The sequence below is a fragment of the Salinisphaera sp. G21_0 genome (assembly GCF_017744115.1).
Lineage (GTDB): Bacteria > Pseudomonadota > Gammaproteobacteria > Pseudomonadales > Endozoicomonadaceae > Endozoicomonas.
On record NZ_JAGHQW010000024.1, the window covers coordinates 1 to 92,539 of the forward strand.

General features: G+C 46.6%; 73 protein-coding genes, 1 tRNA gene and 9 pseudogenes. 34 read left to right on the top strand and 49 right to left on the bottom strand.

The genetic code is table 11. The features are described from left to right. The coding region (locus J7439_RS12545) for a hypothetical protein (protein WP_209202134.1) at positions 1 to 335 on the bottom strand (335 nt) is incomplete at its 3' end. Positions 336 to 1,078: 743 nt separating this feature from the next. Further along, the gene (locus J7439_RS12550) at positions 1,079 to 2,059 is read right to left on the bottom strand and encodes a transposase (protein ID WP_209202135.1); all 981 of its coding nucleotides are present in this window, start codon (positions 2,057 to 2,059) and stop codon (positions 1,079 to 1,081) included. Between the two features lie 197 nt (positions 2,060 to 2,256). Here J7439_RS12550 and J7439_RS12555 point away from each other — a divergent pair, with 197 nt between their 5' ends. From J7439_RS12555 to J7439_RS12595, 9 genes are all read left to right on the top strand, one after another. Next, the gene (locus J7439_RS12555) at positions 2,257 to 2,433 is read left to right on the top strand and encodes a hypothetical protein (protein ID WP_209202136.1); all 177 of its coding nucleotides are present in this window, start codon (positions 2,257 to 2,259) and stop codon (positions 2,431 to 2,433) included. Positions 2,434 to 2,744: 311 nt separating this feature from the next. Continuing rightward, positions 2,745 to 2,966 (top strand): type II toxin-antitoxin system VapB family antitoxin, encoded by a 222-nt coding sequence (gene vapB, locus J7439_RS12560; RefSeq protein WP_209202137.1) that lies wholly within the window; start codon positions 2,745 to 2,747, stop codon positions 2,964 to 2,966. Next, complete coding sequence (locus tag J7439_RS12565; protein WP_209202138.1) at positions 2,966 to 3,367, top strand: PIN domain-containing protein; 402 nt, start codon at positions 2,966 to 2,968, stop codon at positions 3,365 to 3,367. Before vapB ends, J7439_RS12565 begins: the two co-directional genes overlap by 1 nt. A 198-nt stretch (positions 3,368 to 3,565) precedes the next feature. Then, positions 3,566 to 3,967, top strand: a complete 402-nt coding sequence (locus tag J7439_RS12570) for an NINE protein (RefSeq protein ID WP_209202139.1) — start codon at positions 3,566 to 3,568, stop codon at positions 3,965 to 3,967. A 285-nt stretch (positions 3,968 to 4,252) separates the two neighbouring features. Then, a complete protein-coding gene (locus J7439_RS12575) occupies positions 4,253 to 6,178 on the top strand; it encodes a protein kinase family protein (RefSeq protein WP_209202140.1) in 1,926 nt (641 codons plus the stop codon). A gap of 207 nt (positions 6,179 to 6,385) precedes the next feature. Next, on the top strand, positions 6,386 to 6,541 hold the full coding sequence (locus J7439_RS12580; protein WP_209202141.1) for a hypothetical protein: 156 nt from the start codon (positions 6,386 to 6,388) through the stop codon (positions 6,539 to 6,541). Between the two features lie 263 nt (positions 6,542 to 6,804). Next, positions 6,805 to 7,488 (top strand): hypothetical protein, encoded by a 684-nt coding sequence (locus J7439_RS12585; protein ID WP_209202142.1) that lies wholly within the window; start codon positions 6,805 to 6,807, stop codon positions 7,486 to 7,488. A gap of 123 nt (positions 7,489 to 7,611) precedes the next feature. Further along, the gene (locus J7439_RS27130; protein ID WP_209202143.1) at positions 7,612 to 7,893 is read left to right on the top strand and encodes a type II toxin-antitoxin system mRNA interferase toxin, RelE/StbE family; all 282 of its coding nucleotides are present in this window, start codon (positions 7,612 to 7,614) and stop codon (positions 7,891 to 7,893) included. A gap of 1 nt (position 7,894) precedes the next feature. Then, positions 7,895 to 8,155: a helix-turn-helix domain-containing protein gene (locus J7439_RS12595; protein ID WP_209202144.1), complete on the top strand. Its 261-nt coding sequence runs from the start codon at positions 7,895 to 7,897 to the stop codon at positions 8,153 to 8,155. A 209-nt stretch (positions 8,156 to 8,364) separates the two neighbouring features. Here J7439_RS12595 and J7439_RS12600 read toward each other — a convergent pair. Together J7439_RS12600 and J7439_RS12605 are read right to left on the bottom strand one after the other, a co-directional pair. Next, positions 8,365 to 8,613 (bottom strand): annotated as a pseudogene (locus tag J7439_RS12600) (transposase); the annotation flags it as partial. Then, complete coding sequence (locus J7439_RS12605; protein WP_209202146.1) at positions 8,607 to 8,840, bottom strand: phage integrase N-terminal SAM-like domain-containing protein; 234 nt, start codon at positions 8,838 to 8,840, stop codon at positions 8,607 to 8,609. The pseudogene J7439_RS12600 and the gene J7439_RS12605, both read right to left, overlap by 7 nt. 205 nt (positions 8,841 to 9,045) lie before the next feature. Here J7439_RS12605 and J7439_RS12610 point away from each other — a divergent pair, with 205 nt between their 5' ends. Beyond that, positions 9,046 to 10,401: a protein kinase family protein gene (locus tag J7439_RS12610; RefSeq protein ID WP_209202147.1), complete on the top strand. Its 1,356-nt coding sequence runs from the start codon at positions 9,046 to 9,048 to the stop codon at positions 10,399 to 10,401. Positions 10,402 to 10,607: 206 nt separating this feature from the next. On the opposite strand, the gene J7439_RS12615 is transcribed toward J7439_RS12610, so the two are convergent. Further along, positions 10,608 to 11,660 carry a transposase gene (locus J7439_RS12615; protein ID WP_209202148.1) on the bottom strand — a complete coding sequence of 351 codons (1,053 nt, stop codon included), beginning with the start codon at positions 11,658 to 11,660 and terminating at the stop codon, positions 10,608 to 10,610. Positions 11,661 to 11,888: 228 nt separating this feature from the next. Between J7439_RS12615 and J7439_RS12620 the strand changes: the two genes are divergently transcribed. The 4 genes from J7439_RS12620 to J7439_RS12635 all read left to right on the top strand — a co-directional run bounded on the left by J7439_RS12620 (position 11,889) and on the right by J7439_RS12635 (position 18,740). Next, positions 11,889 to 13,658, top strand: a complete 1,770-nt coding sequence (locus J7439_RS12620) for a TNF receptor-associated factor family protein (RefSeq protein ID WP_209202149.1) — start codon at positions 11,889 to 11,891, stop codon at positions 13,656 to 13,658. 433 nt (positions 13,659 to 14,091) lie between these two features. Next, positions 14,092 to 14,361: a hypothetical protein gene (locus J7439_RS12625; RefSeq protein WP_209202150.1), complete on the top strand. Its 270-nt coding sequence runs from the start codon at positions 14,092 to 14,094 to the stop codon at positions 14,359 to 14,361. Positions 14,362 to 14,766: 405 nt separating this feature from the next. Next, the gene (locus tag J7439_RS12630; RefSeq protein ID WP_209202151.1) at positions 14,767 to 16,497 is read left to right on the top strand and encodes an ankyrin repeat domain-containing protein; all 1,731 of its coding nucleotides are present in this window, start codon (positions 14,767 to 14,769) and stop codon (positions 16,495 to 16,497) included. A 170-nt stretch (positions 16,498 to 16,667) separates the two neighbouring features. Beyond that, the gene (locus J7439_RS12635; RefSeq protein WP_209202152.1) at positions 16,668 to 18,740 is read left to right on the top strand and encodes an ankyrin repeat domain-containing protein; all 2,073 of its coding nucleotides are present in this window, start codon (positions 16,668 to 16,670) and stop codon (positions 18,738 to 18,740) included. 929 nt (positions 18,741 to 19,669) lie between these two features. Here J7439_RS12635 and J7439_RS12640 read toward each other — a convergent pair. Further along, the gene (locus J7439_RS12640) at positions 19,670 to 20,812 is read right to left on the bottom strand and encodes a hypothetical protein (RefSeq protein WP_209202153.1); all 1,143 of its coding nucleotides are present in this window, start codon (positions 20,810 to 20,812) and stop codon (positions 19,670 to 19,672) included. A 459-nt stretch (positions 20,813 to 21,271) separates the two neighbouring features. Between J7439_RS12640 and J7439_RS12645 the strand changes: the two genes are divergently transcribed. Then, complete coding sequence (locus J7439_RS12645; RefSeq protein ID WP_209202154.1) at positions 21,272 to 23,158, top strand: c-type cytochrome; 1,887 nt, start codon at positions 21,272 to 21,274, stop codon at positions 23,156 to 23,158. A gap of 105 nt (positions 23,159 to 23,263) precedes the next feature. Here the strand turns inward: J7439_RS12645 and J7439_RS12650 are convergent, their stop codons facing one another. Next, positions 23,264 to 23,437: a hypothetical protein gene (locus J7439_RS12650; RefSeq protein ID WP_209202155.1), complete on the bottom strand. Its 174-nt coding sequence runs from the start codon at positions 23,435 to 23,437 to the stop codon at positions 23,264 to 23,266. A gap of 382 nt (positions 23,438 to 23,819) precedes the next feature. Here J7439_RS12650 and J7439_RS12655 point away from each other — a divergent pair, with 382 nt between their 5' ends. Further along, positions 23,820 to 26,711: an ankyrin repeat domain-containing protein gene (locus J7439_RS12655; protein ID WP_209202156.1), complete on the top strand. Its 2,892-nt coding sequence runs from the start codon at positions 23,820 to 23,822 to the stop codon at positions 26,709 to 26,711. A 182-nt stretch (positions 26,712 to 26,893) separates the two neighbouring features. After that, a tRNA-Thr gene (locus tag J7439_RS12660) sits at positions 26,894 to 26,969 on the top strand. Positions 26,970 to 27,192: 223 nt separating this feature from the next. Here the strand turns inward: J7439_RS12660 and J7439_RS12665 are convergent. The 27 genes and pseudogenes from J7439_RS12665 to J7439_RS27145 all read right to left on the bottom strand — a co-directional run. Beyond that, positions 27,193 to 27,573: a hypothetical protein gene (locus J7439_RS12665; protein WP_209202157.1), complete on the bottom strand. Its 381-nt coding sequence runs from the start codon at positions 27,571 to 27,573 to the stop codon at positions 27,193 to 27,195. A gap of 187 nt (positions 27,574 to 27,760) precedes the next feature. Next, on the bottom strand, positions 27,761 to 28,258 hold the full coding sequence (locus J7439_RS12670; protein ID WP_209202158.1) for a hypothetical protein: 498 nt from the start codon (positions 28,256 to 28,258) through the stop codon (positions 27,761 to 27,763). A gap of 622 nt (positions 28,259 to 28,880) precedes the next feature. After that, positions 28,881 to 30,458, bottom strand: coding sequence for a YfjI family protein (locus J7439_RS12675; RefSeq protein ID WP_209202159.1), 1,578 nt, complete (start codon positions 30,456 to 30,458; stop codon positions 28,881 to 28,883). Further along, complete coding sequence (locus J7439_RS12680) at positions 30,445 to 31,467, bottom strand: toprim domain-containing protein (RefSeq protein ID WP_209202160.1); 1,023 nt, start codon at positions 31,465 to 31,467, stop codon at positions 30,445 to 30,447. The genes J7439_RS12675 and J7439_RS12680 overlap by 14 nt, the downstream gene beginning before the upstream one ends. Next, complete coding sequence (locus J7439_RS12685; RefSeq protein WP_209202161.1) at positions 31,464 to 31,703, bottom strand: hypothetical protein; 240 nt, start codon at positions 31,701 to 31,703, stop codon at positions 31,464 to 31,466. Before J7439_RS12685 ends, J7439_RS12680 begins: the two co-directional genes overlap by 4 nt. After that, a complete protein-coding gene (locus J7439_RS12690; protein WP_209202162.1) occupies positions 31,703 to 31,927 on the bottom strand; it encodes a hypothetical protein in 225 nt (74 codons plus the stop codon). Before J7439_RS12690 ends, J7439_RS12685 begins: the two co-directional genes overlap by 1 nt. Next, a complete protein-coding gene (locus J7439_RS12695; protein ID WP_209202163.1) occupies positions 31,924 to 32,160 on the bottom strand; it encodes a hypothetical protein in 237 nt (78 codons plus the stop codon). Before J7439_RS12695 ends, J7439_RS12690 begins: the two co-directional genes overlap by 4 nt. Beyond that, a complete protein-coding gene (locus tag J7439_RS12700) occupies positions 32,157 to 32,642 on the bottom strand; it encodes a hypothetical protein (RefSeq protein ID WP_286198327.1) in 486 nt (161 codons plus the stop codon). Before J7439_RS12700 ends, J7439_RS12695 begins: the two co-directional genes overlap by 4 nt. Positions 32,643 to 32,842: 200 nt before the next feature. After that, positions 32,843 to 33,085: a helix-turn-helix transcriptional regulator gene (locus J7439_RS27135; protein ID WP_209202165.1), complete on the bottom strand. Its 243-nt coding sequence runs from the start codon at positions 33,083 to 33,085 to the stop codon at positions 32,843 to 32,845. Positions 33,086 to 33,244: 159 nt separating this feature from the next. Continuing rightward, complete coding sequence (locus J7439_RS12710) at positions 33,245 to 33,985, bottom strand: hypothetical protein (protein ID WP_209202166.1); 741 nt, start codon at positions 33,983 to 33,985, stop codon at positions 33,245 to 33,247. A gap of 117 nt (positions 33,986 to 34,102) precedes the next feature. Continuing rightward, positions 34,103 to 34,363: a type II toxin-antitoxin system RelE family toxin gene (locus tag J7439_RS12715; RefSeq protein ID WP_209202167.1), complete on the bottom strand. Its 261-nt coding sequence runs from the start codon at positions 34,361 to 34,363 to the stop codon at positions 34,103 to 34,105. Next, positions 34,360 to 34,554 (bottom strand): RelB antitoxin-like protein, encoded by a 195-nt coding sequence (locus J7439_RS12720; protein ID WP_209202168.1) that lies wholly within the window; start codon positions 34,552 to 34,554, stop codon positions 34,360 to 34,362. The genes J7439_RS12715 and J7439_RS12720 overlap by 4 nt, the downstream gene beginning before the upstream one ends. A 124-nt stretch (positions 34,555 to 34,678) precedes the next feature. Then, positions 34,679 to 36,085 carry a tyrosine-type recombinase/integrase gene (locus J7439_RS12725; RefSeq protein WP_209202169.1) on the bottom strand — a complete coding sequence of 469 codons (1,407 nt, stop codon included), beginning with the start codon at positions 36,083 to 36,085 and terminating at the stop codon, positions 34,679 to 34,681. Between the two features lie 649 nt (positions 36,086 to 36,734). Next, on the bottom strand, positions 36,735 to 37,517 hold the full coding sequence (locus tag J7439_RS12730) for an RNA ligase family protein (RefSeq protein WP_286198328.1): 783 nt from the start codon (positions 37,515 to 37,517) through the stop codon (positions 36,735 to 36,737). Beyond that, positions 37,469 to 38,383, bottom strand: coding sequence for a DUF1186 domain-containing protein (locus J7439_RS12735; protein WP_209202171.1), 915 nt, complete (start codon positions 38,381 to 38,383; stop codon positions 37,469 to 37,471). Before J7439_RS12735 ends, J7439_RS12730 begins: the two co-directional genes overlap by 49 nt. Then, positions 38,380 to 40,156 (bottom strand): annotated as a pseudogene (locus J7439_RS27490) (restriction endonuclease subunit S). The gene J7439_RS12735 and the pseudogene J7439_RS27490 overlap by 4 nt, the downstream one beginning before the upstream one ends. Next, positions 40,153 to 41,151, bottom strand: coding sequence for a virulence RhuM family protein/type II toxin-antitoxin system death-on-curing family toxin (locus J7439_RS12745; protein WP_209202173.1), 999 nt, complete (start codon positions 41,149 to 41,151; stop codon positions 40,153 to 40,155). Before J7439_RS12745 ends, J7439_RS27490 begins: the two are co-directional and overlap by 4 nt. A 1-nt stretch (position 41,152) precedes the next feature. Continuing rightward, a pseudogene (locus J7439_RS27140) lies at positions 41,153 to 41,539 on the bottom strand (N-6 DNA methylase); the annotation flags it as partial. Positions 41,540 to 41,643: 104 nt separating this feature from the next. Further along, positions 41,644 to 42,339, bottom strand: a pseudogene (locus J7439_RS12755) (restriction endonuclease subunit S); the annotation flags it as partial. Then, a complete protein-coding gene (locus J7439_RS12760; protein ID WP_209202176.1) occupies positions 42,336 to 42,665 on the bottom strand; it encodes a hypothetical protein in 330 nt (109 codons plus the stop codon). The gene J7439_RS12760 and the pseudogene J7439_RS12755, both read right to left, overlap by 4 nt. Positions 42,666 to 42,740: 75 nt before the next feature. Beyond that, positions 42,741 to 44,048 (bottom strand): annotated as a pseudogene (locus J7439_RS12770) (type I restriction-modification system subunit M); the annotation flags it as partial. A gap of 39 nt (positions 44,049 to 44,087) precedes the next feature. After that, a pseudogene (locus J7439_RS12775) lies at positions 44,088 to 45,491 on the bottom strand (type I restriction-modification enzyme R subunit C-terminal domain-containing protein); the annotation flags it as partial. A 577-nt stretch (positions 45,492 to 46,068) separates the two neighbouring features. After that, the gene (locus J7439_RS12780) at positions 46,069 to 46,425 is read right to left on the bottom strand and encodes a hypothetical protein (RefSeq protein WP_209202179.1); all 357 of its coding nucleotides are present in this window, start codon (positions 46,423 to 46,425) and stop codon (positions 46,069 to 46,071) included. 88 nt (positions 46,426 to 46,513) lie between these two features. Beyond that, on the bottom strand, positions 46,514 to 47,596 hold the full coding sequence (locus J7439_RS26520) for a DUF1186 domain-containing protein (protein WP_286198330.1): 1,083 nt from the start codon (positions 47,594 to 47,596) through the stop codon (positions 46,514 to 46,516). Between the two features lie 55 nt (positions 47,597 to 47,651). After that, positions 47,652 to 48,059, bottom strand: a complete 408-nt coding sequence (locus tag J7439_RS12790; protein WP_209202180.1) for a hypothetical protein — start codon at positions 48,057 to 48,059, stop codon at positions 47,652 to 47,654. A gap of 81 nt (positions 48,060 to 48,140) precedes the next feature. Further along, positions 48,141 to 48,308: pseudogene (locus J7439_RS12795) on the bottom strand (N-6 DNA methylase); the annotation flags it as partial. Positions 48,309 to 48,346: 38 nt separating this feature from the next. After that, positions 48,347 to 48,472 (bottom strand): annotated as a pseudogene (locus J7439_RS27145) (type I restriction-modification system subunit M N-terminal domain-containing protein); the annotation flags it as partial. A 326-nt stretch (positions 48,473 to 48,798) separates the two neighbouring features. On the opposite strand from J7439_RS27145, the gene J7439_RS12800 reads away from it, so the two are divergent. The 7 genes from J7439_RS12800 (at position 48,799) to J7439_RS12830 (ending at position 55,679) form a co-directional block, all read left to right on the top strand. After that, the gene (locus tag J7439_RS12800; RefSeq protein ID WP_209202181.1) at positions 48,799 to 49,731 is read left to right on the top strand and encodes a hypothetical protein; all 933 of its coding nucleotides are present in this window, start codon (positions 48,799 to 48,801) and stop codon (positions 49,729 to 49,731) included. Positions 49,732 to 50,114: 383 nt separating this feature from the next. Beyond that, complete coding sequence (locus J7439_RS12805) at positions 50,115 to 50,411, top strand: hypothetical protein (RefSeq protein WP_209202182.1); 297 nt, start codon at positions 50,115 to 50,117, stop codon at positions 50,409 to 50,411. Between the two features lie 146 nt (positions 50,412 to 50,557). After that, positions 50,558 to 51,184 carry a hypothetical protein gene (locus J7439_RS12810; protein WP_209202183.1) on the top strand — a complete coding sequence of 209 codons (627 nt, stop codon included), beginning with the start codon at positions 50,558 to 50,560 and terminating at the stop codon, positions 51,182 to 51,184. A 129-nt stretch (positions 51,185 to 51,313) separates the two neighbouring features. Further along, a complete protein-coding gene (locus J7439_RS12815) occupies positions 51,314 to 52,159 on the top strand; it encodes a hypothetical protein (RefSeq protein ID WP_209202184.1) in 846 nt (281 codons plus the stop codon). Positions 52,160 to 52,510: 351 nt separating this feature from the next. Beyond that, on the top strand, positions 52,511 to 53,278 hold the full coding sequence (locus J7439_RS12820) for a hypothetical protein (protein ID WP_209202185.1): 768 nt from the start codon (positions 52,511 to 52,513) through the stop codon (positions 53,276 to 53,278). Positions 53,279 to 53,776: 498 nt separating this feature from the next. After that, a complete protein-coding gene (locus J7439_RS12825; protein WP_209202186.1) occupies positions 53,777 to 54,676 on the top strand; it encodes a hypothetical protein in 900 nt (299 codons plus the stop codon). A gap of 262 nt (positions 54,677 to 54,938) precedes the next feature. Then, on the top strand, positions 54,939 to 55,679 hold the full coding sequence (locus J7439_RS12830) for a hypothetical protein (protein WP_209202187.1): 741 nt from the start codon (positions 54,939 to 54,941) through the stop codon (positions 55,677 to 55,679). Positions 55,680 to 55,725: 46 nt separating this feature from the next. Here the strand turns inward: J7439_RS12830 and J7439_RS12835 are convergent, their stop codons facing one another. The 3 genes from J7439_RS12835 to J7439_RS12845 all read right to left on the bottom strand — a co-directional run bounded on the left by J7439_RS12835 (position 55,726) and on the right by J7439_RS12845 (position 62,913). Then, positions 55,726 to 56,103: a basic helix-loop-helix domain-containing protein gene (locus J7439_RS12835; protein ID WP_209202188.1), complete on the bottom strand. Its 378-nt coding sequence runs from the start codon at positions 56,101 to 56,103 to the stop codon at positions 55,726 to 55,728. 347 nt (positions 56,104 to 56,450) lie between these two features. Then, complete coding sequence (locus tag J7439_RS12840) at positions 56,451 to 58,010, bottom strand: hypothetical protein (protein ID WP_209202189.1); 1,560 nt, start codon at positions 58,008 to 58,010, stop codon at positions 56,451 to 56,453. 130 nt (positions 58,011 to 58,140) lie between these two features. After that, positions 58,141 to 62,913 carry a hypothetical protein gene (locus J7439_RS12845; RefSeq protein ID WP_209202190.1) on the bottom strand — a complete coding sequence of 1,591 codons (4,773 nt, stop codon included), beginning with the start codon at positions 62,911 to 62,913 and terminating at the stop codon, positions 58,141 to 58,143. A 124-nt stretch (positions 62,914 to 63,037) separates the two neighbouring features. Here J7439_RS12845 and J7439_RS12850 point away from each other — a divergent pair, with 124 nt between their 5' ends. Then, the gene (locus J7439_RS12850) at positions 63,038 to 63,373 is read left to right on the top strand and encodes a hypothetical protein (RefSeq protein ID WP_209202191.1); all 336 of its coding nucleotides are present in this window, start codon (positions 63,038 to 63,040) and stop codon (positions 63,371 to 63,373) included. 2 nt (positions 63,374 to 63,375) lie between these two features. Here J7439_RS12850 and J7439_RS12855 read toward each other — a convergent pair whose 3' ends face one another. From J7439_RS12855 to J7439_RS12865, 3 genes are all read right to left on the bottom strand, one after another. Next, positions 63,376 to 64,020 carry a TetR/AcrR family transcriptional regulator gene (locus tag J7439_RS12855; RefSeq protein WP_101748170.1) on the bottom strand — a complete coding sequence of 215 codons (645 nt, stop codon included), beginning with the start codon at positions 64,018 to 64,020 and terminating at the stop codon, positions 63,376 to 63,378. A gap of 272 nt (positions 64,021 to 64,292) precedes the next feature. Continuing rightward, complete coding sequence (locus J7439_RS12860) at positions 64,293 to 69,233, bottom strand: coiled-coil domain-containing protein (protein WP_209202192.1); 4,941 nt, start codon at positions 69,231 to 69,233, stop codon at positions 64,293 to 64,295. A gap of 255 nt (positions 69,234 to 69,488) precedes the next feature. Beyond that, on the bottom strand, positions 69,489 to 70,670 hold the full coding sequence (locus J7439_RS12865; RefSeq protein ID WP_209202193.1) for a metallophosphoesterase: 1,182 nt from the start codon (positions 70,668 to 70,670) through the stop codon (positions 69,489 to 69,491). 655 nt (positions 70,671 to 71,325) lie between these two features. Between J7439_RS12865 and J7439_RS12870 the strand changes: the two genes are divergently transcribed. Both J7439_RS12870 and J7439_RS12875 read left to right on the top strand, forming a co-directional pair. Further along, complete coding sequence (locus J7439_RS12870; RefSeq protein ID WP_209202194.1) at positions 71,326 to 72,762, top strand: hypothetical protein; 1,437 nt, start codon at positions 71,326 to 71,328, stop codon at positions 72,760 to 72,762. Positions 72,763 to 73,164: 402 nt separating this feature from the next. After that, positions 73,165 to 73,542: a NirD/YgiW/YdeI family stress tolerance protein gene (locus J7439_RS12875; RefSeq protein WP_209202195.1), complete on the top strand. Its 378-nt coding sequence runs from the start codon at positions 73,165 to 73,167 to the stop codon at positions 73,540 to 73,542. Between the two features lie 26 nt (positions 73,543 to 73,568). On the opposite strand, the gene cysQ is transcribed toward J7439_RS12875, so the two are convergent. Together cysQ and nudE are read right to left on the bottom strand one after the other, a co-directional pair. Beyond that, on the bottom strand, positions 73,569 to 74,393 hold the full coding sequence (gene cysQ, locus J7439_RS12880) for a 3'(2'),5'-bisphosphate nucleotidase CysQ (protein WP_209202196.1): 825 nt from the start codon (positions 74,391 to 74,393) through the stop codon (positions 73,569 to 73,571). Positions 74,394 to 74,452: 59 nt separating this feature from the next. Continuing rightward, on the bottom strand, positions 74,453 to 75,031 hold the full coding sequence (gene nudE / locus J7439_RS12885) for an ADP compounds hydrolase NudE (RefSeq protein ID WP_209202197.1): 579 nt from the start codon (positions 75,029 to 75,031) through the stop codon (positions 74,453 to 74,455). Between the two features lie 201 nt (positions 75,032 to 75,232). Between nudE and yrfG the strand changes: the two genes are divergently transcribed. Together yrfG and hslR are read left to right on the top strand one after the other, a co-directional pair. After that, positions 75,233 to 75,886 carry a GMP/IMP nucleotidase gene (gene yrfG / locus J7439_RS12890; RefSeq protein WP_209202198.1) on the top strand — a complete coding sequence of 218 codons (654 nt, stop codon included), beginning with the start codon at positions 75,233 to 75,235 and terminating at the stop codon, positions 75,884 to 75,886. 90 nt (positions 75,887 to 75,976) lie between these two features. Beyond that, positions 75,977 to 76,366, top strand: a complete 390-nt coding sequence (gene hslR, locus J7439_RS12895; protein ID WP_209202199.1) for a ribosome-associated heat shock protein Hsp15 — start codon at positions 75,977 to 75,979, stop codon at positions 76,364 to 76,366. On the opposite strand, the gene pdxA is transcribed toward hslR, so the two are convergent. The 5 genes and pseudogenes from pdxA to J7439_RS12920 form a co-directional block, all read right to left on the bottom strand. After that, positions 76,360 to 77,337 (bottom strand): 4-hydroxythreonine-4-phosphate dehydrogenase PdxA, encoded by a 978-nt coding sequence (gene pdxA / locus J7439_RS12900; RefSeq protein WP_209202200.1) that lies wholly within the window; start codon positions 77,335 to 77,337, stop codon positions 76,360 to 76,362. The genes hslR and pdxA overlap by 7 nt on opposite strands. Positions 77,338 to 77,635: 298 nt before the next feature. After that, a pseudogene (locus J7439_RS12905) lies at positions 77,636 to 78,861 on the bottom strand (HsdM family class I SAM-dependent methyltransferase). Further along, positions 78,861 to 79,871 carry a PDDEXK nuclease domain-containing protein gene (locus J7439_RS12910; protein WP_286198331.1) on the bottom strand — a complete coding sequence of 337 codons (1,011 nt, stop codon included), beginning with the start codon at positions 79,869 to 79,871 and terminating at the stop codon, positions 78,861 to 78,863. Before J7439_RS12910 ends, J7439_RS12905 begins: the two are co-directional and overlap by 1 nt. Positions 79,872 to 79,896: 25 nt before the next feature. Further along, the gene (locus J7439_RS12915) at positions 79,897 to 80,262 is read right to left on the bottom strand and encodes a hypothetical protein (protein ID WP_209202202.1); all 366 of its coding nucleotides are present in this window, start codon (positions 80,260 to 80,262) and stop codon (positions 79,897 to 79,899) included. A gap of 47 nt (positions 80,263 to 80,309) precedes the next feature. Next, the gene (locus tag J7439_RS12920) at positions 80,310 to 81,734 is read right to left on the bottom strand and encodes a hypothetical protein (protein ID WP_209202203.1); all 1,425 of its coding nucleotides are present in this window, start codon (positions 81,732 to 81,734) and stop codon (positions 80,310 to 80,312) included. Between the two features lie 167 nt (positions 81,735 to 81,901). Between J7439_RS12920 and J7439_RS12925 the strand changes: the two genes are divergently transcribed. The 3 genes from J7439_RS12925 to J7439_RS12935 all read left to right on the top strand — a co-directional run bounded on the left by J7439_RS12925 (position 81,902) and on the right by J7439_RS12935 (position 85,979). Next, positions 81,902 to 82,417 (top strand): RAP domain-containing protein, encoded by a 516-nt coding sequence (locus J7439_RS12925; RefSeq protein ID WP_209202204.1) that lies wholly within the window; start codon positions 81,902 to 81,904, stop codon positions 82,415 to 82,417. Between the two features lie 76 nt (positions 82,418 to 82,493). Further along, positions 82,494 to 85,280 carry an RAP domain-containing protein gene (locus J7439_RS12930; protein ID WP_209202205.1) on the top strand — a complete coding sequence of 929 codons (2,787 nt, stop codon included), beginning with the start codon at positions 82,494 to 82,496 and terminating at the stop codon, positions 85,278 to 85,280. Positions 85,281 to 85,424: 144 nt separating this feature from the next. Further along, positions 85,425 to 85,979: a hypothetical protein gene (locus tag J7439_RS12935; RefSeq protein ID WP_209202206.1), complete on the top strand. Its 555-nt coding sequence runs from the start codon at positions 85,425 to 85,427 to the stop codon at positions 85,977 to 85,979. A gap of 177 nt (positions 85,980 to 86,156) precedes the next feature. Here the strand turns inward: J7439_RS12935 and J7439_RS12940 are convergent, their stop codons facing one another. After that, positions 86,157 to 86,495 (bottom strand): transposase, encoded by a 339-nt coding sequence (locus J7439_RS12940; protein WP_209202207.1) that lies wholly within the window; start codon positions 86,493 to 86,495, stop codon positions 86,157 to 86,159. Further along, positions 86,440 to 87,009 carry a transposase gene (locus J7439_RS12945; protein ID WP_209202208.1) on the bottom strand — a complete coding sequence of 190 codons (570 nt, stop codon included), beginning with the start codon at positions 87,007 to 87,009 and terminating at the stop codon, positions 86,440 to 86,442. Before J7439_RS12945 ends, J7439_RS12940 begins: the two co-directional genes overlap by 56 nt. A 118-nt stretch (positions 87,010 to 87,127) precedes the next feature. On the opposite strand from J7439_RS12945, the gene J7439_RS12950 reads away from it, so the two are divergent. Together J7439_RS12950 and J7439_RS12955 are read left to right on the top strand one after the other, a co-directional pair. Beyond that, positions 87,128 to 90,307, top strand: a complete 3,180-nt coding sequence (locus tag J7439_RS12950; RefSeq protein WP_209202209.1) for an RAP domain-containing protein — start codon at positions 87,128 to 87,130, stop codon at positions 90,305 to 90,307. A 271-nt stretch (positions 90,308 to 90,578) separates the two neighbouring features. Beyond that, the coding region (locus J7439_RS12955) for a DUF1601 domain-containing protein (protein WP_209202210.1) at positions 90,579 to 92,539 on the top strand (1,961 nt) is incomplete at its 3' end.

Sequence of the window (92,539 nt, forward strand, 5' to 3'; positions counted from 1 at the left end):
GCATCCGCCACGTCAATCGGCTGGTCGCTGTCAGGGGTGGCCGATGCTGCCAGGCCCACAGCAGCAAGACCGGACAGCGCCCCCAGCACCGCCGTCGCCAGATGACCAGACCCGGGCGCTGTGCTGGCCGGTTTACGATGCTGCTGCGATGAGTTCTGTTGTGTGTCTTTTATTTTATCGTTGTCGTTTTCCTGGGTTCCGTCCCGGGTATTGTCCGGTAAAAACGGTACTACCCCAGACTTCCTGGATACATCCAAACTGCCCCATCGTCCCTGTGGCTCTATAGACGGTATTGTTGTAAGTCGGGAGTCGCTGGCAGTGCCGCTTCTGGGCACGGTTGGTGGCTGTATCAACATTACTACCTCATCAATACTTCGAACGCTTTTTCTTAAAAATAACCTGTGTCGTGTAAATCAGCGAATAAGATATAAACACCAATATTTATTTGCTGATTCAAATTCTTCGTGAACAACATAGCTCAGAATGCTAAAGACGTTTGCCTATTATTGAATATTGAAAAAGTCACAGAAAATACGACGCTGGTCACGCCCTGATGTGCAGGATTTTCAGAGTCAGAAAATCCTCAGGAGAAGTTCAAAGACCTGGCGGAGTGCCACTACCACCCGGTGAGAGTTTCAAGCAAGCGGAGTTAAAGTAACTGGTTTTCTGATATGAATTCTTTAATGTCTACCCTGCACGGTTTCAATGCAATTGATGGGCTCCTTCATTGACCTCCAAACTACGTTCGTCCTGAGCGGAGTCGAAGGGCGTAAACACAAAAAAGAAAAAAGAAAAAGGACACCCATATTTTAAATAAAGAAAAAGGAAAAGAAAGAAAAAGGACACAAAGGAAAACACAAAGGAAAAGGACACCCATATTTTAAAAACTGAAGAGAGTACGTCATTTAGTCATTTTTTAAATGATAGTATTGATCATTGTAAGAAATTCTCATTCATATCAAACAGGAAGGGTATAAAAAGTACTCAGCAACAACCAGATAGAAGACACTATCGAGACAATATAAGAAAGAGCACTCAGAAAACGCTGGCCACATTAAAGTAAATGAAAATGCATTTATCAGGTAGGGTAAAGAGCACCGCTCACAGACATCCCATGAACCCAGTATTTTCCGGTGCTTTCTGCATAAGCCTTCAGTGAAGACAGCTTGCCGACTGCGAGGTGAAAACGATTATTCCAGCGCATAGTCTCCAGCCATGCATTTGGGTCAATACCCAAGCGCTCCAGGATAGGTGGTACATCGTCAGTTATACGACCACGCTTGCCTTTGCAGACAATTCGACCAGACCAGTCAACCAGTTCAAAGTAGCTACTGAGTGGGTATGGAATCGCCTGATCAGGGTTTTGACCCTGAGCTTTTAACGGCTTCAAGTGCGCCTTTTGTTTTTTTCCGTTTGCGCTGTCGTATGACTCAATGCGCTCTTTAATAGAGGTATGTTTTGAGGTTTCCAGCGTTGCGGCAATTTTTGCCCGGATAGGGTTTAAGTCGACATAGGCCATGCAAGTCAGCAATGCTACCTCATCTAACAGGGCCTGACTTTTGTAACGACCTTCCCAAAAGCGCCCTTTACACTCATCCTCTTTATTGGCCAGCCGGGCTAAGTATTCGTTGAGACAGCGCATGAACCAGCTGATATCCATTAAACGACCTCGGTACTCCTGGGCATATTCTTCGACACGCAGCAGCTCTGTTTTGCCCAGCTGATCGCCGACAAGATAACGCTGAACCAGGTGCGGGCCAGAAAACAGCTGCGTCCAGCGTTGTAAGACTTCTTTGGTGTCCCATTTTTTGGCTTGCTGACTATTGATATGGAGCACCACATGATAATGATTCGACATCACCGCATAAGCACAGACTTCCAGAGCAAAAATACCAGAAAGCGCTTTCAACCGCTCAACCACCCACTGCCTGCGATGCTCACAGTTTTTGCCTGAGAAATTGTCTTTGCCGAACAGGAAAGCCCTACGAACGCAGCGTGCCATGCAGTGGTAGTAGGGCGTACTGGCTGGATCTATGAGGTTTTTTCGGGCGGTCGTCATGTCATTTTTTTTAATTAATGGGTATATGTGCTTAAAATGCACTTAAGAGGCTCCAGAAGAAAAATAGACGGCATGGCCGAATAGTCAAATTTTTGGATGTCCTTTATTAGCTGGATGTCCTTTATTAGCTTTTATTAGCTTTATTAGCTCCTGGATGTCCTTTATTAGCTTCCTTTATTAGCTTTATTAGCTCCTGGATGTCCTTTATTAGCTTCTTATTAGCTTGTCCTTTATTAGCTCATAACCATCCGACCATTGCCTTCAATCCGAAGGGCGATCCGGTTCATTCCGAAACCGTAGCCATGACGTTACAGGCTCAGGGAAATGGTTTGAGTACCGCAGTGGCGATACCGATGCATGATCAGGCCACCTGACATTCCGGTAAGCGGGGCGAGCATCAGGATGGAAAAGGAAATGGTCTGGTTACCGGTCAGCCTCCTAGGAGGCTACCATTTTGAGGGGAAAAAAGGCCGTGTAGGGATTGAGATCAAGGGACGGAGTGAGCGGACGGTATTCCGTTGGAAAAAGCCTGTCATACGGTTTGCGATGAGTGGGTTAACCAGGCGGAAGATGAAGCTCAGCACCTGCTGGATCAGGGGGGCGTCATTCATTTTGAGTATTAACTTGCAGGCTTTTCACTTCCGACCTATGTTATATACATATTGTATATACATTGGGGTGAATTATGGAGACCAGCGTATTTTTTAACAATAAAACGCAGGCTGTCAGAATTCCGAAAGAGCTTGCCTTTCCGGATACGGTTAAGCGAGTTATGGTGCGTAAAGAAGGAAAAGCCATCATCCTGACGCCGATCGAAGACTACTGGGAAGAGTTTCTGGCGATGGATCCCATTGATGATTTTCCAGAGCGGGAACAACCGGCCTGCCAGGATCGGGAGGACTTTTAATGGTGGAATACATGGTTGATACCGACATTTGTATTGCGGTTTTAAAACATAATCGCCCGGTCATTGATAAGTTTATTGAGCATCAGGGGAAGGTCTATGTTTCATCCATTTCCTGTTACGAGTTGCAGTTCGGCATTGAAAAAGGCGACCCTGAACACAGGCAGGCCAAGGAAAGTAAGCTGTCGTTCTTTTTAGAGGGGGTGAACGTGATCGACTTTGACGGCGCAGCCGCCCGGGAGTCGGCAAAAGTCAGAGAGGAATTGAGAAGGGGGCAACAAATTGGTGCTTATGATACCTTGCTGGCAGGCCATGCCAGAAGCCGGGGGATGGTGATGGTTACTCATAATCAGCGGGAATTTTCCAGAGTTTCCGGATTGCAACTTGCCGATTGGCTGGGCTGAAAAAGAGTGTAGTGACCTGACTATTCCAGAAAATGGCTGGATGGGTGGTAGCTTCGGTGCGCCTCAGGAAAATATTTCAATATTTTTTGATTTAAGGAATCGGGTAGGACAAGCATAAAGCCGACTTTTTCTGGTCGAGAAAATGTAGTGTGCAAAAACCAAGACCCCATCGTTTTCCCAATGTTTCAGGTGATAAAAATGAACGACACCCATAGTAAAGTTATCGGTTATGTACTTTGGATTTTTGGTTTTCTTGGTGCTCATCGCTTTTATTATGGGAAACCGGTAACAGGGACTATCTGGTTGTTCACCCTTGGTGTCTTTGGCATTGGCTGGCTGATCGATCTTTTCCTTATCCCGGCCATGGATCGGGAAGCGGATTTTCGTTTCCATAGTGGTCAGTATGATTACTCTGTTACATGGATCTTGCTGGCATTCCTTGGTGTATTCGGCGTTCACCGCATGTACCTGGGGAAATGGATATCCGGAATTTTGTATCTGTTTACCATTGGCTTTGTTGGTCTTGGTGTTATTTATGATTTTTGGACGTTAAACGACCAGATTTCGATTAAAAATAGTAGAAATAGTTCTGTATCATAAAACTGAAAAAATGGTTTGAAAATTTTAGGGCAAGAATTGAAAGGCAGTTTTTAATCTTCGATGTGTTCAAGATTCAAGACCCGACCTCGGTTTTCGACCCCGGTTTCGGACCCCGGTTTTCCGGAAAACCCTTCCTAACCTGTTGATTTACGAAAAATTATAATCTCCCGGGAACTAACTGGCAGCTTTGCTTCTCTAATACGTTAGTTCAAATTATAAAATCTACTCATTATATAAAAAATATATTCAAACAAAAAAAAGGAACTTATCATGCAGGGACTAGATATGGATGTAAGCCCAGCAATGATGGCACTAAATACTCATAAGAGTGAATGGACTTGTGTCAGCTGGTTTAACAAAATCTCCGATGCTGTTGCCAGTAAAACATATCGTTTTTTTGGGTATGCTGTTGCCACCTTGGTGTCAGTTATTACCTTTATCCCTTCTCTAGCGGTCGATCTTGGTTATGCTGCCAAGAGGCTACATCACAGAAAAATCACGAAGCCCCAAACACCGGTTCAGAATCACATGTTGTCAAGTGGTTCACAAACTCCGATCTCGAACCAGGTATCAGGGAGTGGTTCAAAAACTCCGGCTCCCAGACAATCACCAGCGAGCTCAATTCAAAGCCTCAATGTGACAAATGCCCCCCCTTCCAGCACTGATCAATGTACGTTTGTCGATACTCCAATGCCGATAGTTTCGCCAGATGTAGCAAAAACATTTACGGTTGCGCTCAAAGAGTCTGGTATTGATGAGTCGACCAACATTTACTCGGCTGCTAGTTTAGATGATGTGTTGTTAAGGGGGCAGGAGCAGAGACTGGTGCTTCTTGGCTCAGGGGTGGCTACTCAGTATGGCCTTGATTCAGTTGGTTCTATTGTTGTTCGTAACTCTTCCAGTAAAGGTCTCTTCTTCCAGACAGTAAGTAGTGGCCCAAATGGTGTTCTGGTTTTAGTTTCAGATATTGAAGATATTTTGAGTAGTCGGGCTGATTTAATCATTCCCATTGATCATGAATGTAATTCTTCTTTCATGACGAAGATTGGCTCGGGTGCTGAGGCTGTTGTTTATGATAAGGGAAATGGGCAGGTGCTCTGCGCTGTGGATTGTCATCATTTGGTAAAGTCTGATCCCGAGCTTGATATAAATGCTCAAATTAATGAGACGAGTGTACTCAGGGAAATTCCGGGGGTTGCCAGGAAAAGGTTGCGTAAAATGCTGGCATTGGCTCAATTTGATAATTATGTACATCTGAATGGTTTTAGTTTTTCTCCTGATGGTTGCACTCTTTATATAACCACTGAAAAACTTGAAGAGGTGAATCTCCATCAGTTTGGAGAGGAATATTATAGATCTTTGTTGCGAGACTTTTTCTTGGAATTAAAAGCCATGAAATTGAAAGGTGTTATTCATGGTGATATCTCTCCAAAAAATATCATGGCTCGCAATAATGATGGGAAGGCCCAATTGGTTCTAATCGATGTTGGTCATGAGCAAACTTTTTATGGTACCAAGGGCTATAGTTTTGGGCGTTCAGGAAGCGATCAGGATATACAATCTGCAGCTCTTGTACTTTGTGATCAGATTAACGCAGAGCGGTTTAAAGCGTATTTTGTAAGAGCGCTTGGGGGGTTCCGGGATCGTCTCTACCAAATGTATCGGAGGGATGTTGGAGGGAGTGAGTTTAGCCTCAGGAATCTGAAGGGGCTTGTTAAGTTTATTGTAGAGGATTTTGGGCCTACCGGGTATGACGATAAACAATTTTTAATCAATGAGGTCGCTCGGTTTCTTTCTTGTGAAAATAATATTTTTGACTCTGGTGTTTTTAATAAATACGATATCCGTCGCTTAGCAAACTTAGGTGCTATCGCAGACATTATGTCAGCTATGCCTGCGTTAATGGCGGAGTTTGATACAGTGAGCGGCAGCACGCTGATCTCTCAAAATGCAGACTACTTCCGTGGTTGGTTCTCGGACTATGCAGTAGCTGGCTGGGAAAAAACAGCGATAACCTCTTCTGAGGATCTGTTGTGTCTAAAAGCTTTGATTGCCTATGAAAAGTATAGAGAACAGTTCTCTAATAATAATTGGTGCATAACTGATAAGGCAAGATCTGAAATGTCCGAGCTTTCAGCTCAGCTGGTTGGTGTGGAGCAAAATACCGTGAGTATTGATCAGCTTATCCGTCTTCTCGAACAAGGGAGGTAACTCTTCGCTAAAACCATAATTCAGGCATCAAAAGTCATGTATTCAACTATCCTTGGTAGATGATTGATATCTCCCCTGAACCTGAATGCACTTCGGATCAACTCGGCACTCCCTTCAGTCTTGTTCAAGTCAGCTTGACCAAGCAGGAATACATTGATCTCAAATGGCAGGTCAATCACTCTGTGGGAACGAGATCGTGAGCGCGAATTGACAGCTGCCATTGCCTTGATGAAAAAAGAACATAAGGCTGAAGTCGAGCAACTCAAAGCGCAAAACAAAGAACGCAATTCTCAGCTCAGTCACATGAAACATATGGTCTTTGGTCGCTCTAGCGAAAAGAAAAGTTGCTTCCCAGTGGTATAACGAAGATCATAGGTACAGCGGACTGAAATTCCTTACGCCGGGTCAAAGGCATTGAGGGGAAACCAAAGAGCTCATGGATAACCGGAAAAAAGTCTATCAGTTGGCTAAGCAGCGTCATCCTGAGATATGGGGTAGAAGAGCAAGCCGGAACTGGAACCTGGCTGATGAAGTCTGGCTGAATCCTGACCGACCTGCTGTCGGGCAGCTAAGTCAAGCGGCATGAGTTGAGGCGACAACTATGTTGACAAACACCGGTATCAATCATGAAATTCATAATACTAATTTTCTTTACTTCAAGTTTAAGTGCTAGTGAACTCTATAGATTCAATTTCTATGATGTTTACGCTACTGCCTTAGAGACTATTGATAATAATGCTAAAGAAACAGGTAGATCTTATAGCTTATACGCTTTAGATGTGAGCTTTACAGCTGATAAACTTGACTTTGTAACATCATTCTTAATGAGATATGAAGTACCAGGTGAAAGTAAATACAATTACCTGTGCTTAAAGCTAAATTCAGGAGGGGATGTTGTTGAGTTTAGGAATAAAATCAAACCTATTTTCAATAATCCCAATAGACCATCTGAGTATTGTTTTACATTTGGCTTAAAAATAAAGTCAGCACAAAAAATATTGTATGATATTGATTATTCCTTAATAGTGAAAACACTAGATAGTTTACTTGATAAAAGAAAATCTGAGCTTGCTCCAGCAACAAGGATTGAAATCACACCGTTGGTTAAACCGGTAGGAGGAGAGCCTGGCTTATATTTTTCCTCATATTACAAATATAAAAAAAATCGAAAGACTTTTTTCGCTTGTCAGATTATAAATAAGCATGGAGAGCAGGTCTCATTCAAAGAGGATATTCCAGAGAAAAAAGAAAAAACTATATTTCCTGATTCTTATGTGTCGAAGCCAACCTATCGGTGTAAGCTACCTTGAGGTTGGAGTTAAGGTACTGATAACGAGTAAATCCAGGTGATGCCTGCGGCGCACCTGATTTAGGCGTTAAGTCGCATTACCTACCATTGATATACTATAAATGATATATATACTGTATATGGTATGTGGGAAATATACGAGCATAAGAAATTGGCTGGTCAGCTTCGAAAAATTCCGAAGGATGTCTTGCAAAGGTATGAAAAATGGAAGGATATCGTAATGATCTCAGGCCCTGGAGGCCTAAGGCAGATTCGTGGATTTAATGATGAGGCTCTACGTGGAGAGTGGAAGGGCTTTCGATCATCACTCCTAAATATGCAACATAGAGTGATTTACAAAGTCGAGAAAGATAAAGTTCTTGTGCAGGTCGTAAAAGTAACTCCACACGACTACAGGAGAAAATGAAATGAGTGAATATAGAAAAGCTAAACGTCATGTAGAGGTGTCAGTGGGCGAATCGGTTCGGATTGTACGAGAGCTTCAAGAGCTCAGTCAGAATGAACTTGCGGAAATAACTGGGATACCACAGTCTACACTTTCTGCAATCGAAAATAATCGAGTCAATCTTGGCGTTGAAAGGGCCAAGATCTTAGCTCGTGCCTTAAAATGTCATCCAGCCGTTCTAGTCTTTCCTGGTTGGGATATTAATCAAGAGTCAGCGGCTTAACGAATAAGGATAGATTGCGCCCAGCCACAATCTTATCCTGTTGTTGCACAAGCCCGGGTTGAATTCTGGAAAGGAAGGTCTATTGAAGTTTACTCTTCTAACGGATCTTGAATCAGAGCGTTTTTTCAGAACGCTATTTAATCAGGATGAGTGTCTCCAGACCACTGCATTACAGCAGTCCGGGGTATGTCATATCTGTCTGGCTGAGCTTACATTTCCTCCCTGCCTGTGAATTGCGGACGAATCACGGGTTCTACTGCTTTGACCATGACGTTTAAAACCAGTTGAACCAGTGATAATTGTTTTTTGGCGTTGCTGTGTAAAAATCCATAATCCCGCGATCGTCGAAATCGCCCGGGTAATACATGTTTCAGTACCAGCCACAGGAAGTCTTCCCCTGGCAGGGTTCGCTTCTCTTTTTTGCCGGTTTCACTATTGAGGTAAGAGAAGGTCACCTTTCTTCGTTTTTGACCGTGCTCCATGAGTGGGATTCTATCAGTGACGTAAAGCAGGTTTTCGGGTCATCGGGTTTGAGTGTGTCGGGGCAACGATCAAAGAAGGCTGCCACCCGTCGCAGTGGTCTGCTGTAGAGATCAATGGTGGATTGGCTTTTGCCCCGGAGTTTCAGGGTGGTGAGGTGTTTTTGGTACAGTTTGTCAAATCGAATTTGCTCAGAACGTTCCATGTTGCTTCCTTATACTAAGCCGCGCCGGAGTGGTACGGATATCAGGAAGTATTGGAAATGGTGGGGTGGCTGGAATGAATAAACCGGGCTGCGCCGGTTTTGCAAGAGGTTAGCTGCTTAATCATACTCTGATAATACAAGGAACTACTTATAGTAAATATTGTCCGATGGCTTTAATTTGGTTGTAGTAAGCAGGAAAAATATTATGGAAGCAATTCCCAAAATCGTGGAAACCGAGTCGCCTCACTTGTTTCAAGCTGTTTCTGTCCTGACAGATGACAGGTTCATAGCATTTTCACGAGAGTGTCGCAGAACCACTGCTAACAGAGTTATTATTGAGGTTGACGGGAAAGTATTTAACACCAGACCTGATATATTTGAAGGTGTTAAGGTTGTAGATTTTGACTCCTGCCAAAGTAACTACGCTATGAGGTTTGAAGAACAGAAAGGAAGAGTACCCTCTTCTTATTTTCCAGAAAATAACAGAAAAGCCCATGCAGGTATTTCAGTAGAGGTATCTGCTACTTTATTTCCAGATCAATATGACCGCTTAAAAAAGCACTACGATTTTTTTAGCATGAAAGATGAGCAAGCGTCAGAGTTTGATTTGGTATCCCAAAATGAAGGCTTGCCAAAACAGTTAAGTGGTTATTGTATCGCGTATCTGAGTGAGTATTCCTTTAGAATCAGGCAAAAGCCTGTAGATTATTTAACTTCTGAAGAACTAGAATGTATTGGTGAAGATCAGTTAATCTTGAATTCCCCCGGTATTGCAAAAAACCTATATTTAATCCAGCATGGCGAAAATATTGATTTTCATTTTATTAAATTCTTGAGTAACGCCGACAACAATAGTGTTATATTAGTTGAAAATACAAATGGAGAACGATATGTATTAAAACATATGTGGGGACGAATGACCGAGTTTAAACAAAACTACCCTGAAACTTTTACTGCATTAACTAGTGTCAGACAAGCGTCACTAAACAAAGGGTTGCTTAGTGAAGTTGGGTCAGACATCAGTGTCACTCCCGTCGTAAGTACATACAAGTTCGCCTGTGTTCCAGTGCATGGTCTCAGTTATGGCGAACTGGCATTTTTTAAAATGGTGCCGTTTGTTGAAGGCTTGACATTACATCAGGCAAAAGTAAAAAATGCATTTAAATCAGAGGAGTTCAACTCTATATATAAGAGAATGGCTCTATACTTGGCTCGCCTTCATACTAGTTCATATCAAACTCAAGTATTAAGAGATTCATTTGGAAAATGTATAGATGTGAGTGTTCCACATATGCATAACCATCCACATTCTGAGAACTGGTTAATTAATACAGATAGCCATCAATTATATCTAATAGATTGGGATCAATATACAGATTACGTAAAAACAACACCTTCTCCTTGTCTGAAAACTGAGTTGAAACAACTTATGCAAGATATTCCATCTGAATACAAAGAAACCTTCAAGTCAAACTACATAGAAGAATGGGGAAGAAGAAATATGGGCATTAGAAGTTCAGATAAAAAGGAGTTTATTGAATTGCTCTGTAGAGTGCTATAAGTAACACATCCTGCAAGTCAGCAGCTAACGGTGGGTCAGCAATTCCCGCTGACCATATCTCTGTAGCCGCATAAATAGATTATCCAGGTGACTATTTTTCAAGGTTGAACGAACCCTGGCTACTTTATCAGCCAACATATCAGCAAGTTCAGAACACAGGATACACAGGGCTACCGGCGCTATTCTCGGACAGCCTCCTAGGTGTTTTAAGCTGACACTCCTGCCACCAATAATCGCTGTGTACACATCTTCCCAGTTATCGATGAAAAACCAGTCAAATAAGCCTCGTATCCCAAGCCATAGCGCTTTTTGGACTTCTTTGCTTCAAGAGCTTGCAGGAAGAACTTGCAAGCCAGTTGCTCTATCTGGTTAATGAGAAAGGCGGTGAAAGTCAGGCAGGCCAGGTTGGTGGCCAGGTGCTGCTCTCCGTGCCCGTAATTGTGTTCGAGATGGTAGCCCTGTGTTTTCAGTGTGTTAAACGTCTCGTTCTCAATTTTCCATCTGGCGCGTCCTCCTCGCATGACTTTCGCCACGTTCTCCAGGGTGAGTTTGATATCGGTAATCCAGGTATTGACGTACTTCTTGTTACCCTTCGGATCAATTTCTACGTATTCGAGATAGTTGACCAGCGTCTCTTTATGGGACTTGTTAATAGGAACATCGTTCACGAACCGGAACCAGTGTCGGTATCCCTTCTCATCGGTATACTGATAGCGCACCACTTTATCCGCCTTATCCAGTTCATCGACTGATTCATAAAGTGAAGGATGAGAGGTGTCCTTTGCCACCATAATGAAGCTGTATCCGTAGGATTTCACCAGGTTGATGGTGGGGCCGTCAGAGTAAAGGTCATCACCGTTCAGCACCAGTTTGAGGTGCGGGTGCTCTCTGGATATGTTCGATAATAGTCGCTTAAGCGCCGTTTTTTCACAGTCATTCTTTGAGGCATTCACCTGCTGAATGATGGGCTCCGGCATCAGAGGCAGCACTTCCTTCTTACCCGGTTTGACCAGGCAGCAAGCCAGTAGCTGATGATAGTACTGGGGATTTTTGCTATCCGGTTTTTTGACACAATCCCGGTCAAACTGCAGTAATGACGGATACTTCAAATGCATGACGGCAAGGCCGCTCATGATCGCATCATGAAGCGAGATTGCATCCTGGCTCTTCCCTGGACGGAAATCCGGTATTTTTGCAGCTTCTTTAGAAACGATGCTGATCAGTTTTTCGGCAACTGTCTTTCGATTAGATGTAGGCACAGTAAACAACAATAGTCATGTAATGCAGGATATTTTACCCGATAGTCTGCGATTTCAGAACTGCCGGATCTGTCTACAAGACTTGGTATTATTGACCATAATCAATTTAGCGGGAATTGCTGATAGGGGGCAAAAGAGAAAACCGGCAAACCTAATAAAAATACGGGGAACTCGGTTGCAGAAAACAGGTCAAACAGACACTTTGACATTGAACTCAGGTATTTCAATATGAACACATTATCAGGAACACTGAAACTTGATACACCAATGCCTGAATTTGAGTTTGTCTATCCGCATCCACTGGCTTTGATTCCGGATCCTTCCAAGCAAAAAAAGTTTGCCTGTTTATATACAGAGCCAAGGCCACATATTCTCTCCGATCCTTATCAGCTGCCATGCGGACACATTATTTGTAAGCCATGCATAGAAAAAAATATTAAAGACAGAGAGATAACCTGCCCCTTGGCTGAATGTAACAGCCGCATAAATATAAAAGATATTTTTGTCGATGCAGCTCATGCGAGAGACATCAATGGTCTTGTTGTCGAGTGCCTGGAACCAAAATGCAGCTGGAAAGGAGAGTTTAAAAATTATAAGCAAGTTCATGTCTATAACTGTAGTGGATCACCACGGTATATGATAGAAGAAATAAAATACTTAAAAAAGCGATATGAACACAACATACAAATACAGCCTGAAAGTAACACTGATTCAGACGCCTTAAAGGAAGAACTGGAGAATACGATTAAGGAAAATAAGAGGCTGACAGAGCAAGTCCAGTCACAAAACCAGAAAATCAAATTACTTGATGGGGAATTGGAAGCAGCTAAATCTGAGAATTGCTCATTGTCAACCGTCATAAGCACAATTGTTAATGATCAACAATTGTCCGTGCGTTCCGGATATAACAGCCATACGCCCAACACCGAAACGAAAGCCGGAACCCCGAAGGTCAAAATGGATAATGTATCAAAGGTGGTTCCACCAGCAACTGTCACTCAAACATCTGCATCTGCAGGAGCAGGGAATATTATCTATTCATGGCAATTTGATCATGCTGAAAACTTAAATAAAACGGCTGGGATAATACAGAACAGTGAGCCATTCCAAATCAATAACCATACTTTTCAGTTGTTATTAGTAAAACAAAGTCATGAATACCTTTCTTTGTACGTTCGTGTGATCAACGGAGACAATGATGGCAAAGCCGAGTGGCCCTGCAGTGAATCCATGAAATTTATTATGAAAGATCACAGCAAACATAAGACAGACATTATAAGGACGATTCATCTATCACGAGCTCCGGGCGAGTGCCGAAGCTCCCCGGGTAAGGCCCCTCATCCTCTCGTAGGCTTTAAAGAATTTTGCAGACTGTCCACTTTACAACCCCCGAAAGGGGATTATCAACGCTGCTATTTGGATTCCGATAGCAAGACAACGATAGATGTGCTGTCAGCCGCTCAGATCAAACCCAATTTTTTAAATTCACCATACGACGTGATTGAAGGTATCGGCCTGATCAGCTGGCCCATCCGAAATTACTCACAAAAAGTTAACGGTAACCGATACAGTGATCATGTATTAGAGAGCCCGGTTTTTTATACGTCATATGAAGGATACTGCTTCAAACTCATCCTGAATCTTGAAGGTACCTACCGATCAAATAAAACCAGGGCGGTAATCTGCGCACAGGTTATGCCAGGCAAGCATGACGAAAAACTGACCTGGCCGGTATCCGGAGGAATAAAAGTTTCACTACTGGATAGAAGACATACCATCGAAAACCATCAAAAAGAGGACATATCAACTGTTATACCAGTGAACTCGAAAAATAGAGTGGTACAAGTTAAATCCTGTTATGACGAACATCAAGCACGAACTGATACTATAGATTTCTTTCGTTTAATGCCACTTCAATCGGACCAAAAGGATCTTGGCCAACCTATTTATAAATTTAATGATGAGATTGTCATTAGGGCCGAGTTTATTCCGTTTTGAATTGGATAGTCCTGTGACCAAACGGCCGAGTGTCTTTGAAAGTTATATTTCCAGGCTTGCAAAGAGTTAAGATGTCGAGTTTAAAAAAGGCAGGTTGTCAACGCTGGTGAACAATGCAGAAGAGGCTGACCAGATTCTGTATCTGCCAGATTTTGAAACGTAGAAAATTACACAGTAATTTGGTGACTGAAGAGGCTAATATCCGTAGTAAACTTCATGATTGGTATCAGAGCAAAGATTGAACCATTTAATAATTCAACGGTCAATATTATCAACGCAGTCTCTCGTTGACTGCTGGAGGATGGTAAAACACGGAAACCTACAGCGTATTATTATCCTGCAGTCAGGTTCAGGAAAATGACTACTCCGCTTTGTTGTTTACTTTATAGAGAAACTGTAAACCTCCAGGAACCCAATCAAAGAGTCCGTTGATATGCAACCTCAAAATAATAACGTTTACAGTTTGGATATTATCTATCCAGGTGTTGACAAGCCCGAAGTGGCTGGCGCTGCTGCTGCTGGTGGTGTTATTGGTTGCTGTGCAGGGCATGCGGTTGAAGGGTGTATCATAGGTGCAACCTTGGCCAAATTATATGGAGATTCTCTGAGCGAATCTTATCGGATAAATACAGGGGGAATAGGATACAGCAACAGAACCATTACTCTGCATATGCCAACCATACAACGCATAAACAGAGACTAATTGAAGATAAAAATTTGGCGCTGTCAGGGCCTGTTGACGCTTCGTTGCGTGCTCAGCTTTAACGATATCAAATATTTTCGCTGCGGCAAGTATTCGAAAAACATCTATTTTACTGCCAAAACGCCAAAAGCAATAACAGCTTCCGTTCAAACCCTGACATCCAGCCAAACCGCAACATCTGCTTAAATCACAACGGCAGAAGCAACGTCCGACATGCAGCAGAAACTTGTTTAACAGGAAAAATCAGAATGAGTCAGTAAACAGGAAAGACTTGATTATTTCCGTTTTTATACCAGACTCGACTTCTGGCCATATTCGGGAGACAGCCAGTATTTTTTAACGGATTCTTTTGAATGAACATTTTTTAAATGAAATGTACAAAAAAAACACTTTGAAATATTTACCATGATTTCCGTAACTCCTGAACATCTCAAGTCATTCACGCCCACTACGTCACCCGTTCTGGTCTGTCACCACCTGTCCATGCAGCCTCGCAGTGACGAGTTATTCAATGGTCGTCAGTTGGTCGTGTGCGAAAACCCCGATACTCGACTCATCCGTTCCTCTGATTGTCAATGCGATACGCTGTTTCGTGATGATGCTGACATTCAGGAATTAGCTACGCTGTTACAAAACCGGGCTATTGATATTCATGCGAAAAAAGCCCGGTATACAATCCGGGCTTCAGCGTATGGGCCCCGAGAAATGGTGTATTGGCGCTCTCCACTGAGAGAACTTAACCCAAATATACTGGAGCAACTGCAATGGTACCTGAGTAAAGAGGGGGTTGATATCAATCAGCCCATCAACCAGACGCAGCAAACCTTGTTGCATCAGTTCTGTAAAGCGAGCTGTCTCTATCACCGGGAGCCGGAAACGCTGCACTCTGTGCATCCTGATACAGTGGTGAAATTACTTTTGAGCCATGGGGCGTCGCTGCTTCCCGATTGCGCTGGTAACACACCATTACACCTTGCCTGCAATGTTGGAGCTAGCCCGGAGCTTATGGAAATATTGCTGACAAAGGTCAATGGCCGCCCGGAAATCCTTGACGCAGTCAACAACGACAGGAAAACAGCCCTGTCCGAGGCGCTCAGTTCTTCATCATGGGTTGGTATAGCGGTGCTTCTGTTGCGCTCCGGAGCCAGTATCGGTGACGCCGACAACAGATATCTTTACAGTCCGCTTCATGCAATGATCGAAAATCAACAACTTACCAGTGAAAAACTGTACTTCCTTACTCGCTATGGGTTAGATATCAATAATTGCTTCAGTGAAGGCATACTCCCTTTCAATGAGTTTGTCAGGGATATGTATTACTGTAACTTCTACTTTGATTCCGATGTACTTCTTTATCTGTTAAAGGCAGGGTTGGCCCTGAACCGCCTTGATTGTTATGGTCAGTCCCTGCTTTCCATGTGTTTCAATGTTTTTGCCGGAAATATCGATTATTATCGAAAGCTTGAATTGTGTTCTTTTGTCTTGAAAGCTGCTTATAAATACCATTTTCCAGGAAATATTGATGCACTGAAAGGCGCTGTTTCGGATGCGTTAATAGAAAAACATGCCAAGGATATCTGGACACTGTTAACAAGCTTTTCGGATGTTTTTTATCTCATTGATAACACCATCGAAATCATTGCCAGCGACTTGAATGCGCAAAATAAAAAGAAATTGGAAGGGTGGTTGAAACAAGCCAGAGACAGGTATCCTCCGGATTGGAACCTTCGCCCTTTTGTCTACCAGCCCTGTGAACCGTTTGCGCACTCTTGCAAAAATTCTTTTATGCGTCACATGGACGCTGTTTATAATGCGGTAACCCCCGATTTTGCCCGGGTTGGGCTACTGGAATCAGATCTGGATCGCTCTGAAATAACAGAGATTAATGAGGATTCTGATTGTGATGATACTGAAGACCATCAGGGCAATCATTCAGTACGATATTCAGATATTCATTTATATGACTGGCTTTTTGACTATCAATTTGCAGCATTACGTCAACTGCTTGTGTCACATAAAGAAATTCATAAGACTATCAGTCAATATAAAAACAAGCTCGTGGGTGAGTTATCCATTGACAATAAAGAGAAACTTGATCAATTACTCAGGGAGACTACTTTGGTTGGTGAGAGTTAACGATATGACCCATTAAAATTCTCCACTGTTTTGGCCTCAGTCAGTGCAGGTTTTGAGAGTTGTCTGAAATGGTCATGTACTTGAATGAATGTTTTCAGGGTGATTTGCAGAAGTCTCTCCATAACGGTTGGAGATCAATGAATATTGTAAAAAATTTCCGGAGGTATTCAATGTACACACAGGCTTTAAACGTTCTCAAACACACAAGACAACTCACCAACAGCCAATTTTCAGCAATGGCTGCCAACTCACTTCGAGAAGCCGGTAACAAATTGTTTTCGGGGCGGGTTGTTTTTGGGCAAGCCATACAAAGCCTGCATATGTCGGCCCGCTCTGAACGGTGTGATTTTTCTGATGATAAATACAGGCCAGGGGATGAGTGCGACCATGTTGAGATAAATATCAGGGATGATTCACCATTTCCAGACAACGGTGATCATTACTGTGAATTTATCAACGACAAGAAGTCGGGAGCTAATAGTTACAGCCGCTTTGGAGGACCAATTATGCATTCAGTCACCCCTGACGATCTCAAGGCATTCAAGCCCATTGCATTACCCGTTGTGGTCTGTCACCACCTGTCACTGGAGACTAAGACTGCAGAGGTATTTAATGGACGTCAGTTGATAGTGTGCGAAACCCCGGATACACGGTTAATCCGTAGCCCTGATTGCCAATGCAATACTCTGTTTCGAGGCAATGCTGACATTCAGGAACTGGATACGCTATTAGAGAGCAGGGGTATTGATATTCGTGCGAAAAAAGTTCAGCACATAACCCAGACTTCGGAGTATGGGCCCGATGATACCGTGTATTGGAATTCTCCACCGCGAACAGCTGACCCCAATATACTGGATCACCTGCAATGGTACTTGAGTAAAGAGGGTGTTGATATCAATCAGCCCATCAATCAGGCGGGGCAAACCTTACTGCACCAGTTTTGTCGAGCGAGCTGTCTTCATTCACGCAGTGGCGGACAGATGTATCAAGTGAATCCTGATACCGTGGTGGAATTGCTGTTGAGCCGTGGTGCCGAACTGGTTGCTGATCGCTTTGGTAACACGCCATTACACGTTGCCTGTGAAACTGGTGGTGCTTCCCTGGCGCTTATGGACAGGTTGCTGGAAAAGGCCGGTGGCCGTCAGGAAATCCTTGATGCCGTTAACAGCAGCGGGAGGACAGCGCTGTCTGAAACGTTGAGCTTAACGTCATTGGTCGGTCTTGCTGTGCTTCTGTTGCGGGCTGGAGCCAGTATCGACAACGCTGACAATCGTTACGAAAACAGTCCGCTTCATGCAATGATGGCGAGTCGGTTTCTCGACAGTGAAAAAATCAATTTGCTGACCCACCATGGGTTAGATATCAATAAGCACACCAGCGATGGAAAACTCCCTTTCAATGAACTGGTCCGGAACATTAACACCTATTACTTCTATCGTGTTTCTGACACACTTCTCTATTTGATAAAATCCGGGTTGCATCTGAACCGCCTTGATCATAATGGCCAGTCCCTGCTTGCCACATGTTTCAGTGTTTTTGAAGATCATGGTGACTATTTTCGCAAGCTGGAATTGTGTTCTTATGTCCTGAAAGCCGCGTATAAATACAATTTTCCGGGAAATATCGACACTCTGAAAGGCGCTATTTCAGATACGTTAATAGAAACCCGGGCAGATGATATTGGAAAACTATTAACCAGTAATGCGGATGTTTTTTATCTGATTGATAACACCTCTGACGTCATTGCCGACAATTTGAGTGCGCAAAATAAAATGACACTGGCAGCGTTGCTGGCAAAAGCCAGAGATATGCACAGCCCGGATATACGTCTTTACCCTTTCGTCTACCTGCCTCGTGAGCCTTTTGCCCACTCATGCAAAGATTCCTTCATAAGCCAGATGGAAGCTACCTATAACGCACCGAGAAGTGATTTTGCCAGGGTTGGGTTAGATCCAGAGTCGGATGATTCTGTCGTACGGGACAGTCATGATTGGGGCGAATCCAATTGCCATGAGACAGAGGACTCTGAAGACAACGACGCTATTGACCATTCAGACATTAGATTATATGACTGGCTGTTTGAGCATCGGTTTGAAGCATTACACCAACTGCTTTCGTGCGATAAAGGACTTCATAAAGCTATCTGTAAACATAAACTCAGTCTTGCAGGTGAATTATCGGATGATAATCAGGAAAAGCTCGATCAATTGCTGCTGGAAACAGGTTCGATGGGTAAATATTAACTAAGATTTAATATTTTCAGGCTATTGTATTGTTATTAATGCACGATTAAAGACCTGCTTATTTTCTGTTTGGTCAAAAGCTGGTCAACCCTGAACCGGGTCTCAGCAGTAACTGGTCGATCATCTGTGCATTATTAGTAGGTATTTATTGATGTAGATCAATTCTTTCGCTTCGGTAAATACGTAGCATAGGCTTAATCATTGAGTGTTTGCCGAAGTCGGTAACGATTGTTTCGGTGCCTGGTAATAAGAACACCAAATACTCACTCTCTGTCTAAGAATAAATACCACCTCAATAATAATAAAAAACGCAAACAGCTGATGGTTCAGCACTTGCAGCCTTGTCCCTGGCAAGGTTTTTTATTATGTGATACGGGTACTTGCAGTACCCGTATTCAGGCGAACAGGATGATACGCCAACGCAGGAACAGCTGCCACAAATCAAATTAACCCGTTTTATCGATAGCCCTGCTGGTAGTTGATTACTTTTGTCAGTCATTTTGATTGGTTCCGGTTTTCGAGTGTACTTATGCACAGTGTCTGAAATACCGGGTTGTTTGGTTTAAGGGCCTATATAAAAGAAGGAGCGGTTACCAGTGGCAAATGTCTTACACGGAGTATGGTGATTCCCTGACTGTAAATGATAAGTAAAAGCCTCAGAATGGAAGCCGTCAGTTGAGACAGGAAGTCAAAGCAGCCAGGAAGGTGGATGGCTGACAAATCAGGGATGTTACATGGCAGGGAGCCAGTGGACAGGATGTCCGGATTTTCAGGATGAAGGCTGGGCAGGGACTTTAGTAGGGCAGGATGCCTAACCAATTGGACAAGAGTCCATAGGTAAAAAAACAGATCCGGGATGGATCTGTTTTTGTTTGCGCTTGGTATTCTTCGACTCCGCTTCAGGGTAGATCAAGTTCTAAGCCGGGAAGTTAATTCACTACTGTTCCAGAACGCATGGCCAGTGCTTGCCATTGCTCCGGGGTAAGTCGGGTAAGCTCATTTCTGGCCCTGGCGACAAAATCCCCGTAGGGCTTATCTCGCATTGAGGCAAGTTCCTCTGCGGCCGGTTCACCCACTTTTTTGTCATTCACTGGAGCCATGATTAACAATCCACTCATTTCAAGACAGCCATATCTCTGCTTTTCAGGCACATATTGAGGATTAACATTGGCATTTTGATTTCTGGGAAAAATGAAAGAGTGCAAGGAGTTATTATCGTCTACCCAATAGACCACGTTGTAGCCGCCAGCACCGCAGACATCGCTTTTGCTTAAGTATTTCAGAGTATTATTAAAGACTTGCTCAAATTCAGCAGGATTCTCACCCGCGATATGTATTCCTGAAAAATGTGCCGTGTTATGGGCTTGATCACCGGTCATCCAACGAATCGTGGTTTTCCCATGCTGTATTACCGGCAGGTCAGCCTCCAAAAAGAGTTGTCCGTTATCCAACGCTTTGCGCAGGGGCAAATTCTCCTTCATTGCATGGATATGAAGATGCGGCTGTGAGTTTCCCCTGTAGCCACTATGGGCAAACGTATAGGCCGGTCCCATGGCTGTTGCCAAATCAAAGAGCTCTGAACTTTTAACAAACATGTTACTTTGATCAAGATGTTCTGTGGGTTTTATCAACCAGCATTCGGAACTGTAAGGCCGGAAATTGGAAATGATGGTCATGCCCTCGGTGCGGATTTTCAGTAGCCTGGAATCGTTATTGCATAATGCACAGGGCTTTCGCGGGTGACTCTGCCCTTTGTTATTTTCAAATGATCCCTGAATGGATTCATCGAATGTATAAAGCCTGTTAGGAAAGGATCTGAATTTCAGATAAGGGTTGTCTTGTACCAGGCCATCCTCACGCAGCAACTGATTACATAGGGTGTGCTGTGCCTGACGAGCCATTATCTTCAATACAGGGAAGATTTCACACGGGTCATCAGGCGTTATGATCTTGACGGAATCGACTGCCTGAACATGTTTGTCGATAAATGTAAGGATTTCCTGATTAGCAGTATCTTTAAGGTCGGGGTAGTTATCAGTATTTGTTATAAAAAAGTGTTGAGAAATGTTCACTTTCACCTCCTTGTTGATGGACTAAAAATGCATCAAGCCATGTGGCCATGTTTATGCGCTTTGAAAGAACGGTATTTTCAATCATGGCTGTTTCAACTTTGGATCCATCAAATAGATTTGAACACTCCTTGCCTGATTCCATCACAATCTGGATTAGCCTTATGTCCTTTTTTTGAATAGTCTGCCTGCTTCTAAACCATACCGAGTAAATGAAAGGTTACAAATAACAAAGTGGTTAGCAATACTAACGGCCTTCAATGCTTTGATGGTTCGCAAGGCCCTGCTTGACGGAACGAGAATTTCTTAAACTATTGAGGGTATGAATGCGCTGCAGCATGCCATCGGGCAGATTTTCACTTTCAAGACAGCAGACCTGCTAAAATACCTTACGATGGAGAACCAAACGTCAATGAAGGGCGAGCATATTAAACATAATGCAGCTTTGTTGTACTGATAATTATGAATACAGTTGTTGAAAAAGCGTTTATCCCTGTATCAATACTTTCCATATTACTGTCTGGCATAATTTGGTCTGTGTTCTCACATGCTGCACCTCCACCCTATCAAGGTGTCACCGCTGAGGGAAATTATATCGGGCTGGAATATCATGGCTTTGATATTGTCGATGATGATCCTGTGCGGATGGCCATGCGGCAAAAAGGCCTGGAAAATATTTTTACTGGTAAAGGTTTTCGCCTGGCCTTTCCTTTGGAATCTGTATCAGCTATTGAGTCGGCTAAACAGTTAAACGACAAAATCACATCTTTATCCGCCGGGATATCGGATTCTATTTTCTCTGCAACGTGGCAACAGCGAAAACCTTTTCGCCTGTTTAACTCCGATGTGAAACGATTCCAACTCTACGGCAGGCTCCCATCCCCGGCAAACCGCCCGCCGGTGTACAATGATGAAGGCCAGCCATTGGCAAAACCCGACTTAACCACCAGTATTATCAAAAGAAATGAGGGGTTTTATAAAAACAGTAACTGTTTTTTCTGCCACAGTGGCGTGAGTGCCGGTATTGTCAGTGCCGGTCAACCCAATGCCCATATCGACCAACCAGGCTATGCTGCTGAGCTGACTTTCCTGATCAGTTTTGCCAAATTACTGGAAAGGCACCTTACCTTATTACAGTTGGTGTCATTCAACACGATTGCCAGGGCCCGGTTCAATAACAAGCTCCTTGAATTAACCTACCTGTTTGATGATGTGAAAGCGGAATCACAACCGATTTTATCCAGGGCCCTGGTTCGTGGTGATAACATGGGGCCTTACATCGTCTGGAAAAAGATTGCCAGACTGAAAGACCCGGCAAACAGCGGCTTACTGACCCTGCGCCCTGATGAAACATCCCCTCTCGATTATTTTTTCCAGGTGCCAGAGCTGCCCACCGTTATTTCCAATCCATGGTGGATCAGAAAATACAAGTCAACCAACTATCGCTATGCAGACCCGACCAAATATATTGTCCCACACTTCGCCTTCAACTTTACCAAGCAGTTTCCCGGGGTGAACGAGTACCATCCTCAACATGTTGCCGATATTTCCGAGATTCTGGTCTATGCGGACAACACAACATCCCCGGCCTATCCCGACAAGCTTGATGCAGAAAAAGTCAAATTGGGTAAACAGTTATTTCACAGTGAAACAACGTCCAGATCCGGTCACAGGCTGGATTGCTTTTCCTGCCACGGCCGTTACCAGAAAGAAACCGATTTTGATACACCCGGGGGTTACACCGTTTACTACGATGATTTGGATCCGGACCGTAGATTGAAAAATGTCGGAACTGACCCTGAATACGCCAGGTTGCTGCTATCCTTCACCCCCCTGGACAAAAAGGGTGGCTTGTTAGCCCAGTTCTTTGATGACCCGGAACTGATGCCTGAGGCCTTCTTGCCTGAAAAAGCAGGCTACATAGCACCGCCATTGGATGGTGTATGGGCTTCAGCACCCTATTTTCACAATGGCTCTGTGCCCACACTTTACCATGTCCTGAAAGCCGATGAGCGACCTGCCATCTGGAGTCGTACCAATACAGACCCCTTTGCCTACGATCTGGAAAAAGTAGGCCTGCTTTACCAGGAAAAAGATATCTCCCCGGAAAACTATGCCCGTTGGAAAGCCGCTGCCAAAGACAACCCCCGGAGTGAGGAAGCCAGGGAATTCAGAAGATGGTACAACACATCCGGAATGGGTCGATCCAATCAGGGGCATGACTGGTTTAGCGCCATTCTGGACAATGACGAGATTTATGCCGTGGTGGAGTTTCTGAAGTCATTAAGCGGACCGACCATGAAAAATGGCATGCCAAAACCCAAACGGTATTATCAGCTTGAGCAATAGCGTCTGCTGAAATGATAAAACGGGTCAGCCTCCCGGTTTCTTGCCCTGAAAATTGCCGTAAGATAGATGGGTGCTCTTTTTTTTAAATGCGAACTTTCCAAGTGGTTAATAGGCCTTCTTAAGGTAGACATTCAGCCACGTCAACTCGTTAAATTTACGGTGTAGATCCGCCTGGGTATCGCAGTTTCCATCACCAGCGAGGGCATCGATCAGTGAGAGGATAAAATCCAAAGGACGGATATCTCGCTGTCGTATAGTAAAACCAGGCTGTCCCGCCATGCTCAGGAGTTCTGACCGATCGAAACAAAACAGGCCAACAGTTTTTTTCAACTAATCTACTATTTGCAGTACTCATCTTGTTCAGCCTTGATAATGATTTGGAAGCTTTATTGTGGCTGTTCAAGGTGAGTTCTGCTGCTGGAAATGAACCTTTCTTGAACTTAATGTCTACCATAAGAGGAGAGTCAGAGCAATGCAGCCAGCAGGGGGAATAACACCGATATTACCTAATCCCCCGGGGGGAATTGATAAAACTACCAGAGTTCAAGTTGAAAAGGATAATCCCCCAACAGGCGTAGAAATTAGAATACCCTTTGTCCAGAGCTTGTCATTACAGCCTGCAGAAAGCACAACACCACCAGAAAGTTTACACACCAAAAGGATGGTAAAACTAAACCAGGTTCGCCCCATTCTTGGTCACCCTTCTGCCAAATCCTGTGATGAGGAAGCATTGTTGGAACCATCTGATCAACTGACGACACCTCAAATGGTGATGGATATACTAGACCTGCCATTTCTTTCGAAGGAGGCTTCATCGTGTCAGCACACCCATCTGTATAATTCATCCATAGCCCTGATAAACCTGATAAAACAGGGTGATACAGAAAAAGTAAAAGAATGCATTACCAATAACCCCTTTTCCTTAGCCATTGAAGATGCAGAGGGTAACTCAGTCCTGCATCTGGCCGTGTTGCACGGGCATGAAAACCTATGCCGACTGTTGGTTGATCGGGCTCAGTACCTGTTGCAGGTAACCAATAATAACGGTGAACGACCTCTGCATATTGCAGCCAGAACAAAACAAAACAATTGTTTGAACTTTTTACTGAATAACTGCCCCAGCTTCTTATTACTGGAAAATGAACTGCTGTTTCCTGACAAATCAGGACTAACACCGGTACACCTGGCGGCGAAATACGGAAATAAAGCCGGTTTAAAGACCATGCTTGATTATGGAATTGGCAAGTATTTGTTGACCAAGGCTGATTCCCCTATTCGGGGCGCGATAAAAAATGGGCGCATAGAGTGCGTGGCAGTCATTCTCCGCTATTTACATACAGCTGGTGTTTTTTATCAAACATACTGCGTTCTTCGCTATGCTGTTGAGTGTGGCCGGTTGGATTGTGTCAAATGGCTTGTACAAAACTATCCAGACTCTTTCACCCCTAAAGATCCTGATTTAAAAGGCTTAAGTTCTCTAACCCAGTTAGCTGTAAAACATGGTTATGATGAAATTTTACAATACCTTCTTGAGCAGCCGTTCTTTATCAAACGACTGACGAAAATGGAATATGCTGCTGAATTTAGCACTAAAGAGAATGGTGTCTGTGCAAAACTGATCAGAGATGCCCGTGAGAAAGTGAAGCAACCTTTTCGTCCGGTAAAGAATTTTGATAAAACACTATTCCAGCAAACCTGGCAGCGGGAAAAAAATAAGATTGCCAATAAAAATACCATGGTAGAAAAGCAAGCCTCACGACAGTATTCGCATCCATTATTTGATCACCTGGATGACAGCCTGTCCGGGAGTACATCATCCACCCAATATCTGTCACGGGCCAAAGCTTTAATAAGCGCGTTGCCGGAAATAGGGGTTTATGTACGTTGCCCCGTGTATGAAGATAAAAATGAAGAACAAGGTCGATTCTGGGCCATGGGTGATGCCACGGCATCTGTCGAACTGATTAAGGCCCTTGTTGCTTTGGGCGCAAAAACGATCCATGTACAACTGTCACCGCCGGATGATAGTGACCTTATTAAACGACAAAAATTTAATAGTGAAGAGCAGATAAGATATGTCAAGAAGCAGCGTATAGCGTTATCCAAGCTGGCTTACTTACTGCCGGGAATAAAGATTAGACCGGGTATTCAAGAAATTTATATAGACGACACCAAGGTTATCATTTCCAGCTGTAATCTGCGAAGTGAGAATAAAATCAATGCTGCCGTTACCCTCTCATTTCTCGAAGCCGAAGCAATGTACCAACAATTAGGGTATGTGCAAGAGTCCTATATTAGTTTAAAACCCTATCGTTTTTACTCTGAACATGAAGCGATGTATCTGGATACCGATACATCAGTTACAACGAATAATAACAATAACGGCCACCTCCTGTGGTCACTGCTTTACAACTTTTTCATGTCCATTTTCACTTATATCAATAACGACAACAGTTCAATGCCCGACTGTAATATCCACCCTTTGCATCTACCGGTAAACTCCATTATCCCCAGTGGTGATCTACAATCAAAGGAAGCTGAAATATCGACCGAAGCCTTCGATAGCCATCAAGTAACATTAGTCTCTGCTATTAACCATCTTTGTGATTTATCCGCTAAAGGGAAACTACAAACCGCTGTAGTTTATGGTTTGCATCATAATGTACTGCACCACTTGAAAAAAACGATATTAACCAATTGGCTCAGCGCTATTAAACTAAACCAGGGTAAGGTAACGGATGCTCACCCGGTGGTGGTGACCACCACCCTCAGCGCTTTCAGAGATGAAGACAGGGAAGAAAATGGCAAGAGTGTGTTAAACGAAATCGCGAGAACCACAGGTTTCACACTGATTGACTTTCGCGACCAGCAAGACCGGGCCTCTCTGATGGCGGCAGGCAAGGGTCAATTGTTTCTGTGTCTTATGCCCAGTTTGCCAAGGCAGGGTTTCAACAAACTGGTGCAAAGCTCCCGGTTCCCGGTGTTAAGTGAAGGTGCCAACCTGACCACGACCCTGTTGCAAAATGGCCAACCCCATCTTTCTCTCCTTCCCCACGGAGATACGCCGGTGGCCCAGGACATGGGAGTACCGCTGGAGGCTTTAAAGGCCATGGCCTTTTCCTGCAAGTTGCAGATAGAAAAGAAAGGAGCGGAGATTGAAGTCCTGAAAAAATTGTCAGGCCTTGCAAGGAAAGGCGACTATACAGAGGCACTCTCTTATATTGACAAGATAAAGACAAAAGACTTTGAAAATGGACCTTTGGGCTTTGTCTGGAATGATCCTCAACCCTCACCTTTGCAACTACGACCAGTCACCATTATGAGCCTGTTACAGAAAGGAGCCAAACTGGGAAATATTGAAAAAAAAGCGTTACTCGAAGCGCTTGACCCTTCCGATAAAGCTTTCGCCGATTATATCCACAGCTGCCTGGATAAGGACTCAATCACAACCCATCACTTCAGGTTGCAGCAAATGCATGTTAATAAGCCTTTTAACAATAAGGTGGTGGCAGCGCTGCTCCAGTTTGGACGCTATAAAAAACTGCTGGCCTGAGAAAATTCCACTGAAAGGATGGATTAGACATGAACCAGCGGCATTGTCAGCTGGCAACAGCTCCCGGGCCCTCCTGGCGCAAAGCAAAATAGTGGCTTTAGGGTTGGCGACAAAATGAAGATCAGAGTGCATATGGAAGTTGACAAACACATCCGGCATAAATATTATTCACCTCGTTCCTTGCCGGTATAGCTCAGTTGGTAGAGCAACTGACTTGTAATCAGTGGGTCCCGAGTTCGACTCTTGGTGCCGGCACCATATACAGCAAAGCCCGTAGCGTTAGTAAGCACTACGGGCTTTTTTGTATCTGTCTGTTTGCGCCGGTTATTGCGCCGGGTTTCTGTCGGACGGTAATAGAATTGTATGGGATCAACATAGACCGACGTAGTCATTGTCAATTGTTCTGGCAATACAGAAATCCCTTTGCTTATTCACTCCTTTCTTTCTGCGTAACAATCAATTCCAGCGAAATTAAAAATACTTAAAAATGCATACCCGAAAATACCCGAGAAAATAGCATCAGGCTCTTAGTTTCTCTATGTGGGCAGAACCTACCTTTTGCCCACATAGATAGTAATGTGGACAGGAGGTGCCAGTTTGTCCTTTTCCGTTTGTTTCGGCGTAACGGATTCAGGTAGGTTGCCACATCTTCTTCAAGCAACATTGCCATCACTTTCTCATCGGCTTCCAGTACCAGAACTTCCAACATGCTCCGATTGGTCATCTCATAGAAGCTGGCCAGTCTTTGAAGCTGCTGTCTGGTGGTTTCTGATACTGTCATGTTGAGTCTGGCCAGCTGGTGGTCTCCAGATCGGGAACGCTCTCTGTATCGCTTTTGTCTTTCGGCACTGCTTATCGCCATAAGGTCAACCTTTACCTGTTACGCTGTAACAGAATAGTGAGGTGGAGTAATCAAGTTTATTTTGAGCTTCTTCCCTATTTTCAAAATTTCTGAAACGGCCATAGAAAAATGTCTCTGGGGCGACGGTCACAACGTCATTTATGACAGGGATGTCACTATCCCCTGGCCTATGCTGAACTGATGGTAATTATTCTGCTGCATCAGATGGGGTAAAGCTGTCGCCTGGCTCGCTGGTTTTCATGCTGTCAGGTTCGTTAAGGTTAACCTCCTTCAGAACTTCCGTTACAGCGGCCATTAAAATTTCTTGAATCTCGGTGGATGACGGGCTCTGTGCTAGTCGTGCTGACAGTTCAACTGGCAAGGCCTTAATCCGATTGCGAACAAAGGCATATTCACCGGCCACCAGATTCTCCATAGTGGCAACATCCAGCTGTTCTTTCCTCTGCCTGGCGTTATCCATTGCTTTGCCATCGGCTTGCTCTTTGGCCAGTCGTGCCCGCTCCTGTTCCAGGTCATATTCCCGTTGCTCTCTGTGCTGATCATAGATCAGGGGAAATACAATTTTGCTTTCGTACAGATGACTGCGATTCTCAATGACAGGCTCCATGTTCCCCAGCCGGGCCTTGATGGTCCTATGAGTTCTACCGGTCAGCTCACTTAATTTGCTGATGCTTAGCAGTGGCATTTGGTTTTCTCCATTCTTTGTGCTGGTTGGTCAATGTCATAGCTAAAGACAGAGTAGTGACTTAACCTCGATGCACCTTCAGCCCTTGTATATCAGGGGTTAAAGGAGCATCAAAAATCATCTATGTTGTTGCCCTTAGAAATTCTCAAAATGTCGTCTTTCACCGGGGTTCGAACTACCCGCGCCAAAAATCACCCGGGAAGGACCCAATGGGTTCCCCCCCCCTGCCCTACCCCTGTTCAGATACTTTGTATGGACAGAGCAAAGCATTCCCCATGATCAACCAGCATAAGGCAACCAGACCGATAAATTTTTCCAGTACGAATAGCTGACTTATGTTCAGGTCATACACTTGGTTCGTATTCGATGTAATAGGGTATGCAGGGCTGATGCTTGGCTCTGGTAAATAAAACAGGGTCATATCTGTAGATCTTTCATGTTTATGGGTAGCCGGGATATGGGTTTCAGTCTGGTTGCTCTGTTGCGGCTGAACATTGGTCAGTCCTGATAAATTACGGAAGAGTTCAACACAGAAATATTTAAAAACTCATGCCCGAAAATACCCGATTTAATGCAAGGCTCTTTTTCTCGGGTATCAAATCAGGATGTTTTTCAGCGATGCTCATGCTTCCAGTACTGCCGGGTTGATGTGATATATGATGCTTGATCTACCCTTTGAGCTTTTCCTTACCTGCTCCTTGTACAAATAGGAATGAGTCTCTGCAAATGCCAGGGCAAAGTCTCTTTCCCTTTTTTCTCGCAGTCCTGCCCAGCCCTTGTTCCTTAACTCTTCTGCCGTAAATGATCCATCTTTGAACAATGACAAGCGTTCCACCAGTACTCGAGTACCTTCTAATGGGTCATCAGCCATGGCATAAACCCGTTTGGCGTGTGTCTCCAGAACATCGCACCAGTGCACCGCCATTTCTGAAGTCTGCTTACTGATCGTCCCTGCTGGCCCGTGGTCCAGAACATGGAATATCAGCGCAAGCGATGCCATCAAACTTGGGTACTTTCCAAGATGGCTTTGAACATGATCACTACGCTCTTCCCTTAACCTGCTTTCAAGTGCCTGGTACCAGGTGTCAAATACCTGTTGTGCCTGGAGATCAAAGCGTAAGGTAGGACGATTGGCCGAATCCTCTCTGAACTCAATCTCAGCCATTCGATTGAATGCTTCATAGGCCAGTTCTGCCGCCTGACTATTCGGGCTCCTGTCCATAAACCGGAACACTTTATCATCAGGGAATACCATCAATTGCAAACGCTCTATAAACCCGTCGTCGCCTTCTCCTGAACGCTGGCTCATCAATGATTCTTTTAACTTCCGTGGCTGTATGCCACCGATAACAGAAACCGTATTGCTGGGGATATAGAGACTACCACGGCCTATGCGGTCAAAGTTAAATGAGCCGTTGCCATTGTATGCTTCAAGGTAAAAGGCTCTATCTGCCTGATGGTCAGGCCTGTGAAGCTTGCTGATCCAGCCTGATAGCTCATCACGACTCAGCAACAGTCCACTCGGGTTGTCCCTGAGCAACTCCCCCAGTTTCTCTACCGTGGTGTCATTGACGATGTAACGCTTGCAGACAGGGGGCTCAGGGTCGCCAGAGTCATCCAGTAATAAAGCCCGGGCTTCATCCATCTTTCTTGACCGCTCAACAGGGTCATTGGTCTTTGCTGCCTTCTTTGCCAGGTCTGCTGCCTTGGCTTCTGCATCTTTCGTTAGTACAGCAGTTATCTTCTGGTCGGCGGCATAGGTCTTTTTATCTTCCTCGTACTGCTGCCGGGCCTTGGCCTCAAGCTTTCTTACTGGCTTCTCCACTTCAGAAAAAATAGGGCTCTTTTTGCTGGAAGGCCTGCCCACCATGCAACCCCATAAATTAGGAATGACCAGCCAACTGTCACGTTGCTTGGGGTGGATCCCAACCTTTCGTCCAATCAATGCAGAGGCAATGGTCACAGCACAGACAGCAGCGTATTCAAGATGCCCGTTATCCATTCTCTCTGTAATGTCCACCAGCCAGCCCGAAAGGGTCCGTGGCAACATATCCTCGGTGATAGGCTTTACAGGCAACAGAACATTGTTCAGGGGCTTTGGTTCTGACCACTGGATGCTGTTTAAGCCTGCCTGTTTTTCCAGGTTATCCAGGTCAGCATTACTAACCTGCATAATGGTTGGTTTGTCAGTAGAGGACATGACACTTGCCCCCGCTTGCTACAAAGTAGTCTGAAAAATCCACGCCTTCATCTGGCCCGGTATCCACTCCCAGGGGTAGAACCAAATCGCCACCTATCGCTTCTGCTGCTTGCTTGGCTTTGGTCAAGCCCGGGTTATTGAGTTTGTGCTTGTCATTGTCTGCCGCAACCACAATGGCGCTCTCTCTGTTTTCTTCCAGGGCGATTCTTGCCACGGCTTCAAGATTACCCTTGCCCATTGCGGCGTAGACCCTTACTTTCTGCTGTCCCATCAGGTACAGACTTGCACCAGTGGCCCAGCCTTCACTGATATAAACAACCCTGGTAGGTACATCACCGCCGAAACGGTGGTAAACCCCTTTTCGCTGGCCACCCTCAAGGCCTCGCTTTTCCCCTTTTGGGTTTATCTTTTCCAGATTGACAAGCCTGTGACCCTTCTCAAAAAGAGGTATCAGCAGTTCCTCGCCACTTTGCACAACCCCAAGAGGTTCAGGAGGTAGCATCTTGCGTCTCAGGTATGGGTGCCCCGGATCTGCCGGCTTGGCATATTCCAGAAAAATTGCTGCAGTTCTGGCGGCCTGCTCCTGTCGTTTAAGCCTTTCTACTTCCCGTTGTTCCTGTTGCTGCTCCCGTTTGACTTTATTGGCTTCCAACATCCTGCTAATTCGCTCCTGTTCTGCCCGGGCCTCTGCAGTGGTGCGATACGTGTTTTTCTCAATGCCCAGGTAACGGGCAACCCTGTCTATGGCATCAGGGAATCGTTCGCCGTGTATTTTCATGATCATGCTGAAGCCATCACCAGGCTTGCAGCCCCTGCGCAGGTAATAGCCATTTTCCGGGCTTTTAAATTCATACCGGTCAACCCCTCCACAGTGAGGGCAGGGGATACCGCTCTTGCTTGGAGTTACCTCCCGATCGGTCAGCCCACATACCGACTGAAGAATGTCAGCCCAGTTGCCACAAGCCAGAGAGCCGACACGATCCTTGTAGTCACTGAATCGCTCCTTCATGCTCTCACCTCTTCTATTTTGTCCTTGAGTTCTCCGGTATACAGGGACGTTGCCCGGCAATGAGCCCTCAGAGAATCTGCGAGATTGACCAGTTCTGCCAGAGCCAACCTGGAGCCATCTTCACTGGCTTCCATATTGGAAAGGCAGTCAAACAACAGTTCAGCAATGCCTTGTGCCGGGTTGGTGTGCCCTTCCAGATCACGGGCGATAAACATGAGTTGGTTCTTGGTTTTCATTATTTGCCCTCCCCGTCTTCCATTTCTGCAACGGCCTTATCAATGTTCTGGCAAAACTGCTTCAAGGCTGTGGCTATGTGCAACTGCTCTGTGGTGGTGTGCTTTGGATCAATACCATTTTCTGTGGACAGCAGATCCTGATACAGAAGGTTGGCCAGCCCTGAGGCGGTGTAACTGTCCTGGCTCAGTTGCCTGATGGCGTTTTTTAGTGCAGCTCTGTTCATTTGGAATCCTTCCCTTCTGGTTTGGCATTGAAGAGCGATAGTACGAGTTCAATATTTTTTCTAGCGGCCTGGCTGGAGCTGCAAGGTTTTAGCTCAAGCAACATTTCGTCAGATTGAATGACAGCGGTAAAGGCAGTTCCACGAGTTTGAATTTCAACCCAGTGGTAGCAACCTGCAGATTCAAAGCAGGCAAGGCCATGGGGTGCATGTTGGTAAGCCCAATCCAGTTTCATGCCTGCACCCTCCGAACTGTCTGCTGGTGGATGGAGGGTGCTCCGGGAATTATCAGGGCAGGGTCTCTAAAGGGCGGATTTCCGCCTTTTAGGTTTCTCAAAGAGGGATTTCCCACCTTGAGCTGTACCGGAAGTCCGGTAGTGAGAGGGCTATGATTTGAGCCCTTTCTCAATGGTGGTCTTTGTGGTGCTTTGCTCCAGCCAGACAGAACAGCATTCAGGCTGCTGGCAGTAGCTTTGGCTTGCTGGTAGGAAGTGAACGACAGGGACAGGTAGCCCCGTACACGACAGCCGGATAAACGGCTGTGATTGCCTTCTAAAAGGGCAAGACGACAGGCGATAGCCATAGGGCAGGCTCCTTGAATTGTGGAGCCACCAGCAGACAGGTCAACATCTGGATTGGTGGCTGAGTTGTCAGGGTTGACCTTACCGGCATTCAAGGAAACCGGCGCATCCGAAGACGCCCCCAACAACCCAGCCATAAAAGGGCAGGTATGCTGAAAATACGCACAAAAAAACCGCTGATTGCGGCTGTACGCCTTGAATGTTTGCCGGAGGTCAAGCCGGGTTGCAGATTTTGCTGCAACGTTTGAAGCATAGCCCCAATATCCCCCGATTGGCAAGTTGTTTAATTCACGCTTCATGGTTGAATGCCTGGTAGAAAGAAGGAAAAGAACAGGTTTTAGGCGGTTTCTGTCTGGCGTTTCTCTTCCCAGGCTTCCAGGTCTACGACTTTCCAACGCACAGATCGGGGGCCCATCTGTACGGATTGAGGGAAACTGACAGCGTCATCTTGGATCCACCTGTACAAGGTGGTATTGCTGATGCCGTATCGGTTTAACACCTGTTGGCGGGAAAGGTATATCTCGGATTGTCGGTTATGTACATTTGCACTGGATTGGCAAGCCTGAAAGACATTTGTCATAGTCTGGTTTCCGTTTCGTTCTATAGTGTTCTACGGAATAGAAAATTATGAATTTATTCGATTTGAGAACAGACAACGGGGGACGGGTGACAGGTTGCCAAAAACCTGTAGACAGGTTGTCTACAGGGTATGAAATATAAGGGTTTCAGGAGAGATTGGTTATTTTTTATTTTTACGTTCGATGAGTGGCGGGAATGGAACAGAGCCGCCTTCAGTGTGCCAATTAATCAGCATAGCAATTTGCTTTCTGCTGCCCAGGTCCGGGAACTGCCCTTTGTACTGGCTTTCAAGAATTTTAAGTGCAGCATTTTTAGGCGTCGCTTTACCGGTTCCCTTGTCCACCAGCTCAAGCCATACCTCAATAGCTGTTCTGAACTTGGCAGAGAGATATTCATTTTCACATTCAAGAAAAGCTCTTAGCAGCTGCTCAGGATCTCTCTGGATATCACTAATATCTGCAGACTGGTTTGCTGGTTGAACCAGGTTTAAAACTTCTGACCTGTTTAGCCTTAGCCAGCTAGCCATCACGGTAAGCTCTTGGTATTCATTTCTATTGTCGGTGTAATGGCCCACCACAACATCAGCCGGCATTTCCTGAAAACGATGAATAACAGTTTGGCCATGTCTCAAAATAGCTGCAACATTCTCCCGGAAAAGTTGCTTGTAGCCTGGTTGTGCATAGTCTTGTAAAAATGAGAGTGGCAAAAGCTCACACTCAGTTTCTCCAGTAACATTATTCACGGTTGGAGCTTTATAAAAATCAACCCTGTCATTCTCATTCAACCGAAAATAAACCCCAATCTTGCCCTCTATGGCCAGCTGCTCCAACTCATCTGTTTCAATTCCGGTCAGCTTTTCAGCACGACCGAAAGTAACAAACTCGGTAAATACACTTTCCACAACCACTGCCCTCAGCGATCCCCACATAAATAAGCCAGTCAGGACGGGTGGGTTATCCGTCTTTTCAGGAGCTACCCTAGACCGGCTATCTGGTGACAGGCTCAGGCCTGCAAACCTTTATCGGTAAATATCCTTCCGATGTCCTACCCGGACAATCTCAATAATGAGCTGTCCGTTATGAACCAGGTATACAAGACGGTAGTTGCCAGCCCTTACCCGGTATGTATGTTCTGTACCTGCCAGTTTGCAACAGCCAGAGGGGTAAGGTTGATCCACCAGCGATTCAGCTAACGCTACCAGACGACTGACTGTTGTCGCAGGTAGTTTCTGTAGTTCCTTCAGGGCTGAACGCTTCCAGCGTAGCTCATATTGGCTCATAGCTTGCCACTGGCCTTTAGCTGCTTAATAACCTCATCATGGGAAAGGGTGTCCTCCCCCTTACGCTCAGCGACAGCCGCAAGGTCTTCAAGGTCATCCAAGAGCTCTTGATACTGATCAACAGGCAAGACAACAGAAACCCGGTTCCCTTTGTCGTCGATAATGTACTGCGGTGTTGGTTGTGCTGGCATCGTGCTATCTCCTGTATCTGATTAAATCGGGTATTCTCGGGTATCATGTTTTACATATTTTCTGTTTTCAGACACTGAAAGTTATTTTTTCGGGTATTTTCGGGTATCTGTTTTTAAGAATTCTCTATTTTTTACCTGCTGTCTGCCTGTATTCATCGAGGTCTACCAGCTTTGTATCTACACCATTCAGTATGCGCTCCAGGAAAGCATCATACATCCTCATACTCTCTCTTTTTTCTGGCAGATGTTCATGGCGATCATAATGTTTTACATCAACTCCTGTCTGAGCATGTGACTGTAACAGGTTTCTTTGCTCACGGTTGACTCCTGCATCAATCAGAATATTTTTTACAGTACGTCGAATATCTCGAGCTGTAAAAGGCGCTGGTGGCTGCCTGCCTTCTCTCTCTGCCTGATCAAGAATGCACTTGTTGTACCGGATAAAGCCATTTTTCAGTGACTCCAGTGTTATGGGTACTAACTGTCCTTTAGTCTCTGTTTTACGACTTGGGGCACCTGAACAGAATGGCCATGGATAGGATCCTGAAAACTCCCTGACTTCGTTTAGAATAGAGAGTGCTCTTGCAGACAGTGGGACTACATGAATTTTCTTTGTTCCTTGCCTGCCTTTGCGATCTATCAACGTGACACAGTTTCTGGTGAAGTCATAATCGTTCCATCTGGCTTGTAACAACTGCTTTGGTCTTTGCCCTCCAGTAGCCAACATGAATCGAATAAAACAGGCCATCACAAAACCCACTCTATGGACATTACCAACACCAAACCAAAGCTGTCTCAACTCATCATGGCTTAATACCCGTTCACCAACATTGACAGCTTTGGTGTTCTTCTTAGTTGCTGAGACAGGGTTATGCTGAATATAGAACCGCTTTTCACCAACACGAGTAGGGTCATAGTCACCCTTCATTCCAAAATTGAAACAGGCATGCAGTAGTGACCTAACTCTTACTGACTCTCCTTCAGATCCTCTGTTATGGATGGCTGCCAGTATGGTTACTATATCGTCAGGGGTCACATCTCTGGCTTTTTTGATAGCAATCGCAGGGTATGCCTTGATCACATTTCTTTCTAATCCCTGCCTGGTCTGGTGAGCACTGTCCTTACCTTGTTGTTCTTGGTCATCAACATAGGCCTGTATTAGGTCAATGAAAGAGCCCTTCAGTGCTTCAGCCTCCTGTCTTTGCTGTTCTTCTAATTGCTCCTGTTCTTTCAGTTTTTCTTGGGCTTCGATATGCCCTTTAAGGTCTCCACCACATTCACGCCTTAAACGTGACAGCTCCTGAGCCTTTTCCCTACATTCAGCCAATGTATAACCATGTGTTGCCCTGGTAGCTTTGTATGGCCCGATCTTGATTTTGAATTCCTTACCCTTGAACAGGTAAAGATAATAGGCCTCAATGCTTCCACTTGCCCGTTTATCAAACAAAAGAGTCCCATCACCACGGCCACCGACCTTCTCTCTAACTTTCTTCTCAATCTTTGGTAGGTCAAAAGGGCTTATCGTAGTCATGTGATCACCTGTCTGTTATCTGGTAAAACTCCTTGGAAATCTGCGCCGGTTATTGCGCCGGGTTTCTGTCGGACGGTAACGGGATTATACGGAATTGTATGTAACGAGCAATTACTGCTAACCCTTTGTATTAAAGGGCTTTAAGTAAGTTTAGTGGAATTATATGAAATGGTACGGAATACCCAAAATCTCCGCTTGTAATCAGTGGGTCCCGAGTTCGACTCTTGGTGCCGGCACCATACACAGCAAAGTCCGAAGCGTTAGTAAGCACTTCGGGCTTTTTTGTGTCTGACGGTTTGCCCCTACTATTGCCCCCACTTTCGATTGGGCTGTAACGGTACTAATCGGTATCAGGCTCAGATCTGCAATGCAGCCTTCTGTCACTCATGAATAAATACTTCTTACGGTCTTCAGTAATCAAAGACTGGCCGGATAAATTTTCCTTTGTGCATGCTCAGTCGTCAAAAAACCTTAAGTAGATTTCTCCCTCCCTTTTTTTAGTGGTATACCTTCAGCTCCATTCCGGGGAAAAAATCATTATCTGAAGGCATTTTGTTGTGCGGATATGAAGCTATACCTCCCCCTTTTTTTTAGTGGTGTAGCTTGAACCGTTTTGGCGGCAAAAAATCACAGGGAATCGAGCGACAGACTACCGCCATCTCTGGCCGAAAACCTCATTGGGAATAATGACTTTTCTGGTCCAGTGCTCGCCAATCGTTTGAGTGAAATCGCCCCTGACCAACTTGGCTCTTTGCTTCAGCCATTCCCCTTGATCCTGTCTCAGATAAATGCCTTCAATGTTGATGGCACCATAGTGAGATGGTGTGTTCAGCATTCCCACTAACTGCTCCATTGAAAATTTGCCAGTAGCAAGCGGTTTTATTGGTTGAAGACTCAGAAGGGTAAACAGCTCATTACGGTGAGGAACGGAATAGAATTTTTCAGCCTTTCGGTCGTAAATATCAAAACCGACAAACCAGTCTGGCAGGGACTGATAAGCCAGAGAGTGACGGGCATAACACCACTCCCCAAACAGGATCAGGTGTTCACCCAGCAGGCTGATCAGATCCGCTTCAAAACGGCCTGCCCACCGCCAGAGGTGTTTGAATTGACCACCCGGTATCCCAATCCAGGCACCGCGGTTCTGAGCCCTGAGTTTCCCATCAGGGCCGACTGAGAAACCGACATTGGCACCATCGACTTTTTCTTCCACGGTCAGCTCTGCCAGGAGTAGCTCATTGGCCTTGCTGGTTGATAAAAGCTTGTCTCCACGGGGTTCACCAGAACTGAGCCATTGAACATGGGGTGTCTGTGGAAACCGGAAAAAATCGGCCATGGATGAATGCCTGTTGCAGGTTCCGGTTAAGGGTAGATGTTTACTGCCTATCGGCCACAGCACTTCTTGAACTTTTTGCCACTGCCGCAGGGGCATGGGTCATTGCGGCCTGTTTTGGGGGCGGCTCTCAAGAAGGTACCACTATCGTGTAATACGGTACCCTTTGGCGTTCTGTCCGGAGTAACAGGCCCCTTGGGCTCTGGAATGGTTCGCCGTTGCTCTACCGGCTGGAACGATGCCCAGCTGGACAGTTCAGCGGTGGTGTCGGTGATGTAGTGTTTGAGATGCCAGAGTTCGTCCAGATTGTCGTACTCTGACACGATCTCGTCTTCGATGCCTTTCAGGGATGCCACGGTGGGGTCGGCCAGCCCGTCCTCATAGGCCTTGCGGATATCGGGCAGCAGTTCAGCAAAGCGGAAAGCGGCACAGCATATGATCAGGCTGTCCCACAAAAAGCTGTCCTTGCGCACCGGGTACTCCCGGAACAGCCAGGTAAAATACGACAGCAGGTCTTCCCGGCTTAATGCCTGCTCGGTAAACAGGGTGACCAGGCTTTCCAGGGCGACAGCACGGACAAACTCATCCAGCGCCTCGTTTTCCACCAATGCTTTGAGAGGGGCAATGTCACCTTGGCAGATGGAAGCCAGAATACGGGTCATGCCACCGGTAATGGCATCACCAAAGTAAAACTCGGCACTGTCTTTCCAGCTGGTCAGCAGATGGATAATCAGCGGGTACGCCCTGGCTTCCCGGAACTGGCCGAGCAGGAAAATGGCAAACAGGGTCAGGCTGTCGTTGAAGTCGTCGTCAATGTCTTCGCCCAGGTCTATAAGCTCCTGAAGGTAGGCCAGCAGATGGGGCGTGATGGCCTCTTGCTGTTCAACGGCGGCGTTAATGGCGGCGTGTGGGAAGGAGCCTGTAGGGTTGTTGGAAAGCTGTTCCAGAATCTCGTCAATGGTCACGGATTGGCTGCCTTTGGCTGGGTTGGTGAATTCGGGTTGGTGGGGTTCAGTGCCTGTGCCACAATGGCATCGGCCAGATGCAGGCGGGTTTGCTGCTGGTGTTGCAGGTGGGTTTTAATTTGGTCGCAGAGGGTCATGAGTTGGTCGACTTTGGTGACGATGCGGTGTTGTTCTGCAACAGGCGGTAAAGAGAATAAGTATTTAGCAAGCTTGTCACCCGGAAGATGCTTTATTGTTGCTCCGGTAAATAGAGCTGCAAGACGGTTGTTTCTGGTATCAACCATGAGACTGATTTCTAAGTATTTGGGAAGAATCCCCGCCCAAGGTCTGGCTCTGTGCAGTGCTTTCTGGAAATAAATTTCCTTTTCATGCGACTGCCATATTGCACAACGGCCTGGCTCACCTCCTTCGCAGATAAGTAGGTCTCCAAATTTTAAACTGAATTCTTCAAGCTCATTTTCTTCAAACTTCATCTCCTTCCAATCATCTAAGTCTAGCCGTTGCCATTGGACATTCGTATTCCTCAGATACTTTTTCAAGGATCCTGTGTTCTTTGCTTTATCAAGCATTTTTCCAAGTCGAGAAGAAACAGCATTACCAAACTGGCACCACTCCCACCCATCCGGCAGCTCAAATGGCTTCTCATCCTCAGCAATCGGCGGCAGCGGATTCTGCTTTTTGATTTTGCCTTCTTTGACCAGTTGGGCTTTTTCGGCGGCGATGCGTTCCAGCAGTTTGGCGGCGGGTTCGTCGTTGGGGGCTTGGGGTACCAGCTTGCCCATCACGGCCAGTTGCAGGATGGTCTGGCTGGTCGATGCTCACTTCTGTGGTGAACAGCGTGGTGAAGTGGCTGGCGATGCGCTGCCAGTTCTGTTTCAGTTCTTCGGCATTGGCGCTGCTGGTGAGGGTTGCCAGCATGTTTTCTACCAGTGTCGTATGGGCGGACAGGCTGGCTTCGGTCTGCTGTTCAATCTGGTCGCACAGGGCCATCAGTTCATCGACTTTGGCGACGATGCGGTGTTGCTCTGCCAGTGGAGGAATCGGGATGGGTATCTCTTTCAGCTTGGATGCTTTAATTCCGGTTGCAGTCATGCCTGTTGCATTGTTTTCTAGCTCCTTTTGAAAAGCTGGAGACATTAGCAAAATTTTCAAAAAAGGGGCTGTTGATGGATCATGTAGCTGAAAGCAAATAGCTCGTTGGGCAAGAGCAAACTTTTCCTGAATATCTATGATTGCAACATTTCCCAATGGCGCTTCTGGCGTGAATAGAATATCTCCCATCTTGGGGAAACCTCTTGTCATCCAGGCATCGTATTCATCCTCAGAAATAAACTCTTCTGGTTGCAAGGATATATAGCCAAAGCGTACGTTCTTGGCTGTTATCAGACGGATTCCCGCTTGAAGTTTTATTGGGGTTTTCCCACGGTAATCAATAAACTTTGCAAGATTGCCAAGGCGGCAATACTCCCAAGTATCAGGTACTGACAAATATTGATCTTCGTCCGATATATGTTCACTAGCCTTAGTCTTAAGGCCTTCTTCCTTAATCAATCGTTTTTTTTCGGTGAATATCTTCTCAAGCAGTTTGGTAGCATGTTCATCCTCCGGATTCTGCGCCACCAACTTACCCCGCACCGCCAGCTCCAGAATCAGCTCCCGCAGTTTCTTAACGCCATAAAGGTCAATCTTCTTGCCGGAACCCCGGCCAGAAGCGGATTTGTTCTGCACCGCCAGCGCCAGGGTAGAGAGGTTTTGGGTAATCAGGGCATTCATTGTTCAGCTTCCGGAGCCAGCATATTCATAATCAGGCGGATCAGGGTTTCTTTGTGTTTGGGGTCGGACTCCGCCACCAGCAGGGTCAGGGCAGAAAGGCCAATGTCGTTAATCACCGGCTCACCGTTTGGATTGAACAGGCGACCATTGCGGTGCAGAAAGTCCACAAACAGAAAAGCCTCGCTGCGCTTGTTGCCATCGGTAAATGGGTGGTTCTTAACGACAAAGTACAGCAGGTGCGCCGCCTTGCTTTCGATGGTCGGGTAGGCGGGTTCACCAAAGGCGGTCTGATCCAGGTTACCGAGCAGAGCGCCCAGGCCATCGCCCCGGGGGCGGGCAAACAGGTCAGAGGCTTCGCCTTTTGCCATTAGCTGCTGTTTCAGGGTCGCCAGATCGTTGCTGGCCTGCTGCGCCGTAGGCAGGGTGCCGCCATGCTGGCCGTGGGGCTCGTTCAGCTTGCCTTCATCGTAGCGTTGCAGCCAGAGAAAGGTCTGGGTATAGCGGCTGATAATTTCCACCAGCCCACGACCGGTGTCCGTCTGCAATTCTGGGGAGGCCGCCGCGTTGCGCACCAGCTTCAGGGCCGCTTCCAGCTCCTGGGCATTCTGCTCGAACCGCTGCTGGTTAATGGTGTAGCCACGGGTCAGGTGCTCTTTCAGGGTGCTGGTGGCCCACTGGCGAAACTGGGTGCCTTTGCGGGAGTTGACCCGGTAAGCCACGGAGATAATGGCGTCCAGGTTGTAATGTTTGACCTTCCGGCGTACCTGCCGCTGGCCTTCCTGCTGAACTATCGAGTAATCCTCGGTAGTTGCCCCGGCGGTGAGCTCGCCCTCTTTGTAGATGTTTTTCAGGTGCAGGCTGATGTTATCAATACTGGTTTCCAGCAGCTCTGCCAGCTGCCGCTGGGACAGCCAGATGGTCTCCTGGTCCAGCAGTACCTGAATATTCCCCTGGCTGGCTTCATAAATGGCAATGTTAAGGTCGGTGTCGGCCACGTTATCTCCCGTTCCGGTCGGTCAGTGCTTCGCCAAGGATAGTTTGCAACTGACCCAGTAACCCTTCCAACTCCTACTGTTGTTGCTGATAACTGGCCAGCAGTTCATCCGGATCGTGGCTGATGATTTCGCCCACATGGGGATTCTTGATATCCAGGTTGAAGTTACGGGCGGTCACCTCGTCGATACTGACCTTCCAGGCTTGCTCATTTTCTACCCGTGCGGCAAAACCGTCCGCCTCATTGCCCCACCAGTCCATTTCCTGCTGAAATTCTTCAAACTTCATGGGGCGGGTTTTGCTGTAGTTTTTCACACCTTCCGGATAGGGATGCTCGTAGAACCAGATCTCCTTCGTAGGCTGGCCTTTGGTAAAGAACAGAATATTGGTGGTGCAGAGCAGATGGGGGAGCTGCTTTTTCTCTACGCCATGGATCTGCTGTTGCAGGGTTTGATGATCGGCAGCGGTTTTCACCTGGTCTTTCAGGTGGTCTTTGGCTGTGCTCCACCTGAACCCATTCCAATAAGCCGCCCTTTAAACGCCTTCAGAAGAAGTAAAAGGTAGGTGTTTAGAAAACCTGTAAATGGAGTGCAAGCACAAACGGCTTGGTTTGTTGTTGCTCGAACATCCAGGATGGCCGTCTTTCCGATTGTTGCACCATACATTGCAACAAGCACATCGCCAATATTGTTGTAACGTAATGAGCTTTGTTTTAAAGCGAGTTCAGTAACTGTTTCTTCTGATTTGGAAATGTAGTCAGATGAAAGTTCCCCTGACTTAAACCAAGGGATATCACCACCATATAGTTCTGAGCTTCCTCTTCGTGGTGTGGCTCCTGCCCCCCACTCTCCAAGGTCATTTAGCCTTACCCACTCCCATTGCTTTGGTAGCGATTCAAAGGGTTGGTCGTCATTACTGATCACTGCTAGTTTTTTTGGCTTCTTTATTTTCTTTTCTGTTACCAATTCAGCTTTTTCTGCCTCAATCCGTTCCAACAGTTTAGAAGCAGGCTCATCCTCCGGATTTTGCGGCACCAGCTTGCCCCGCACTGCCAGCTCCAGAATCAGCTCCCGCAGTTTTTTAATACCAGTCAGCTCCAGCTTGTTACCACTGCCCCGGCCACTGGCGGAACGGGGGGTATGAGTGGTGGTCAGCAGTTCCAGGTGCTCCGTCAGGGTGTTCAACATCATGCCTGCTCCTTCGCCTGGCCGGACAGGGCGATATCCAGAATTGCCTTGATCTTACGGCGGGTGTCGGTCATGGACTGTTGCTGCTGCTGATAATGGGCCAGCAGTACCTTCGGATCGTGGCTCTCCTGCTCGCCCACATGGGGGTTTTTGATATCCAAATTAAAGATGGGCCAGTAAATGGCATCGGCCGCTTTTATCTCAGCATCGGCTTTGGCTTTTAACGCCCTGGCCTCGTTGTTCTGCTGAATGATCTGTTCGTTCAGAGAGGCCTTGATACCGGCATTTTTCGTTGCCTTCAGGTCTTCCTTCAATTGGCGGACGCTCATTTCCAGCACATTGGCCTGCTGCTTATAATGGGTCTCGTTATCCCAGTGGGGCTGACAGCGTTATTCGGTGGCGGTTTTGATGGCCTTAAAGTCCACCTTCCAGGCTTGTTCGTTTTCTACCCTACGGGCAAAACCGTCCGCTTCATCGCCCCACCACGCTTGTTCTGTGGCAAACTCTTCCACCCTCATGGGGCGGGTTTTGCTGTAGTTTTTATAGCCCTCCGGATAGGGGTGCTCGTAGTACCAGATGGTTTCGGTAGGCTTGCCCTTGGTAAAGAACAGCAGGTTGGTTTTGATGCCGGTTTAGGGGTTAAAAACGCCATTGGGCAGTCGGATAATGGTGTGCAGGTTGCACTCGGTCAGCAGCTTTTCCTTCAGGCGGGATTTGGTGCCTTCGCCAAACAGAAAGCCATCGGGCAGTACCACCGCTGCACGGCCATTGTATTTCAATAAGCGGATAAACAGCGCCATAAACAGATCAGCGGTTTCCCGGGTACGGATATCGGTGGGGAAGTTCTTCTCAATGCCTGCCTCTTCAGTACCACCAAACGGTGGATTGGCCACGATAACATCGACCCGTTCCTCTTTGCTCCAGTCTTTCAGAGGACGAGCCAGCGTATTGTCGTGACGAATCTGGCTGGGTACTTCAATGCCGTGCAGAATCATATTGGTGGTGGCCAGCAGGTGTGGCAGCGGCTTCTTCTCAACACCAAAAATACTCGCCTCCAGTCGCTTTTCATCGGCTTGCGTATGTTTGACGTAATGCTTGCGTTTATGCTCGATAGTACAGGTCAGAAAGCCGCCGGTACCACAGGCGGGGTCCATGACCTTTTCATCCAGCTTCGGGTCAACCTGTGCCACCATAAATTCGGTGACGGCTCTGGGTGTATAAAACTCCCCGGCATTACCAGCGCTTTGCAGGTCTTTAAGAATCTGCTCGTACATATCCCCGAAGGCATGGCGTTGCTGAGCCTTATTGAAGTCGATATCTGCCTGAATTCTGTTCACCACCTGTCGGATCAGGTGGCCGGACTTCATGTAGTTGTAAGCATCCGCGAATACATTACGAATCACTACTGCCCGTTGATCGCCTTCTTTTGCATGAAGTGTTTGCAACTCCGGGAACAGCTCATTGTCGATAAAGGTTTTCAGTGCGTCCCCAGTGGTACCGGCGGGGTCAGAGGCCCAGTTACGCCAGCGCAGTGGCTCGGGAATAGGGGATACGTAATCATCATTAAACATCTCCCACTCATGTTCCCGGTCATCAAAGATTTTCAGGAACAGCAGCCAGACCAACTGGCCAATTCGCTGGGCATCGCCGTCGACGCCCACATCCTGACGCATAAGGTCCTGGATAGACTTGATGGTGGTACTGATCGACATGGGCAATCCTTATGTAAAAACAGATTAGGCAGCGCCGGATTATCCGGGCCGCCATTGTAAAAGAGGTGAGGGTAAAAATCTGGCGGATTGTGGCTTGCTATACAGCAGGGCCTCCAGCTCCTGAACCGCTTGCAGGTAACCGGATTTGCCACCAAAGGCACTGACGAGTTCCATGGGGGCACCAATCTTGCTGAAGGCCTGATCGGTGAGGATGGTCATTTCTTCCACCGGCTCAATGCCCACATCGGCGTACTTCTCCAGCAGGGTTTCCAGCACCTGCCGGGCAGCCGCTTCATAGCGGGTAAAGTAGTTGCGCTTTTTCACGTTGTCCGCCCGTTCCCTTCGGGTAAGCGGTGGCTGATCAAAGGCGACATGGCAGATCAGATCAAAAGGGTCCAGCTCAGTGCCCAGTTCTTTGCTGACGTTGGCCTGCAATTCCGGCCAGAAGACACCCTGCTCAGCCAGTTCGTCGATCACGGCCTTTTTCTTGTCGGCACTGCTCCACTTGCGCAGGAAGTCATCCAGGCTGGCGTACTGGCGGGTGACGCATTCTCTGGTATGGTCGTGCATGGATTCGATGACCAGTTTGCCGTTGGCATCCAGATGCTGTACCCGTTCTCTGGAGACTTTGAATTCCTGACCCTGAACATGGTATTTGATGCGGGGTTCTGGCTCTCCTTCTTCGCCGGGTGGCGGTGGTGTGGGCGTATCTTCCTCATCGGTGTCATCGTTGCCCCACTCTTCGCCATCTTCAATGCTGTCGTCTTCACCGATATCGTCAATGTTATCTGGGGTTGTATAGGTATCGTCGGGCGGGTTGTCGTCCGGCGGAACAATATCGTCGCCTTCTTTGGGTTTGAAAATCTGTACCGGGTCGCCATCGAAGTCTTTGTCGGCAAATCGTTCGGTTGCCTTTTTAAAGTCCATGATGGTGAACCAGTGTTTGTTGTGCTCCTCATCGATGCGAGTACCCCGACCAATGATCTGCTTGAACTCGGTGGGTGAGCCGATGGTTTTATCCAGCACGATCAGTTTGCAGGTTTTGGCATCGACACCGGTGCTCATCAATTGGCTGGTGGTAACGATGGTCGGATAACGGGATTCCGGGTCGATAAAATTATCCAGCTCGGCTTTGCCCTCGTCATTGTCACCGGTAATCCCCATGATGTATTTGCGGTTTTCTTTGACCCGTTCAGGATTCAGATTGACCAGTGCCTGGCGCATTCGTTCTGCGTGGTCGATGTCAGTACAAAAGACGATGGTCTTCTGGAATTCGCCGGTTTTCTGCAGGTATTCGGTCACTTTGAAGGCCACCAGTTGGGTGCGCTCGTCAAAGACAATATCACGGTCCATATCTTTCTGGTTGTAGATGCGGTCTTCGATCAGGTTGCCGTATTTATCCTTCTGGCCGGATTTTGGGCACCAGCCTTGCTGGTCCACATCCAGGTAGTTATCGTAGATTTTGGCAACATCGCGCTTTTCTGGCAGGCGGTCATCGTGGTCGTAGTGTTTGGACTCGACACTGCCATCTTCCCGGCTTTGCAGCAGGTAGCGGTGTTCTTTCAGGACACGGCAGTCGGTGAACAGGTGGGTAGCTGTGCGGCGCAGGTCTTTTGCGGTAAAGCGTTCCGGAGGCTGCTTGCCTTTCGCCATTGCATTCTTTTGCAACCAGTCGTTATAAGCACCCACAAAGCGGCCAAGGTTACGAATATCGATGGGTGATCCACCGGTGATAATAAAGGGGCCATCAAAGCTGCCTGATATCCGCTGCGCCTGCTCCAGTATGGCCAATGCCCTGTCTGTTAGGAGAACAATGCGTTTTTTGGGGATGGCATTTTTGCCCTTGGTATAGATAAAACGGAGTGTTTGCTGGGAAAAATCAATATCAGACCACTTGATATCATTAAGCTGCCCAGGGCGATTATCAAAACAAACAAAACAGAACCGCAACAGCAGGCCATACAACGGACTCCATGTTTCTTTGCCGGATTCAAGGTGGTGCCACATTTGATGGAGCTCTTCATTGGAGAGTGATCGTTCCCTCCCTTGCTTTATCCCGTATCTCATTCAGCTTCAGGCCGGTTTTACCCAACCGGCTGTATCGGCCAATAAACAGCAAGGTGTCTTTGTTGTTATCCCGATATCGGTAATAGGCCTCAACATTGCTCTTTTGCTGTTTATAGACAAGCGTCCCTTCGCCTTTGCCCCCGACCGGCTCACTGATCTTGCTTTTCTTCTTGCCTTCAATGTTGATGGCACCGTAGTAAGATGGTGTGCTCAGCATTCCCACTAACTGCCCCATCGAAAAGGTGCCAGTAGCAAGCGGTTTTATTGGTTGAAGGCCCGGAAGGGCAAACAGCTCATCATGGTGAGCCATTGAATATGGGGTGTCTGTAGAAATCGGAAAAAATCGGCCATGGATGAATGCCTGTTGCAGGTTCCGGTTAAGGGTAGATGTTTACTGCCTATCGGCCACAGCACTTCTTGAACTTTTTACCGCTGCCACAGGGGCAAGGGTCATTACGCCCGACTCTGGAGTCCTCGCGGACAAAGGGCGTGTTGGTGGTTTCGTGGAATATCTCCCGGTATGTATTGCCGATCTGTTCATTCAGGTCTGCACGTTGCTTCGCTTTTTCGGCTATATGGGAAGTGCTGAAATCCATGAAATCCAGTCCACCCAGCCAATCCTCAAGCTCGATATGCTGGTTCATGCCCCAGCTTTCCAGTTCTCTATCCGCGTGATGAATATAACCAAACTCGGTCAGCAGTTGCTCCCGGTTGGTCTGCCACCACTGCTCAGGGGATCCAATACAGTAATCGCTGGCTTTGGCGAGGGTCCGGCCATTATATTTTTCACCAAGAAAACCGTTTTCGCAGGCTTCCCGAATGTCTTCCATCAGTTCTTTCGGATGAATCGTCACGCATTCATCGTACAGGGTCAACCAGAGGGGCAGAAAATCGTCTTCCAGATGTTCTGATTTAAACGCCCTGAACAGGGAAGAATAGAAGTCGATCAGTTCACTGCGGCTTATGTCTCCTTCAAAATAAAAACACTTCATGGTTTCCAGGGCCAGAACGCGAAGCTCAAGCCCATGGTTTCTGTCCAGAATAACGCCTTTCAGCTGAGCGATATCGTTGGCCATAATAGAGGCTGTTATCCTTTCCAGCCCGTTTTCACCGATCGAAAAAAGCAGTGAGTCATAAGCGGCTCCGGAATCCCAGTCACCATCACCCTGATCAAAGTCATTGATGATATCCGCTAGCACGGGGAATGCCGCAGACTCCCGGAATTGCGCCAGCACCATCAGTGCCACCAGGTGAAGGCAGTTACCTTCCTGTTCGTTATAGCCTTCGGGGGCATCGGCAAAATCCCGCAGTACCGCCAGCAGTAAAGGGGGCATTTCCTCTTGATGGGCGATAACCTGGCGGATAGCTTCCGCCGGGAAGGTATCGGGCTCAAGGTTGAGAAAGGGCTTGAGCAACGGATGATCGGCAAACACAGCAGTACTCCGGGTTTCTGAATGTTTGGTGAATGATGGTTCAACCATAGCACCGGCAGAGTGCTGTTAGGGTGAATTACGTTATTTGCCGGTCATTCGAGAATCAAAAAGTCACCAATGTCTGGCCCGCTTTTATCCGCTCCAGATGCTCTTCGACATAACCGAGTAATTCCCGGGATCGGGGTTCATCAATCAACCCGAGTCCGTAATGGCTCAGGATATAGCAAAACGCAAAGGCCATAAGAGGGTCTTGCAGTAAGGGTTCGTTGTCCAGGTTGGCAACATAACTGGTGAGCGCGGCATCACTGGCTTTTTTTCTGGCCTTTTTGCCGGGCTTGATGCCACGAAAATTCAGGCATTCACAGTGAGCGATATGAAACAGCTCCTGATCGGTCATGTTATGTCCGATCATGTGTCCGTAAGGTATCACCTCCCGGGCGTCCTTCCAGGCGGCACGAATTTCCTGAATCCATTGCTCATTGGTTTGAGGCGGTTGTTTTTTTACTTTCATTTCGACACCTTGTCAGGGGGATAAATCAATACCATCGCCCCGGCTGCCAACTCCGGTTCAGCAGCCAAGACCGTCCTTGTTTTGATCAAACAGGGTGCCATCGGATAGTACCACGGCTGCACGGCCACCGTCTTTTAAAAGCTCAATGATTAGCTGCAAGAACAGGTCGACGGTTTCCCGGGTCTGCATTTCTGCCAGGAAGTTTTTCTCAATCCCGTCTTCCCCGGTGCTGTCGAACGGGGGATTGGTGAACGGTAGTCGTCCAGTTTAAATTCCAGTTCTTCTTACCGGGCATCGAAGATTTTCAGGAACAGTAGCCAGGGCATCTGGCCAATGCGCAGGGCATCACCAACAACACCGGCGTCTTTGCGCATGATGTCCTGGATGGATTTGATCACGGAACTGGTGGAGATGGTTTTTTCTTAAAAGCTGTTTGAACTTTTATATGAAATAGAGGTCATAGGATGAAACTCAATAATTCAATAATTCTATGAATATGCCTGTCTACTTTGCTGATTTTAATTTTAATATAGCTGCGGATCACTTTTCTTATTTTCGAGATAGTGCTTATTCGGAATCTGCCGCATCCTGTCAGGCATTCTTCCGCGAAGTTGTGGGCGTAGCAAATTTGCAGTGCGCTATGCGTGCTGATGGAACTGTTAAACACTGCCTCCAGCAGCCAAGGGTACTTTTTAATGATCCATCGGGTGATCCCCGGCTTGAAAAAAGGTCGATACTAATGGATAGTAGCCATCTTCAAGAAGACCATCCGCTTTGCTTACCTGTCAGAATACAACCCCGGAATAATGATCATGTTCCCAAATATATTCCTGGTAATGAACGTTTTTCGATCCAGTCTATTTTAGGATTAGAGCAATCAACCTCACAAAACGCATTAGTTGCTAATCCGCAACTGGATAGTGAACAGCTGCAACGAGATGCATCGCCTGCAGGAAATGAGTTGGATGATAAAGCTACGGCTTCCGGCTCAGATGAATCTCTGGCCAGCTCCCATGAGGATCACTGTGAGTCCGAGAAATGGAAAGCTGTCCGGAAGGCGTACGCACAGTCTGAGCGAATGAAGGCTTATCAGAGGGATTACCAGAAGGCTTACCGTCAGTCCGAAAAAGGGAAGGCTCGCAGACGAGCATGGGCGCAGTCTGAGAAAGGGAAGGCTTGTGTGCGGTCCTGGAAACAGAGAGCCAGCCATCAGGCTTATCGTCAGTCCAGCAAAGGGAAGGCTTACGAAAAGTCGGAAAAACGGAAGGCTTACCTCAAAGCCTACGAACAGAGCGAGAAGCGGAAGGCTTACGAACAGTCGGAAAAACGGAAGGCTTACCTCAAAGCCTACGAACAGACCGAGAAGCGGAAGGCTTACCGAAAGGCTTACAGTCAGTGCGAGAGAGTGAAAGCTTCCCAGAAGGCTTATCAGAAGGTTTACCAGAGGTATTACCGTCAGACCGAGAAGGGGAGGGCTTACCAAAAGGCTTACCGTGAGTCTCCGCAAGGACGTGCTTACCTGAAGGCTTACCGTAAAGCTTACCATAAGGTTTTAGGGGTTACCGGTGATATTGAACAGGCAAGAATCGCTGGTAGGCAAGCTACCGCCTTTATAAGAGAAGCTAATAAAGCAAACAATAATGAGCCTCTTAGAGAGCAAACAGGTTCTTGATCGTCAGCCAGGAAAAAATTGCACGACAAATGAATTATTGTTTACCCGTGAGTTGCCGATTTTTAGGCAGTTTATATCGCTATTTTAGAACCATAGGGACTTTGTATTTATTATAAATATTGAATGGATTGTGTTAGCGAGGAACTTTTACCAGAACGAGTAGTCTCAAACTGTAATTTGATATTTCAATAACTTTATAATTCAATAAATAGACCTGACTATTCTGCTTATTTAAATAAAGCCCCTGATCACTTTTTTTATGTTCAAAATACTGTTCATTTTGAACCTTGTGCATCATGTCAGGCTTTCTCCCGTCAAGTTTCAGAAGTAGCTACTGTTCTATGTACTATGCATGCTGATGATACGACTGAAAGCCGCCTATATTGCGAGAAGATTTACCGTCAGTACTTGAACGAAGGTCTTACCAGCGCGCTTACCAGAAGGTTTACCGTCAGTCCTTGAAATGGAAAACTTACCAAAAAGCTTACCATCAATCCGAGGAACGTAAGGCTTATCGTAAGGCTTACAATCAAGTTCTCAAAGATACCGGTGATAAAGAACAGGCAAAAATCTCTGGTAAGCAAGCCTCCAACTTTGTAACAGAATCGAAAAAGGAAAAAAAATCAGCTACAGACAGATTGAGCCATAACAAACGCTCGCCAAATCGCTCAGCAATATAAATATTAAATGTATTGTGTCAGGCCGGAACTTTTATAAGAAGGAGTTGTCACAATATATAATTCTGTAATTAAATAATTCAATGTCTGACCCGTATTCTAACTTTTATCCCTTGTGTTCGGAATTCCAGAAAGCGTATGAGTCTGTTATGTCGAACAGGGGATCGGCTTTTACAGCAAGGGTACAGAAACATGGATCGGTATTCGGGCTGAAAGTTGGTCGAACTGCACCAAGTAATTATGTGAATTCCTTTATTCCATGTCGTGAAAGCTTTCATAACCCATTAAGTGACTCCCGTTTTAAAAAAATACCAGTCAGGGTTATTTATTCTCAAGAATATGAACAAAGTGCATCGTTAGACTTGTCATATAGACCCGGGGCATACCAGGGGGTTGATCGAAATACCAGAACGCCAGGCAGCCCGCCGGAATTAAGATCTGATTGGGTTTGGAGTATGGCTGGTGAAAGTTCTGATCCATTGCCTGCTGGTAATAAGTTGGATCTTACAGCTTCTGCTGCAAAATCTGGCGAATCTCTAACCATCATTATTGATAATGCTCATGAACAGGATGAGAAACGGAAGGCTGCCCGAAAGGCCTACCAGAAGCTTTACCGTAAATCCGAAAAGGGGAAGGCTATACGGAGGGCTTACCAGAATGCCTACTATAAGGCTTACTATAAAGCTTTCAGGGATACCCATGATTTAGAACAGGCAAGATTTGCTGGCAGGCAAGCTGCTATCCCTATAAGAGAGTCATATAAAGCAAAAAAATAAGCTTGAATCAACCTCGATGCCTGGCTTACATAAATTTTGAATGGGGTCTTTCAGGAAGGAACTTTTATAATAAATAAAAGTCAAAATCATTAATTCAATAAATCATTAATTAGATAAATCAATAATTCAATGAATAATCCATATTCCAAGTTACACTCCTTATATTCTGGATTTCAGAAAGCGCATGAGTCTGTTATATCGAACAGTGGGTTAGCTGCTGAAAACTGTGCCCAGAAAAGTGGTTTGGTATTCGGCCTGCAAGTTGATCAAATTATACCATGTAACTATGTAAACCCCTTGAGTATATACGGTGGAAGTTTCCACAATCCATTAAATGATCCCCGTTTTAAAAAGATACCAGTCAGAGTTATTTATTCTCAAGAATTTGAACAAAGAGAACCGTTAGGGCTATCACATAAACCCGGGGCATATCAGGAGGCTGATCAAAATATCAGAATTGTTACCGGTCAACCAGAAATAAGAATTGATCGGGTTTGGAGTATGGCTGGTGAACGTTCTAACTTGGCAGCAGGAAATGAGTTGGATGTTGCAGCTTCTGCTTCTGGCTCTGTTGAACCTCTTACTCTCTCTCATGGTAAGGTTTACAAAAAGTCTGAGAAACGTAGGGCTGCCGATAAGGCTTACCATGTGTCCGAGAAGGGGAAGGCTGCTAAATGGGCCTGGGCGAGGTCCGAAAAAGTGAAGGCTTACCAGAGGGCTTACGCAAAATCTGAGAGGGGGAAAGCTGTCCGTAAGGCTTATCGTGCGTCCAAAAAAGGGCTGGCTACCCGGAGGGCTTACCAGAGGATTTACGCACAGTCTGTGAAAGGTAAGTCTAACCAGATAGCCTACCATAAGGCGTACTATGAAGTTTTCAGTAAAACCGGGGATAGAGAGCAGGCAAGAATTGCTGGCAGGCAGGCTACCGCATTGATAAGGGAGTCGAATAAAATAAAAAATAATGCACTTGAATAAACCTTTAATGACTTAAGCCTGGTTAAAAATTAAGTTTGGTCTGTCAGATAGGAACTTTTACAGGAAAGCACAGTCCTAATCATTAATTCAATAATTTAATAATTCAACAAATCAATGTCTACTCCATATTTTAACTCACACTCCTTGTATTCAGTATTTCAGAAAGCGTATGAATCTGTTATAACGGGCAATGGATTGGTTTTTCATGACCGGCCGCAGCAAAGTGGTTTAATATTTGGACTGCGAGTTGATCAAACTGCACCAAATAATTATATAAACCCCTTGATTCCATATAGTGAAAACTTCCATAACCCTTTCAATGATTCCCGTTTTAAAACAATGCCGGTCAGGGTGATTTATTCTCAAGAATTTGAACAATGCCAGCCGTTAGACTTCTCACCTAAACCCAAGGCGCAATCTGGTGAATCTCTGGCCGTAGCTCCTGATAAGGCTTGCACACAGTCCGGGAAAGAGAAGGTTCACCATGAATCCGAAAAGGGAAATGCTTCCCCGAAGGCCTGTGCACAGACCGGGAAACGGAGGCCTCCGAAAAAACGAACCTGGGATCGGTCTGAAGCAGGGAAGGCTTACTATAGGGCTTACCAGAAGACTTACGTGAAGTCCGAGAAAGGGAAGGCTTTCCTTAAGGCTTATGAACAGAGCGATATACGAAAAACTTCCCGGAATGCATACGAACAGACCGAGAAACGGAAGGCTGCCAAACGAGCCTGGTCTCAGTCCGAGAAAGGTAAGGCATACTATAGATCTTACCGTCAGTCTGAGAGAGGGAAGGTTGTCCGGAAGGCTTACCGTCAGTCCGAGAAAGGGATGGCTGCCCGTAAGGCTTACGCAGTGTCTGAGAAAGGGAAGGCTAACCAGAAGAATTACCGTGAGTCTGTGCATGGGAAGGCTGTCAGACAGGTCTGGGCAAACTCCGAGAAAGGGAAGGAGTCCAAACTGATATGGAGAAATTCAGAGAGGGGTAAGGCTTACCGGACGCTTTACACCAAGGCTTACAATAAAGTTTTCAAGCATACCGGTGATAAAGCGCAAGCAAGAATCGCCGGCAGGCAAGCTACTGCCTTTATAAAAAATTCAAATAAAGCAAAAAATAAATGAGATTGAATCAACCTCAATTATTAATAGCTATGCCTGGCTGACATAAAAATGGAAAAGTATCTTTCAGGTAGGAACTTTTATAAGAAAGTATAGTCCTAGTCATTAATTCAATAACTCAATAATTCAATGGCTACTCCGTATTTTGATTCACACTTTTTGTATCCGGGATCCCGAAGAGCGTATGAGTCTGTTATGTCGGGCAGTGGATTCACTGTTAAAGACTGGTCGCAGCAAAGTGGTTTGGTATTCGGGCTGCGAGTTGATCAAACTGCACCAAATAATTATATAAACCCCTTGATTCCATATGGTGAAAACTTCCATAACCCTTTCAATGACTCCCGTTTTAAAAAAATGCCCGTCAGGATTATTTATTCGCAAGAACCTGAAAAAATCAAGCTGCTAGACATATCACATAAACCCGGAAAATATCAGGAGGCCGAACAAAATAACAGAATTCTATCCAATCAATCAGAAATAAGAATTGAGCAGGTCTGGAGTATGGTCGATGAAGTGAGCCCTCACTCATACGGTTTAAGTAATGATCATCCTCCATTTATCTCAACGTTGAAAGAAACAGCAGGAAATGAGTTGGATGTTGAAGCTTCTGTTTCAGGAGCTGGTGAATCTTTGATCATCGATCATGATAAGACTTACGTGCAACCTGAGAAACGGAGGGCTTCCAAACGAACCCGGGCGGAGTCGGAAAGAGGGAAAGCTTACACAAAGGCTTACCGTGAATCCGAGAGAGGGAAAGCTGTCCGCAAGGCTTGGTCACAGTCTGAGAGAAGGAAGGCGTGCCAGAAGGCTTACGCACAGTCTGAGAAAGGGAAGGCTTGCCAGAAGGCTTACGCACAGTCTGAGAAAGGGAAGGCTTGCCAGAAGGCTTACGCACAGTCTGAGAAAGGGAAGGCTTGCCAGAAGGCTTACGCACAGTCTGAGAGAGGAAGGGCTGTCAGGAAGGCTTGGTTACAGTCTGAGAGAGGGAAGGCTTGCCGCAAGGTTTACGCACTGTCTGAGAAAGGGAAGGCTGCCAAACGAGCCTGGGAAAAGTCCGAGAAAGGGAAGGCTTACCGTGAGTCTGAGAGAGGGAAGGCTTGCCGCAAGGCTTACGCACAGTCTGAGAGAGGGAAGGCTGCCAAACGAGCCTGGGAAAAGTCCGAGAAAGGGAAGGCTTGCCGCAAGGCTTACGCACAGTCTGAGAAAGGGAAGGCTGCTGCCTTGAAGTCTTACCGATATGCTTACCATAAGGCTTACTATAAAGTTTTCAAGAGTACCGGTGATAGGGAACAGGCAAGAATCGCTGGTCAGCAAGCTGGCGCTCTTATAAGAGAGTCTGATAAGGCAAAAAAAAATGAGCTTGCATCAAGTTCTGTTTCTTCCGTCCTGCCTGCTTTTTAAACTGACTGATAAGTCAGTAGCAGTATGATATTGGTTAACTACTTAACAGTCATAGTAAATCTTCAGGTCTGGTTGAAATAATTGTTGAATGGAATGGGGCAGAGAGGAACTTTTATAATGAAGGCACTGTCCTAAGCTGTAATTCAATATTTTTACTAATTCAATGTACAGATTTAACATAGACGCAAATTCCGTTTCTTCCTGTTTGCAGGGTTATTCAGGATCAGCTTTACCACCTGATACCTTCGGCTCACCGCGAACTATGGCTGGTTATTCGGTGCAGGCACTTGATCCATTTCCCCGATATTCAAATCGGGAGGTAAGCAATCAGGGCATACCATCAATTTCACGTGCACTTAAAGATTTTACAATTTCCCAACGACCGTACACTGAAGGTCAATTCAAGCATTCTGGGCTTGCACCAGAAGAGCTTGATGCAATAGTATCTTGTGATTTTTCCAGTCAACCTGTTAATAATCCTTTTTCATCCACAGATTTAACTTTTAAAAACTCTCAACAGATAGCCTGGGAATTACCCTCAGAAAATTCATTAGCTGATTTTTCTAAGCCATCATCACGATCAGTTGCTATCGTTGGCCCGTTAAATACACACACACAAGGGCAGGCTTCAACGGGAATTATTGAGTTTAGAGCACCTGAATCGTTCCGTTCTGTTATACCTCTACCCCTCAGGCCCGCAGTCACTCACGATCAGTCAGATAAAAAAAAGGAATACCAGAAGGCTTATCGTATGTCCGAGAGAGGGAAGGCTGTCAAACGCGCCTGGGAGGACTCCCGGAAAGGGAGAGCTACCCGAAAGGCTTACCAGAGGAAGTGTCAGAATTCTATTCATCAGGCTTGTCGAAGGGCTTACAGTAAGGCTTACTATTTTGCTCTCAAGAATACCGGTGACAGAGAACAGGCAAAAATTGCTGGTCGAAAAGCGACTGACTTGATAAAGGAATCAATAACTCAGCATGCTAATGACCGATCCATATCTTAACTTTCAGTCCTTGATTTCGAGATTTCAGAAGGCATAATCCAATAACTCAAGTGAAATCCGGACTAATACCAAGTTGCTGTTCCAGTTGTTGAATGTATGCCGTGGCTTGTATCAAAGTCTCTACCTTTGTTAATTGTTGGTTGGATGCTCCGGGAATTTCATTTCGAAGTGCCTGGTAGGCTTGATTCATGGTTTCCCTGCGTCTTTTTTCATTATCGGCGCGGATCTTTTTCCGTTCATCATAACTACGTTGGGGGGGATTTGTACTTTCCTCTGTGGCTGGTATGGAGTATTGGAATTTAGGGTCAATTTGCTGGACATTAAACTGATTGAAAGTGCATGCTGTGGGTGAATTGATTCGACACATGCCATAAGGATTATCCGATGGCGTACGAGACTGCATCGGCGTTATATTAAAGTTCATCTGATGTCATACCTCCTGCAATTTGAACAAGAAACCTTGAGTTCAACATGTGCAAAGTCAAAATAGTCAGCGGCATTGGATTCCTGAATATCGCTTACCTTCTTTTTCTGACAACTTATCAATGGCTTTCAGGTGGCATTGAGGGTTATCGGCGCAATAAAAGAGGGTGAAAAAACGCATCTTGTTCTGATCAAGTGGAACCATAAGACAAGCCAGTTGCTCCGGTAATTGAGCAAGGCCACATATTTCGCAGGAACCAAACTGCAAGAACTGGAAAGTGTTTGACATAACCTGGCCTGAGTAAAGAAGGTTGAAAGATTCTGAGTGAGTTACCGGTGATCAAATGTTCAATGAGTTGAGTCTATCCGATCCAGCTCAGGATGCATCATCTTCAACAGTGATGTGATAAATTCCATCCTCTTGATCTCGTAGTTACTCACATGCGGAACTGTCGATAGCCAGCAGGAAACTCTGCATTCAAAATCACTGCGGCAAATATGCCTGCTCAATTTCCTCTGCAGAATCGCAGCAAGTGCATGAAGGCGCTGTCGTTGCGCTTGCAGCTGACCGTCAGGCTCTTCTTCAGCGAATATGGAGATAAACTGCCTGGCTTTATCCAGGGTAAGCAGCGCGCGAACAAGCAAACCATAAATACGCTCTTTGCCGTTTTTTGGAAAGCCAAAAAGAATGGTTCGAGGTAATTCAAACGCTGGCCCTTGATTCAGTTCAACTGTCAGCGGGTTAAGGTTCTCTATGAGGTGTTCCAGCGTATCGTTCAGTAATCGGGTTTCTTCAGCAAACGACAAACACCATAACGGCCTCTCAACGCCAGGAGTGCTAATGGCCAATGGTGCTGCATGTCCATTGATTACTCTGCCGTCAATACTGACCATAAGCCCCGGACCCGGGATGTCTGAACTGCTGTCTTTAGGATGAATAGTGTAAGCCTTTGGTAGTTGAATCGCCCGGCATCCTGGCATTGGTGAGATGAAGATGTTGTCGTTGGCTCCTAAATCCCTGTCAATGTCAAGTGCTTCCTTAAGCGCTTGCATCTTTTTAAAGAGTTTCATGGCCGAATCTTCAGTCGAGCAGATAATGTCAATATCTTTGAATGATGTGCAGCGGTTCTGTAAAAAACGTGCGTATGAACCGGTAATCAGAATGGGGGGCGTGTTATAAGACTCATTGATTTCCTGGATCATCTCCAGTGCTCTGCGAGTTAGCACATTTAACTGCGGAACCTGATTGTCTGATAAGGGGAGCTCACTTCTGACGGCAGCAGAAGCCTGATGCTGACTGGTAGAGGCTGCGTATCCTTCAGGATCATCACCCGGGTCGACCTGGCGGTCAGCCAGCAGATGACCATTAAGATAACGTTTGGTGTTGAAGAGCGTTATCTCCTCGCTGCCAGCCGGACTCTCCATGAAGTCCTTATACACCTCATCCGGTGTAACCGGCTGGCCATTCAATGGCAGCCCCCTCAGGCAACATTCCGCTTTGAAGCGTGCGATGGCTAATTTGAACTCATTGTTTTGATCTGGCTGTCGGTTGAACTCCTGAACGACCTGATCCGGGATAACTTGTCGATTGTTGTGGGGAATGTTTCGCAGGCAGAGTTTTTGCAGGAAGACGCCACTTCTGAGGGAGGTTGTATCATTTCCATAGGCGTTAAGTACAGCAGCCGGGGTAATTTGACGTCCTTGTAATGGTTTGTTTTGCCAATAGGCAACCTCCATACTGATGCGTTCATATGCATTGGTGGCTGTTCGCCTGCAAGGCTGACGGGTTGAGATTTCCATACCGTTAAAGGTGCTTGCGGATCGGTCAGATATCGCGTCTGAACCGGCCTGTTGGTCAACATAGACAGCGGGCTCTGGGGGGGAAAAGGTTGAGGTAGTTGGTTTCATAAGATAACCCTGCACACCTGGACGAAAAACATCCCTTTTGACCGAAAAATGATCATTAAGTTCCATTCATGGGGCCTGCACTGGGGGGATGTGAGGTGCGTGGCAGTCATAACAATACCGATTTGAGTTATCAAGCGTGCATCATTGCAAGCAGTGTCCGGATAAACGCTTTCTTATTGGTCAGGCAATCATTAACAGGCTGAGTTGTTGATAGCCAGTTGTTAACCCTGTGCTCAAAATCATGACGGCAAACATGGCTGGTCAATTTCATTTGCAGACTCTTAGTCAGTGCATCAAGCCGTTGTTGTTCTTTTTGCAGCTGATGACTGCGGCAGCCTGGTTTCCCGGGATTGCCTGCACAGTGCAGAGTGATAAACTGCCTGGCTTTATTCAGAGTAAACAGGCAGCGTGACAGCAAGCCATAAATACGCTCATCGCTGTTTTGAGGGGTATTAAAAAGAATGGTTCGTGGTATTTTAAATACCTCCCCTTTTTGTAGCCTTTCGGTGAGCGGATCAAGGCTCTCAGTGAGGTATTCCAGCGTATCGTTCAGTAATCGGGTTTCTTCAGTAAACGACAAACACTGTACAGGTCTCTGAACACCGTGGACGTGAACGGCCAATGGTGCGGCATTTTCATGGATGACTCTGGCATCAACATTGACCTGAAGCCCCATGGCTTTTATACCGAAATCACCATCTTCAAGATGAATATTGAAGCCATTTGGCAGTTTGATCTCCTGACACCCGGGGACTTCCCGGATGACAATACTTTTGGGAATGTCTGAATCCCTGTCTGTGTTCAGTGCCCGCAGCTTTTCACAGAGTATTCTGGCCGACTTTTCTGTCGCGCAGATAATGTCAATGTCATTAAATACTGAGCACATATTCTGCAAACAACGTGCGAAAGAACCGGTAATCAGAATGGGGGAATCGGTACAGGAAATATTGATTTCCTGAATAATATCCAGTGCTTGAAGTGTGAGTGCGGTTAACTGCGGAACCTGTTTGTCCGAAAAACCCGGTCTATTTGACCATTGCGGCAGGGTTTGCGCTACACCGGCGTTTGTTGCCTGAGTGGCTACGTATCCTTGCGCACTGTTACTCCCCGGGGTAAAAATATTTTCTTTTTGAAGCAGTAGATTATCCATTACATCGGCTTCGGATTGGCATTGCTCAAACCAGCAGCCTAAAGCATGGTGCAGTTTGCTGACTTCAGTAAAACTCTGAAGGCACTCCAGAACCTGATCCTTTTGGATTTGATGTCCATTCACCCCGTGGCTGGTGAAATAGCAGTAGGCCAGGAAGAAGAAATGCAGCCGTGCTTTCTGAAATGAGTGTCTCAGGGTTATGATGGATTGCAATACCTGCTCTGCAGACACGCTCTGTTGATCAATGGACAGTTCATGCTGCATAGCCATGAATTTCAATATACATTGCAGTCGATGTTGCTCATCCCCTTTGACTGATGTGTTGTTCAGGATTTGCCAGGCCTCTTGCAGCAAATCCTGAGCGTCGTTGTTGTCATCCCACCACTGAGAGTGTTTCAGTCTTTCAATCAGGTATCTGGTTTGCCTTGCAGATTGATCCCCGGGGACTTGATTAAATGCTTCCAATACGTCCTTGTTACCCAGATAACGGCCATTCAGTTTTTTTGCATTCAATGCCAGCTGAGAATAAAAAATAGCGATTTCCAGCAATCTGCCAATGCGTTCAAAATCCTTGACTACCGCATCCGCCGTCACCAACTGGCCATTTAACAGCAAACCCCTCAGACAACATTCCGCTTTGAAGCGCGCCACCCCCAACTGGCCTTCAGGGCTATCCGGGAAGCCCTTAACCACTTCATCCGGTGTGACTGGCTGACCTTTCAACGCCAGGCCCCTCAGGCAACATTTTTCCTTAAAGTGCGCTATTCCCAGCTTTCCTTCCGGACTGTCCGGGAAATCCTTAACCACCCTGTCCGTTGTGACCTGCTGACCATTCAACAGCAGGCCTCTCAGGCAACACAGTTCCTTGAAGTGCGCTATCGCCAGTTTACCTTCCGGACTGTTCGGGAAATGCCTGACCACCGCATCTGATGTGAGCTGCGGGCCACGCAGAGCAATGCCTCTCAGGTAACATTTCTCCTTAAATCGTGCGATTCCCAGTTTGCCTTCCATACTTTCCGGGAACGCCTTTACCACCGTATCCGGTTTGATTGGCTGGCCATTCAATAGCAAGCCCCTCAGGCAGCATTTTTCCTTAAAGTGCGCCAGTTGCAGCGCTGCTCTGATTGCCTTATAGCCCTTAACCACTGTATCCGGTGTCACTGGCTGGCCATTCAACGCCAGGCCCCTGAGACAACATTTTTCCATAAAGCACGCTATCCCCAGTCTGCCTGCGGTGCTATCCGGGAAACCCTTCACCACCGCATCCGGTGTGACCGGCTGGCCATTCAACAGCAGGCCCATCAGGCAACACAGCTCCTGAAAGCGCGCTACCCCCAGCTTGCCTTCCGGACTATCCGGGAAACCCCTGACCACCGCATCCGGTGTGGTCTGCTGGTCCTTCAGCAACATGCCCCTGAGGCAACATTCTTCCTTAAAGCGACCCAGCTCCAGTGTTGCCCTGGCGGCCTGAAGATCTTCAATCACCGCATCCGGTGTGACCGGCTGGCCATTCAACGCCATGCCCTTCAAACAACATTCCGCTTTGAAGCGCGCTTTCCCCAGTTTGCCCTCCGGACTATCGGGATACGCCTCAACCACCGTATCCGCTGAGACCTGCTGCCCCTTCAATGCCAGGCCCCTCAGGCAACACAGTTCCTTGAAGTGTGCCAGCTCCAGTGTTGCCCTGGCGGCCTGAAAATCCTTAACCACTGCATCCGGTGTGACCGGCTGGCCATTCAATGCCTGGTTCCTGAGGCAGCATAGTTCCTTAAAGCGTGCCAGCTCCAGAGTGGCTTTGGCTGCCTGAAAATCCCTTGCTACCTCATCGGGTGTGACCTGCCGACCAGCTAATGCCAGGCCCATCACGTAACATTGTTCCTTGAAACGTGCCAGCGCCAGTGGTGCCCTGACGGCCTGAAAATCCTTAACCACCGCATCCTGTTTCACTGGCTGGCCATTCAACATCAAGCCTGTCAGGCAACATTTTTCCTTAAAGTGCGCTAGTCCCAGTTTGCCATCGAGAGTAGCCGGGAAGGCCTTAACCACCGCCTCTGGCGTGACCGGCCGCCCATTTAACAACAAGCCTGTCAGGCAACATTCTGCCTTAAAGCGTGCCAGCTCCAGTGTTGCCCTGGCGGCCTGATAATCCTTAACCACGGTGTCTGGTATGACTGGCTGGCCATTCAATGGCAGACCCTTCAGGCAACATCGCTCTTTAAAACGCGCCAGCTCCGTTGTTGCCCTGGCTGCCTGATAGTCATTCACCACCTCATCCGATGTTACCCACCGGCCATATAACTGCAGGCCCTTCAGGAAGCATTGTTCCTTAAACCGGGTCAGCTCCAGTGTTGCATTGGCAACCTGATAATCCCTAACCACCTCATCCGGAATGACCCGCTGGCCATTTAACATTAGGTCCCTCAGGCAACATTGCTCCTTAAAACGGGCCAGCTCCAGTGTGGCGTTGGCCTCCTGATAATTCTTAACCACCACCTCCGTTGTGACGTGCTGGCCATGTATCTGCAGGCCTGTCTGCATACAGAGTTCGGTAAAGCACGCCGACTCAAGTGTTGCGTTAGCTGCCTGATAATCCTTAAGCACCGCCTCCGGTGTGATCAGATGACCATTCAATGTTATGCCTTTCAGGCAGCAATGTTCCTTAAAGCGCGCCAGCCCCAGGGTTGCTCCGGCGGCCTGAAACTCCTTAACCACTGTTTCCGGTGCAACCAGCTGACCATTCAATGTCATGCCTTTCAGGCAGCATTGTTCCTTAAAGTGCGCCAGGTCAAGGAGGACGCCGGCTGCCTGAAAATCCTTAACCACCGCCTCCGGCGTGACCGGCTGGCCACGCAACGGCAGGCAATTCAGGCAACATTCCGCTTTGAAGCGTGCTATTGACAGTTTACTTTCCGGGGTACCAATGAACCCCTTAATCACATCATCCGGTGTGACCGGCTGGCCATTCAACATTATGCCCTTCATGCAACACAGCGCCTTAAAGTATGCCAACGCCTGTGTTGCGTTGATTGCCTGATAATCCCTGGCCAGCGCCTCCGGTGTGACGTGATGGCCATTCAACAACAGGCCCTTCAGGCAACACATTTCCTTAAAGCGCACCAGTTCCAGTGTTGCGTTGGCCAGCTGATAATCGTGAACTACCGCCTCCGGTGTGACCCGCTGGCCATTTACTGTCAGGTCTCTCAGGCAACATTGTTCTTTAAAACGCGCCAGCTCCAGGGGGGTTTTGAGTGCCTGAAAATTCTTGACCACCGCATCCGTTGAGACCCGATGGCCATTGAGCGTCAGGCCCTTCAGGCAGCATTCCGCCTTAAAGCGTGCTATTGGTAATTTGTGCTTATTGTATTGGCCTGGTTGCCGGTTGAATTCCTGAATGACCTGCTCCGGGGTAACTTTTCTATTGCCCTGTAAAATGTTCTGCAAGCAGAGCTTTTGCAGGAAGAAGCCACGTCTCAGAGAAGTCTTGTCATTTCCATAGGCTCTGAGCACATCAGCCGGGGTGATTTTGCGTCCTTGTAATGGTTTGTTATTCCAGAAGTCGTCTTCAAGTTCTTTGCCATGATCCTTAGTGGAGGCTGTATCTCTATGGGACTTCAGTTTTGATACTCTCTGACCGTTAAATGTGCTTGTTGAGCGGTTTGGAATTCCACTTGATCCGGCTTGATGGCTAACCCGGCCAGCAGGCCTTCGATGGGGGTGGCTTGATGGGGATGCTTTCAGAATAAAACCCTGCACACTTGGACTATAAATACCGCCATTTGACCTCAAAATGATTATTAGGTTCCTCTTTTGACTTTCAGGTAAGGGCGAAATTAAGACCTATTCTTTAAGGAACGTAAAACATTTAAGGAGTTTATTCGTGGTTCCATTTCGCTATCGTTTTTCTATTGCCGCGGTCTTCTTTCTACTGTTAAACCAGTCAGTTCACGCACTTACGGGTAAAGAGGATACGGATTGCCATCATACGCAGATGGGTTTGAACTCAATTCGTTCAGCTTTTCAGAAGTGGGAATACGGTCGTAAGCATCCGAATATTTATCGTGAACGGGCACCGGAAGCGATGATAGAGCATTACCGACGCTGGCAGGAATACCCTGAATTGCCTGCCCATATCCGTGATGAAAGGGGAGCTCTGGAAATGACATCAACCTTTCATCGCTGGAATCAGGCGAGGAAAGGTCGGTGTTGCCAGTAGGTTTAACGCTGGTTTGGAGTAATGCCCAGCCCTTTCAGGACTATCCGGGTTAATGTCTCTGTTGCCTGGTCATAGTCAGACTGCTCAAGCGTATCTTTTCCAATGGCCCGGGCTATCTGGTAAGAGAAGTCTGCATAATGCTGTGTGGATGACCAGAGCAGAAAGATAAGGTGCACAGGATCCACCGCATCCATTTTTCCCTGGTCAGACCATGCCTTGAACACCTGTGCCCGTCCCCGAAACCACATCTGATAGTCCTCACCAAAATACTCTGTCAGGTGCGGACCACCATTGATGATTTCCTGGGCAAAGAGTCTGGAGGCCAGGGGATTCTTCCGGGAGAACATGATTTTGGTATGAATGTAGGCGGCCAGCGCCTCTTCCGGGTCATCCTCAGGACTGAGGCTGTTAAAGCTCTGATCCCATAGCTTGAGGATATGCGACAGAACGGCAGCATAGAGCGAGAGCTTATTGCTGAAGTAGTAGTGAACGTTGGCCTTGGGCAGGTTTGCCCGTTCCGCGATGCGCTGCATGGTAGTGCCTTTGAAGCCATGGGTCACAAACTCCTGTTCGGCAGCGGCCAGAATGCTTTTTTTATTATTTTCCCGGATTTTCCCGGGACGGTATTTTTTCGCAACTGCGTCCATATGCTCATTCAACCCTGTTCGTGGTGGTAACCTCAGGTGATTGAGAGAAGTATTATTCCTGATACCGGCATGGCCCTCAAGGAGTTAGGCGTCCTGTCGGACTTAAGACTGTCCTGCGCGGCAACTGCTCCTAGTGCATCCGTGCAGTCGTGCGGTTGCGATAAATTGGTCTAAAATCCCTGCTTCTTCGTCAAATAGCCCCGCTACTTGTGCCCCTTAGGGTGTTTTCCTCAGAATCAGAAATTTTTAGCCTCAATTTCTCGCAATCCTCACTATAGATGCTTAAGTCCGACAGGCTCACGGGAATTATTATTAAAAGGACAACTATCTCTGGGCTTTGGCAATGCGGGTTGGATAGGGACTGGTGCGTTACATATAGACTCTATAGAGGACATATCGTCTAAATCAGTGGTAATGCCAAGCAGGGAGGGAATAGATCCAAAGTTCCATGGTGCGTCAGCATCTGGAGTGCGCAGGGATGGGGTTTCGGGGAATGGTAATCTGGAGGTATTTAAAGTTGACCTTCTGTATTGTGATTCGTTGGTATTTGGGGCTGACCCGGAGCTCTCCTGCACAGGTGTGCTCATCGATATAGTTGAGAGTTGTCCTCCGGGTACGGGCCACTGTGAATCTGAATTGAAAGTCCCCGGACCACACATTGATAGTTGTTGAGGTGTGACTGTTGCCATTGCTCGTGCTGACTCCGTACCTGTTGAGGTCAATGCTGGATGAACAATGTCAGGCTCAAATGTCGGGTTATCATCTTGCAATAATTGTTGGCATAGGATAGAAAATGCAATACCAGTTTCATTACTAATGCCCGTAGGGCTATTCACCTGAGCTGGGTTGGTGCTGGTCCCGACAGGAACAACGGCCTCAGGATTTAACGGTGCCAGTTGAGAAGGCCCGGGTTGGATTTTTCCTGTCTGTGCATTTGCAGCCAACATCTCATGTAATAGATCAATGGTAATATCTTTCTGCCTGAGGAGTGTTTCCATTCCCGTTTGGTAGTCCAGTAGTTGATCAGGCGTCATCTGGAGTATATTGAGCTGCTGATTAACAGTATGATTGATCGCAGGAACATTTGTTTTCAGGTTATTCATTTCTTTCTTTAATTCTTCGACTTCCCGACATTTCGCGTCTGCCAGAGTTTTTGTGCAAATGAGTTCTCTCTGCACTTGTTCTAACTGTTGGTCTTCATTAAGCAGTACTGTCTGTTGCTCGATAAAACATTTTTCTTGGTTTTTAAATTGGCTGTTACTAACCTGAATTATTGATTTTTTGTAATTGGTCATATTTTTTTGTGATTGGTTTAAATCATATTCTAACCGGGCTTTCGCTCGTTCTAAGGAAGTCACCTGATCCCGGAGTTGGCAAATTTCTTCATGGCTGCTTTCAGCCTGGGCAGATATTTTTTCAAAATTGTCCTGAGTTCTTTTTAATTCATTCTGTGTATGACTAGACTCTTGACGTATTATTTTCATGAGTTCTGTTTGCTTGGTCAGTGCATCTTGGGCACGACTCAGGTCTTCCCCAACAGATTCTTTTTCCAATATTGACTGTTCAAGATCTGATCTGATCTCAGTCAACCTGGTATTAAGGTTTTTATTTTCTGTACTTAAACAATCTTCATGTTTTTTCAGGGAGGTGACTTCTGTTTGCAGTTGTAAAATACTTGCTTTAGTCTCTTTCAGGTTATCTATCAGCTTGTTTTTCTCTATTAGCTGTTCACGTTCATTTGATTCTTTATTGGCAAGCTCAGATTTAATATCTTCTAATTCAGATAACAGAGAGCTTTCCTTGTCATTCATCGTTTTTAAATCATTCTCATATTTTTTAACAAGTTCTTTATAGTCTTTCAGCCTGCTGACTTCCGTTTGCAACTGTAACATGCTTGCTTTGCCTGCTTTCAGGCTGTCTTCCAGTTTGTTTTTTACTATTAATTGCTCGAGTTCATTTGCTTCTTTGTTGGCAAGTTCAGATCTGATGTTTTCTAATTCAGATGTGAGAGAGTGCTGCCTGTCTTTCATTATTTTTAAATCACTCTCATAAGTTTTAATGCGTTCTTCATGCTCTTTCAACTTGCTGACTTCCGTTTGCAACTGTAACATCCTTGCTTTGGTTTCTTTCAGGCTGTCTTCCAGTTTGTTTTTTTCTATTAGTTGCTCACGTTCATTGGCTTCTTTGTTGGCAAGTTCAGATCTAGTGCTTTCTAATTCAGACAAAAGCGAGTTTTGTTTGTCTTTTAATGTCTTTAAATCGCTCTCATACGCTTTAATACGTCTTTCATATTCTTTCTTCAGGCTACTTACTTCCGCTTGTGACTCTAAAACATTTGCCTCAGTCAATTTCAATTGGTCTTCTAGTGTCTTTTTTTTTATTAGTTGTTCACGTTCTTTTGATTCTTTTCTGTCTAGTTCGTATCTAATATTTTCTAATTCGGATAACAGAGATTCTTGCTTGTCTTTCATTTTTTTCAAATCACTCTCATACACTTTGATGCTTTCCTTAGAAGTTAGTAGCTCTTTTTTAAGGTGAGTGATTTCAGATTCAAGCTTGATTTTTTCATCCTGGTTGCTGGATTCTCTGAGTAATTGGCAAAGAAGTTCTCTCTCTTTTGCTAAAGTTCTAACATTGTTTTCCAGGATGTTAACTTTACCTGCTAATTGTTCTGAGTTTGTTCTGTATTCTGTGATCTGGTCTTTTAGGGATGTTAACCCTATATCTTTCTCTTTGATATCTTTATCTTTCTCTTTAATATCTTTTTCCTTTTCCTTAATCTTTTTTGAGAGCTCTGTGATTCTATTGCTTAAGCTTTTGTGCAAACTATCATTGTTTTTTAATTTCAAATTTGCTTTATTGAGATCCTGCTTGAGGCTTTTTAATTCGTCCTGATTTGTTTTTTTCTGCTTTTTAAGGTTGTCGATTTCTTCTTCCAGGCGGCTTATTTTTTTGATGTGATTTTTTTTTAGTTCTTCTATTTTTTTTGTTTTTGTTTTTATTTCATTTTGATATTGAGTTTTCAACTCTTCCATCTTTACACCACTTTCAAGTAATGTGTCTCTGGAAATTGTGCATGCTTCTCTGGCTGATTGGATCTCCTTTTCCAGTTTTTTAATCTTTTTTTCCTTGTCAGAAATAGTATCTCTGAATGATTCTGCCTCTTTGATTGACTTTTGATTTGTAATTTTTTCTTCCATTAATTTTTGTTGCAGATTTGCAGTCTCTTGCCGTGTTTCTCTTGTTATCAAACATATAGATTCTACCATGTTTTTCATTGATCTTAATGGGTTGTTCGGCTCTTTATCTGCTGATTTATTTTTTTTTGTTTCTTTTTTTTGTGGGCATATTTCACTTATATTTTTCTTGCATTGTTCTTCAATGTTTTTATGTTCTTCTTCAAGTCTGCCTAGTTTTTCTTTTAGAGATCTTATGGTATCTGTCAGTGATTTTACTTCACCCTCTAACGCTATTGCTGACTCTTTTGACAGTTTAAGCTCTTCTGCCAGGTGGTGATTTTCTTTAGTTAATGTGTTTTTTTCTTTAACTTCCTCTTCTTTTTTTAACAATAATTGATTGGCTTCTTGCAGTTTTTCTTCTGTTGATTGTATTTTTTTTCTATATTCAGAAATTTCGTCCTTGTAATTTTTTAGTTGATCAGTTAATTTTTTGTTTTCATCTGTTATCTCTGTATTATCTGAAGATAGTAATTCTATCTTTTCTTCCAGATGTGTTTTTTCTTTTGTAAGATTTGATATATTTTTCTCAGAGTCAGTAAGTCGCGATTCAAGTTCCATATTTATATTTTTTACTATGGATAATTCATTTTCTGAAGAAAAACAATTTTTTAAAGCATCATAATTTATATCTTCTCCGATTTCAGGATCTTCACCGCTGGGTATAGAGCTAACACCTGATTTAAATGCAAGTAGAAAAGGAAAAATACTGTGGTACTTATGCTCATTTTTCCATAATTCTTCATTTCTAAATTCTTCTTTTTGGGTATTTTTTGGGTCTACCATGATAAAGTAGTAGTGCTTTAAATTCATTACCGCCGCTAAAAGGAACTCATATTTCTCAATATCCTGTCTCATCAGATCGTATTTTTCAGCATGAACAAATGGGTAGATCAATGTTGCAAATGTTTGTTCAGAATTAAGCTTATTAGCTGATGAACTTATGTTGAATTCAGTCGTTGCGACTGTCCTTCTTATGGGTGCACCGGTTTCCGGATGAAGATCATCTACTTCATCCATGCCGGGCAGTTCTGGCATTATCTGAATAAAGTCTTTTAATGCCTGGTGGAAAATATCATGAACCTCGGGTGTACAGTTTTCCTGTAGGGATGGTTTATAACCATTGTAGGATGTTGCAATCAGTTTAGTGATTGTTTGCCATTGTGATTTACCGAACAGCTGCAGACCCTTACTTTCAATGTCTTCAGGTTTGAGAAATTGGTCACAGTGTTTAATGCTGATTTTTTTCTTGTCTGATTCGGTTGGCTTTGGGTCTTTCAATGATGAGGTCAGTTTCTCTCTGAGCAATGCTGCTGATACTTTCCATCCTTTCCGACTTATGTATTGTGTTAAAAATATGTCCAGACATTCCCATGCAGTTATTGGTTTTTTACCATTTTTGTATTCAGTTTCATAAGAGAAGTAATTTTCCCCTTCCTTGAGGCCTCGTAAAACTATGTTCTTTGCCTGATCCCAAAAATAATTAACTGTTGTTATTTTACAATAACAATCACCCCAGGTAATTTTGACTAATTTCTTGTCTTTTTCTCTGGTTATATTTTTGCATGGCATCCATGCTGCCAGTATATTTTCCTCAATTATGGGGATATCATCACCATGGTATTGGTTACAGAATGCATCCAGAATACTTTTAAATGCATTCCAGAAATCTCCAAAAATTTTCTTTCCTCTGCCTTTTTTTGGGTCTTCGGTCAGATCTGTAAAAATCTGGTCATGGAGATTGTTTGCCTGCATTGTTATGGGCGGGGTGATTTTACGTGTTTTCAATATCTTTGCACGGTGGGGGAGTTGATCTGAGTCCTGAGAGGTGTTGGGACGTTTTCTTGGATTGGTGGAATTATGGCACTCTAGTGCATAACCCATTGTGGTTTTTTTTCCCCCCTGTCGCCCCCCAGGCTTTTTTTTCTGAGAGGCTTGTGGAGTGAAAAAATCCTGCTTTGCTGCGGATATATCCATAAGTCCCTGCTTTTCTCTGAATGACTGCATGTACATCGCTTAGTGTAAATAAGAGATGTAGTGATTGCACTTAACTTGCTTAGAACTTTCTTAAATTAGATGGTTGCTGCTTTTGGTGTGTTAATCAGCGATGATGGCATTTATAAAAGAGCAGACCGAATTATATTTGTTTACGCCAGACATTAGAACTCCAAAATGGCAGAAAGTTCCCTGTGCCCGGTTTGGCCTGCACATCAGGCTCATCGAAAGGATGTACTAGTAAAGAGGGTATACACCCTCACTCTCTAACTCGTAACTTGCGCCCTGATCACTTTTCACAATACTGACCTCAAATTGATCTTCCTCAAATCGAACCAGCATGTATTTCTGGAACACCGTTGCACCTCCCAGAAACACAGGGAGGTGTTCACCTGGTCCGTAGAAATCCCACAGGGTGTGAAAATCAACCTGGCCTACAAAAGAGTGCAGGTGACCGGCAAAAATGGCAGAAATTTTATATCGACGCAGGATATCTCTTATCTCATTGGTAAAACCGGAAATGTGGTAGTTCAGGATAATATGTTTGCCTTCACTGCTGGCCTGTTCCAGGTCATTGACCAGCCACTCTCTGGCGGATTGGATATCAAAATAATCCCTTCGGGTCCTGGCAAAGTTCCAGCCATCCCATTGTGCCGTATAGGTTGGGTAATTATTGAGTTGAACGAAATGGATATCACCAATATCCCAGGAATAAGCAAAGCTTTTACTGAATTTTTTTTTCAGTGATGGAAACTCGAAATAAGTCCCCGTGCTGTCATAGTCAAAACTGCGGACATTCAACGTACGCACATGATCTCGTAAATACAGCATCATTCTGGAAGCACAGTTATTCACAAAGCAGCCATCAATATTGTTGGAAATATCATGATTGCCCAGGCCCGGATAGACGTTCATTTTTAATTCGTTATGGTATAGCTGGTAGTAGGCATCGAACTGCCAGTCATAACCAAAAGCGGTCAGGTCGCCATTGATGACAACGCCGGCCAGTTGCTCTTTACCCAGGTCATCCATTAATGCATTCAGGCTTTGCACATAATTCATATTTTCCTGCCAGGCTTTGTCCTGGTCATCACAATTTTCCTTTGATGATTTACATGACCATGGGTACTGAGGGTCTGACATAAATGCCATATAAAAATCGTGATGGTTGAACGGAATCAACCGCGCATAGGAAAAATTGTCTGCCAGCGCTTCTGCCACATTGCCGCTAGCGTTGAAATAGGTTCTGCAAATGCCACTTCCATCCGGTTCATCACAGACCTCCAGTGCCTGATCGGAGGTCAGCTGGATGGGTGTGGCCGAATCATCGGCTTCACACAGAGGCAATAGCTGTTCAGAGTAGTGTTGGAGTTCATGCAGATTCGTGCAGTCTTGTTCTGTAGCCAGGCATTGATTCATGAACACTATGCCCAGGACGAGAGAGGTTAGGCTCTTGGATGCATTCCGGATGGTAAGGTGGGGCATAATGGGCCTCATATTATTGCGAAGTGACTGCGTTATGATGTCCAAATCAATTTTAATTAACTAACACTATGAAAAGGTTAAAAATATATCGACAGATGATGGTTGGATTTGAACAAACATTGAAGAGAGAAAGGTGAGGTGGATGATATCCATTATGTTTTTTGATGGTCATCTGCCCGTCAAACAGTCCTTCATGAACGCGGTGGCCAGAAAGTATTCCATTGAATCGTCTTAAGTAGCTGGCCATATGGAATCGAATATTTCTGGCTACTTGGGCTGGTACTATGCGAGGCACAACGGAGGGAGCATAGCCGTAGCTATGTGACCGGAGTTGTAACGAAGCAGAGTGCCAGCACAAGGAGTCAGAAATATATGATTTCATATGGTTAGCTACTTATCAGCCAGTACGAGAAAGTCTGGATTTATCAGGCTTTCTTTCAGGTTATAACTGAACTGCTGGCCAACCGGGCGAGTTTGGGAACAAAATTCTAATCCGGTTGTCCATAAAACTGATCAGTCAGTCAACATATCGGCTTTTAATCTGGTCAATCACAAGAATTTCGTTTTCATTCTACGTTCTGGAGTTTACATGGCGAATTCCATCCAGTCACAAACATCTATCCGGCGCACTGCCGTCGACGGTGCTGATCAATTATCGTTCGGCACTACACCTGCAGTAGCCGGGACGTTTGATTCCCGGCACACCACCACCACCTCATCTGAGCGCCTTCAACTGAAGATTCTGGGGTATTCTGAGAAGGATATTATTACTGGGGAGACGGCGCTATATGAACGGGCAATTAAACCAACTCCGGCTGATATTATCCAGGAGCTTGCCGGCAAACGCGTTGATATAACCTCCGCATTTCACATCATCAAAGAGGCGATGGACAAGACTCTCGGCTTCCGTAATCAATCTCAAATGGTCAAAGATGTCGCCAGGTTTGCCGAGTCGCTGAAAAAAAGTCTGGACAAAAAAATTGACGAACACCTTACCTCTGCGTGGCCGGAGCAGCAAAAAGTGGCCGAGATTGTCAGCAATTGGCCAGAGTTCCTCAAGGAGTCGGCAACCTACATCCGTTATGGCTGGCCAGTTCTGGCTATTGGTGATGATCAACAGTTCTTATGTGACTTCGGGTCTGCCACAGAAGTCTGCACTCACTACTGTGAATCATACCCGGGTGCCCATCCGCGGATATTTCCTGGTCTTGCAAATCTTCATTATCATAGTTTTGATCCAAAGTACTATAAGAATTATTCTCCAGAGGTCTATCAACGCCGTTTTGGTGAGTTTGCCCAACAAGTTCAGGAGTTGGTTAATAACCCTCCGCCAGATTTCCCCAAAATCGATGAATGTTCATTCCTGGAGTATCCGGTCTTTTTCCGTCTGGTCAAGGATATCTGGCTTGACGCATTATCGACTAATAATACCGGAACCATGGAAAGGGTCAGTCATTTGATGGTGTCGTATACGAAGGTCTTACACAAAATGTCTGAATATCGTTCCAAACCCAAACACCACGACTCTCTGGATGACCAGTTAAGTAGCGCCCATTCTCATAAATTGGGATATGAGGATTTGTTAGTTTTAGCCTTTCAGCTGGCTACGGCCCCTGATAAATGGGAGGAAAACTATAAAGATATTTTCCAGCAGTTGATCAGCCTTGAACTTTCAAGTGAGGAAAGCGAGCTAATGAGATGTTATGACCAATGGACGGAGGGTCCCGTTCAGCAAATGAAGGTCAGTCATTGGGCAGAGTCACTGTTTATTCCGAAGACCATCAAAACCTTGCACTTTCTGCAAGATATTATCAACTATATTAATCAGCCACGTGAGGATTTAAGGGGTGGTCCTCGTTCGGTTTCGAATAGTTTCGAATGGAATGACAGAGACTACTTCGATGCAGATACCAGGCAGCTACTGAAACCCATCATTGCAAAAGACCTGGTGAATTTAGGTCCCCTGGAGGAAACTCAAAAGGTGCTTGATGCTTTTTTCAGCAACAAGGTCCCCAACTTAGCATAATTATCCCGTTGCGTTCAGAAAGACCTGCACAAAAAAGGATCGAATTTACTGTAATGGTACCCCAATATTTTTAATGGGTTTTGGAATTGGATAACCACGAAGGTCAAAAAGAGCAGGGAGAAAAGAAATCTTTTCTTTGTGCTCTTCGTGAACGGTCCCGTCTTCGTTTGGTTAACTGTTTCGATAGATAATTGTTGGCTTTGAACAAACCCGGAAAGCATTTGCTATTCTGAATTGGGTCCTGATTAGCATGGATATTATTTATGATTAGCTACAGAAAAAATAGCTACAAAAATAAATAGCTAAGAAAATAAATAGCGTTTTTAACAGGGTTAAATGGATATTGCATCATAATCCGGCACTGCCGAATAATCATATAAGGATTGAATAGAGATAAGACTTATGACGAAAGGAAAGTTAGCAGGAATAATTCTGTCAGGTTTTATTGCCTCGGCCTGCTCTCAGGAAACACGCTTTAATCTTGACCAGAGCGATATGTCAGAAAAGCCCACGTATCACAAGCAAAGTGTTGAAGAAATTCTGAACACCTCAGACGATGAAGAACTGGTTCGGATTTCCGGTGAAATTGTTAAGAAAATCAAAGGGAAAATATATCTGTTTCGTGGTGAAACCGGTGAGATTAACGTGCTTATTGATGATTCAGCCCTGCCCGATCAGGAGGTTAAGCTGAACTCTCCCAGCATTATTAAAGGTGAGGTGGATAATCCACCTGACAGAGCCCCCAGGGTTGAGGTGGATGATATTCATTATGTCTTTTGATAGCTATCTGCCGCTCATACAGTCCCTCAGGAACGCGGCGGCCAGAAATTATTCCATTGAATCGTTTTATCAGCCAGTACGAGAAAGTCGGGATTAATCAGGCTTTCTTTCAGGTTATAACTGAAACGCTGGCCATCCGCATTAAGAAACAATCCGCCTGCCCCTTCAACAACCGCCTGAACAGCCCCGGTATCCCATTCCGATGTAGGGCCAAGTCTGGGATAGATATCAGCCTGACCCTCAGCTATCAGGCAGCTTTTTAATGCACTGCCAACTTTTCTGGATATCAGGCCCGGATACACCGCTTTCAGTGCGTTAAGGTAGTGACTGGCCTGTTCTGTGCCATAACTGCGGCTGCCAAGAACGATGACTTCCTTCTCCGGAGCGAACTTTCGGGGCCGGATTTCATAAGCAACACCATCGTTAACCTGTTTCCACGCGCCCAGACTTTTACCTCCCCAGTAAGTGGTATCCGTCGCGGGCAGATGCACGATGCCAAGGAGCGGATAGTTATTCTCAATCAGGGCAATATTGACGGAGAATTCACCATTGCGGTTAATAAACTCTTTGGTGCCATCCAGAGGGTCAATCAGCCAGTAACGCTGCCAGTTTTTTCTTTCCTGCCAGGAGGGATGATCCGACTCCTCAGAAAGCAGAGGGTATGTTACCGGTAAACCTTCCAGACCATGAACGATGACTGCATTGGCCGCCAGGTCCGCCTTGGTGACAGGCGTAGTATCCGCCTTGGTTTGTACCCCAAGATCATCCTGCTGATAGACGGCAAGAATACCTTTTCCTGCCTCTCGGGCAATGTGCACTAACTCAGGAATTAAAGACTCAGGATTGCTCATATCTCGCACTCTGGCAAAGGTGGATCAGGCCCTGTTGGCCTGAGCTGGCCGGTTAAGTATCAACCCAGTAACCCGGTTTGAAGTTGCTCGCGCACCATAAACAGGGCTGCGATCACTCTTGCTTCCGTAAAGTCCGGCCGGGCACACAGCGTCATTAACTGATCAAATGAAAACGTCTCGACTTCCAGGGGTTCTGGTTCATCGCCCTCCAGCGTCTCTTCATAAAGGTCCCGGGCCACCATAATATGAATACTGCGTTTCATGTAGTTGGGTGAAAGGCTGAAGTCGCCCAGGTGATGCCAGCGGTGAGCGCCAAAACCGATCTCTTCCTTCAGCTCTCTGTTGCCCCCTTCTTGCAGGGTTTCGCCGGGTTCGGCAAGGCCTTTCGGTAGGGTGAGCTGGTAATCTTCCGTGCCGGCAGCGTACTCCCTGATCATCATGAAATGCTGGTGATCGACCAGTGGCACAACCATCACGCCCCGGTGTCCTGTCTCAAACTCACCGAGACGTTCATAAATACGTTCTTCACCGTTTGAAAACCGGATATCCAGCTCTTCGACCCGGAACAGGCGGGTTCGGGCGATTTCCCGGCATGCGCGAATCTCTGGCTTATTTTTCTGTGGAATGTGTTCCGTCATGGTTTCCTGATGGTACTGGCTGGAAATATCCGGTCATTATAGTGGGTACAGGCTCCTGGTATCCATTGATGTCGGGTCACTTCTGGCCTTGAAAGCACGGAATTTCATTCACATTATGGCACTGATAAAATGGCTGGAAACGTTCAGATATGACCTGTAGCCGGATAACCCCTGAATTCCTCAACTAGCTGAGATGCCCTTATGATTGACTGGACCAAGATCAGCACAGTGTTGCTGGATATGGATGGCACGTTATTAGACCTCCATTTTGACAACTATTTCTGGCAAGAGTACGTGCCGTACAAATATGCAGAGAAACACGGTATTTCTCTGGCCAAGGCAAAAGAGGAGCTTAATCCCCGGTTTGAGCAAATCTATGGCAAGCTGCAGTGGTACTGTCTGGATTACTGGGCCGTGGAGCTGGATCTGGACATTATCGCCATGAAACATGAGATTACCCATCTTATCTCGTTCAGGCCTTACGCCGATGGGTTTCTGCAAAATATCCGGGATCATGGCAAGCAGGTGATTATGATCACCAATGCCCATCGTGACAGCCTCTCTCTGAAACTGGAACGTCTGCCCATGGCGCACTACTTTGATAAGTTAATCAGTTCCCATGACTATGGCTATCCCAAGGAGGAACAGAGTTTCTGGCGGGCACTGGAAGACGATATTGCCCTCGATAAGAAACATGCACTGTTTATTGATGACAATATCGGCATTCTTGATTCAGCAAAAACCTATGGTATTGCCGAGCTGCTGGCCATCCGTTATCCCGACAGTCAAAAAGGGCCCTGGGACACTGGCACCTACAATGCTGTTGAGGATTTCCGGGAACTGTTTATTTCTTAGCGTATTTTTTCCTGAAAAGACTGTCCGTCCGAGATGTGAGTCTCGACCTGCCGCAGCCTTTTCACGATAAAAAGCAGTCAGGGGGACCGAATGAGTAATAGTGAAAAGATCAGACTTGATAAATGGTTATGGGCAGCACGCTTTTATAAGACCCGCAGCATTGCCAAAGAAGCCATAGACGGTGGCAAAGTGCACTTGAATGGTCAGCGGTGCAAGCCAGGCAAAGAGCCCCGGGTGGGTGATGTGATAAAACTTCGTGCTGGCTGGGATGAGCGCATTGTTATCGTTAAGCAGCTCAGTGATAAGCGGCAGAAGGCTGAGCTGGCCCAGCAGCTTTATGAAGAAACGCCTGAGAGCCTTCAGGCCCGGGAAGAGGCTGCCGCGAATCGAAAAGCCTTGCGAGGTGCCATGCCCAGACCCGATCACCGTCCGGATAAAAAGCAGCGTCGTGAGATCCTGAAGCATAAAGCGGATTACTGATTTCGGTTGGTTCCATCGGTATATTGTATGGCGACTTTGATCGCTTCCGTCAGGCTGACTTCGCTGGCCTGACCGGTACCGGCGATATCATAGGCGGTTCCGTGATCCACCGAGGTTCTCAGAAATGGCAGGCCACAGGTAATGGAAACCGTACGTTGAAAGTCCACCATCTTGGTGGCGATATGGCCCTGGTCATGATACATGGACAGCACCCCATCATAAGCGCCGTTAAGCGCCTGATGAAACACGGAGTCAGCGGGAACGGGACCAGTGATATTCCACCCTTCCTTCCTGGCCCGCATCACCGCAGGCTCAATGGCGCAGACTTCTTCATCGCCAAACAGTCCGTTCTCGCCACAGTGGGGGTTCAAACCGGCCACGGCCAGCGATGGCGAATGGATGCCCAGGGACTTGAGAATCTGGTAAGACTTGACAATGCCCTTGAAAACCCGCTCTTCAATAATGGCATCACAGGCCTGCCTGAGCGACAGATGGCGGGTAAGAAAGAAAACCCTGAGCCCGGCAACCTGGAAGAGCGTAATAGGGTCATGGGTGTGAGTCAGTGATGCCAGTATTTCCGTATGGCCGATATGAGGAATCTTTGCCGCTTTGAGCGACAGCTTATTGATAGGTGGGGTAACGATGGCGCTTTTTTTCTGCTGTTGAACATAGTGAACCGCCTGCTCAATAAACTGGTATGCTGCCGCTCCGGTTTCTGCAGAGACTTTCCCGAAAATAATGTTGTCGATATTTACGATTGGACAGTCAATCAGGCTGATTTGTCCGGGCTGATGCAAGTCAGGAGTCGTGTGTTGAATCAAACGGAAGCTGACCTTCTCCCTGCACAGGCTGGCTGCCTGTTCCAACCATCGAACATCCCCCATCACCACTGGCCGACAGGTGCTGGCAAGCTCCGGGGCACATAGTGACTTGATGATGATTTCTGCGCCGATACCGGCTGGGTCACCCATGGGGATACAGATCAGGGGAGGCATTTCGGCTATCGGTCACACCGGGACCGCCTGCAAGGCTGGAGACTCATATCAGCTTAGCAGTAAAGTTGAGTGCCACAAGACTTCATTTCTGAGTAGTAAATAGGGTTGTGGAGGTAATCAAACCGTTTCTTGGTTATCATGACTGCAGCAACCGTGTGGAGTGAACCATGTTACGTCAAGTTTCTGTACCACAACGGTATTAGCAGTCATTCAGGGTATACACTTAAGCGGCTCTCCTCTGGCACGGAGAGTTGAGAGTTAAGTTAAAGTGATGTTAGAGCTGTTCTGGCTCTGGCAAACCTTCTGCCACATCGCGGAACAAGGCCAAAGCAGCTTCCAGATGATCAATAATCTCCTGCTGCAAAATGGCAGGAGGAGGCAGGTTGTCGAGATTATCCAGGCTGTCATCTTTGAGCCAGAAAATATCCAGACTGGCTTTATCCCGCGCGATCAACTGATCATATTTGAAAAACCGGAAACGTTCGGTTTCAGTACGATTCAGCCGATCCGTCGGGTTGTAACACTGAATAAACTCCTGAAGGTCACTCAGCGTTAATGGCCGCTGCTTCAGAGTGAAGTGTTTGTTCGTCCGTAAATCATAGAACCAGCTGCCTTTGGTATGCACCTTTCCATCTCTGGGGGCATTATCAAAAAAGACCACATTGGCTTTAACACCATTGGCGTAGAAAATGCCCGTGGGCAGACGCAATATGGTATGTACATCGCAGGTTTGCAGCCACTTCTTGCGGATACGCTCCCCAACGCCCCCTTCAAACAGTACGTTATCCGGCAGTACCACCGCAGCTTGACCATCAGACTTGAGCATGGCAACAATATGCTGAAGGAAGTTCAGCTGTTTATTGGTAGTGGTGGCCCAGAAATCCTGACGCTCATAGGTAATTGCGTCTTTGTCTTCTTCCCCTTGCTTGTTGGTAATGGTGAGGCGGCTCTTTTTACCAAACGGAGGGTTGGCCAGCACATAGTCCACTTTCTGGGCTGGAGGCTGGGTAAGAGCATCGGCACGGGCAACGCAGGGGTCGCCTTCGATATCACCAATATTGTGCAGGAACAGGTTCATCAAACAGAGACGACGGGTAGAAGGAACAATTTCATTCCCGTAAAAGGTCTCGTCGCGCAGGAACTTTTTCTGCTTAGGGTTGAGCTGCTGCTTGGCAATCCAGTGATAAGCACTCAGAAAGAAACCACCGGTTCCACAGGCTGGGTCGGCGATGGTTTTCATGGGTTTAGGCTGTACGCATTCAACCATGGCTTCGATAATGGCCCGGGGCGTAAAGTATTGCCCGGCACCGCTTTTGGTGTCTTCCGCGTTTTTCTGGAGAAGGCCTTCGTACAGATCACCTTTGGTGTCGGAGTCCATACCCAGCCACTGTTCACCATCGATCATTTTAATAATACGGGGTAGTCACCATAGCCCACACCATCATCACGCAGTGTATGGCAATAGTTCCAGACCTTTTGCACCAGTGAAGATGCGTTCATTAATCAGAGTCCTTAAGCACATACTTCTTTTGTGCTTCATCAATAGCGCGCTGCAAACGGTGGTGCAGCACTTCACGCTCAGGTAAAACGGTTAAATATTCTGCGACATGGATACCGGCATCATCCAGCTGCAGCAGTTCAATCTGTTCTTTACGGTTTTCGGCACAGAGAATAATGCCCAGTGGCGGCTTTTCTCCTGGCTGGCGTTCATGCTTATCCAGCCAGCGCAGGTAAAGCTCCATTTGCCCTTTGTAGTGGGCCTTGAAGCGACCAATCTTCAAATCCACCGCGACCAGTTGCTTTAACTGACGGTTGTAGAACAGCAGGTCAATATAGAAATCTTCACCATCGATCTGGATGCGCTTTTGGCGGGCAATAAATGAGAAACCAGCGCCAAGCTCCAGCAGGAAGTTCTCAAGCTCGCGCAGAATAGCGTCTTCAAGATCTCTTTCAAGGTAGTGAACATTCAGCTGCAAGAAATCCAGGACATAAGGGTCTTTCAATATCAGGCTGGGTTCCAGACGGTTTTTCTCGGCCAGGGTCTGCAGCTCTTTCTGAATCAGGGCTTCCGGCTTTTTGGAAAGGGCCGTGCGTTGATAGAGCATGGAGTCGATCCGCTCCCCCAGTTCCCGTACGCTCCAGCCTTCGATACGGCACATCTGGGCGTAGAACTCCCGCTGCAGCGGGTCTTTCATGGGAATCAGGGCGATAAAATGGGTCCAGCTCAATTGTCGCATCAGCGATACGACAATTTCCCGGTCTGAGAAAACCTCGGCAAATTGCATCATCCGGCGCAGCTGTTTATCGGAGAAGCCTCGGCCAAATTCCTGAGTGAGCTGTTTGGCCAGGGAAACCACTATCTGCTTGCCGTACTTGGCTCGTTCACCGCCCAGAACCTCCTGATTGATGCGATGGCCGATCTGCCAGTACATAAAGGTCAGGGAGGCGTTGACGGCGGCTGAGGCTTTTTGGCGGGAGTTGGTGATGAGCTGCTTTAATTCTTTGAACAAACCGCTTTCGATGTTGTCAAGTCTTTCACGCTGCTTTACCTTGCCTTTGAGTAGCTAGGCCAGACCTTATGTAATCAATCATCGTTTGATTACCCGAGCTAAAATGATGTGCAATCATCATAGCAATCTTGTGATTTAAAAAGCTAATTCCTCCGCTTCTATTTCTGGTCTTATAAGAAACATAGGAGTTTATGGAGTGCACAATATCGTGATTAGAGCTATCGTAGGTGATTTCTTGGATAACGAGCCAATCAAGAAGATCACCAAGCACTAAATCGTAACTTGGGGATAACACACTTTTTGTTAACCGGTCTCGGATGGAGAAAATTTGATTCCATGTTTGAACCTCTTCATCATCTGGGAGAAAACTAATTTCCCAGACAGGGCTCATATCATCTCTACCGAAAGGATTGGGTGAAAGTCTCATACTGACAAGTACTATGGATCTACTTTATTAGGAAATGGGATGACATTGTCATTATGACCGCTGATCTTGGCTCGATAGGTGACCGACAAAAGCCGCCAGCCCTTATCAAACCAGTCGCTCTGGATTAAAGACCTGAGTGTTAGAATCCCTTGGCCTCCCGGATTTCTCCACCGCATTCCCGAACACTTCATGCGCTGAGTAACCAGTGTTTTGCATGCCGCTTCAATCACTCCGGAGCCGATGGGAAGACTTTTTGACAAATGCTCTGCGTACTTCATCCGTGGGCTATTTTTTCTGAAGTATTCCAGTTCGGTCTTAAGCTTGGATCGGCGCGGGTGTTTTTTGTGTTGGTAAGCCAGGGCCTTGATGACTTTATCAATTCCGCCAGTTTCTTCTTTCAGAATATGCCGGTACGTTTTGAACTTCTCTTTAGCCTTTGGACTATTTTCACCGTACGACAGATCAAAGGCTTTCTTCAGGTGCTCTGCCGCATGGTAAAAGTCGATAATTTCATGACCTTCAGGTAACTCGCTGGAGAGATATGTCCAGTTGTCTTTGGCTCCATCTGCGACTTTCACCAATGTCAGACCCGGCTTTTGTTCAAGGACCTTATTCAGGTGATTCTTGATGGTCTGTTTCAACGTCTCCTTTTTGCTCTCGGGCATTCGCCCCATTCTTATGGTGGATAGCCGATTACCCAGATCATCATAAAACGACAGCGTTCCACAACTGGCTTCCTGACAACCCGCAGGGCCTCGGGTACGCTTGCCTTCAGCAGCTCCCTTGTCTCGTTTTTCCTGACGCTTTCCGTCTTTCATAGGCAGCATTGCACCATCAAGAGAGGTCGCTACCGTTACTGCATTGGCTGGAACCTGAAAGTTGTCTGCCAGAATATACTCAAAAGGTTCAAGATACTGCTCCCACCGTTCACTGAGTTTTGCAGGAAGACGAGCCAAAGTACTGGCCGACGGCTTCATATTTCCCAACAACTCAAGAAGGCTTGAAACTTCGGTTGGTGGCAACTGAGCCACCATCCACGCCGCTTGTTTTGCCGCCCTGGGTAACCAGAACCCTTCAACAATCCCTGCCCGGAGTTCCAGGGGGACTATACATTTGCTTCCTGAGCCGGATCGATACAGGGTTCGCTTTACCCGGACAGGGCCAGCGGCAGATTGGTATGTTTGATGATTTTGAGCCACCCTGCGATAAACGGTGCCCTTGACCTCAATGGAAGGTTCATTGACGTCCAGTTTTTGAAGGTCTTCAGAGAGAATCTCCTGCTCTGCAAGAGTCATGAGGTTATGAAGTTCATTTTCGTAATCCTCCCAGTGGAGCCCATGGCATGACTGGCGAAGAAGAGATAACCGATGTTGCAGCGTCTCGATTGCAGGGCAGTAACTACTAGTGGGAATGGTCAGTGGCTGACATACTTCCATGGGGGGCGGCCTCTCGCAGATGATTCTTTTGTCACATGAAAATCATAGCTGCGTTTGGTCGCCTTTCTTGTTCGGGAATTTTGGCTCCGGGACATAAATTCTATGCTCCAGGGTCTGTAGTTGTGCTCAGTATGAGACTTTCACCCAATAATTTGCTTGAAAAACAAATGGATGACCTGTTGACTCGCCTGGAAAATACATCCCCGGATAATGAAGAGGATCAACAAATCATTTCCATGGCCGCAAGTTGGCTTGGGAGAACGTGTCCGGTCATCCCCCATTACCAGACAAACATTTCAAAACCTCAAACCGACTTCCGCGATCAACTCCAGTCATGCCTTCCCTCTTTGAATATTGAAGAAGAAAAGAGTCTGAACTCATTACCTCCGGTTGACCTGCTCCTGCCAGACCACAACATGGTGATTGAAATTCAGGGACCGTCTCATTACGTGAGTGGTGATTTCAACACCAGGAATGGTTCGACTCTACTTAAAATCGCACTGCTGCAAAAAGCAGGATTTGAGGTCATTGAAATCCCGGTTAACCAGCTCAGGAGCCGGGATTCAATAAAACTATATATTGATCAAATAAAGACCAGGGTAGACATCCCGCCACAGGGTCATGGCTCTGTATTACTGAAAAGCGGGTCGGCCGATGAGAAATACGGCACTGCTTATATATAATTATTTCAGCAAAATGAACTTCTGAACTGCACAGCAGTCTGCTTTTTATATTTGCATGAATTAATGAAATATAATTATGGACAGAAGCTCTGTCGGTATCAGTAGTCAATACGCAAGATCCGATAATAATCATAACCGACCGGGTGGTCGTGCTGCTGCTTCGAGGCGTGGACGATACAGACATGCCACAGTCAGGCAGTGGGATGATAGCCCACGCAATAATCCGGGGCGTACTACATTTTACCGTTCTTCTGACGAACGCCCTTCTCAACATCTACAGCGCCGTTCAGTAACCCCTCCTCAAGATTTTAATGCGCTCATCAAACAGGAAATAATGGATGATCTGGTGAGTCAATCGAATCGTTTCGGGTGTCGCTATAATGGGAGAAATCACGGCTGGTATGCCAGTTCAATTAAAAAATACACATCAGCTGCTAAACGACCGTTAAATCGAGCGGAACAAAGCCAGCTGGTGCGTTTGATGCAAAATTTTACCATAACACGGCGTTGGGACTGGCGAAGCCTTACGGCCACACTTCATTCATTGACTTCAGCGGGTGTTTTTACCCCTCATAAACCCGTGGATAAGGGTGTTAAGAGCACTCAAGCTGCCTTATTGTCAACGCTACTTGATGTAATCATATTCAAGTGCAACCAAAAACCTCAAGCCTGGGACATTGATGCACGGGGAATCGCCAACCTGCTGTGGGCCATGGCGAAACTGGTAGACAACGAGCAGGAGTGGACACCAGGGCTCAAAGCGACAGTGGCCGCGCTGATGCCCCACGTGAATGCACAGAAAGACCAATTTATTCCTCAGCATATCGCCAACCTGCTGTGGGCAATGGCGAAACTGGTGGTCAACGGGCAGGAGCAGACACCAGAGCTCAACAAGGCCGTGGCCACGTTATTGACCAACGTGAACACTCAGAAAGCGAACTTTAAACCACAGGAAATCACCAACCTGCTGTGGGCCATGGCGAAACTGGTGGACAACGGCCAGGAGCGGATACCAGAGTTCAAAGAGGCTGTGGCCGCGCTGTTGCCCCACGTGAACGCACAGAAAGACCAATTTAATGCCCAGGAAATCGCCAACCTGCTGTGGGCCATGGCGAAACTGGTGGACAACGGCCAGGAGCAAACACCAGAGTTCAACGAGGCGGTGGTCGCGCTGTTGCCCCACGTGAACACACAGAAAGACCAATTTATTCCTCAGCATATCGCCAACCTGCTGTGGGCCATGGCGAAACTGGTGGACAACGGGCTGGAGCAGATGCCAGTGCTCAACGAGGCCGTGGCCGCGCTGTTGCCCCACGTGGACACTCAGAAAGACCAATTTATTCCTCAGCATATCGTCAACCTGCTGTGGGCCATGGCAAAACTGGTGGACAACGGGCAGGAGCAGACACCAGGGCTCAAAGAGGCCGTGGCCGCTCTGTTGCCCCACGTGAACGCTAAGAAAGACCAATTTAATGCCCAAGGTAACGCCAACCTTCTGTGGGCCATGGCAAAACTGGTGGACAACGGGCAGGAGCAGACACCAGGTCTCAAAGAGGCCGTGGCCGCGCTGTTGCCCCACGTGAACGCAAAGAAAGACCAATTCAATGCCCAGGATATCGCCAACCTGCTTTGGGCCATGGCGAAACTGGTGGACAACGGGCAGGATCAGACATCAGAGCTCAACGAGGCCTTGGCCACGCTGTTGTCCTGCGTCAACGTACAGAAAGCTAGCTTTAAACCACAGGGTATCACCAATCTGCTGTGGGCCATGGCGAAACTGGTGGACAACGGGCAGGAGCGAACACAAGGGCTCAACGAAGCTGTGGCCGCGCTGTTACCCCACGTAAACACACAAATAGCGAACTTTAAACCACAGGAAATCGTTAACCTGCTGTGGGCCATGGCGAAACTGGTGATCAACGGGCAGGAGCGAACACCAGGGCTCAAAGAGGCCGTGGCTGCGCTGTTGCCCCAAGTGAACGCACAGAAAGACCAATTTAATGCCCAGGGTATCACCAACCTGCTGTGGGCCATGGCGAAACTGGGGGAGCTCGTTGAGCTGAATGTGGTTAAATCCACGTCTGAACATCTTGTCTACCAAATCAGTAAATGCCCTCAGTTATCTCAGCAAGATATATCGATGTCTCTCTGGGGAGTATTGGTATGCTGTGCCAGGCTGTCTCCCGAATTCAATACCAATAAAAACAGCTTGCTTGAAAAGCACATGGATGCCCTGTTTACTCGCCTGGAAAATGCACTCCCTAACAATGAAGAGGAACAATCCATCATTGCCATGGCCGCATGCTGGCTTGGCAGGGCGTGTCCGATCGTCCCTCATTACCAGACCAGCATTTCAAAACATCAAACCGACTTCCGCGATCAACTTCAATCATCTATTCCCTCTTTAAAGATTGAAGTAGAAAGGAGTCTGAACTCATTACCTCCGGTTGATCTGCTACTGCCAGACCACAATATTATTATTGAAATTCAGGGACCCTTTCATTACGTGAGTGGTGATTTCCAAACCAGGAATGGTTCGACTCTGCTGAAAATCGCACTGCTGCAAAAAGCAGGATTTGAGGTCATTGAAATCCCGACTAGCACCTTTTTGAACCCGGATTCAATAAAACGATGTATTGATGAAATAAAGACCAGGCTGGACATCCCGCCACAGGCCCATGGTTCTGTATCCTATAAAATCGGGTGGGCAGATGAGGCAAACGTTACCGTCGATAACGGGTGTCAATCCTCACATCACTATTACTTAATCGGCGAAGAGCATTCAGAAAAGCAAACAGGCAAACCCAAAAAAAGAACAAGGAAGAGGAAAAAAAAGCCAAGGTCCTTCAATCAAATATTTTGAACTTTTTTCTGGAAAGAAAGTCGGATGTTAGAGGAAATGTTTTAGTTTGATCTATCGCCGTAATAACTAACAACTAAATCTAAGTAAGTAGCCCTTATTTTCTAAATCTAAGTATGTAGCCCTTATTTTCAGGAGTTAACAATCATGCAACCAGCCCCGATTGCTCCGTCCAAACGCTTGTTAGACTATATAGATTTTGATTTGCTGGCAGGTTCGGCCTGTTGTGGAGTTTTTGGTCACATTTTCGGTAGCATCGTTAGCCCTATAACACCTTTACCAGTTGGTTTTATGACATTTAGCGGTGCCAATCTCCTGGCTGGCACCCTGAATCGTCGCAACATTGCCTGGCATCAATACACTACTGTACTACTGCACAAAAACAAACAGCAGTTAAACAATGCACTAGTGGAAAGGTTTGAACAATTATCGAACAAGCTGAGACAGAGCACTTTGAAACTTACCGAAATCCAGACAAAAATTGAGAATCTTGAAAAGGATATTAAGGAATTGAACAAAAAGCCAATGGAAAAGCTGGATCAATTATACAGGAAACAAAAAGAGATTAATGAGAGCTGCAAAAAAAATCGTGAGGAAATTGCTGCCCTCCGGGAACTATTAAACCAATCAACGTTGGTAACTAACCAGCCTGCACCATTGAACCAACTACCCACAGACATTGCACAACAAAAAAACAAGTAGTTGCCCTGGATAGCTCCAATAAGTAGCTAACCCTATGAAATCATATATTTCTGACTCCTTGTGCCGGCACTCTGCTTCGTTACAACTCCGGTCACATAGCTACGGCTATGCTCCCTCCGTTGTGCCTCGCATAGTACCAGCCCAAGTAGCCAGAAATATTCGATTCCATATGGCCAGCTACTTAAAGTTACTCATAAGTAGTTGGCAATCCTTGCTGGGTGATAATACCAGCAAGACAATCAGGTGTTTGATGAAGTTTTCATCCTGTCCTCTGGGACAATAGAACAGCTCATAAGCGCACCGGGCCGAGGTATTCTTGATTGATGTCACTACAAAGCGAGGGTTGTCACCCATCGGGTTCACTTCAGCCTGATATATGACAAGTGTATCCAGCCCTTTCCAGCTCTTTGCCTGATACTGAGCCTCGCTATACAGACGCACCCGGTAAGGTATCGGTAATTTATTTAATCGGGCGTAAGCTGGACGTGTTTGCAGACAGTGGCGAGCTTCTGCCATGCTTTCGTCCCGAAGGTGTTTTACCCGGCCGAAGAATGGCTGTGATCAACTTCCCGCTCAAACCTTCAAAAATCATCAGTGGCAAGTAGCAGGTGTTGCCGTATTTGGTACTAAACAGACTGTACTGTTGAGCACCGTGGGTCAGGCTGGCCGTGTGATCCAGATCAATGACTGCCAGCTTGGGCGGTTTTTTATAGCTGCTGAGAAAATGCTCTGCAAAGGCGTAGGTCAGATCGTATATATCCCTGCGGGACAAGCCCTTCCCGAGTCGTGTAAATGTGGGGGCTGATGCCAGATGGGTCTCGGCATTTAGAGGACTGCGACCGACAGCGAGCTTGAACATGGGGTCCTTACGCAAATGGTTGCTGTCATTGGCATCCTGATAACCGCAGGCCATTTGCAGCACTCTTTGCGTCAGAAGATCCTGCATGGAATGGTCAATATAGGATTGATGTCGTTTGTCCTGGATTGCCTTGACGAGCCGGGGAATTATGAAATCTAGAACCGTGTTCATACGCCCGATTAAATAAATTACCGATACCTTTTCCGGTGATAAACATTTCAGCAAAATGAACTTCTGAACCGCACAGCAGTCTACTTTTTATATTTTCATGAATTAATGAAATATAATTATGGACGGAAGCTCTGCCGGTATCAGTGGTCAATACGCAAGATCCGATAATAATCATAACCGACCGGGTGGCCGTGCTGCTGCTTCGAGGCGTGGACGATACCGACAGGCCACGGTCAGGCAGTGGGATGATACCCCACGAACAAACCCGGGGCGTACTACATTTTACCGTTCTTCTGACGCACGCCCTTCTCAACATCTACAGCGCCGTTCAGTTAACCCTGCTCAAGATTTTAAGGCGCTCATCAAACCAGAAATAATGGCTGATCTGGTGAGTAAATCTTATCGTTTCGGTGATCGCTATGATGGGAGAAATCACGGCCTATATGCCAATTCAATTAAAAAATACACATCCGCTGCTAAAAGACCGTTAAATCGAGCAGAACAAAGCCAGCTGATATGTTTGCTGCAAAATTTTACCATAACACGACGTTGGGACTGGCGAAGCCTTACAACAACACTCCATTCATTGACTTCAGCGGGTTTTTTTACCCCTCATAACCCGGATGAGCGTGTCAAGCTAACTCAAGTTTCCTTATTGTCAACACTACTTGATGCCATCATATTCAAGTGCCACCAAAAACCTCAAGCCAAGGACATTAATGCCCAGGAAATCGCCAACCAGCTGTGGGCGATAGCAAAACTGGTAGACAACGGGCAGGAGTGGGCACCAGGGCTCAAAGAGGCCGTGACCGCGCTGTTGCCCCACGTGAACGCACAGAAAGACCAATTTATTCCCCAGCATATCGCCAACCTGCTGTGGGCCATAGCGAAACTGGTGGACAATGGGCAGGAGCGGATACCAGAGTTCCAAGAGACCGTGGCCACGCTGTTGCCCCACGTGAACGCACAGAAAGACCAATTTAATACTCAGGATATCGCCAACCTGCTGTGGGCCATGGCGAAACTGGTGGACAACGGACAGGAGCAGACAACAGGCCTCAGAGCGACAATAGTCACGTTGTTGCCCCACGTAAACGTACAGAAAGACCAATTTATTCCTCAGCATATCACCAATCTGCTGTGGGCCATGGCGAAACTGGTGGATAACGGGCTGGAGCGGACACCAGGGCTCAAAAAGGCCGTGGCTGCGCTGTTGCCCCACGTGAACGCACAGAAAAACCAATTTAAGGCCCAGGGTATCGCCAACCTACTGTGGGCCATGGCAAAACTGGTGGACAACGGGCAGCAGTGGACACCGAGGCTCAAAGAAACCGTGGCCGCGCTGTTGCCCCACGTGAATGCACAGAAAAACCAATTTAAGACCCAGGGTATCGTCAACCTGCTGTGGGCCATGGCGAAACTGGTGGTCAACGGGCAGGATCTGACCCCGGAACTCAACGAGGCCGTGGCCGCGTTGTTGCTCCGGGTAAACGCACAGAAAGATCGATTTAATGCCCAGGGTATCGCCAACCTGCTGTGGGCTGTGGCGAAACTGGTGGACAACGGGCAGGAGCGGATACCAGAGTTCCAAAAGGTCGTAGCCACTCTATTGCCACGGGTGAGGGCACAGAAAGACCAATGTAATACTCAGGATCTCGCCAACCTGCTGTGGGCCATAGCGAAACTGGTGGACAACGGACAGGAGCAGACAACAGGCCTCAAAGCAACAGTGGCCGCGCTGTTGCCCCACGTGAACGCGCAGAAAGATCGGTTTATTCCTCAGCATATCGCCAACCTGCTGTGGGCCATGGCAAAACTGGTGGTCAACGGGCAGGAGCGAACAGCAGGGCTGAACGAGGCCGTGGCCGCGCTGTTGCCCCACGTGAATGGACAGAAAGCTGATTTTAAACCACAGGAAATCGCCAACCTGCTGTGGGCCATGGCGAAACTGGTGGACAACGGGCAGGAGCCGACAGCAGTGCTCAACGAGGCCGTGGCCGCGCTGTTGCCTCTCGTGAAGGTTCAGCAAGACCAATTTATTCCTCAGCATATCGCCAACCTGCTGTGGGCCATGGCGAAACTGGTGGACAACGGGCAGGAACAGACACCAGGGCTCAACGAGGCCGTGGCCGCACTATTGCCCCTCATGAACGCACAGAAAGACCAATTTAATGCCCAGGGTATTGCCAACCTGCTGTGGGCCATCGCAAAACTGGTGGACAACGGGCAGGAGCAGACACCAGGGCTCAAAGCGGCCATAGCCATGCTGCTGCCCCACGTGAAAGCACTGAAAGCGAACTATAACCCCCAGGAAATCGCCAACCTGCTGTGGGCCATGGCAAAACTGGTGGACAACGGGCAAGAGCAGACACCAGAGTTCAAAGAGGCTGTGGGCGGGCTGCTGCCCTGCGTGAACGCACAGAAAGACCAGTTTAACCCCCAGGATATTGCCAACCTGCTGTGGGCCATCGCAAAACTGGGTGAGCTCGTTGAGCTGAACGTGGTTAAATCCACGTCTGAACTTCTTGTCTACCAAATCAGTCAATGCCCTCAGTTATCTCAGCAAGATATATCGATGTCTCTCTGGGGAGTATTGGTATGCTGTGCCAGGCTGTCTCCCGAATTCAATACCAATAAAAACAGCTTGCTTGAAAAGCACATGGATGCCCTGTTTACTCGCCTGGAAAATGCACTCCCTAACAATGAAGAGGAACAATCCATCATTGCCATGGCCGCATGCTGGCTTGGCAGGGCGTGTCCGATCGTCCCTCATTACCAGACCAGCATTTCAAAACATCAAACCGACTTCCGCGATCAACTTCAATCATCTATTCCCTCTTTAAAGATTGAAGTAGAAAGGAGTCTGAACTCATTACCTCCGGTTGATCTGCTACTGCCAGCCCACAATATTATTATTGAAATTCAGGGACCCTCTCATTACGTGAGTGGTGATTTCCAAACCAGGAATGGTTCGACTCTGCTGAAAATCGCACTGCTGCAAAAAGCAGGATTTGAGGTCATTGAAATCCCGACTAACACCTTTTTGAACCCGGATTCAATAAAACGATGTATTGATCAAATAAAGACTAGGATCGACATCCCACCACAGGCCTATGGCTCTGTATCCTATAAAATCGGGTGGACAGATAAGGCAAACGTTACCGCCGATAAAGGAGGGCAATCCTCACATCACTGTTACTTAACCGGCGAAGAGCATTCAGAAAAGCAAACAGGCAAACCCAAAAAAAGAACAAGGAAGAGGAAAAAAAAGCCAATAACCTCTGCCCTTTCACCATGACTCTAGGAGGCTGACCGAGAATAGACTGCCCTACTGCGGTGGCAGCAAATTGGTCTAAAAAGTCGGAAATTTTTAGCAAATAGAACCACTATTCACTAAAAATTTCGGACTTTTTATCCTCAATTTTCTGCCATCCTCGCTACGGGCGCTATTCTCGGTCAGCCTCCTGGAACCGTGTTCATATTCCGGTGATAAACATTTCTGCAAAATGAACTTCTGAACCGCACAGCAGTCTGCTTTTTATGTTTCCATGAATTAATGAAATATAATTATGGACGTAAGCTCTGCCGGTATCAGTGGTCAATACGCAAGATCCGATAATAATCATAACCGACCGGGTGGCCGTGCTGCTGCTTCGAGGCGTGGACGATACCGACAGGCCACGGTCAGGCAGAGGGATGATACCCCACGAACAAACCCGGGGCGTACTACATTTTACCGTTCTTCTGACGCACGCCCTTCTCAACATCTACAGCGCCGTTCAGTTAACCCTGCTCAAGATTTTAAGGCGCTCATCAAACCAGAAATAATGGCTGATCTGGTGAGTAAATCTTATCGTTTCGGTGATCGCTATGATGGGAGACATCACGGTCTGTATGCTGATTCAATTAAAAGATACACATCAGTTGCTAAAAGACAGTTAAATCAAGCTGAACAAAGCCAGCTGATACGTTTGCTGCAAAATTTTACCATAACACGGCGTTGGGACTGGAGAAGCCTTACAACAACACTCCATTCATTGACTTCAGCGGGGTTTTTTACCCCTCATAACCCCATGGATGAGCGTGTCAAGCTAACTCAAGCTTACTTATTGTCAACACAACTTGATGCCATCATATTCAAGTGCAACCAAAAACCTCAAGCCAGGGACATTGATGCCTGGGGAATCTCCAACCAGCTGTGGGCAATGGCGAAACTGGTAGACAACGGGCAGAAGTGGACACCAGGGTTCAAAGCGACAGTGGTCGCGCTGTTGCCCCACGTGAACGCACAGAAAGTCCAATTTATTCCTCAGCAGATCGCCAACATGCTGTGGGCCATGGCGAAACTGGTAGTCAACGGGCAGAAGCTGACACCAGAGCTCAACGAGACCTTGGCCATACTTTTGTCCCACTTGAACGCACAGAAAGCTAACTTTAAGCCACAGGAAAATGCCAACCTGCTGTGGGCCATGGCAAAACTGGTGGACAACGGGCTGGAGCATACACCAGGGCTCAAAGAGGCCTTAGTCGCGCTGTTGCCCAACGTGAACGCAAAGAAAGACCAATTTGATGCCCAGCATATCGCCAACATGCTATGGGCCATGGCGAAACTGGTGGACAACAGGCTGGAGCAGATACCAGGCCTCAAAGAGGCCGTGGCCGTGCTGTTGACCCTTGTGAACACACAAAAAGCTAACTTTAAGCCACAGGAAACTGCCAACCTGCTGTGGGCCATGGCGAAACTGGTGGACAACGGGCTGGAGCAGACACCAGGGCTCAAAGAGGCCTTAGCCGTGTTGTTACCCCACATGAACGCACAGAAAGACCAATTTAATGCCCAGGGTATTGCCAACCTGCTGTGGGCCATCGCAAAACTGGTGGACAACGGGCAGGAGCAGACACCAGGGCTCAAAGCGGCCATAGCCATGCTGCTGCCCCACGTGAAAGCACTGAAAGCGAACTATAACCCCCAGGAAATCGCCAACCTGCTGTGGGCCATGGCGAAACTGGTGGACAACGGGCTGGAGCAGATACCAGGGCTCAAAGAGGCCTCAGGCGCATTGTTGCCCCACGTGAATACACAGAACGCTAACTTTATACCACAAGGTATCGTCAACCTGCTGTGGGCCATGGCGAAACTGGTGGACAACGGGCAGGAGCAGACACCAGGGCTCAAAGCGGCCATAGCCATGCTACTGCCCCACGTGAAAGCACTGCAAGCTAACTTTAACCCCCAGGAAATCGCCAACCTGCTGTGGGCCATGGCAAAACTGGTGGACAACGGGCAGGCGCAGACACCAGAGCTCAAAGCGGCCGTAGCCACGCTGCTGTCCCATGTGAAGGCACTGAAAGCTAACTTTAAACCCCAGGAAATCGCCAACATGCTGTGGGCCATGGCGAAACTGGTAGACAACGGGCAGGCGCAGACACCAGAACTCAAAGAGGCTGTGGCCGCATTGCTGCCCCACGTGAACGCACAAAAAGACCAATTTATTCCTCAGGGTATCGCCAACCTGCTGTGGGCCATGGC

Coding starts and splice junctions, on each gene's coding strand:
- J7439_RS12725 (WP_209202169.1), bottom strand. CDS start 36,085: ATGACTACGATAAGCCCTTTTGACCTACCAAAGATTGAGAAGAAAGTT.
- J7439_RS12670 (WP_209202158.1), bottom strand. CDS start 28,258: ATGCCACTGCTAAGCATCAGCAAATTAAGTGAGCTGACCGGTAGAACT.
- J7439_RS12655 (WP_209202156.1), top strand. CDS start 23,820: ATGGTAAAACTAAACCAGGTTCGCCCCATTCTTGGTCACCCTTCTGCC.
- J7439_RS12625 (WP_209202150.1), top strand. CDS start 14,092: ATGCAACCTCAAAATAATAACGTTTACAGTTTGGATATTATCTATCCA.
- J7439_RS12720 (WP_209202168.1), bottom strand. CDS start 34,554: ATGCCAGCACAACCAACACCGCAGTACATTATCGACGACAAAGGGAAC.
- J7439_RS12570 (WP_209202139.1), top strand. CDS start 3,566: ATGAACGACACCCATAGTAAAGTTATCGGTTATGTACTTTGGATTTTT.
- J7439_RS12830 (WP_209202187.1), top strand. CDS start 54,939: ATGGCTGGTTATTCGGTGCAGGCACTTGATCCATTTCCCCGATATTCA.
- J7439_RS12700 (WP_286198327.1), bottom strand. CDS start 32,642: ATGGCTGGGTTGTTGGGGGCGTCTTCGGATGCGCCGGTTTCCTTGAAT.
- J7439_RS12555 (WP_209202136.1), top strand. CDS start 2,257: ATGTCCTTTATTAGCTTCTTATTAGCTTGTCCTTTATTAGCTCATAAC.
- J7439_RS12865 (WP_209202193.1), bottom strand. CDS start 70,670: ATGAATCAATGCCTGGCTACAGAACAAGACTGCACGAATCTGCATGAA.
- J7439_RS12610 (WP_209202147.1), top strand. CDS start 9,046: ATGGAAGCAATTCCCAAAATCGTGGAAACCGAGTCGCCTCACTTGTTT.
- J7439_RS12565 (WP_209202138.1), top strand. CDS start 2,966: ATGGTGGAATACATGGTTGATACCGACATTTGTATTGCGGTTTTAAAA.
- vapB (WP_209202137.1), top strand. CDS start 2,745: ATGGAGACCAGCGTATTTTTTAACAATAAAACGCAGGCTGTCAGAATT.
- J7439_RS12650 (WP_209202155.1), bottom strand. CDS start 23,437: ATGGCGGGACAGCCTGGTTTTACTATACGACAGCGAGATATCCGTCCT.
- J7439_RS12620 (WP_209202149.1), top strand. CDS start 11,889: ATGAACACATTATCAGGAACACTGAAACTTGATACACCAATGCCTGAA.
- J7439_RS12935 (WP_209202206.1), top strand. CDS start 85,425: ATGCAACCAGCCCCGATTGCTCCGTCCAAACGCTTGTTAGACTATATA.
- yrfG (WP_209202198.1), top strand. CDS start 75,233: ATGATTGACTGGACCAAGATCAGCACAGTGTTGCTGGATATGGATGGC.
- J7439_RS12680 (WP_209202160.1), bottom strand. CDS start 31,467: ATGAAGGAGCGATTCAGTGACTACAAGGATCGTGTCGGCTCTCTGGCT.
- J7439_RS12760 (WP_209202176.1), bottom strand. CDS start 42,665: ATGAGCGTCCGCCAATTGAAGGAAGACCTGAAGGCAACGAAAAATGCC.
- J7439_RS12800 (WP_209202181.1), top strand. CDS start 48,799: ATGGATAGTAGCCATCTTCAAGAAGACCATCCGCTTTGCTTACCTGTC.
- J7439_RS12690 (WP_209202162.1), bottom strand. CDS start 31,927: ATGAACAGAGCTGCACTAAAAAACGCCATCAGGCAACTGAGCCAGGAC.
- J7439_RS12835 (WP_209202188.1), bottom strand. CDS start 56,103: ATGAACTTTAATATAACGCCGATGCAGTCTCGTACGCCATCGGATAAT.
- J7439_RS12860 (WP_209202192.1), bottom strand. CDS start 69,233: ATGGATATATCCGCAGCAAAGCAGGATTTTTTCACTCCACAAGCCTCT.
- J7439_RS12595 (WP_209202144.1), top strand. CDS start 7,895: ATGAGTGAATATAGAAAAGCTAAACGTCATGTAGAGGTGTCAGTGGGC.
- J7439_RS12630 (WP_209202151.1), top strand. CDS start 14,767: ATGATTTCCGTAACTCCTGAACATCTCAAGTCATTCACGCCCACTACG.
- J7439_RS12730 (WP_286198328.1), bottom strand. CDS start 37,517: ATGCCCCTGCGGCAGTGGCAAAAAGTTCAAGAAGTGCTGTGGCCGATA.
- J7439_RS12815 (WP_209202184.1), top strand. CDS start 51,314: ATGAATAATCCATATTCCAAGTTACACTCCTTATATTCTGGATTTCAG.
- J7439_RS12945 (WP_209202208.1), bottom strand. CDS start 87,009: ATGAACACGGTTCTAGATTTCATAATTCCCCGGCTCGTCAAGGCAATC.
- J7439_RS12925 (WP_209202204.1), top strand. CDS start 81,902: ATGGATGACCTGTTGACTCGCCTGGAAAATACATCCCCGGATAATGAA.
- J7439_RS12930 (WP_209202205.1), top strand. CDS start 82,494: ATGGACAGAAGCTCTGTCGGTATCAGTAGTCAATACGCAAGATCCGAT.
- J7439_RS12550 (WP_209202135.1), bottom strand. CDS start 2,059: ATGACGACCGCCCGAAAAAACCTCATAGATCCAGCCAGTACGCCCTAC.
- J7439_RS26520 (WP_286198330.1), bottom strand. CDS start 47,596: ATGGTTGAACCATCATTCACCAAACATTCAGAAACCCGGAGTACTGCT.
- nudE (WP_209202197.1), bottom strand. CDS start 75,031: ATGACGGAACACATTCCACAGAAAAATAAGCCAGAGATTCGCGCATGC.
- J7439_RS12810 (WP_209202183.1), top strand. CDS start 50,558: ATGTCGAACAGGGGATCGGCTTTTACAGCAAGGGTACAGAAACATGGA.
- J7439_RS12585 (WP_209202142.1), top strand. CDS start 6,805: ATGAAATTCATAATACTAATTTTCTTTACTTCAAGTTTAAGTGCTAGT.
- J7439_RS27135 (WP_209202165.1), bottom strand. CDS start 33,085: ATGACAAATGTCTTTCAGGCTTGCCAATCCAGTGCAAATGTACATAAC.
- J7439_RS12675 (WP_209202159.1), bottom strand. CDS start 30,458: ATGTCCTCTACTGACAAACCAACCATTATGCAGGTTAGTAATGCTGAC.
- J7439_RS12790 (WP_209202180.1), bottom strand. CDS start 48,059: ATGAAAGTAAAAAAACAACCGCCTCAAACCAATGAGCAATGGATTCAG.
- J7439_RS12685 (WP_209202161.1), bottom strand. CDS start 31,703: ATGAAAACCAAGAACCAACTCATGTTTATCGCCCGTGATCTGGAAGGG.
- J7439_RS12780 (WP_209202179.1), bottom strand. CDS start 46,425: ATGGCTCACCATGATGAGCTGTTTGCCCTTCCGGGCCTTCAACCAATA.
- J7439_RS12635 (WP_209202152.1), top strand. CDS start 16,668: ATGTACACACAGGCTTTAAACGTTCTCAAACACACAAGACAACTCACC.
- J7439_RS12940 (WP_209202207.1), bottom strand. CDS start 86,495: ATGGCAGAAGCTCGCCACTGTCTGCAAACACGTCCAGCTTACGCCCGA.
- J7439_RS12825 (WP_209202186.1), top strand. CDS start 53,777: ATGGTCGATGAAGTGAGCCCTCACTCATACGGTTTAAGTAATGATCAT.
- J7439_RS27130 (WP_209202143.1), top strand. CDS start 7,612: ATGTGGGAAATATACGAGCATAAGAAATTGGCTGGTCAGCTTCGAAAA.
- J7439_RS12915 (WP_209202202.1), bottom strand. CDS start 80,262: ATGAGCCCTGTCTGGGAAATTAGTTTTCTCCCAGATGATGAAGAGGTT.
- cysQ (WP_209202196.1), bottom strand. CDS start 74,393: ATGAGCAATCCTGAGTCTTTAATTCCTGAGTTAGTGCACATTGCCCGA.
- J7439_RS12575 (WP_209202140.1), top strand. CDS start 4,253: ATGGATGTAAGCCCAGCAATGATGGCACTAAATACTCATAAGAGTGAA.
- J7439_RS12695 (WP_209202163.1), bottom strand. CDS start 32,160: ATGAAACTGGATTGGGCTTACCAACATGCACCCCATGGCCTTGCCTGC.
- J7439_RS12855 (WP_101748170.1), bottom strand. CDS start 64,020: ATGGACGCAGTTGCGAAAAAATACCGTCCCGGGAAAATCCGGGAAAAT.
- J7439_RS12605 (WP_209202146.1), bottom strand. CDS start 8,840: ATGGAACGTTCTGAGCAAATTCGATTTGACAAACTGTACCAAAAACAC.
- pdxA (WP_209202200.1), bottom strand. CDS start 77,337: ATGGGTGACCCAGCCGGTATCGGCGCAGAAATCATCATCAAGTCACTA.
- J7439_RS12665 (WP_209202157.1), bottom strand. CDS start 27,573: ATGGCGATAAGCAGTGCCGAAAGACAAAAGCGATACAGAGAGCGTTCC.
- J7439_RS12840 (WP_209202189.1), bottom strand. CDS start 58,010: ATGAAACCAACTACCTCAACCTTTTCCCCCCCAGAGCCCGCTGTCTAT.
- J7439_RS12870 (WP_209202194.1), top strand. CDS start 71,326: ATGGCGAATTCCATCCAGTCACAAACATCTATCCGGCGCACTGCCGTC.
- hslR (WP_209202199.1), top strand. CDS start 75,977: ATGAGTAATAGTGAAAAGATCAGACTTGATAAATGGTTATGGGCAGCA.
- J7439_RS12645 (WP_209202154.1), top strand. CDS start 21,272: ATGAATACAGTTGTTGAAAAAGCGTTTATCCCTGTATCAATACTTTCC.
- J7439_RS12715 (WP_209202167.1), bottom strand. CDS start 34,363: ATGAGCCAATATGAGCTACGCTGGAAGCGTTCAGCCCTGAAGGAACTA.
- J7439_RS12920 (WP_209202203.1), bottom strand. CDS start 81,734: ATGGAAGTATGTCAGCCACTGACCATTCCCACTAGTAGTTACTGCCCT.
- J7439_RS12950 (WP_209202209.1), top strand. CDS start 87,128: ATGGACGGAAGCTCTGCCGGTATCAGTGGTCAATACGCAAGATCCGAT.
- J7439_RS12875 (WP_209202195.1), top strand. CDS start 73,165: ATGACGAAAGGAAAGTTAGCAGGAATAATTCTGTCAGGTTTTATTGCC.